This window comes from Pontimicrobium sp. SW4, from assembly GCF_039954625.1.
GTDB lineage: Bacteria > Bacteroidota > Bacteroidia > Flavobacteriales > Flavobacteriaceae > Pontimicrobium.
In genome coordinates this window covers 748744-864086 of the sequence record NZ_CP157199.1, presented here as the reverse complement: position 1 = coordinate 864086, position 115343 = coordinate 748744, and the positions used below count along the sequence as shown (strand labels likewise).

General features: G+C 30.8%; 110 protein-coding genes and 1 pseudogene (2 of these 111 only partly in view). 44 read left to right on the top strand and 67 right to left on the bottom strand.

The genetic code is table 11. The features are described from left to right. From ABGB03_RS04035 to ABGB03_RS04000, 8 genes are all read left to right on the top strand, one after another. On the top strand, positions 1–413 hold the end of the coding sequence (locus ABGB03_RS04035) for a DUF3810 domain-containing protein (RefSeq protein ID WP_347925044.1). Its footprint begins 655 nt before the window's first position; the window shows 413 of its 1068 coding nt (coding positions 656–1068); its start codon lies beyond the left edge, outside the window; the stop codon is at positions 411–413. An 81-nt stretch (positions 414–494) separates the two neighbouring features. Next, entirely contained in the window at positions 495–3461 is a 2967-nt protein-coding gene (locus tag ABGB03_RS04030) for an amidohydrolase family protein (RefSeq protein ID WP_347925042.1), read from the top strand. A 13-nt stretch (positions 3462–3474) separates the two neighbouring features. Then, entirely contained in the window at positions 3475–4764 is a 1290-nt protein-coding gene (locus ABGB03_RS04025; RefSeq protein WP_347925041.1) for an amidohydrolase family protein, read from the top strand. Between the two features lie 90 nt (positions 4765–4854). Then, positions 4855–5655: an RNA methyltransferase gene (locus tag ABGB03_RS04020; protein WP_347925040.1), complete on the top strand. Its 801-nt coding sequence runs from the start codon at positions 4855–4857 to the stop codon at positions 5653–5655. Further along, positions 5652–6884 carry a M48 family metallopeptidase gene (locus ABGB03_RS04015; RefSeq protein WP_347925039.1) on the top strand — a complete coding sequence of 411 codons (1233 nt, stop codon included), beginning with the start codon at positions 5652–5654 and terminating at the stop codon, positions 6882–6884. Before ABGB03_RS04020 ends, ABGB03_RS04015 begins: the two co-directional genes overlap by 4 nt. A 41-nt stretch (positions 6885–6925) precedes the next feature. Continuing rightward, complete coding sequence (locus ABGB03_RS04010) at positions 6926–8329, top strand: YfcC family protein (RefSeq protein ID WP_347925038.1); 1404 nt, start codon at positions 6926–6928, stop codon at positions 8327–8329. A 1-nt stretch (position 8330) separates the two neighbouring features. Continuing rightward, complete coding sequence (argE, locus tag ABGB03_RS04005; RefSeq protein ID WP_347925036.1) at positions 8331–9497, top strand: acetylornithine deacetylase; 1167 nt, start codon at positions 8331–8333, stop codon at positions 9495–9497. 120 nt (positions 9498–9617) lie between these two features. Next, complete coding sequence (locus tag ABGB03_RS04000) at positions 9618–10280, top strand: DUF6090 family protein (RefSeq protein ID WP_347925035.1); 663 nt, start codon at positions 9618–9620, stop codon at positions 10278–10280. 772 nt (positions 10281–11052) lie between these two features. Here ABGB03_RS04000 and guaB read toward each other — a convergent pair. From guaB to ABGB03_RS03970, 6 genes are all read right to left on the bottom strand, one after another. Beyond that, positions 11053–12525, bottom strand: a complete 1473-nt coding sequence (gene guaB, locus ABGB03_RS03995) for an IMP dehydrogenase (protein WP_347925034.1) — start codon at positions 12523–12525, stop codon at positions 11053–11055. A gap of 259 nt (positions 12526–12784) precedes the next feature. Beyond that, the gene (locus tag ABGB03_RS03990; protein ID WP_347925032.1) at positions 12785–13291 is read right to left on the bottom strand and encodes a ferritin; all 507 of its coding nucleotides are present in this window, start codon (positions 13289–13291) and stop codon (positions 12785–12787) included. A gap of 62 nt (positions 13292–13353) precedes the next feature. Beyond that, positions 13354–13854 (bottom strand): hypothetical protein, encoded by a 501-nt coding sequence (locus ABGB03_RS03985; protein ID WP_347925030.1) that lies wholly within the window; start codon positions 13852–13854, stop codon positions 13354–13356. Further along, positions 13854–14381 carry an FMN-binding protein gene (locus ABGB03_RS03980; RefSeq protein ID WP_347925028.1) on the bottom strand — a complete coding sequence of 176 codons (528 nt, stop codon included), beginning with the start codon at positions 14379–14381 and terminating at the stop codon, positions 13854–13856. The genes ABGB03_RS03985 and ABGB03_RS03980 overlap by 1 nt, the downstream gene beginning before the upstream one ends. An 84-nt stretch (positions 14382–14465) precedes the next feature. Continuing rightward, a complete protein-coding gene (locus ABGB03_RS03975) occupies positions 14466–15629 on the bottom strand; it encodes a hypothetical protein (protein ID WP_347925027.1) in 1164 nt (387 codons plus the stop codon). 106 nt (positions 15630–15735) lie between these two features. Further along, positions 15736–16599: a hydroxymethylglutaryl-CoA lyase gene (locus ABGB03_RS03970; protein ID WP_347925025.1), complete on the bottom strand. Its 864-nt coding sequence runs from the start codon at positions 16597–16599 to the stop codon at positions 15736–15738. A 175-nt stretch (positions 16600–16774) separates the two neighbouring features. On the opposite strand from ABGB03_RS03970, the gene ABGB03_RS03965 reads away from it, so the two are divergent. Then, positions 16775–18709, top strand: coding sequence for a T9SS type A sorting domain-containing protein (locus tag ABGB03_RS03965; RefSeq protein WP_347925023.1), 1935 nt, complete (start codon positions 16775–16777; stop codon positions 18707–18709). Between the two features lie 9 nt (positions 18710–18718). Here the strand turns inward: ABGB03_RS03965 and ABGB03_RS03960 are convergent, their stop codons facing one another. Next, positions 18719–19765, bottom strand: a complete 1047-nt coding sequence (locus ABGB03_RS03960) for a quinone-dependent dihydroorotate dehydrogenase (RefSeq protein ID WP_347925021.1) — start codon at positions 19763–19765, stop codon at positions 18719–18721. Between the two features lie 111 nt (positions 19766–19876). Between ABGB03_RS03960 and pepT the strand changes: the two genes are divergently transcribed. Next, the gene (pepT, locus tag ABGB03_RS03955) at positions 19877–21118 is read left to right on the top strand and encodes a peptidase T (protein WP_347925020.1); all 1242 of its coding nucleotides are present in this window, start codon (positions 19877–19879) and stop codon (positions 21116–21118) included. Between the two features lie 96 nt (positions 21119–21214). Next, the gene (locus ABGB03_RS03950) at positions 21215–21811 is read left to right on the top strand and encodes a YdeI/OmpD-associated family protein (protein ID WP_347925018.1); all 597 of its coding nucleotides are present in this window, start codon (positions 21215–21217) and stop codon (positions 21809–21811) included. 36 nt (positions 21812–21847) lie between these two features. Here the strand turns inward: ABGB03_RS03950 and yajC are convergent. From yajC to ABGB03_RS03930, 4 genes and pseudogenes are all read right to left on the bottom strand, one after another. Beyond that, positions 21848–22133: pseudogene (gene yajC / locus ABGB03_RS03945) on the bottom strand (preprotein translocase subunit YajC). A 10-nt stretch (positions 22134–22143) separates the two neighbouring features. Next, positions 22144–22680 (bottom strand): DUF1573 domain-containing protein, encoded by a 537-nt coding sequence (locus tag ABGB03_RS03940; protein ID WP_347925016.1) that lies wholly within the window; start codon positions 22678–22680, stop codon positions 22144–22146. A 92-nt stretch (positions 22681–22772) separates the two neighbouring features. Next, positions 22773–23717 (bottom strand): transcription antitermination factor NusB, encoded by a 945-nt coding sequence (nusB, locus tag ABGB03_RS03935; RefSeq protein ID WP_347925015.1) that lies wholly within the window; start codon positions 23715–23717, stop codon positions 22773–22775. Positions 23718–23825: 108 nt separating this feature from the next. Beyond that, positions 23826–24929, bottom strand: coding sequence for a Glu/Leu/Phe/Val dehydrogenase (locus ABGB03_RS03930; RefSeq protein ID WP_347925013.1), 1104 nt, complete (start codon positions 24927–24929; stop codon positions 23826–23828). 145 nt (positions 24930–25074) lie between these two features. Here ABGB03_RS03930 and ABGB03_RS03925 point away from each other — a divergent pair, with 145 nt between their 5' ends. The 3 genes from ABGB03_RS03925 to ABGB03_RS03915 all read left to right on the top strand — a co-directional run bounded on the left by ABGB03_RS03925 (position 25075) and on the right by ABGB03_RS03915 (position 29928). Continuing rightward, positions 25075–26838, top strand: coding sequence for an ABC transporter ATP-binding protein (locus ABGB03_RS03925; protein ID WP_347925011.1), 1764 nt, complete (start codon positions 25075–25077; stop codon positions 26836–26838). A gap of 123 nt (positions 26839–26961) precedes the next feature. Next, on the top strand, positions 26962–27339 hold the full coding sequence (locus ABGB03_RS03920) for a PUR family DNA/RNA-binding protein (protein WP_347925009.1): 378 nt from the start codon (positions 26962–26964) through the stop codon (positions 27337–27339). An 81-nt stretch (positions 27340–27420) separates the two neighbouring features. Continuing rightward, positions 27421–29928, top strand: a complete 2508-nt coding sequence (locus ABGB03_RS03915; protein ID WP_347925007.1) for a M14 family metallopeptidase — start codon at positions 27421–27423, stop codon at positions 29926–29928. Here ABGB03_RS03915 and ABGB03_RS03910 read toward each other — a convergent pair. From ABGB03_RS03910 to ABGB03_RS03900, 3 genes are read right to left on the bottom strand one after another with little or no spacing between them, the layout of a single operon-like run. After that, on the bottom strand, positions 29923–30954 hold the full coding sequence (locus ABGB03_RS03910; RefSeq protein WP_347925006.1) for a 1-acyl-sn-glycerol-3-phosphate acyltransferase: 1032 nt from the start codon (positions 30952–30954) through the stop codon (positions 29923–29925). The two genes, ABGB03_RS03915 and ABGB03_RS03910, sit on opposite strands and share 6 nt — an antisense overlap. Continuing rightward, a complete protein-coding gene (locus ABGB03_RS03905) occupies positions 30932–31852 on the bottom strand; it encodes a bile acid:sodium symporter family protein (protein WP_347925005.1) in 921 nt (306 codons plus the stop codon). Before ABGB03_RS03905 ends, ABGB03_RS03910 begins: the two co-directional genes overlap by 23 nt. Before the next feature lie 3 nt (positions 31853–31855). Next, positions 31856–32191: a tRNA-binding protein gene (locus ABGB03_RS03900; RefSeq protein WP_347925003.1), complete on the bottom strand. Its 336-nt coding sequence runs from the start codon at positions 32189–32191 to the stop codon at positions 31856–31858. A 95-nt stretch (positions 32192–32286) separates the two neighbouring features. On the opposite strand from ABGB03_RS03900, the gene ABGB03_RS03895 reads away from it, so the two are divergent. Together ABGB03_RS03895 and ABGB03_RS03890 are read left to right on the top strand one after the other, a co-directional pair. Next, positions 32287–32841, top strand: a complete 555-nt coding sequence (locus ABGB03_RS03895; RefSeq protein ID WP_347925002.1) for a thioredoxin family protein — start codon at positions 32287–32289, stop codon at positions 32839–32841. A gap of 18 nt (positions 32842–32859) precedes the next feature. Then, positions 32860–33312, top strand: a complete 453-nt coding sequence (locus ABGB03_RS03890; RefSeq protein ID WP_347925000.1) for a GNAT family N-acetyltransferase — start codon at positions 32860–32862, stop codon at positions 33310–33312. A 40-nt stretch (positions 33313–33352) separates the two neighbouring features. On the opposite strand, the gene ABGB03_RS03885 is transcribed toward ABGB03_RS03890, so the two are convergent. From ABGB03_RS03885 to ABGB03_RS03850, 8 genes are all read right to left on the bottom strand, one after another. Continuing rightward, complete coding sequence (locus ABGB03_RS03885) at positions 33353–35107, bottom strand: hypothetical protein (RefSeq protein WP_347924998.1); 1755 nt, start codon at positions 35105–35107, stop codon at positions 33353–33355. A 12-nt stretch (positions 35108–35119) separates the two neighbouring features. Continuing rightward, positions 35120–36325, bottom strand: coding sequence for a DUF4249 domain-containing protein (locus tag ABGB03_RS03880; protein WP_347924997.1), 1206 nt, complete (start codon positions 36323–36325; stop codon positions 35120–35122). Positions 36326–36328: 3 nt separating this feature from the next. After that, entirely contained in the window at positions 36329–39091 is a 2763-nt protein-coding gene (locus ABGB03_RS03875; RefSeq protein ID WP_347924995.1) for a carboxypeptidase-like regulatory domain-containing protein, read from the bottom strand. Between the two features lie 10 nt (positions 39092–39101). After that, positions 39102–39833 (bottom strand): hypothetical protein, encoded by a 732-nt coding sequence (locus tag ABGB03_RS03870; protein WP_347924993.1) that lies wholly within the window; start codon positions 39831–39833, stop codon positions 39102–39104. A 116-nt stretch (positions 39834–39949) separates the two neighbouring features. Next, on the bottom strand, positions 39950–40510 hold the full coding sequence (locus tag ABGB03_RS03865; protein WP_347924991.1) for a YfiT family bacillithiol transferase: 561 nt from the start codon (positions 40508–40510) through the stop codon (positions 39950–39952). A gap of 23 nt (positions 40511–40533) precedes the next feature. After that, a complete protein-coding gene (locus ABGB03_RS03860; RefSeq protein WP_347924989.1) occupies positions 40534–40905 on the bottom strand; it encodes a T9SS type A sorting domain-containing protein in 372 nt (123 codons plus the stop codon). A 165-nt stretch (positions 40906–41070) separates the two neighbouring features. Further along, on the bottom strand, positions 41071–41430 hold the full coding sequence (locus ABGB03_RS03855; protein ID WP_347924987.1) for a hypothetical protein: 360 nt from the start codon (positions 41428–41430) through the stop codon (positions 41071–41073). Between the two features lie 147 nt (positions 41431–41577). After that, positions 41578–42510, bottom strand: a complete 933-nt coding sequence (locus ABGB03_RS03850; RefSeq protein ID WP_347924985.1) for a peptidylprolyl isomerase — start codon at positions 42508–42510, stop codon at positions 41578–41580. A gap of 122 nt (positions 42511–42632) precedes the next feature. Between ABGB03_RS03850 and ABGB03_RS03845 the strand changes: the two genes are divergently transcribed. Beyond that, complete coding sequence (locus tag ABGB03_RS03845; protein ID WP_347924983.1) at positions 42633–43082, top strand: hypothetical protein; 450 nt, start codon at positions 42633–42635, stop codon at positions 43080–43082. Here the strand turns inward: ABGB03_RS03845 and recQ are convergent. Beyond that, positions 43079–45280, bottom strand: a complete 2202-nt coding sequence (gene recQ / locus ABGB03_RS03840; RefSeq protein WP_347924981.1) for a DNA helicase RecQ — start codon at positions 45278–45280, stop codon at positions 43079–43081. The two genes, ABGB03_RS03845 and recQ, sit on opposite strands and share 4 nt — an antisense overlap. A 242-nt stretch (positions 45281–45522) precedes the next feature. On the opposite strand from recQ, the gene ABGB03_RS03835 reads away from it, so the two are divergent. The 4 genes from ABGB03_RS03835 to lptB all read left to right on the top strand — a co-directional run bounded on the left by ABGB03_RS03835 (position 45523) and on the right by lptB (position 48418). Beyond that, positions 45523–46440 (top strand): KpsF/GutQ family sugar-phosphate isomerase, encoded by a 918-nt coding sequence (locus ABGB03_RS03835; RefSeq protein ID WP_347926369.1) that lies wholly within the window; start codon positions 45523–45525, stop codon positions 46438–46440. Further along, positions 46440–47264, top strand: a complete 825-nt coding sequence (gene tatC / locus ABGB03_RS03830) for a twin-arginine translocase subunit TatC (RefSeq protein WP_347924979.1) — start codon at positions 46440–46442, stop codon at positions 47262–47264. The genes ABGB03_RS03835 and tatC overlap by 1 nt, the downstream gene beginning before the upstream one ends. Beyond that, a complete protein-coding gene (locus ABGB03_RS03825) occupies positions 47257–47604 on the top strand; it encodes a carboxymuconolactone decarboxylase family protein (RefSeq protein ID WP_347924977.1) in 348 nt (115 codons plus the stop codon). The genes tatC and ABGB03_RS03825 overlap by 8 nt, the downstream gene beginning before the upstream one ends. A gap of 73 nt (positions 47605–47677) precedes the next feature. Next, positions 47678–48418 carry an LPS export ABC transporter ATP-binding protein gene (gene lptB / locus ABGB03_RS03820; RefSeq protein ID WP_347924975.1) on the top strand — a complete coding sequence of 247 codons (741 nt, stop codon included), beginning with the start codon at positions 47678–47680 and terminating at the stop codon, positions 48416–48418. 83 nt (positions 48419–48501) lie between these two features. Here the strand turns inward: lptB and ABGB03_RS03815 are convergent, their stop codons facing one another. Beyond that, the gene (locus ABGB03_RS03815) at positions 48502–49377 is read right to left on the bottom strand and encodes a DUF808 domain-containing protein (protein WP_347924973.1); all 876 of its coding nucleotides are present in this window, start codon (positions 49375–49377) and stop codon (positions 48502–48504) included. Next, positions 49377–50123: a CDP-alcohol phosphatidyltransferase family protein gene (locus ABGB03_RS03810; RefSeq protein WP_347924971.1), complete on the bottom strand. Its 747-nt coding sequence runs from the start codon at positions 50121–50123 to the stop codon at positions 49377–49379. The genes ABGB03_RS03815 and ABGB03_RS03810 overlap by 1 nt, the downstream gene beginning before the upstream one ends. Before the next feature lie 216 nt (positions 50124–50339). On the opposite strand from ABGB03_RS03810, the gene ABGB03_RS03805 reads away from it, so the two are divergent. Then, positions 50340–51323 (top strand): PorV/PorQ family protein, encoded by a 984-nt coding sequence (locus ABGB03_RS03805; protein WP_347926368.1) that lies wholly within the window; start codon positions 50340–50342, stop codon positions 51321–51323. Further along, on the top strand, positions 51323–52495 hold the full coding sequence (locus ABGB03_RS03800; RefSeq protein WP_347924969.1) for a DUF4105 domain-containing protein: 1173 nt from the start codon (positions 51323–51325) through the stop codon (positions 52493–52495). The genes ABGB03_RS03805 and ABGB03_RS03800 overlap by 1 nt, the downstream gene beginning before the upstream one ends. 1 nt (position 52496) lies before the next feature. Here the strand turns inward: ABGB03_RS03800 and ABGB03_RS03795 are convergent, their stop codons facing one another. The 31 genes from ABGB03_RS03795 to ABGB03_RS03645 all read right to left on the bottom strand — a co-directional run bounded on the left by ABGB03_RS03795 (position 52497) and on the right by ABGB03_RS03645 (position 84776). After that, on the bottom strand, positions 52497–53891 hold the full coding sequence (locus ABGB03_RS03795) for a sugar transferase (RefSeq protein ID WP_347924967.1): 1395 nt from the start codon (positions 53889–53891) through the stop codon (positions 52497–52499). Between the two features lie 52 nt (positions 53892–53943). Beyond that, positions 53944–54951 (bottom strand): glycosyltransferase family 4 protein, encoded by a 1008-nt coding sequence (locus ABGB03_RS03790; protein ID WP_347924965.1) that lies wholly within the window; start codon positions 54949–54951, stop codon positions 53944–53946. Positions 54952–54956: 5 nt separating this feature from the next. Further along, the gene (locus ABGB03_RS03785) at positions 54957–56306 is read right to left on the bottom strand and encodes an O-antigen ligase family protein (RefSeq protein ID WP_347924963.1); all 1350 of its coding nucleotides are present in this window, start codon (positions 56304–56306) and stop codon (positions 54957–54959) included. Further along, positions 56293–57378 carry a glycosyltransferase gene (locus ABGB03_RS03780; RefSeq protein ID WP_347924962.1) on the bottom strand — a complete coding sequence of 362 codons (1086 nt, stop codon included), beginning with the start codon at positions 57376–57378 and terminating at the stop codon, positions 56293–56295. Before ABGB03_RS03780 ends, ABGB03_RS03785 begins: the two co-directional genes overlap by 14 nt. Continuing rightward, positions 57375–58493: a glycosyltransferase gene (locus ABGB03_RS03775; RefSeq protein WP_347924960.1), complete on the bottom strand. Its 1119-nt coding sequence runs from the start codon at positions 58491–58493 to the stop codon at positions 57375–57377. Before ABGB03_RS03775 ends, ABGB03_RS03780 begins: the two co-directional genes overlap by 4 nt. Next, the gene (locus ABGB03_RS03770) at positions 58493–59638 is read right to left on the bottom strand and encodes a glycosyltransferase family 4 protein (protein WP_347924958.1); all 1146 of its coding nucleotides are present in this window, start codon (positions 59636–59638) and stop codon (positions 58493–58495) included. Before ABGB03_RS03770 ends, ABGB03_RS03775 begins: the two co-directional genes overlap by 1 nt. A 6-nt stretch (positions 59639–59644) precedes the next feature. Next, a complete protein-coding gene (locus tag ABGB03_RS03765; RefSeq protein ID WP_347924956.1) occupies positions 59645–61018 on the bottom strand; it encodes a hypothetical protein in 1374 nt (457 codons plus the stop codon). Between the two features lie 12 nt (positions 61019–61030). Further along, positions 61031–62164, bottom strand: coding sequence for a UDP-N-acetylglucosamine 2-epimerase (gene neuC / locus ABGB03_RS03760; protein ID WP_347924954.1), 1134 nt, complete (start codon positions 62162–62164; stop codon positions 61031–61033). Continuing rightward, positions 62157–63200 carry an N-acetylneuraminate synthase gene (gene neuB / locus ABGB03_RS03755; RefSeq protein ID WP_347924952.1) on the bottom strand — a complete coding sequence of 348 codons (1044 nt, stop codon included), beginning with the start codon at positions 63198–63200 and terminating at the stop codon, positions 62157–62159. The genes neuC and neuB overlap by 8 nt, the downstream gene beginning before the upstream one ends. Further along, complete coding sequence (locus ABGB03_RS03750; RefSeq protein WP_347924950.1) at positions 63193–63900, bottom strand: acylneuraminate cytidylyltransferase family protein; 708 nt, start codon at positions 63898–63900, stop codon at positions 63193–63195. The genes neuB and ABGB03_RS03750 overlap by 8 nt, the downstream gene beginning before the upstream one ends. Then, positions 63857–64942 carry a glycosyltransferase family 4 protein gene (locus tag ABGB03_RS03745; protein WP_347924948.1) on the bottom strand — a complete coding sequence of 362 codons (1086 nt, stop codon included), beginning with the start codon at positions 64940–64942 and terminating at the stop codon, positions 63857–63859. Before ABGB03_RS03745 ends, ABGB03_RS03750 begins: the two co-directional genes overlap by 44 nt. Then, positions 64942–65955, bottom strand: a complete 1014-nt coding sequence (locus tag ABGB03_RS03740) for a glycosyltransferase family A protein (protein ID WP_347924946.1) — start codon at positions 65953–65955, stop codon at positions 64942–64944. The genes ABGB03_RS03745 and ABGB03_RS03740 overlap by 1 nt, the downstream gene beginning before the upstream one ends. Continuing rightward, positions 65939–66874, bottom strand: coding sequence for an NAD-dependent epimerase/dehydratase family protein (locus tag ABGB03_RS03735; protein WP_347924944.1), 936 nt, complete (start codon positions 66872–66874; stop codon positions 65939–65941). Before ABGB03_RS03735 ends, ABGB03_RS03740 begins: the two co-directional genes overlap by 17 nt. Further along, complete coding sequence (locus ABGB03_RS03730) at positions 66871–67758, bottom strand: glycosyltransferase (RefSeq protein WP_347924942.1); 888 nt, start codon at positions 67756–67758, stop codon at positions 66871–66873. Before ABGB03_RS03730 ends, ABGB03_RS03735 begins: the two co-directional genes overlap by 4 nt. Next, complete coding sequence (locus ABGB03_RS03725; RefSeq protein WP_347924940.1) at positions 67758–68663, bottom strand: glycosyltransferase family A protein; 906 nt, start codon at positions 68661–68663, stop codon at positions 67758–67760. Before ABGB03_RS03725 ends, ABGB03_RS03730 begins: the two co-directional genes overlap by 1 nt. Beyond that, positions 68664–69743, bottom strand: a complete 1080-nt coding sequence (locus ABGB03_RS03720; RefSeq protein WP_347924938.1) for a glycosyltransferase — start codon at positions 69741–69743, stop codon at positions 68664–68666. Positions 69744–69752: 9 nt separating this feature from the next. Further along, positions 69753–70742, bottom strand: coding sequence for a glycosyltransferase family 2 protein (locus ABGB03_RS03715; RefSeq protein ID WP_347924936.1), 990 nt, complete (start codon positions 70740–70742; stop codon positions 69753–69755). A 16-nt stretch (positions 70743–70758) separates the two neighbouring features. Next, complete coding sequence (locus ABGB03_RS03710; RefSeq protein ID WP_347924934.1) at positions 70759–71589, bottom strand: glycosyltransferase family 2 protein; 831 nt, start codon at positions 71587–71589, stop codon at positions 70759–70761. 33 nt (positions 71590–71622) lie between these two features. Further along, the gene (locus ABGB03_RS03705) at positions 71623–72345 is read right to left on the bottom strand and encodes a hypothetical protein (RefSeq protein ID WP_347924932.1); all 723 of its coding nucleotides are present in this window, start codon (positions 72343–72345) and stop codon (positions 71623–71625) included. A gap of 18 nt (positions 72346–72363) precedes the next feature. Then, positions 72364–73161 (bottom strand): glycosyltransferase, encoded by a 798-nt coding sequence (locus ABGB03_RS03700; protein ID WP_347924930.1) that lies wholly within the window; start codon positions 73159–73161, stop codon positions 72364–72366. Positions 73162–73165: 4 nt separating this feature from the next. Further along, on the bottom strand, positions 73166–74074 hold the full coding sequence (locus ABGB03_RS03695; RefSeq protein WP_347924928.1) for a glycosyltransferase family 2 protein: 909 nt from the start codon (positions 74072–74074) through the stop codon (positions 73166–73168). Between the two features lie 27 nt (positions 74075–74101). Next, positions 74102–74938: a glycosyltransferase gene (locus ABGB03_RS03690; RefSeq protein ID WP_347924927.1), complete on the bottom strand. Its 837-nt coding sequence runs from the start codon at positions 74936–74938 to the stop codon at positions 74102–74104. Between the two features lie 2 nt (positions 74939–74940). Continuing rightward, positions 74941–75657, bottom strand: a complete 717-nt coding sequence (locus tag ABGB03_RS03685) for a class I SAM-dependent methyltransferase (RefSeq protein ID WP_347924926.1) — start codon at positions 75655–75657, stop codon at positions 74941–74943. Continuing rightward, positions 75658–76398 (bottom strand): methyltransferase domain-containing protein, encoded by a 741-nt coding sequence (locus ABGB03_RS03680; RefSeq protein ID WP_347924925.1) that lies wholly within the window; start codon positions 76396–76398, stop codon positions 75658–75660. A gap of 70 nt (positions 76399–76468) precedes the next feature. Next, positions 76469–77722 carry an ABC transporter ATP-binding protein gene (locus ABGB03_RS03675; RefSeq protein ID WP_347924924.1) on the bottom strand — a complete coding sequence of 418 codons (1254 nt, stop codon included), beginning with the start codon at positions 77720–77722 and terminating at the stop codon, positions 76469–76471. Between the two features lie 2 nt (positions 77723–77724). Continuing rightward, positions 77725–78594 carry an ABC transporter permease gene (locus tag ABGB03_RS03670; RefSeq protein WP_347924922.1) on the bottom strand — a complete coding sequence of 290 codons (870 nt, stop codon included), beginning with the start codon at positions 78592–78594 and terminating at the stop codon, positions 77725–77727. A gap of 46 nt (positions 78595–78640) precedes the next feature. Next, positions 78641–79636, bottom strand: a complete 996-nt coding sequence (locus tag ABGB03_RS03665) for an SDR family oxidoreductase (RefSeq protein WP_347924921.1) — start codon at positions 79634–79636, stop codon at positions 78641–78643. Next, positions 79636–80928 carry a nucleotide sugar dehydrogenase gene (locus ABGB03_RS03660; RefSeq protein WP_347924919.1) on the bottom strand — a complete coding sequence of 431 codons (1293 nt, stop codon included), beginning with the start codon at positions 80926–80928 and terminating at the stop codon, positions 79636–79638. The genes ABGB03_RS03665 and ABGB03_RS03660 overlap by 1 nt, the downstream gene beginning before the upstream one ends. Positions 80929–80935: 7 nt before the next feature. Continuing rightward, the gene (locus ABGB03_RS03655; RefSeq protein ID WP_347924918.1) at positions 80936–81520 is read right to left on the bottom strand and encodes a sugar transferase; all 585 of its coding nucleotides are present in this window, start codon (positions 81518–81520) and stop codon (positions 80936–80938) included. A 6-nt stretch (positions 81521–81526) separates the two neighbouring features. Then, positions 81527–83974 (bottom strand): polysaccharide biosynthesis tyrosine autokinase, encoded by a 2448-nt coding sequence (locus tag ABGB03_RS03650; protein ID WP_347924917.1) that lies wholly within the window; start codon positions 83972–83974, stop codon positions 81527–81529. Between the two features lie 7 nt (positions 83975–83981). Next, entirely contained in the window at positions 83982–84776 is a 795-nt protein-coding gene (locus ABGB03_RS03645; protein WP_347924915.1) for a polysaccharide biosynthesis/export family protein, read from the bottom strand. 104 nt (positions 84777–84880) lie between these two features. Here ABGB03_RS03645 and ABGB03_RS03640 point away from each other — a divergent pair, with 104 nt between their 5' ends. The 5 genes from ABGB03_RS03640 to secA all read left to right on the top strand — a co-directional run bounded on the left by ABGB03_RS03640 (position 84881) and on the right by secA (position 92196). Further along, entirely contained in the window at positions 84881–86737 is a 1857-nt protein-coding gene (locus tag ABGB03_RS03640; protein WP_347924913.1) for an ABC-F family ATP-binding cassette domain-containing protein, read from the top strand. A 1-nt stretch (position 86738) separates the two neighbouring features. Beyond that, the gene (locus ABGB03_RS03635) at positions 86739–87512 is read left to right on the top strand and encodes a class I SAM-dependent methyltransferase (protein WP_347924912.1); all 774 of its coding nucleotides are present in this window, start codon (positions 86739–86741) and stop codon (positions 87510–87512) included. 243 nt (positions 87513–87755) lie between these two features. Further along, complete coding sequence (locus ABGB03_RS03630; protein WP_347924910.1) at positions 87756–88331, top strand: cob(I)yrinic acid a,c-diamide adenosyltransferase; 576 nt, start codon at positions 87756–87758, stop codon at positions 88329–88331. Between the two features lie 160 nt (positions 88332–88491). Then, positions 88492–88713: a DUF2795 domain-containing protein gene (locus ABGB03_RS03625; RefSeq protein WP_136844726.1), complete on the top strand. Its 222-nt coding sequence runs from the start codon at positions 88492–88494 to the stop codon at positions 88711–88713. Between the two features lie 129 nt (positions 88714–88842). Next, a complete protein-coding gene (secA, locus tag ABGB03_RS03620; protein WP_347924908.1) occupies positions 88843–92196 on the top strand; it encodes a preprotein translocase subunit SecA in 3354 nt (1117 codons plus the stop codon). 87 nt (positions 92197–92283) lie between these two features. Here the strand turns inward: secA and ABGB03_RS03615 are convergent, their stop codons facing one another. From ABGB03_RS03615 to ABGB03_RS03605, 3 genes are read right to left on the bottom strand one after another with little or no spacing between them, the layout of a single operon-like run. Continuing rightward, on the bottom strand, positions 92284–93783 hold the full coding sequence (locus tag ABGB03_RS03615) for a hypothetical protein (RefSeq protein WP_347924906.1): 1500 nt from the start codon (positions 93781–93783) through the stop codon (positions 92284–92286). A gap of 27 nt (positions 93784–93810) precedes the next feature. After that, entirely contained in the window at positions 93811–94386 is a 576-nt protein-coding gene (locus tag ABGB03_RS03610; RefSeq protein WP_347924904.1) for a hypothetical protein, read from the bottom strand. Next, positions 94370–94927, bottom strand: a complete 558-nt coding sequence (locus tag ABGB03_RS03605) for an RNA polymerase sigma factor (protein ID WP_347924903.1) — start codon at positions 94925–94927, stop codon at positions 94370–94372. Before ABGB03_RS03605 ends, ABGB03_RS03610 begins: the two co-directional genes overlap by 17 nt. A 202-nt stretch (positions 94928–95129) precedes the next feature. On the opposite strand from ABGB03_RS03605, the gene ABGB03_RS03600 reads away from it, so the two are divergent. The 4 genes from ABGB03_RS03600 to ABGB03_RS03585 are packed head-to-tail and all read left to right on the top strand — an operon-like array spanning position 95130 to position 98991. Further along, complete coding sequence (locus ABGB03_RS03600) at positions 95130–95687, top strand: DUF2911 domain-containing protein (protein WP_347924901.1); 558 nt, start codon at positions 95130–95132, stop codon at positions 95685–95687. Position 95688: 1 nt separating this feature from the next. Further along, positions 95689–96768: a methylmalonyl Co-A mutase-associated GTPase MeaB gene (gene meaB / locus ABGB03_RS03595; protein ID WP_347924899.1), complete on the top strand. Its 1080-nt coding sequence runs from the start codon at positions 95689–95691 to the stop codon at positions 96766–96768. A 43-nt stretch (positions 96769–96811) separates the two neighbouring features. Next, entirely contained in the window at positions 96812–97573 is a 762-nt protein-coding gene (locus tag ABGB03_RS03590; protein WP_347924897.1) for a glycosyltransferase, read from the top strand. Between the two features lie 2 nt (positions 97574–97575). After that, positions 97576–98991: a glycosyltransferase family 39 protein gene (locus ABGB03_RS03585; RefSeq protein ID WP_347924896.1), complete on the top strand. Its 1416-nt coding sequence runs from the start codon at positions 97576–97578 to the stop codon at positions 98989–98991. A gap of 6 nt (positions 98992–98997) precedes the next feature. On the opposite strand, the gene ABGB03_RS03580 is transcribed toward ABGB03_RS03585, so the two are convergent. After that, positions 98998–99936, bottom strand: a complete 939-nt coding sequence (locus ABGB03_RS03580) for an NAD-dependent epimerase/dehydratase family protein (protein WP_347924894.1) — start codon at positions 99934–99936, stop codon at positions 98998–99000. Positions 99937–100041: 105 nt separating this feature from the next. Here ABGB03_RS03580 and ABGB03_RS03575 point away from each other — a divergent pair, with 105 nt between their 5' ends. The 3 genes from ABGB03_RS03575 to ABGB03_RS03565 are packed head-to-tail and all read left to right on the top strand — an operon-like array spanning position 100042 to position 103002. Continuing rightward, the gene (locus tag ABGB03_RS03575) at positions 100042–100755 is read left to right on the top strand and encodes a glycosyltransferase family 2 protein (protein ID WP_347924892.1); all 714 of its coding nucleotides are present in this window, start codon (positions 100042–100044) and stop codon (positions 100753–100755) included. Next, positions 100755–101381 (top strand): lipid-A-disaccharide synthase N-terminal domain-containing protein, encoded by a 627-nt coding sequence (locus ABGB03_RS03570; RefSeq protein ID WP_347924890.1) that lies wholly within the window; start codon positions 100755–100757, stop codon positions 101379–101381. The genes ABGB03_RS03575 and ABGB03_RS03570 overlap by 1 nt, the downstream gene beginning before the upstream one ends. Continuing rightward, entirely contained in the window at positions 101371–103002 is a 1632-nt protein-coding gene (locus ABGB03_RS03565; RefSeq protein ID WP_347924888.1) for a glycosyltransferase family 39 protein, read from the top strand. Before ABGB03_RS03570 ends, ABGB03_RS03565 begins: the two co-directional genes overlap by 11 nt. Here the strand turns inward: ABGB03_RS03565 and ABGB03_RS03560 are convergent. The 6 genes from ABGB03_RS03560 to ruvX all read right to left on the bottom strand — a co-directional run bounded on the left by ABGB03_RS03560 (position 102992) and on the right by ruvX (position 107006). Continuing rightward, entirely contained in the window at positions 102992–103558 is a 567-nt protein-coding gene (locus ABGB03_RS03560) for a phosphatase PAP2 family protein (RefSeq protein WP_347924886.1), read from the bottom strand. The genes ABGB03_RS03565 and ABGB03_RS03560 overlap by 11 nt on opposite strands. Positions 103559–103561: 3 nt before the next feature. Next, on the bottom strand, positions 103562–103789 hold the full coding sequence (locus ABGB03_RS03555) for a hypothetical protein (protein ID WP_347924885.1): 228 nt from the start codon (positions 103787–103789) through the stop codon (positions 103562–103564). 3 nt (positions 103790–103792) lie between these two features. Next, a complete protein-coding gene (locus tag ABGB03_RS03550) occupies positions 103793–105118 on the bottom strand; it encodes an MATE family efflux transporter (protein ID WP_347926367.1) in 1326 nt (441 codons plus the stop codon). 324 nt (positions 105119–105442) lie between these two features. Beyond that, a complete protein-coding gene (locus ABGB03_RS03545; RefSeq protein WP_347924883.1) occupies positions 105443–105859 on the bottom strand; it encodes a DUF5606 domain-containing protein in 417 nt (138 codons plus the stop codon). Positions 105860–105918: 59 nt separating this feature from the next. Further along, the gene (def, locus tag ABGB03_RS03540; protein WP_347924881.1) at positions 105919–106509 is read right to left on the bottom strand and encodes a peptide deformylase; all 591 of its coding nucleotides are present in this window, start codon (positions 106507–106509) and stop codon (positions 105919–105921) included. A gap of 86 nt (positions 106510–106595) precedes the next feature. Beyond that, positions 106596–107006, bottom strand: a complete 411-nt coding sequence (gene ruvX, locus ABGB03_RS03535; RefSeq protein WP_347924879.1) for a Holliday junction resolvase RuvX — start codon at positions 107004–107006, stop codon at positions 106596–106598. Between the two features lie 267 nt (positions 107007–107273). On the opposite strand from ruvX, the gene ABGB03_RS03530 reads away from it, so the two are divergent. The 7 genes from ABGB03_RS03530 (at position 107274) to ABGB03_RS03500 (ending at position 113284) form a co-directional block, all read left to right on the top strand. Then, the gene (locus tag ABGB03_RS03530) at positions 107274–108089 is read left to right on the top strand and encodes a 2,3,4,5-tetrahydropyridine-2,6-dicarboxylate N-succinyltransferase (protein ID WP_347924877.1); all 816 of its coding nucleotides are present in this window, start codon (positions 107274–107276) and stop codon (positions 108087–108089) included. A gap of 4 nt (positions 108090–108093) precedes the next feature. Further along, a complete protein-coding gene (locus tag ABGB03_RS03525; protein ID WP_347924875.1) occupies positions 108094–108762 on the top strand; it encodes a hypothetical protein in 669 nt (222 codons plus the stop codon). 81 nt (positions 108763–108843) lie between these two features. Beyond that, positions 108844–109758 carry an ATP-grasp fold amidoligase family protein gene (locus ABGB03_RS03520; RefSeq protein ID WP_347924873.1) on the top strand — a complete coding sequence of 305 codons (915 nt, stop codon included), beginning with the start codon at positions 108844–108846 and terminating at the stop codon, positions 109756–109758. A 35-nt stretch (positions 109759–109793) separates the two neighbouring features. After that, positions 109794–110738, top strand: coding sequence for a Stealth CR1 domain-containing protein (locus tag ABGB03_RS03515; RefSeq protein ID WP_347924872.1), 945 nt, complete (start codon positions 109794–109796; stop codon positions 110736–110738). Between the two features lie 42 nt (positions 110739–110780). Then, positions 110781–111461, top strand: coding sequence for a phosphocholine cytidylyltransferase family protein (locus ABGB03_RS03510; RefSeq protein WP_347924870.1), 681 nt, complete (start codon positions 110781–110783; stop codon positions 111459–111461). A gap of 8 nt (positions 111462–111469) precedes the next feature. Beyond that, complete coding sequence (locus ABGB03_RS03505; protein WP_347924868.1) at positions 111470–112519, top strand: CDP-glycerol glycerophosphotransferase family protein; 1050 nt, start codon at positions 111470–111472, stop codon at positions 112517–112519. 9 nt (positions 112520–112528) lie between these two features. Next, the gene (locus ABGB03_RS03500; RefSeq protein ID WP_347924866.1) at positions 112529–113284 is read left to right on the top strand and encodes a glycosyltransferase family 2 protein; all 756 of its coding nucleotides are present in this window, start codon (positions 112529–112531) and stop codon (positions 113282–113284) included. Between the two features lie 6 nt (positions 113285–113290). Here ABGB03_RS03500 and ABGB03_RS03495 read toward each other — a convergent pair whose 3' ends face one another. After that, complete coding sequence (locus ABGB03_RS03495) at positions 113291–114037, bottom strand: lipopolysaccharide kinase InaA family protein (protein WP_347924865.1); 747 nt, start codon at positions 114035–114037, stop codon at positions 113291–113293. Positions 114038–114115: 78 nt separating this feature from the next. On the opposite strand from ABGB03_RS03495, the gene ABGB03_RS03490 reads away from it, so the two are divergent. Then, a complete protein-coding gene (locus ABGB03_RS03490; RefSeq protein WP_347924863.1) occupies positions 114116–114679 on the top strand; it encodes an L-threonylcarbamoyladenylate synthase in 564 nt (187 codons plus the stop codon). 47 nt (positions 114680–114726) lie between these two features. Continuing rightward, on the top strand, positions 114727–115343 hold the 5' end (the start) of the coding sequence (locus ABGB03_RS03485) for an HD domain-containing protein (RefSeq protein WP_347924862.1). It continues 820 nt past the right edge of the window; only the first 617 of its 1437 coding nucleotides appear in the window; it begins with the start codon at positions 114727–114729; its stop codon lies beyond the right edge, outside the window.

Genomic DNA, 115343 nt, shown 5'->3' with positions numbered 1-115343 from the left:
GCTTAATTCCTTTATACCAATATCCAGCAACAGCTTGTCATGAGCAAGCTCATCAATTGGGGTATGCAGCCGAAAATGAAACCAGTTTTATTGGCTATTTAGCTACAATGAATAACCCAGATATCTATTTTAAATATTCAGGATATGTTTCTGCTTTAAATCAATGTTTAAATGAAGTCTACAGAAGAGATAAAGAAGTTTATGAGGTTTTAAAGTCTAAAATAAATAAGGGCATTTTACTAAATTACCAAGAATCTTATAATTTTTGGAGTGCTTATGAAAATCCACTAGAACCCGTTTTTGAAGTAATTTACGGTAACTTTTTAAAAGTCAACAACCAAGATAAAGGAATGGAAAGTTATAGTTATGTTGTAGCATTATTGGTAAATTATTTTAAAAATAAACCACTTTAAAAACGTTAAAAAAATCTTAACATTACATTACTTCTTCTACAATCGTTATATTTATAGTTCTAATTTATTACCAACCAAAATATGAATAAAAAGTATCTTATTTTAATGATGCTTTTGTGCACAATTTCGCTTGTTGCTCAAGAGCATGTTCCAAAAAACGATGGCGTAAAATCAGTAAACACAAATTATACAGCATTTACAAATGCTAAAATTTATGTCACGCCAACACAAGTAATTGACAAAGGCACATTACTTATCCATGATGGTAAAGTAGTGGCGACTGGAACCACAGTAAACATTCCTGCAAATGCTGTAGTAATTGATGTTTCAGGAAAAAGTATTTATCCTTCATTTATTGACATCTATTCTGATTTTGGAGTAGAAAAACCAAAACGCCAAGGAGGCGCTGGTAGTCGATATGATGCAAATAGAGAAGGATTTTATTGGAATGATCACATTCGACCAGAACAAAATGCAGTTGACCATTTTAAGTACGACTCTAAAACAGCATCGGCTTTACGAAAAGCAGGTTTTGGTGTTGTAAATACACATTTACAGGATGGTATTATGAGAGGAACTGGAGCTTTAGTAGCACTTACAAGTGAAGGTGGAGATGGTGAGCGCATATTAGATGATAGGTCAGCAGATTATATTTCACTGAATAAAAGTGTGAAATCTGCGCAATCCTATCCAAGTTCCATAATGGGAACTTTTGCACTAATTAGACAAGTACATCATGATGCAGATTGGTATGCTAAAGGAGGTATTTCAATTAAGGATCGCTCTTTAGAAGCATTTAATAACAACAAAAATTTAGTTAAAATAATTGCAGCTGGTAGTAAAATTAATGCGCTACGTGTTGATAAAATTGGTGATGAGTTTGGCACTCAATATGTTATTTTAGGAGGAGGTGATGAATATGAAAATATCAAAGATATTAAAGCTACAAATGCGGCTTATATTCTACCCTTAAATTTTCCTAATGCCTATGATGTAGAAGACTCTTTTGCTGCTAGCGTTTTAGAAATATCTGCAATGCGAGAATGGAATCAAAGACCATCCAATCCAAAAGCATTGGCTAGTAATGGTATAAAATTCACCTTTACAACCGATGGGTTAAAATCTCCAGATATGCTTAATGCTAACTTAATGAAAGCTATTGAATATGGGTTAGATAAAACCAAAGCTTTGGAAGCATTAACAACAGTTCCTGCGCAAATTTTAGGGCAATCAAACAAAATTGGTTCTTTAAAAAATGGTGTTTATGCTAATTTTCTAATTACATCTGGTGAAATGTTTGATAAGGGCACAAAAATTTACGAAAATTGGGTTAAAGGTGATAAGAATGTGATTAACGATATGACTATTAAGGATATTGATGGTGACTACTCATTTACCGTTGCTGGAAAAACTTATGACATCTCGATTTCTGGTTCATCTAGCAAGCCTAAAACTGATGTGAAAAGCGATGGCAAACAATTAGGCTCAAAAATATCCTATAAAGATAATTGGATAAATCTAACATTCACTAGCGCTGATACAACTCAGCAAGAGTTTATGAGGTTCACTTCAAGAGTAAATCAAGGAGATAACCTAAATGGAAAACTTATTGACCCAAATGGGAATACTGTATATGTAATTGCCAATAAAGCATCAAGTGAAGATGCTGATAAAAAAAGTGATATGGGTAATCGAGGTGATAAATCTAAAGATGTTAAAATAATGCCTATTACCTATCCAAATGGTGCTTATGGTGTTTCTGAATTACCAAAACAAGAAACCACCTTATTTAAAAATGTAACCGTTTGGACAAACGAATCTGATGGTATTCTTAAAAACACAGATGTTTTAATTAAAGATGGGAAAATTGCTAAAGTCGGGAATAACTTAAGCGATCGTAATGCTAAAGTTGTTGACGGAACAGGAAAACATTTAACCGCTGGAATTATTGATGAACACACACATATTGCTGCTACAAGTATTAATGAAGGTGGTCATAACTCATCAGCTGAAGTATCTATAGAAGATGTTATAGATCCTGAAGATATTAGTATATACCGAAATCTTGCAGGTGGTGTTACTTCTGCTCAAATTTTGCATGGTTCAGCAAATCCAATTGGAGGACGATCAGCCATCATAAAATTAAAATGGGGTGAATCTGCCGACAACCTTATTAATAAAAACGCACCTAAGTTTATAAAATTCGCTCTTGGAGAAAACGTAAAACAATCGCGTTCACAAAGCGGAACACGTTTTCCAAGAACCAGAATGGGAGTTGAACAACTCTTTGTTGACAATTTCACTAGAGCTAAAGAATACGAAGCCAAAAAGAAAAGTGGACAACCTTATAGAAAGGATATTGAAATGGAAACTTTAGTTGAAATACTAAATGGTGATCGCTTTATTAGTTGTCACTCATATGTTCAAACGGAAATTAACATGATGATGAAAGTAGCTGAAAGATTTGGTTTCAAAATGAACACATTTACACACATACTAGAAGGTTATAAAGTAGCTGACATAATGAAAGAACATGGTGTTGGCGCTTCAACATTTAGCGATTGGTGGGCTTACAAATATGAGGTAAATGATGCCATTCCATATAATGCATCTATTATGCATAATGTAGGCATTACTACGGCTATTAATAGTGATGATGGAGAAATGTCTAGACGCTTAAACCAAGAAGCTGCAAAAACAGTAAAATATGGTGGTGTTAGTGAAGAGGAAGCTTGGAAAATGGTAACACTAAATCCAGCTAAATTATTGCATATAGATAATCGTGTAGGTAGTATTAAAGTTGGCAAAGATGCAGATGTTGTATTATGGAGTGACAATCCATTATCTGTATACGCGAAAGCTGAAAAAACCATGATTGAAGGTGTTACCTATTTTGACATTGAAAAAGACAAACAAATGCGTTTAAAAATTAAACAAGAACGTAGTGAATTAATGTCTATGATGATGCAAGAGAAAAATAAAGGCATGAAAACGCAGCCAATAAAAGTAAAAGAAAAGCAACTGCTTCATTGTGATTCAATGGACTAAAAACTAAGAAATTATGAAAAAAATTATATATATATACTCGGTTTTAATGTTATGTTGTTCGCTAACTTTTGCACAACAAACTCCTGCTAATAAGCAGATACAAGCCATTACAATTACAGGAGCAACAGTTCATGTTGGTAACGGAACAGTTATTGAAAATGCTATTGTTGTTTTTGAAAACGGTAAAATTCAAGCAGTTGGAAACGCACAAAGCACTAGTTCTAAAGGTAAAGTTATTGATGCCTCAGGAAAACATTTATATCCAGGTTTTATAGGTGCGAATACGAGTTTAGGACTCGTTGAAGTCGATGCTGTAAACGCAAGTAACGACCAAGTTGAAATGGGAAGTATGATTCCTCATGTACGTAGCTTAATTGCATACAATGCTGAATCTAAAGTAGTAGAATCTATGCGTCCAAATGGGATACTAACAGCACAAGTATCACCTAATGGAGGACGAATTTCAGGAACTTCTTCTATCATGCAATTAGATGGATGGAATTGGGAAGACGCTGCTATTAAAGCTGATGATGGTGTTCATCTTAATTGGCCAAGTAGTTTTTCTAGAGGTCGTTGGTGGTTAGGTGAGCCTCCAGGATTAAGACCAAATAGTAACTATAGCGCACAAGTAAATGATATTGCAAATTTTGTTAAAGAAAGTAAAGCTTATTTAAAAGGAAAACGTACTACTAAGAATTTGCCTTTTGAGGCAATGAAAGGATTATTTGATGGTTCTCAAAAGCTTTATGTTCATGTTGATGATGAAAAAGGAATTATTGATGCTGTTAATTTTGCTGTTGAAAACGGAATGAAAATGGTTGTTGTAGGTGGATATCAAGCTCATGCAGTTACTGGATTATTAAAAAGTAATAATATTCCTGTGTTAATAGACCATACGCATAGTTTACCAGCTACGGAAGATCATGATTATGATTTGCCTTATAAAAATCCTAAATTATTAGCTGATGCTGGTGTTTTAGTTGGTATTCATACAGGAAATAACTCTAACTTCCAAACACGTAACTTACCTTTTTACGCAGGACAAGTTGTAGGACAAGGAATGAATAAAGAAGATGCCTTAAAACTAATTACATCAAATATTGCTAAAATTCTAGGAATTGACAACCTATTAGGAACGATAGAAGTTGGTAAAAATGCTACACTTTTTATTAGTGAGGGAGATGCCTTAGATATGAGAGGTAACCAATTAACTCATGCTTTTATTGATGGTCGTGCTATTAGTTTAGAAACGCATCAAACCGAACTATGGAAACGTTACAGTAATAAATATAAAGGTCAATAAATTATTTAACCTTATTAAAGGCGAGCTAAATAGCTCGCCTTTTTTATTAAAAACACTTCTTCCAAAAGTATAATTCTTATTTTTGTGTCAATGATAAAGCAAATTTCGAGCATACAAAATCAATTGGTTAAACAGCTTATTCAGTTGAAAGAAAAGTCAAGAACTCGAAGGTATTCTGGACAATTCTTAATTGAAGGTCAACGTGAAATTGCTTTGGCATTGAAAGGAAACTATGAATTAGAAACAATCTTATTTTATCCTGAAATTTATTCCGAAGTACATCTCAATCACTTAACAACTAAACAGGTTGACATTATTGAAATTTCAAAAGAAGTTTACCAAAAACTAGCGCATCGAGACACAACCGAAGGTATATTAGCAGTTGCCAAAGCTAAATCGTTAGACTTAAGTAAACTAAATATTAAATCAAAAAACCCATTAATTTTAGTTGCTGAAGCACCTGAAAAACCAGGCAATATTGGTGCTTTACTACGTACCGCTGATGCTGCTAATCTAGATGCAGTAATAATAGCAAACCCTAAAACAGATTTGTATAATCCCAATATTATTCGCTCGAGCGTTGGTTGTGTCTTTACTAACCAAATAGCCACAGGTTCAACTAAAGAAATAATTGCTTTTTTAAAAGAACATAAGATTAATATCTTTTGTGCTGAACTAAAAGCTTCAGCAGATTATCACTTACAAGATTACACACAGCCATCTGCTATAGTTGTTGGTACAGAAGCTACTGGATTAAGTGATGAATGGTTACAACATTCAACTCAAAATGTTATCATACCAATGCAAGGTGAGATTGACTCTATGAATGTATCTGTGGCTGCTGGAATTTTAATTTTTGAAGCTAAACGACAAAGACAATTTAACCAATGACAAGCACTACTCTTTTTTATATTATTATAGGAATTATCGTCATCAATTTTATTATAGATAAGGTTTTAAGTACACTAAATGCAAAACATTTTAATGATGAATTACCATCAGAATTACAAGATGTGTATGATGAGGATGAATATAAGAAATCACAAGCTTATAAGGCAACTAATCATAAGTTTTCAAATATAATCTCTACATTTTCTTTAGTACTTACTCTAATTTTTTTCTATTTAGATGGTTTTGAATATGTAGATACTATTGCTAGAAACTACACTTCAAATAGTATTATGGTTGCACTTATATTTTTTGGTATTATTATGCTGGCAAGTGATATTATTACAACACCTTTTGCTTATTATAAAACATTTGTAATTGAAGAACAATTTGGATTTAACAAAACCACTAAAAAGACATTTATTTTAGATAAAATAAAAGGTTGGCTAATGCTTGCTATTATTGGAGGTGGAATTCTAGCATTAATTATTTGGTTTTACGAAGCAACAGGAAACAATTTTTGGTTGTATGCTTGGGCTTTGATAACTGTTTTTACAGTGTTTATGAATATGTTTTATTCAAAATTAATAGTTCCCCTTTTTAACAAACAAACAGTTCTGGAAGATGGTGAATTGAGAACTAAAATTGCAGCTTATGCTAAAACAGTTGGTTTTAAACTTGATAAAATATTTGTTATAGATGGATCAAAGCGCAGCACAAAAGCAAACGCATACTTTTCTGGATTTGGTAGTGAAAAACGTGTAACGCTTTATGATACTTTAATTAAAGATTTAGACGATGAAGAAATAGTAGCAGTTTTAGCTCATGAGGTTGGTCATTACAAACGCAAGCACATTATTTTTAATCTTTCTGCATCAATTTTACTCACTGGTTTAACACTATATATCTTGTCTTTATTAATATCAAATCCATTATTATCAAATGCATTAGGTGTTGAAATACCAAGTTTTCATATTGGTTTAATTGCATTTGGCTTATTGTATAGTCCAATTAGTGAGATTACTGGTTTAATTATGAACGTTATGTCTCGTAAGTTTGAATACAAAGCAGATAATTATGCAAAAAACACCTATGCTGGCGAACCATTAATTACGTCATTAAAAAAATTATCTAAAAACAGTTTAAGTAATTTAACACCACATTCTGCATATGTCTTTATGCATTATTCACACCCAACACTATTGGAACGTATCAAGAATTTGAGGTCGTAAAAGAAAATACTATCTTAGGCTCTTATATTTCTTAATGTTATATGAGCGAAAGCATCTCAAATTCTAAACCATGGTACAAAAGTGTTCCACATGCAGTTACCATGTTATTTGGAATAATTATTTTAGTTACAATCCTCACTTATATTTTACCCGCAGGAACTTACGAACGCATTATCATTGATGGTCGAAATTCAGTTGTCCCAGACTCTTATAAAGTGATTGCCTCAACACCAATTGGGCTTTTAGATATGTTTAGAGCAATTCCTTTAGGATTTAAAGCAGCAGTAGAAATTATATTTATTGTATTGGCTGGAGCTATTATGTTTGGCTTTATGGAAAAATCTAAAGCTGTTGAAAACTCTGTTGGCACGCTTGTTAAAAAATTAGGTCTCAAAAACAAGAATCTTATCATTGTTATCATGACCTTTATTTATGGCTTTCTAGGTGTAGCTGTTGGTTACGAAAATAATATTGCCATGGTTCCAATTGCAGCCGTACTTAGTTTAGCACTTGGTGGGGATTTAATTCTCGCTGCAGGAATTTCAGTTGGCGCTATGACCATTGGTTTTGGGCTCTCTCCTATCAATCCATACACTGTTGGAACTGGTCATAAAATAGCAGAACTTCCAATGTTTTCAGGAGCACTTTTACGTAGTGTACTTTGTTTTGCAGCCTTAAGTATTATGGCTTATTATAATGTAAGGTATTTTAAAAAAATCACTAAAAACCCTAAAAAAAGCTTAGGCAAAGGCTTAGACATTAGTGGCATGTCTTTATCTAAACCAATTCAAGATTATAGAGTATCTAGGAATAACTGGCTAGTTATCTCTATTTTTCTAATTGGTCTTATGGTAATTTTATATGGAGTTTTCAACCTTAAGTGGTACTTAAATGAATTATCGGCGGTTTTTTTAATGATTGCGTTACTCTGTGGTATAGTCTCTAGAATGAATGCTACCACAATAAGTGAAACAGTTTTAAAAGCTGTCTCTTTGGCTGCTCCAGGAGCTTTTATGGTTGGTTATGCAACGTCTATAAAAGTACTTATGGAAATGGGCAATATTGGTGACACCATTTCCTATAATTTATCTTTAATGCTTCAAGGATTACCATTATACGCATCAGCAATTAGTATGTCAATCTCGCAAACAGTTATTAACTTTTTTATTCCTTCAGGAAGTGGTCAAGCATTGGCAACCTTACCAGTTATGCTACCACTTGGTGAATCGCTTGGTTTAACACGACAAATAACCATATTAGCATTCCAAATTGGTGATGGTTTATCCAACTTAATTAACCCAACATTAGGAGGTTTAATTGCTATGCTTAGTATGTGTCGTGTGCCAATTGATAGATGGATTCGATTTATTTTTCCAGTATTAATTACTTTATTAATCATCGCCTTTTTGGCACTTATTATCGCAGTTGCAACAAACTATAGTTAGTATGACAGTAGAAAAAATTTTAGCTAAACTCATTTCATTTCCAGTGCTTGGTGGCAAAAGTAATTTAAGCATCATCCTTTGGATTAAAGAGTATATTGAAGCTTATAATGTTACAACAACTTTACTTCCAAATGAAGAAGGTAAAAAAGCATCTCTACATTGTCGTATTGGTCCTGCTATAGATGGTGGTGTGATTCTATCTGGGCATACAGATGTTGTTCCAGTTAAAGGTCAAGAATGGACAACAAATCCGTTTGAATTGACTGATAAAGGTGACGGAAAACTTTATGGTAGAGGCTCATGTGATATGAAAGGTTTTGTAGCCTGTTGCCTAGCTGCACTTCCAGATATGGTAAAAGCCGATTTAAAAAAACCTATCTATTTTGCTTTTTCTTATGATGAAGAAATTGGTTGTTTAGCTGGCCCTGAACTAGCTCAAGCAATAAAAACACATTATACCGAAACGCCTAAGTATGCTATTATTGGTGAACCATCGCTTATGGAGCCCATTGTTGGACAAAAAGGGATTTATATTCTTGAAACTTATGTAAATGGATCTGCTGGACATAGTAGTAGGATTAAACAAGAAGTAAGTGCTATTCATGAAGCGATGCGACTTATTTTATGGTTAGAAAATAAGATGAATAAATTAATTGAAGATAAACGAATAGATGAACGTTTCCATCCTTCACATTCATCCATTCATGTTGGGTTAGTAAATGGAGGTATTGCACCTAACGTTATTGCAGATAAAGCGCATTTTTATTGGGATTTACGTACCATTCCAATGGATAATACTGAAACCATTGTTGCTGAGTTTGAAGCCTATTGCAGAGAAAGGGAGCAAGAATTGCGGCAAATATTTCCTGATTTTAAAATTATTACCAAAGAAAACCACCCTCCAGTAATACATTTAGATACTAATGAAACTGATGATATTGTAAATTTGGTAAAACGTATTTCTGGAAACTCAAAACTTAATACTGTAGCGTATGGCGCTGAAGCTGGACAATTTGCAGCTGAAGGTTTTCAATCCGTTATTTGTGGTCCTGGTTCTATAGTACAAGCACATAGAGCGGATGAATTTATTGCTAAAGACGAACTAGTAAAAGCAATGCATATGATGGATAAGCTTATTAATGAACTATCAAGTCAAGATTTTAATTAATTGTAATTGTTCCTTACTTGACTTTGTAAGAAAAAATGTCGAACTTCGTTTAACGTCGTGTATAAAACATTAAAACAATTCCATACACACCATTAGCAGCAATATATGACCAAATAAAATATGAGATTTTTTAAATTAAATAGAAACCTAAACTTTAAATATATAATTGGTGAAATTTTGTTACTGTTCATTGGTATTAACCTTGCTATTTGGTTCAATAATTGGAATGCATCAAAAAAAACAAATGAAGATAAAAGGATTGCGTTGAGTAAAATTATTGAAGAAATGGATAATAATAAATTAGAAATTGATTCTATACTTATTAATAATCAGAATATCTTAAAAGCCTATCGAGATTACAAAGGATTCTATGACGGAAATACCTCCGTGATAAAAATGAGCCCTAAACAATTTAGTTTACTCAAGAAGATGCATCCTGACTTTTTTAGAGTTAAAGATTCAACAGCTACTGATGATGGATTGGTTCGATATAACGGAACAACATATGTCAATCTCGAAATTACTACTTTGACAGAAATAGCTTGGAATACAACCACAACATTAAATGTCAGTAATGAATTCAATTATGAATGTTTATATGAGCTTGAAAGCTTATATAATTTACAGCGAAGAGTACAAAATGAAATAGATAAATCTGCTAACGCATTACAAAAAAGAGAATTAGAAGAGTTAATGCATATTCTAGAGTTTTTAGAGCAACTTGGTAGTCAATTGCAAGAAAGTTACAACACTATGCAAAAAAACATTAATAACTGTAGCTAACACGGTATATAGCAAATAGGGCCTTCGGTGATTTACGAAAGTTCAGCGCTATTAACCAACACCGCCAAATCGTTGATTTAGTCCGCTCATTGTTTATTTTCAATGGTGCTCATGAACTTGCGTTTGGCTTTTAAGAATTAATAAATTAAAAACAAATTACAACGTTTTGGCTCAGTGTAAACTTGAAAGTTTATCGCTTTCTTCTACCCTACTTGCCATATACTAAACCGATGGTATGTAATTGCCTGCGGCACGTAGAATCGCGTTTTGCAAACGCTTCCTTTCTACTAATTACATACCATCGTCCACTGTTAATTGCACCTCGCCAAATTAATTGTATATTTATTCGAGTCTACGAGAACTCCTCACGAAACTACACACATCAGCGTGTATAGCGAATGAGGCGCATTTATGGCTCTCCGTGAGGCGCGCCTCACTACGCCATACACAGTGGACGTTAAACGAATCTAAATTTATTCATAAAAATAGTACCTATAAAGATGCTTTACTTAATGTATTAATGAGATTTTAACTTTCACAAGAATTTGTTATCTAAGCAATCAATACATTATAAAGGTGGTTTTCGCTAAATCCTAAAAAGTATGTTTTGTATTCTATTTGCAGTAATATGGAGGAAATGCAAAAAATCTAGACCTTTAGAATGGGTTATGAGAAAATTGACTGATTAAAAAATTTCATGATATTCATAAAAAACAGCACCAAAAGATGCTGTCATATATATGAATAAGATTTCCTCTGACTCAGTAATTATTTATCTCGAATAATTAGGTGCTTCCTTAGTAATTGTTACGTTATGAGGATGACTTTCACCAATACCGGAAGCTGTAATTTTCACAAACTTTCCAGTAGCTTTTAATGTTTCTATATCTTTTGCGCCACAGTATCCCATTCCTGCACGTAAACCACCTACAAATTGGTGAATACTTTCGTATAATTCTCCTTTATAAGGCACACGACCAACTATTCCTTCAGGTACTAATTTTTTAATATCATCTTCTACATCTTGGAAATAACGGTCTTTACTACCTTGTTTCATGGCTTCCACAGAACCCATTCCTCTATAAGACTTAAACTTTCTACCCTCGTAAATAATAGTTTCTCCTGGAGATTCTTGAGTTCCTGCTAATAACGACCCTAACATTACACAATCTGCTCCTGCAGCAATAGCTTTTGGAATATCTCCTGTATAACGAATACCTCCATCAGCAATTACTGGAACACCACTTCCTTTTAAAGCTGCAGCTACTTCTAACACAGCTGAAAACTGAGGGAACCCAACTCCTGCAACTACTCTAGTTGTACAAATAGATCCTGGACCAATACCAACTTTTACCGCATCTGCTCCAGCATCAGCTAAATATTTTGCAGCTTCGGCTGTGGCAATATTTCCAACAATTACTTCTAACTTAGGAAAGTTAGACTTTACATCTTTAAGCACACTTACCACACCTTTTGTGTGCCCATGTGCAGTATCAATAATAACTGCATCTACTCCTGCTTTTACTAAAGCAGCAGCTCTATCCACTGCATCACCAGTTACACCAATAGCTGCAGCTACACGTAATCTACCATACTTATCTTTATTAGCAATTGGCTTTTGAGTCACTTTTGTGATATCTCTAAAGGTGATTAAACCAGCAAGTTTGTAGTTATCATCAACAATTAAAAGCTTTTCAATTTTGTGTTGTTGAAGAATAGTTTCTGCATCCTTTAACGATGTTCCGACAGCTGCTGTTACCAAATTTTCGCTTGTCATGACTTCAACTATTGGTCTGTCATTATCATGCTCAAAACGTAAGTCTCTATTAGTTACAATACCTTTTAAAGTTCCTTTATCATCCACAATTGGAATTCCTCCAATACTATATTCTTTCATGTATTGATTAGCATCAATCACTTTAGCAGTTAATGGTAAGGTTACTGGATCGATAATCATTCCACTTTCTGCACGTTTTACTTTACGTACTTTTTGAGCTTGCTCATCAATAGTCATGTTTTTATGTAATACACCTATACCTCCTTCTTGAGCCATGGCAATTGCCATTCTACTTTCTGTAACTGTATCCATTGCAGCAGAAATAATAGGAATATTTATAGAAATATTTCTAGTAAATTTTGTTTGAATACTAACTTCTCGTGGTAAAATTTCGGAATATGCTGGAACTAATAATACGTCGTCGTAAGTAAGACCTTCTCCAACAATTTTGTTTTGATGTGCAATCATTGCCTTTAGCTTTTAATTGCATGCAAATTTACACTTTTTATTTTACTAGAACTACTTTTAATGTGATATAAATTATACTAAATAAAAACACTTTATAGACTAAAAAAACACTAACATTTAGGGCAACGCTTGCAGTTTGTTTTTCCTTTTTTCTTAAACTTTTTGCAGCATTTCTTTTTTAAATCACCACAACCATTCAAAATACAGGGTGTTATTATCATTACTGGCGAGGCAAAACTATTTGTATTAGGCATATCCGCTATGCAGGATTTTGATTTGTCTGTGCAATGGTATTAATATCTCTATCAAACAAATAGTGACCAGATTTATCTTCACCAATAATGTTTAACTTATCTAGTAATGTTCTAGCTACTGCTTCTTCTTCTAATTGTTCGGTGACATACCATTGCATAAAATTATGTACATTATAATCTTTATGATGTAAACACTCAAAAATAATATGATTAATTTGCTGGGTAACAAACATTTCACTTTCTAAAAAAGATTCAAATAATTCGTTTAATGATTTATAATCACTTTTAGGCTTTTCTAAGTTAGGAACTATAACATTACCACTGCGCTCATTAATAAACTTTACCAATTTAATCATATGTACACGCTCTTCTTCAGATTGCGCATAAAAGAAATCTGCCACACCATTATAGCCTTTTGTATCTGCCCAAGAAGCCATTGCTAAATATTGCATAGAGGCTTTTGCTTCAAATTTTACTTGGTCGTTTAATAATTGTTCTATTACTTGATTCATACCTTAAATTTTACTTTGATAAAGATACTCAAAGTTCTTTTGAATAATAAAATGAAATTTAACTATTTAGCGCCTTTACTTTTACTTATAAGTTGATATAATATTATAACAATTGCGCTTGTAAAACTAAGCGTCATTAACACACCTGAAAACATTACTATATATTTCATCCATAAGATTCCATTCCATAGAAAATAAAGCCCTCCAAACGTAAGTATTACAGAAATAAATGGTTCAACAATTAAAAACATTTTTAATTTTTCACCAAGTTTAGTAGTACTCAAAATACCTCCAACTAAAAAGAAGATAATTGACATTGATAAAATATGATTATGAACCAACGTAAGCATTTCTTTTTTGCTTTTTTTAAATTTCATAATCTCAGCATCCTCATCAGCTTCATTTCCTAGGTATTGCTCTTCTATACCATTTGGCTTTATCGACGATGTTTCACCTACAAATAACAATCCTGTATAAAAGCCAACACTTAATACAATTATAAAGCCTCCGATAAGTAATTTTAATTCCCTAGGAATGGTATATATCAATCCGTTTAATTGCATTACAGTTTATTTTTTTGATTAAGTATTTTTATGGACTTCAATAAATTATTAACAGCATTTGTCATTGATTTTACCGAAATTGTAGCACCAGAAATAGCTGCAATATTATCACCATATATAAGTGCATCATCTTGAGTTTTACCAATCAATTGTTTTAACCAACGCTTACTACCAATTTCACTACCATAATCTTCTCTATAAATCAATACTTTAGATTTTACGATAATGAAATCTCTATCAAATAAAACTAAGTAATCAAATTCATCTGTTTTACTTGGTGCTTTTGAGACATATGCGTAACCTATAATTTTATTATTATTAGAGATTTTAAATAGGTTGTTTTTTTCAAACTCACTAGGTAATTCTTTAGTAACATTTGAATTAAATACCACTGGAATTAAGTTATAAGTTTCAATATTATAAGCTGTCTTAATTTCTTTATCAACCTTTTTCTTAATGTTTTTTGAAAGGTTAGACGTTATTAAAACCAGACTAAAAATTGTAATTACTAAATACTTAAAACTCATTTCGCAAAGATAATATTTAAACACCAAATAGCTAAGGCAAATATGTTGCCCTAACTATTTGATAAAAACTAACCAATTAAATTACTAAAACCAGACACCAAACCCAAAGTTTAATTGGCCTTTGGCGTCATTACCTTCTACTGCGTTATCAAAAATTTGATAATCAGCTTTTACTACTGCTCCTGGTGCTACATGGTAACTTAATCCTGTAGTCCATTCATTTCTATTATAACTTAAATTACGTGCTATATTAGCATCTGCAATTGCAGCATGTGTATCGTATTTTTCATATCTTACAAAAGCATCTAACTTTTGCTCCTTATCAAGTGGTAATAAATTATAAGCAGCTTCAGCATACCAACCTTTTAGCTCAGATCCTAAATTTGTTGTATATAAATTGTTATATGCGTCTGCATCTTTAATTAATGCATGTATATATTGACCTCTCGCTGAAAAACGTTTATTAATATATCTCGCATCCAAACCAAACATAGACACACCAACATCAGCTCCTTCTATCTCTTGAACATCATCCGTAGCTTGTGTTCTTCCAAAGTATCCAGATAATCCTAAACGTAATCCTTGAATACCATAATAATCTACCTTAGCAGATAAATTAGGCTTGTTAATTGTAGACTCTGCTCCTTTTTGTCGACCATTTCTTAAACCATTACTTCCACCTAAAACCTTTGTTCCGTTTACAGATGCAAACCCATTAAAGATATAGGCTTGGTAACGTAAATTTGCTTCATCAAATTTACCTGTCACTCCAACACCCATTTCTCTCCAAGTGGTTGGGACAATACTTTTATCAGCACTTGGTCTTTCAACACCATTAAAAGTTGTTGGTTCATGATATTCATTAACAATTCCCATCGGAACTAACATTAACCCTCCGCGAATATTAAAATTATTGTTTATACTATAGTTTAAAAAAGCTTGTTCAACATATACTTCTTTAACGTGTTCGTACTCAATTTCTGTAACAAACTGCACTTTGTCATTAAACTTATAACCCAATAACATAACCAACCTATGCACATCCATTTTTCCATTTAGCCCTTCAGGTTGATTATAATCTACTTGAGCATAACCTCCAATTGTAATTCCTTTAGAACCATTGCCATTTAAAATATTTTGAGCGGCATTTTGTTGTTGATTATTCGTTGCGGTTGTATCCTGGCTTACAGTTTGCGCAAACCCAAAACTTGATACTAAAATTGCCATTGATAAGATAGCTTTCTTCATTTGTTTTTATTTAGACTTATTATAAATAGTTATTAAATTCGAGCACAAAAATAAGACTGAAAATTAAAAAAACAAATGTTATTTAGAATAAATTTAAATAATTTTTCTAGTGATAATACGTGAAGATTTTAGTAGCTTCATTATAAGCACTTTCGAAACTTAGTGCATTTAAATTATTATTTTTTTGAGACGTAAAATAAGATAGTAGTTTTTCTGTTGGCATATTACCAGTAAGTTCATCTTTTGCCATTGGACAACCTCCAAAACCTTGAATAGCACCATCAAAACGATTACAACCAGCTAAATAGGCAGCATTTACTTTATCAAACCAAGTAGAAGGCGTAGTATGCAAATGAGCACCAAATTCAATATCTGGATAATTAGGAATTAAATTAGAAAACAGATAAGAAATATTTTCTGGATTTGAGCTTCCAATTGTATCACTAAGGGATAAAATTTTAACTCCTATGTTACTTAATCTTTCTGTCCACTCTCCTACTATATCTACATTCCATGGATCACCATAAGGATTACCAAAACCCATAGACAAATAGGCTACTACTTCTTTATTTGATTTAATAGCTATGTTTAAAATCTCTTGTAACGTAACCACAGATTGGGCAATAGTTTTGTGAGTATTTCGCATTTGAAAATTCTCTGAAATTGAAAAAGGGTATCCTAAACAATCAATTTCTTTATGCTTACTAGCCTCAATTGCACCTCTAGTGTTTGCTACAATGGCTAATAATTTACTTTTTGTATTTGAAAGATCTAATTGTGATAAAACATCTGCAGTATCTACCATTTGAGGAATTGCCTTTGGAGACACAAAACTTCCAAAATCAATAGTATCAAATCCTACTCTTAATAATGACTGAATATATTGCACCTTTTTATGCGTAGGAATAAACGCCTTAATACCTTGCATAGCATCTCTTGGGCATTCAATAATTTTAATTTGCTTAGCCATTTACCGTTTAAATACGAGCTAAAAATACTACTATTTTTTGGAAAGTATACGAATACCTTTTAACTAGAAATAATAACTAAATACAACTAAAATCGATAAAACAGACGCTTAATCGTTATTGTACCTCATAAGATATATTAATTTCTATTTTTAATAAATAATTTAGCATCCGCAAATGAAAAGAAACACTACACAATTTCTATTAAATTCTTTCTTTCTTTTAATTACCATTAGTTTATCTGCTCAAAATGCAGTAGAAAGTGAATGCGGTACAATTTCTACTCCAGAATCTCAACAATATTGGAAAAACACTAAGCCGACAATTAAAAAATTAGAAAAAGAGTTTTTCAAAATGATTAATAGTGGTTCTAGGGTTTCTATTGTAAATTCAGTTCCAATAAAGGCTCATATTATTAGAAAAACTGATGGTACAGGCGGCTTATCAGAATCTGAACTTAATGCAGCAATGGCAAATATGAATGCTTTTTATGCCAATGCTTTCATGGAGTTTTTCTTATGTGATGGTATTAATTATATTGACGATGATAATTATTATGACTTTCAAAAATCTGAAGAAGTTGCTTTAACTTCTGCTAATAATGTCAATGGATTAATAAATATTTATTTTACTGATTATGTAGAAAGCAATACAGGAAATAGTCTTTGTGGTTATGCATATTATCCTGGAGGAGATGATGTTATACTTATGGCAAATAATTGTGCAATAAACGGTAGCACTTTACCTCATGAGGTAGGCCATTTCTTTTCATTGAGACATACTCATGGACCATCAAATACAGTACTTACCACCGAGTTAGTTAATGGTTCAAATTGTGATACAGACGGTGATGAAATATGTGATACTCCAGCAGATCCTCAATTAAGTTATAGCAATGTAGATGCTAGTTGTGTTTATATTGGAGCGATAACTGATAGCAATGGAGATACTTTTGTTCCAGACCCAAATAACATAATGTCATACTCCAGAAAAGAATGTAGAACTCTTTTTTCGTCTGAACAATATGCTCGTATTTACGCCACATATAGAAGTGTAAGGAATTATTTTTCTTGCACTACACTTAATGTAGATTTTTCTGCAGATGTAACAGAAGACTGCGACAGCAATTTAACTATTAATTTTACCGATAATAGTGTTGGAGCCACATCTTGGCAATGGGATATTGACAGTGATAATACAATAGATTATACAACACAAAACCCTTCTCACAACTTCTCTACAGGAATATATGATGTTACATTAACAGTTTCCGATGGTACTAATATCATCACAAAAACATATTTTGAATATATAAAAGTTGGAACTCAAAAAGTTACACCAATTGAGGAAGATTTTGAAGGTTTTGATTTGGCAAATAAAGATGGTTGGGTAGCTAAAGATATAAATGGTAATGGCTACAATTGGATGGTAACAAATGGAAAAACGCCTTCTAGTGGTACTGGCCCAGAAGTTGACAATACTACTGGAACTGGATCTGGGTCGTATATTTATACAGAAGCTTCTGGTTCTAACCCTGGAGATGTTGCAGAATATACTTCTCCTTGTATAAATATTAGTTCTTCAAATGCTGAGCTTGAATTTGCTTACCATATGTTTGGTGCAAATACTGGTGAATTACACATGGATATTATAACAGATTCTGGAGTTATAATGGATGTTATTCCAGCTATAGTTGGTCAACAACAAACCTCACAAGCAGATAGCTACTTAAAACAAAAAGTAGATCTTTCGACCTATGTAGGACAAACAGTAAAAATACGTTTTAGAGCCATTAGAGGTGCTAGTTGGGATGGTGATATTGCAATAGACGATATGAGAATTTATGCCAACCTTTTGAGCACAGATAAAAATGTATTAAACGCTATTGAAATTTATCCAAATCCTGTTGTTTCTAATAAGGTTTTAAATATAAAGAGTCATCCTTCCTCAAATAATATATCTTATGAAATTACAAACATCGTTGGTCAAAAAGTTTTAAAAGGTGCACTTACAGAAAAGCAAATTAATGTTAATAAGCTAACTTCTGGTGCTTACTTTTTGATTTTAAAACATGAAGGAATAAAAACAATCAAGAAATTTATTATTCAATAAAAAAAGGACTCATAAAGAGTCCTTTTTGTTTTTTAGAATCGCTTTATTAATCGATTTTATCAATCGTGGACCTTCATAAATAAACCCTGTGTAAACTTGAACCAAATTTGCTCCAGCTTCTATTTTTTCTAAAGCATCTTTTGCTGAATGAATCCCTCCAACACCTATTATTGGAAACGCCTTATTGCTGTTTTTAGATAAGTATTTAATTACTTGAGTACTTTTATCTTTTATAGGTAGTCCACTCAAGCCTCCATTACCAATCGCTTCTAAGGTGTTCTTTGAAGTTTTTAAACCTTCTCTATATACAGATGTATTTGAAGCTATCACACCATCTATTTTTGTTTCTGCGACCAAGTCTATAATTTCATCTAACTGAATATCATTTAAATCTGGAGCAATCTTTAATAAAATGGGCTTTTGTTTAGTGAAATTTTTATTTGCAGTTTGCACTTCTCCTATCAACTCCTCGAGGTAGTCTTTATCGGTTAGTTTAGCATGACTCCCAACATTAGGGCAACTTACATTAAGCACAAAATAGTCTACATAAGGATGGAGTGCATTAAAACATTCTAGGTAATCCTTAGTATAATCCTCAGGAAGTGTGTTGGTGTTTTTACCAATGTTTCCGCCTATAATAACTTTTCCTTTATTTTTCTTTAATTGAGTAATAGCAGCTTCAAGACCTTCATTATTAAATCCCATTCTATTAATAATGCCTTTATCTGCTTTTAGCCTAAACAACCTTTTTTTAGGGTTGCCTTCCTGCCCTTTAGGTGTAACAGTTCCAATTTCTATAAACCCAAAACCAAAATTAGCTAATTCATTATAGAGTATTGCATTTTTATCAAATCCCGCTGCTAAGCCTACAGGGTTTTTAAAGGTTAATCCAAATAGTTTTTGTTCAAGAGATACATCTTCAACTGTATAAAAAGCTTTGATAATTTTTGAGATAAAAGGAATTTTAGAACAGTTTTTAATGAATGAAAATGTAAAATGATGCACTTTTTCTGGATCGAAACAAAAAAGTAAAGGGCGAATCAGTAATTTATACATTATCTAGATTTTGACTGCAAAAATACATTAAATCTTAGCATAAAAAAAGAAACATTTTAAAGCTTGCCTCTTACAATATCGTTAGTTATTTTTGGATAAATCCAATACTAAATGCTAAATAAACAACACATTATAAACCGCTTTATAGGCTATGTGAAAATTGACACCGAAAGTGACCCAAAAAGTAGCACAACTCCTAGTACAAAAAAACAGTGGGATTTGGCCAATAAGTTATACGAGGAACTTATAGCAATTGGTATGACAGATGTGACCATAGATGAAAATGCATACATCATGGCTACTTTACCAAGTAATGTAAATCATGACGTACCAACTATTGGGTTTATTTCACATTTCGATACGTCACCAGATTTTACAGGAGCGAATGTAAACCCACAAATTATTGAAAACTATGATGGAGAAGACATTATTTTAAATGCAAATGAAAACATTATTTTATCTCCAGATTATTTTGAAGACTTATTACTCTACAAAGGACAAACACTTATCTCCACAGATGGAACTACCTTGCTAGGAGCCGATGATAAAGCTGGTATTTGTGAAATAGTAAGTGCTATGGAATACCTGATTCAACACCCAGAGATAAAACATGGCGACATTAAAGTTGGTTTTACACCAGATGAAGAAATTGGACGTGGTGCTCATAAATTTGATGTAAAAAAGTTTGGTGCAGATTGGGCTTATACTATGGATGGAAGTCAAGTAGGAGAACTAGAATACGAAAACTTTAATGCAGCTGAAGTAAAAGTAACTTTTAAAGGCAAAATTGTACATCCAGGATATGCTAAAGGCAAAATGATTAATTCTATACATTATGCAACGGAGTATATCAATGCCTTACCAAAGTTAGAGGTTCCTGAACATACTGAAGGTTATCAAGGTTTTTTTCATTTGCATGACATGCATGGAAACGTTGAAAAAACTGTTTTAGAATATATTATAAGAGACCACGACAAAGATAAATTTGAGGCACGTAAAGCATTAATGCAAAAAATTGCTAATGATTTTAACAACAAATACGAAAGCAAAATAGTAGTCATTGATATTAAAGATCAATACTATAATATGAAAGAAAAGGTAGAACCTGTTAAATATATTGTAGATATAGCCGAAGAAGCAATGCTACAATTAGGTATCACACCAATTATAAAAGCCATTAGAGGTGGTACAGATGGCTCACAATTAAGCTATATGGGCTTACCTTGTCCTAATATATTTGCTGGAGGACATAATTTTCATGGGCGTTATGAGTATGTTCCAGTAGAAAGTATATTAAAAGCAACTCAAGTAATTTGTAAAATTGCCGAACTTACACAAGAACGTTATAAGTAACTGCATAGCTTGACTTTCTCAAAAAAATAGTCGAAATTCGTTTAACATCTCATATAAACAATTGAAAAAGTTCATATCAAAGCATTAAACGAAATCATGAAAAAAGTACATTCCGTTGAAGAATACATTGAGACACACGAAAAATTTGGTGATGCCTTAACTTTACTTCGCAACCTAATAAATTCAACAGAGCTTAATGAAACTATAAAATGGAGCGCTCCTGTGTATGACCTAAATGGTAAAAATGTGGTTGGGTTAGGAGCTTTTAAAAACCATTTTGGTATTTGGTTTTTTAATGGTGTGTTTTTAAAAGACGAACAAAATTTATTAGTCAATGCACAAGAAAAAACCAAAGCCTTACGACAAATACGTTTTGAGTCTATAAATGGCATTAATAAAGATATTGTATTGGCTTATGTTAAAGAAGCTATAGAAAATCAAAAAGCTGGAAAACAAATAAAACCAGATAGAAGTAAAAAAGAAACAATTATTCCTCTAGAGTTACAAGCAGTGTTAGATAATAATAAGGAATTACACGTTTGTTTTAATGCATTATCGCCTTCTAAACAGCGTGAATATTGTGAACATATAGCAACTGCAAAACGAGAAGCAACAAAACTGAGTCGCATAGAAAAAATAACACCTATGATATTACAAGGTGTTGGTTTACATGATAAATATAAAAACTGCTAAATAAAAAAAGCAGCTCGTTGAGCTGCTTTTTATTTATTATTTTGCTGGTACATTGAGCTTCCTACTCATTTCCATGGAAATGGCCGAACGTTCAAATTTTATTTTCCCTGCCGAGGTTTCTATAATGCAAGAACCATCCTTATCGTTTAGTTCTATAACTTTACCGTGCATACCGCTTTTGGTAATGACTCTATCTCCTCGTTTAAGGTCTGCAGCAAACTTTTTTTTCTTGTTTAGCACGTTTCATCTGTGGTGCAATCATAAAGAAATACACAACAGCAAACATGAGTATAAAAGGTGCAAATTGCCCTAATCCATCCATTTAATATAAATTAATCGTGGTTATGTCCTTCGTGACCTGGTTGTGTACTAGATTTTACCTGAGTAGTAGCTACACTAGGTAATCCATTTGCAGCAGGTCCTCCTTTAATAAAAGCCTTAATTTTTACAGCTTCTGTACCACTTTCAGTATTAGCAGTTACAGTAACTGTTTTTGAAGTACTACTTCCTGGTGAACCTTTTCCATTAAACTGAACAGTGAACTTTGCAGAAGCCCCTGGTGCTAATGGCTCTTTACTCCAATCTTGAGGAACTGTACAACCACAAGTACTCTTAATATCAGTAATTACTAATGGTGCTTTACCTGTATTAGTATAATTAAATACCGTTTCTACTGGAGTTCCATTTTCAATTTCACCAAAATCGTGTTCTTTCTTATCGAAAGTTAATATTGGAAAATCTCCAACTACAGCATCTCTTTCAGCTGCTTGTGTTACGTTTTCTGCTTTAATTTTACTTGTTGCATCTTCCTTACAAGATGTAAATGCAACCATACACAAGGCACTTAAACTTAAAATTATTTTTTTCATAATTTTCATTTTTAATTGTCTATTCAAGATAAACATTTGGGTTATTTATTTGTTTTATAGGTTATTTCGGGCATAAATGTAATAAATTTTAATTAAATGAGTCCTCTACCTACTTTATTTAACGTTCCTTTATCACTATATTCCTTTACTAATTTATCCAAAATTCCATTTATAAACACACTACTTTTTGGTGTAGAATATTCCTTTGCAATCTCTAAATATTCATTAATTGTAACTTTAATTGGTATGGATGGAAATTTTTGAAACTCGCAAATAGCCATTTGTAGTAATACAAAATCAATATTTGCTATTCTGTCTTTATCCCAATTGGCTGTTCTCCCTTCAATCTCTTTGCTTAACGATGACAAGTTTAAAATAGTTTTATTTAATAAATCGTTTGCAAACTCTTTATCTTCATGGTCTTTAACCAGTTTTGGAAGGAAATGACTTTGAGAAATTTGCGGATTTGTCTTTCTAAGTAACTTAACTATTGTTGTATTAATTACTGGTAAATCATCTAACCAAGTAATATTTTTATCTTCCAAATAATTATATAGCTTCTCGTTTGGTGCAATAATTTCTTTAAAAACATCAATTATAAACGACTTATCTTCTTTAAAAGTTGATGTTTTTGTTGCCATATAGTCTTTATACAAATCACTTTTAGAAAGTGATTTGAAAATTACATCAACGTATTCGCTATCCAACTTCCAATTATCAACTTTTCTAGTTTCAAGCGTTTCTTTTAATAAAGTATTCTCTTTTAATAAAAGTAGTAATTCATTATTAATAAACTTTCTACTAGGGTTTTTCTCCTCTGCTGTAGCTAAATGTTTTTTTTGAGATTTAGTAAGGTGGTCTTCTGCTTTTGCTTGTATCTCAATTAATAAAGAAAGGATTAAAAGATATAAGTTGTACATATTTTCCATACTTTGGTTTAAAAACCTTTGGTTTATTTTTAAATCATCACTTTCATTACCTCGAAATGCATATATCACTTGCATTACTTTTATACGAACATGTCTTCTATTAAGCATATTAAAGAACTTTTTTAATTCTAAAGAATTATTTTGTTTTAAAATTAAGGAGGCAAAAGATAATTATCTTTTGCCTCGCAAAAATAGTATTATTTTAAAAAGAAGGTTCTATTTTGAAGTTTCTTTTTTTCTTGTAGCAATCCTTTCTCTTGCAATATCCAAAGCAGCCTGATTAGTAGTAATACTACTGTCTTTTGCTTTCTCTAATATTTGAAGTGTTGTATTATAAATATTTTCAGTTTTTCTAAGAATCTCTTTTTTGCCATAATTCTCTAATTCAGCATATACATTAATAATCCCTCCTGCATTTATTAAAAAATCTGGTGCATAAACAATACCTCTTTTCTGAAGAATAGCACCATGTTTATCCTCAACAGCTAATTGGTTATTTGCTGCTCCAGCAATTACTTGAGCTTTTAGCTTGTAAATAGTATCGTCATTTACAGTAGCTCCTAATGCGCAAGGCGCATAAATGTCCATAGCTTCACTATAAACATCATTACCAGTATAAATAGTAGCTCCATATTTTGAGCTTACTTCTTGTAAACGGTCTTCATTAATATCGGCAATAACGACTTTAGCTCCTTCATTTGTTAAATGTTCTACTAAAGATTCACCAACATGACCAATTCCTTGTACAAATACAGTTCTATCTTCTAATATGTCTGTTCCAAATTTAAATTTAGCTGCGGCTTTCATTCCCATAAAAACACCAAAAGCCGTTATAGGTGAAGGGTTTCCTGCACCACCTTTACTTTCAGATATCCCTGTTACGTAAGGTGTTACTTCTCTAACTAAATCCATATCAGAAGTTTCCATTCCAACATCTTCAGCTGTGATATATTTTCCGCTTAAAGAATGTACAAACTCTCCAAACTTTTTCATTAGTTCGGGTGTTTTTTGTGTTTTAGCATCACCAATAATAACTGCTTTTCCCCCTCCAAGATTTAACCCTGTAATTGCAGCTTTAAAGGTCATTCCCCTAGAAAGTCTTAATACATCGTTTAAGGCTTCCCACTCATTGTTGTACTGCCACATTCTTGTGCCACCGAGTGCAGGTCCTAAAACCGTATTATGTATTCCTATTATTGCTTTTAAACCTGTATCTTTGTCATTACAAAATACGACTTGTTCGTGGTTGTCAAAAGAAAGTTGTCCAAATACAGGGTCAACTTTTTTGATGTCTTTGGGGTTTATGACGTCTGAAATCATTAATATTATTTTTAAATTTTATTGTTATTATTATAAAATCAATAATAACAGCAGGCAAAAATAATCTAATATTACATTTTAAGCAAAAATACCTGTTTAAAAACAAGAAATCACTAATTATTACTTTTATAGAGAAAATTTATAAATGAAAGAATTACAACATCTTAATAAATATTTTTTAAAGTATAAATACAAACTTTTATTTGGTGTAATAATTACTATTAGCGCCATAATATTTAAGCTTTTTACACCTCGTTTAATTGGGAGTGCCATTGATGTTATATCAAATAGGTTAAATGGAGCTATTGCGGACGATGTTTTTAAAAAAGAATTAATGTTAACGATTCTTTATTTAATCGTTGCTGCATTAGTTGCTGGTGCTCTAACCTTTTTAATGAGACAAACCATAATTAATGTGTCAAGATATATTGAGTATGATTTAAAAAATGAAATCTATCAACAATATCAACGTCTATCATTAAATTTTTACAAAAGTAATCGCACTGGAGATTTAATGAATCGTATTACTGAAGATGTGAGCAGAGTACGAATGTATGCAGGACCAGCTATTATGTATTCCTTAAATATGATTACACTTTTCGTGGTTGCATTTTTTTATATGTACAATCAGTCTCCAAAGCTAACTATGTATACCATAATTCCGCTTCCAATACTATCGTTAATCATTTATTTTTTAAGTAAAGAAATACATAAGCGTAGTACAATTGTACAAGAGTACCTTTCAAAATTATCAACATTTACGCAAGAATCTTTTAGCGGAATATCTGTTATTAAAGCTTATGGAATCGAGCCAATTACCAATGACAATTTTGAAGTTTTATCTACAGAAAATAGGCAGAAACAAATTGATCTTACCAAAGTTCAGGCTTTGTTTTTCCCTCTAATGATTTTACTTATTGGTGTAAGCAATATTTTAGTTATTTATATTGGAGGCCTTCAATACATTAATGGAGAAATTGAAAGTATAGGAGTTATTGCAGAATTTATTATTTACGTAAATATGCTTACATGGCCAGTAGCTACTTTAGGTTGGGTAACCTCAATTGTTCAACAAGCCGAAGCGTCTCAAAAACGAATAAATGAGTTTTTAAATGAAAAACCTGAAATTAAAAATACCGTAAGCACACTAACCAATATATATGGCACAATAGAATTTAAAGATGTGCATTTTACATATACCGACACGAACATTGAAGCATTAAAAGGACTCAGTTTTAAGATAAATAGCGGTGAAACACTTGCAGTAATTGGCAAAACAGGGTCAGGAAAATCAACCATTCTAGATTTAATTGGTAGACTTTATGATGTAAACAGTGGCATTATAGAAATTGATGGAACACCAATTGAAAATGTTAACTTAACCAGTTTAAGAAACAGTATAGGATTTGTACCTCAAGATGCATTTCTTTTTTCCGATTCAATAAAAAATAATATAAAATTTGGTTCAGTAGACGCAACAGATGAAGATGTTATAAAAGCAGCAAGAAATGCTGTTGTACATAAAAACATTAAGGCTTTTAATAAAGGGTATGAAACCGTTTTAGGTGAACGAGGCATTACGCTTTCTGGAGGTCAAAAGCAACGTGTTTCTATTGCTAGAGCAATTATAAAAAATCCAAAAATATTATTACTTGACGACTGTCTTTCTGCTGTAGATACTGAGACAGAAGAACAAATCTTAAACAATTTAAATAGCATTTCTAAAGGAAAAACAACCATTATTGTTAGTCATAGAATTTCTTCTGCCAAAAACGCAAATCAGATTATAGTTCTTGATGAAGGTAAAATAATCCAACAAGGCTCTCACGATGATCTGATTAACATTGATGGTTATTACAAAGAGCTTTATTTAAAACAATTATCGGAAACTATCGAAGACAATAATTAACTTCTTTCTTTTTAGCAGCTTTTATTCATAAAATGAAATAAGCAAAAAGAAATGTGTTAATTAGTTGGTTGCTATATATTTTTTTTAGATTTTTGAGTCACTAATTAAAATAACAACGCTACCATGAGTAATAATGATATGATGGAGAAAGAGGAAATATTTTCAAAAGTTTTAAGAGCAGGACGTCGTACTTACTTTTTTGATGTAAGAGCTACAAAAGCTGGTGATTATTATCTTACAATTACGGAGAGTAAAAAATTCACTAATGATGATGGCTCTTTTCATTACAAAAAGCATAAAATTTATTTGTACAAGGAGGATTTTGCTGAGTTTAATGATATTTTAAGAGAAATGACTGATTATGTTATCGATGAAAAAGGTGAAGAAGTAATTAGCGAGCGTCATCAAAAAGATTATAAAAAAGAAGAGTATAACAACAGTGATGATGAAATACCAACCTCTCCTGAGAGCTTCACTGATGTTAACTTTGAAGATATTTAATTATATATAAACATTAAAATATTTTAAACCGTTACTTAAGTAACGGTTTTTTTTATATTTATAGCCTAACAAACATTTCAAATGAAAAAACTACTATTATTATGCGCTATTCTTAGCACATTTGCACAAGCACAAACACAAAGCACGGTTGACTTGTCTTACTATCTTCCTCAAAATGTAACTTATAATCAAAACATTCCGACACCAGAAAGCATTGTTGGTCATCAAGTTGGAGAATGGCATATTACGCACGATAAGTTAGCACAATACATGTATGCTTTAGCAAATGCTTCTGATAGAATTACCATTGAAAGCAGAGGAAGCACTTTTGAAGATAGACCAGTTTTACTTCTTACTATAACGTCTCCTAAAAACCATCAAAATATAGATAACATTCAAAAAACTCATATGAATGCGACAGAAAATGATGATGTTAACACCAACAGACCTATCGTTGTCTACCAAGGGTTTTCAATTCATGGAAATGAACCGAGTGGTGCAAATGCTGGACTTTTGGTTGCTTATTATTTAGCCGCAGCAGAAGGTAATGAAATTAATGATTTATTAGAAAACACAGTAATTCTTTTTGATCCTTCGTTTAATCCAGATGGATTACAACGTTTTGCTTATTGGACAAACACTAATAAAAGTATCAACTTAAATCCAGATCCAAATGATAGAGAGTATAGCGAAGTTTGGCCTGGGGGCAGAACCAATCATTATTGGTTTGATATGAATCGTGATTGGCTACCAGTACAGCTACCAGAATCTCGTGCTAGAATTGAAAGTTTTCATAAATGGTATCCTAATATTTTAACCGATCATCATGAAATGGGCACAAACTCAACTTTCTTTTTTCAACCTGGAATTCCGTCACGAACCCATCCACTCATACCAAAAATAAACCAAGAGCTAACAGCAAAAATAGGTAATTACCATGCCAAAGCATTAGATAAAATAGGCTCTTTTTATTACACTGAAGAGAGTTTTGATGATTTCTATTATGGAAAAGGATCAACTTTCCCTGACATTAATGGAGGAATTGGAATTTTATTTGAGCAAGCAAGTTCTCGTGGACATATTCAAGAAAGTGATAATGGTATCTTGACATTTCCATTCACCATCCGTAACCAGTTTACTTCTGCCTTATCAACTTTAGCTGCAGCAAAAAGTATGCGTGAAGAAATATTAACATATCAACATAATTTCTTTAAAAATGCTCGCAAAGAGGCATCTAAAGAAGGAAATAAAGCTATTGTATTTGGAGATGAAAAAGATGCTGCAAAAACATATCATCTAGCAGAAATACTTAAGCGACATAAAATTAAATTCCACGAAATAAAACAAGATTTTTCTGCTAATGGAAAACATTTTAAAAAAGGGTATAGTTTTATAGTTCCCAAAAATCAAAAAAATACTCGCTTAATAAATGCAATGTTTGAAAAGCGAACAACATTTCAAGATAGTCTATTTTATGACATTTCGGCTTGGACCTTTCCTCTTGCATTTAATGTAGACTATGCAGAAGGTGTTTCAACTAATAATGCAGGAAACGAGGTCAAAGATTTACAATTTAAAGCAGGTAACGTTTCTGGTATGAGCAATTATGCTTATCTAATGGAATGGCATGAATATTATACACCAAAATTATTAAACAAAGTGCTTAACGACGGATTGCGAGCCAAAGTTGGAATGCAACCATTTAGTTTGAGTGGTGTAAATTATGATTATGGGACGATTATGATTCCAGTTCAAAATCAAAAATTAAGTGCTACAGATTTGCATGTTTACTTAACAAAACTTGCTAAAGAAAGTCATGTATCTATAAATGCTGTTGGAACTGGTTTAACGCAAGGAATTGATTTAGGAAGTAATCAATTTAGAGCCTTAACAGCACCAAAAATAGCGATACTAGTTGGAGATGGAATCTCGTCGTACGATGCTGGGGAAATCTGGCATTTATTTGATACACGTTATGACATTACAGTTACAAAATTAGATACCAAAAGCATAGGTCGTGCTAATTTAAGTAGGTATAATACGATAATTGTACCAAGCGGAAGACTTGATGATAATGATTCTAAAAAAATAAAAGAATGGGTGCAAAATGGAGGGACATTAATTGCCTATAAAAGTGCATTAAATTGGTTAAAATCAAAAGAATTAGCTAAACTAGATTTTAAGAAAATGGAGTTAGTTGGTAAGAATATTTCTTTTGAACAGCGTGGAGATTTTAGAGGTGCTCAAGTAATTGGAGGTGCAATTTTTGAGGCAACTACTGATCGTTCACACCCAATAAACTTTGGTTATAAAAATGATAGAATTTCATTATTCAGAAACACAACTATTTTCATGAAACCTGATAAGAATAGTTATAATAATCCAATTCAATATACAGAACGTCCTATTGTGAGTGGTTATATTTCTAAGCAAAATTTAGACAGCATTGGCAGTACAGTACCATTGCAAATTAAAGGTTTAGGACGAGGTAAGATAGTTGCTTTTACAGACAACACAAACTTTAGAGCTTTCTGGTATGGTACAAATAAATTACTAATGAATGCTATTTTCTTTAGAGAAGAATTATAATTTAACTGTTATTAGTGAAATAATTAACACTATAAACAAATAACTTAAACCAATTGATAGAGAAATAGTTATTGATAATGTAACTGCTATTATTAATAGATATAATGGAACCAGAGTTAAAGCAATTGCAAATCTAAATGTAGATTTAAACTCTGGTTCTTTTATTCTAGGTTTAAATACATAACTCCACAAAAAATACGGGATTAGAATATTTAAGATTAATAAATATTTAAAAATTCTTTTCAACAAATTATTTGATGGTTTTAGTTTCTCATCGTATTTTTCAAAATCAGATTGAATACAAGTGTTGACTTTATCTGGTTTCAAATAATTCACTTGTAACCCATCCAATTTGTTTAAAATGTAATCATAATTTTTTTCAGGAATATTGGTAGTCAACTTAGAAAGTTCTTCTTTAATTTTTGACTTTAGCTTTACAATATCTTGATTTCTATTTTCTGTAATAAACGAGGAGCCAGAAATAGGAGAGCCAAAATATATTGCTGCACTATCAGGAAAGCTTGTAGCTTTTACAAAATTTAAACCTACAGGAACAAGTTGCAAATCCAAATCTGGATATTTATCTAAAGTATCGAATACTATTCTAGTGAAACCTTTACTTAATGGCCTAACACGACGCGCTAAATTGTGACTCCCTTCAGGAAATATAACAATAGCTTCATTATTGTTTAAAATCTCAGAACAACTCTCAAAAATGGCAATATTATTTGAAATGTTACTCCAACCATCTCTTACTCTATATACTGGAAGCATTTGCAAACTCTTCAATAGCTTGCTAACTAATGCTTTTTTAAAGACCGCTGCCCTTGTTAAAAAAAAAGAAAATCTACCACACTTTGTTGCTATTAACAAAGCATCTAAGAGTGCATTTTGATGGTTTGCTAATAATAAAACAGGCTTATCTTTTGGAACATTTTCAAGACCATGTACATATATTCTTTTAAAATAAAAGAACATCCCCAATCTTAAATAACTTCTTACACTATGCAGCCAAAGCTTTTTCAATACTATTACTTTTTTTAGACCAGTATGTTGCTAATATCAATCCAGATATAATATGCCATATTCCCCAAAATGCAGCTAAAAGAGCCATCCCTCCTAGTCCATTAAAAAATGTAAAGATGAGTAACAACCCTAATCCAGAGTTTTGGATTCCAGTTTCGATAGCTAGTGTTTTTGTATCTCTAAACGATAATTTAAATAACCTTGCCACTCCAAAACCTAAGAGTATAGCTAATAAGTTATGTCCAATACCTATAGCAAAAACATGATGCGCATAATCATAAAAAATGTCTAAATTATTTGAAAATGCTATAACAACAATAGCAACAAAAACAATTATGGACAACGGTTTTAAAAGCTTAGATAATTTAATAGCTAGCTTCTCATTTCTATACCTCAAACTCATACCTAAAACCAAAGGTATTCCAAGAATTAAAACAACTAGTTTTACCAATTCAAAAGGCTCTAAAGAAACCGTTTTTAATATGTCCGCAGTTGGCTTATAAAGATTGCCATACAACTGAAAATTTAAAGGAGTCATAAAGATTGCTAAAAAAGTAGCAAATGCAGTTAAACTTACTGATAATGCTGTGTTTCCTTTAGCCAAATGTGTCATGAAATTTGAAATATTACCTCCTGGACAAGCAGCAACCATCATCATTCCTAAAGCGATACTTGGTTGTGGTTTTAACAATAAAATAACTAAGAATGTTAAAAAAGGCAGTAATATAAACTGAGATATAATACCTAAAACAACAAGTTTTGGATGCTTAAATAGGTTTTTAAAATCAGCAAAAGTAATGCCTAAAGCCACACCAAACATAACGACAGCTAGAGCAATATTTAAAACCCAAAGTCCGCCGCTATCAAAATTAATTTTTACTGCATCTAATTCTTGCATACACTAAGAAACTGTTGAGCCATTTTTTACCTTATGCTCAGGATGTAATAGTATTACATCACTGCCATTTACTGCTCCCATCACCAAACATTCACTCATAAAATTAACAATTTGTTTTTTCGGAAAGTTAACGGTTGCTACTATTTGCTTATGCAATAACTCCTCTTTAGAATAGATCGCTGTAATTTGTGCTGAAGATTTTTTAACTCCTAAATCTCCAAAATCAATAGTAAGTTGGTATGCTGGATTTTTAGCTTTTGGAAAGTCATTTACTTCAATAATCGTTCCTACTCGCAAATCAACTTTTGTAAAGTCTTCAAAAGAAATAGTCTCCTTCATAAGTCATTAGTTAGTTAGGAGCTGAATATATAAATTTTAATTTACAATTATGTTTAATCTTATGGTTTCTTTACTTTTGGTAAACAATAAAAATTATGGCTAGAACTCCGTCAAATATGCTTCCTTTAGGAACAAAAGCTCCAAATTTTACACTACCAGATGTCACAGTAGGAATAAGTAAAAGCTTAAACGAACTTAAAGGTGACAAAGGTACAGTTGTGATGTTTATTTGCAATCACTGCCCTTTTGTTATCCATGTAAATGAAGCTTTGGTTGCTATTTCTAAGCATTATATAGAGCTAGGTTTTAATTTTATTGCCATTTCTAGTAACGATGTGGTTAATTACCCTCAAGATTCTCCTGAAAAAATGAAAATTCATGCTAAAGAAAACAACTATCCTTTCCCATACTTATATGATGAAACACAAGAAGTAGCAAAAGCCTATGATGCTGCATGCACACCAGACATTTATCTTTTTAATGACGTTTTAGACTTAGTATATAGAGGACAATTGGACGATTCCAGACCTGGAAATAGTATTCCAGTTACTGGAAGTGATTTAAGGCATGCTTTAGAATGTTTACTAAACAATACTCAAAATACAAATACACAAAAACCAAGTATTGGTTGTAATATTAAGTGGAAATAGTAATTTTTTAAAAACAATATGATTCGTCTTAAAAAAACTGACTCTAAAAACATTGATTTTAGAATGCTTGTAGCACATCTAGACAAAGATTTAGCAATATCTGATGGTGATGAACATGGATTTTATCATCAATTTAATAGTATTGAAACCATTAAATATGCTATTGTCGCTTACAATAATAATATTCCTGTTGCCTGTGGAGCCATTAAACAATATAGTGATTCAACTGTTGAAATAAAACGTATGTATACTTTACCAGGAACAAGAGGTAAAGGTATTGCAACAAAAATTTTGAATGAATTAGAAGAATGGGCTGCTCAATTGGGGTACAAACGTTGTATTCTTGAAACTGGTAAAAAACAGCCAAAAGCTATTTCGCTCTATAAAAAAACTGGTTATAAAATTATTCCTAATTACGATCAATATATTGGTATAGAAAATAGTGTGTGTTTTGAAAAGCTTCTACACTAGTAGCTCTTTATCAAAATAAATTTTTAGCTTATTAATGCTATTATTCAACAGTAATGAAACTACTTATAGAAACTGGGTTTCCATTAGCTGTAAATCCTTCTAGTCGAATTTCAAACTCACCACTATTATCAGAAGTGAAAAAATTAAAAATCAATTCTTTTTCTTCCATTTTTACATTTGGTTCCCAAAGTAATTGACTTCTATAATCTGGAATTCTATTTGTGGTCATAACGTTTTCATAATCTTTTTTGAAATAATTTTTCTTAGGTTGTGGTTTAAACAGTTTAACCATGGTTACATTTTCTTTGGGTAATTCTTTGTAGAAATCTCCATCAAAAGTCTCTACTACAATAAATCCTCCAAATATTTTTGAACCTAGTATAAAATTGGTTTCAGTTCTAGCTATACTTATTTTTTTTATTCTTCTTGAATCATACTCTAAAAACTCATCAAAACTTTGAAGTAAAATTCCATCTACAATAACTCCTGCTGGCTTTTCTAATCTTTCATATGGGTTGAGTGAAGTAACATAAAAATTAGTTTTGTTGTTGTTATCTTTTTGTATGTAACTATCTTTAATAACCTCTATAAAAGTTTCTCTAACCTTTGAAAATCTAGTATAATCATCAAGATAAAAAGTGGCATGATACGTTTCGAAAAAAGGTCTAATAGTATCTATAGGTTTTAATGTATTAGGTTTTAGGCTAAAATAACCGTTTTCAATTTGATTATAAATACTTCGTTGCTCAAGAGGTTTTCTATATTTTGATGAAATTTTCATTTCTCCAAAATCTATAGTATTATAATCAACTGAACTATGCTCATCTAATATTATTCTATAATCTTTATTATCTCTATCCAAGACCTGCAAAACAGCATTTTCGTTATTATAATCATTATTTATATTAAAATAAAAAACACCATTATCATCAGTATTAGCAACTTTAAGAATAAAATCCTTTTCATTAATTGATAGTGAAACTTTCTCTTTTACAGCAGGTTTATCATCAGTTATCTTAATTAATTTACCAGAAATAAGTTCTCCTCGTAATTCTGGCAAATAGTTAATCTTATTTATGTCATGACCACTTTCGCCTTGTTCGCTTACAAAAGTATTGGCAGATTTAGCTTTACTAACCAATCGATCTAGAGCATCTATTTTTCTAATAGAGATTGAATAATTTCCTTTTAAGTTTTTATTGCTTATATTTTTAAGGATTAAAGAGCCTTTTGATCTTTTTTGAAATTTCTTTCTATTTGTAGTGATTTCTAAAAATTGAGAATTCACATTTTCTCTTATTTCATTAACTGTTGCTATATTAAAAGTGGAATCTTGTTTTTCAGAATCTGCTAAAATAGCCTCTTGATTGTTTTGAAAAGGATTTATAACAGCTACATTCCCTTTAAAAAAATAATCGCTCTCAGCATTTTTCATCCATTGCGTATATGCAATTAACATATAGTTTCCTGAATTAACAGATGTAGGAATTACAAAATCTCCATAGCCAACACCAGAATCTAATTTAATTTTATGCTTAAAAACAACCTCATGATTTTCTCCAACAAGTTCAACATAAGCTATTTTACTTAAAGTACTTAATTGATTTACTTTATCATTTAAACAATATACTTTATAATATAAGTTCTCGCCTGCTAAAAAAAGAGAGGAATTTAAATGCACAAAAATACTTTCTTGTGGCAATGTTTCAGTTTGATTAGATACTATGTTAACAGCTTTAGTAATTGATATACTGCTAGCAAAACATATTAATAAAACTATTATTCTTTTTTTCATGATATTAACAATCTATTCTTCCCAAAAATCTGGCACTTCTATATCTGCAAATATTGAGCAATCTCCACACTTAGTTTTAACGACTTGATATGGTGGTTCACCTTCAATAAAATTTTCTGCATGAAATATTACTAGACCTTGCTCAATCATTTCTGCTAAAGTTAATGGTTGTGAAGCATTGGCTTCTATAAACGGCTCCATTATATTACATGTGAAAAAATATGGACGCAAAAACAATTGAGAATCAGGGAAATAATCAGTATAACTAAAAAACACTCTTTTTTCTAAAGTTTTTGCAACTTCAAAAAAACCAATAACTGTTTCTTCTGGGTTATCTAAAGAAGATATATTACCTAAAACAGTTCCTGGTTGGTTTTCAGAAAATACGCTACCAGATTCCGAAAAATCTTTTAAGGTTTCATAATAAGTATAAGCTTCCCTTGAAATTAAGTGTTGCCTAACTAATAAACTATAACGACTTTGTATTTTTGCATTTAGGCGCTTATTAAATTTAACTAGGAATGGGTCTATTTCATTCTCTGAAAACTCACTTGCATTTCTTAAAATAATCTCATTAGATTTAGTTGTACCAAAACAAACTTTTCCATCCTCATTTTCTTTAGCTAATAGTGTTAGTGTTCCATTTTGATTAACTCTTAAATACTCATCAGACCAATAAGGTGGTACAATTTTATAAGTTTCAATGTACTCAAAACGAAAATATCTGGAATCTTCATTTCCTGGCTCAATACTTTCGTAATATATAGCAACACCTTCTGCTCCATCGCTATTTATCGAACTTTGCGTATATAAACTAAAATCTACAACATCGCCTTGCTCTAATTTTTCTTGTTTAGAGCTATATTTTCTACCAGAATTAGTGGTTATCAATAATGTATATTCTCTATCTGGTAAAGCGTTAAACTCAACTTCTGATATATACTTACCAGGCTCCACTTCATTGAATTTATACTCCAAGCCCATGTCTTCAATTATAGAAACATTTGCATTTGTCTCAGCAATAGGAATAACTTCCTCTAATGGGAATGTTCGACTCAATAAAATCTCTTGGAACTTCACCTCATTGGTAAGTAATGCTTCAACTACTAAAAAGTCTTCAAACGTTTCGGTTTTAATTTCATAAGGTTCTACACAGCCAAAAAATAACAAAGGCAACACCCAAAAAACTCGATATTTACTTTTAATTATAGTAGTCATACATTAAAATTTAAAATTATAGGTAATTGTTGGAATTGGGATTGAGAAAATAGAACTCTTGTATGCCTTAACCCTACCATCGTCAGACACAAAAAATACTGAATATGGATTATTTCTTCCTAACACATTGTAGATTGATAAATTCCAAAAGCTATGTGCGAATTTTTTAATTTTATGGTTTCCTTCAACATTAAAACTTACATCTAATCTATAATAATCAGGGATTCTAAATTTGTTTCTTTCACTATAAACCACATACTCCGTATTGTTTAAAACATATTTCCCAGTTGGGTAGGTTACCGGTCTTCCTGTTTGATATACAAAATTGGTTGACACACTATACCTATTAGTGATTTTATAATTTGTTACTAAGCTTAAGTCGTGAGGTTTATCATAATTTGATGAAAAATACTTACCATTATTTATATTTTCACTTAAAAATTCGCTTTCAAATTTGTTCAAGGATTTAGAATAGGTATAACCAATCCATCCATTAAACTTTCCTTTATCTTTTTTAATTAAAAACTCAATGCCATACGCTTTACCTTCTCCTTGCAGTACTTCTCGCTCTATTGTTTCGTTAAGCAACAAATTAGCACCTACTTTATAGTCTAATATATTATCAGACTTTTTAAAATAACCTTCTACACTAAGCTCGTACATATTATCTTTTAAGTTCTTGTAAAAACCTAAAGAGTATTGGTTAACTGATTGTGGTTTGATATTTAAATCGGATAACTTCCAAGTATCAGTAGGTGACACCGTTGTATTGTTAGATAAAGTATGAATGTATTGAATGTTGTTATTAAAGCTTGCCTTAACCGAAAAATCTTCCATTAAAAAATATCTCATAGAAATTCTAGCTTCCAAACCTCCATATTGTTTAATGACTTCATTTTTTTTGTAATACACATTATCTATTAATGTACCTTCAACTTTAGGCTGACCCTCTGCATAAACTCTCTGGGTGGATTCTCCCAAAGACATATAATGTGAGTACCTCAAGCCTGCATCTATTAGTAGCTTTTCATTCACAGTAAAATTATCAGACACAAAAACTGCCGACTCCAAGCCTCTTTCCTTAGGAATGTTTACACCAACAAACCTAGAGTCTGTACCAATAACATCGCGATTACCAGGGTTTACAACATACAACTTACTAGACAATCCATACGTAAATTTATGTGCATCACTATGGTTGTATTTCATTTTTAGTTTTAGCTCTGTTTCATCAATTTTATATCCTAAATCGAAACCTGAATTGGTGCTGTCTTTATAATTTATATTAAACTCATATTGGCTTTTTGCCACTATTATATTAGCATCATTCTTATCATTAACTTTGTGTTCCCAATCAAATGAAAACAGCTTGTTGTTATAACTGTAAAGTGAGTCTGATGTGATACTAAAATCATCTTTACTCATATACGCAGTTGTCTTAACCGTATTGTTTTTGTTTATTTTATGATGGTATTTAGCTACAACATCGTAAAACGAAGCTTTGCTATTATTTAAAGATTCGTCGTCTAAAGATTTTAATATCCAGTTAGAATAGGTGCTTCTACCACCGATTAATAAAGATGATTTTTCTTTTACAACTGGAAGCTCTAATGTTAAGTTACTCATTACTGCACCAATAGAAGCTTCTCCAGAAAATTTCTTGGTATTTCCTTCTTTGGTTTTTATATCGAATACTGATGAGAGCCTTCCACCAAATTCAGCTGGGATATTTCCTTTATAAATACTTGCGTTTTTTGAAGTAAATGGATTTAATGCCGAAAAAATACCGAAAAAATGTGAAGGATTATACACAACTGAATTGTCTAATAAAATTAAATTTTGGTCAGTTTTTCCACCTCGAACATTATATCCAGAAGCACCTTCCCCTGCATTTGTAATTCCTGGTAAAGCAATTGCGACTCTTAATATATCCCTTTCGCCTAATACTAGAGGAATATTCTTAATTTCCTCAACATCAATTAATGACAAACCCGTAACTGCTTTAACTACATTTCTATCTCTATTTGCTTCAATTACTATTTCATCTAATGATTCGAAATCGTCATTAAGTGTAAAATTTAATTCGCCATTGTTGTAGATTATTACCGTTTTTTCAATTTTACCTTTACCAAGTGCACTAACTTCTAAAGTGTTTACTCCTGTTTTTAGTGTTATTTCATAATTCCCTCTATTATTGGTAGTAGTTCCAGTATTATTCTCTTTAACTAAAATAGCAGCATTAGAAATTGGTTCACCAGTAGTTTCATTTTTTATTTTTCCTGTAAGCACAAATGATTTCAAGCTTGTGCTCTTATTTTCTTTACCAATTCTAATAATTTCGTTATTGTTGACTATGACATCATCCTCATAAAACACAGGGTTTAATGTATTTTCCTGCTCTGATTCGTCAATCTGTACTTTTTCTTTCACATCAAAAAAGCCGTCTGGAAGTTTATCATGAATAATATTATTTCGAGTTAAAATAATATTGAAATTAGCATCTATGTAATAATTAATTGGTGTCGTTTTAAAAATATCAGTTAATATTTCATTAATTGTAACATCTTTATAATCTCTAGATATTGTACTATCATCAAACCAATCAGCTATATAAAAAAACTTGTAATTTGTTTTTTCTTCAATACTTTTCAATACATTTTCAATACTAGTATCTTTTAAAGTTATAGATAAGCTCTTAGATTTTTCTTGAGAAAAAACAGATTGAAAGCTAAGAAGAAATATTAATAATACTTTGGTCGTCTTCATTATCAAAATATTATTTTAGTTTAGTCTGTTTTAATTCTTGCAATAGTTGAATTAAAAACTGGCTATAATCTGTTTTTCTGTGTAATCTATTATTTCTATAAAATTTATCAATTTCTTGCTTTAAATTAGGGAATACAGAAACTATATCTTTTTTAGAAGTTAATTCTATGTAAGTCTTATTATACAATAAAACATATTGCTTTTTAGCTTCAACAAATTCTACATACATCTGTTCATTCTGATATAAATCTTTCTTGAACTTTTTATGTTTTATAAAAAGTGTTAAATCTGGACTAATAAAACTCTTTTCGTAAAACCCAAAAATATTATCTGAGTTTGAGCTTGCTTTTGTTATTTTGATAAACTTATGATTGTCAACAGTAAAGCTGTTTATTTTATCTTTAAAAAGGGTAATTATAACTTCCGCCGAATTTCTATTCTTCATTTTTGCTACAACCTCCTGTTCATAAAGATTATATTTAATATTTACACCAAAATAACTCTCTCCATCATAGTCTATAGAGCCTTTTAAAAAATCTGGGGAGTTAAAATAAGAATGAGTATTATTTCCTGCTCTAAATTTTACTTCATACTCTACTCCATTATAAATTCCAATATTATCGATACCAACTGTATTATCAAATAAAGTGTAGACATCCTCGCTTATATTCTGGGTTTGACTATAGGAAAAAATAGGAAAAACAATTAATATAACTTTAAAAAAACTAAGGTAGTTCTTCATATTTTAATTGAATTATAAGATGTTGATTATTACGCTAATATATAATTTCACTTATTAATAAACTAGCAAAAATTGGTAAAAATTGGTAAAAATAAGCTAAACAATCTTTTTTTTAATTATAAACTTCCTAAGCTTAACCACCCTTCTCTTTTAAGTAAATTTTCAATATGTGCATAATGATGATTGCAGTGCCATGCATAAATACCAACATTCTTTTTTAGAACCACTTCTTCGTTATGCTCTGGATGAATAAAACTTTTGTTTAAATCGTCTTCATTTAAACTTTTTAATAAATATACTAACTTAAAGTGTACTGCAGTTAAATGATCTAACGACATTTGTATTGGAGCAAATTTTGCATCAGGTAATTCAGCCCAAAATTGTTCGAAATAGTATTTAATAACTGGTTTCTCTTCGGTTAAAGCCCACTTAAAACGAATGTAACTATGATGATGACTATCGGAAACATGATGTACAACTTGCCTCACTGTCCAACCTTCAGGGCGATATGGCGTATCTAATTGCTCATCATTAAGATGTTTTACTAATTGCTCTAATTTTGATGGAAATTGCTCTAAAACTTCAATCCAATTCTTTAGATGTAGTGATGTTATTTCCTCTGGGCAAATAAACTGCCCGATGGGATACTTTAATTGCTCAAGTGCTTGCTTAGTCATTCAACAAAAATACGGTGGTAATTTTATTTTTTATGAAATTTTAAAAAATCTTTTAAAGTACCATTATATACACGTACAAAGTAAGTTCCATTTTTTAAACTAGAAATATCTAAAGATGATTGCTGAGTACTTTTAGCTTTTTTAAGTAACAATACCTCTCCTTTCTTATTAATAACTTCATATCTAAGGTGAGCCATTCTATTTAGAAAGTATAATGACAAAGTATTATCTGTAACATTTATACCAATACCGCTTGGATTAAATGTAACTGTTGAGCTAGCATAAAATTCACTAGTAGTTTCTAAAAATGCAGTTTCATTACTGTCTTGTGCATTTATTGCCATTGCCGAAAATAGTACTAGCACTAAGGCCAATGTGAGGATTTTTGGTTTCATAGTTCTTTGGATTAACAGCTATGAACTTAATTTACAATGAATTGAAACACAAAAATTGAGGATAAGTGGTGCTTTTTAATCCATAAAAAAACAATGAATACAAAAAAAACCGCCAAAAGGCAGCTTTTTAACTCTTCTACTTTACTAAAAGTATTTATTGTACTGTTACGTTTTGTCAAACTTTAAAAAATCTTTTATTTCTTCAGAAAAAATCCTAACATAATAAGTCCCTTTTTTAAGTTTCGATATATTTAATAGTGTTTTTTTTGCTGTATCTTCTTTCTTACTTAATAATATATCTCCTTTTTTATTAATAATCTCAAATCTTAAATTAGAAACTATATCTCTAAACTCTAAAGCTAAAGTATTATCAAAAGCTAGAATTTTCACACCATTTCTATTAAAGTCAATATTATCAATTGAGAAATCATCTATGGACGAAATAAGCCCTTCTTCTTGAGCAAATACTCCAACGGAAGAAAGGAGCATTATACTTACTGTTAGTAAATATTTTTTGAGGTTCATTGTTCTAAGGATTAATTGCAATAAAATTACTAAACGGCGTCTTAAAAACAAAAATATCCTTACAATTAGTTGTTTTTTCGCGCAAACTAAAATCTAGGAACAAAAAAAGCCGCCAAAAGGCAGCTTTTATTTATAAAAAACTTGCTGTTATTTTACATTCATTAATTCAACATCGAAAATTAAAGTAGCATCTGGAGGAATTACACCACCAGCTCCAGCACTTCCGTAAGCCAAATCGCTTGGTATTACAAAACGTGCCTTATCACCTACTTTTAGTAATTGAATACCTTCATCCCAACCTGGAATTACTTGACCAACACCCAAAGCAAAATCTATTGGCTGATTACGTTTATAAGACGAATCAAAAACAGTTCCATCAGTTAATTGACCCTTGTAATGTACAGATACCGTTTTACCTTTTTCAGCTTTATTACCAGTTCCTTCTTGAAGTACTTGGTAACGCAATCCACTATCAGTTTTGCTAAATCCTGCTGCTAATTTTTCCATTTCGGCTTCGGCTTTAGCTTTCGCTTCTGCTAATCTTTTCTCCCTAGAACCTTCAAAAGTTCTAAACGCTTCTATAGCATTGTATGCTTTTGCATCTGCTCCAACTCTTACAATCTCCAAACTATCAATAACATCTCCTTGAGAAATAGCATCAACAACACTTTGTCCTTCTGCTACTTTACCAAAAACAGTATGCTTACCATCTAACCAAGAAGTCTCTATATGAGTAATGAAAAACTGACTTCCATTGGTTCCAGGTCCAGCATTTGCCATTGATAAAATACCTGGAGCATCATGCTTAAGATCTGGATGAATTTCGTCATCAAATTGGTATCCAGGATTTCCAGTTCCACTCCCTAAAGGACAACCTCCTTGAATCATAAAATCAGGAATAACTCTATGGAATTTTAATCCATCGTAATAAGGGATTCCTTGTGGCTTCACCGAATTTTCTAAATCACCTTCAGCTAAAGCAACAAAATTCCCAACAGTACCAGGAGTTTTTTTGTATTCTAAAGCGACTAATATTTCGCCTTTGCTTGTGTTAAATTTTGCGTATAAACCGTCTTGCATTGTTCTAATTTTTAAGAAAGTGCAAAGATACAAGGATTTATGATTTATGAATTACTAATTAGGAGTTTTTAAACTAAATCATTTCACTATTTGTTTATTATGTTTGTGGAAAATTAGAACTAATGAAGTTTTCTTTAAATAATATACGAACTGTTTTTAATAAAAATAATGCAAGTAGCGAATCTCAAGATACTGCATATATAGAAAAAATAATGGCTTCAATTAAAGAGAAGCCATTTGCTGTTTCTAATAACAACATTATGTTTGCAGGAATGAATGAGCTTGCAGGATATTATTATTTTAGAGCTGTTATTATTGGAAAGTTTAAGATTAAAACATTTAAAGGCGCAGAAATTATTATTAAATGTAAGAGTTTCGAAATGACACTAAAGTCTAACATGAATGAGTTGAAATCTGATTTTGGCGAAGTTCCAAACAGTTTTATCACGGCTATAGATTTTGATATTGAAAAAAAACAAATTGAAAAACTTAATAAATCTAAAATTCAAAGTCTATCTGTAATATCTAAAAAACAAGATGTTACTTTTAAAACTACTGAAGGTGAAAGTTAATTAGCTACTTCACTAATAAATTTGATTCGATATAAGCGTAACTCCTCATCATCATAGTCGCCATCAAACTCTTCTATAGCATCATCTATTTTATCGGTTTCCGATTCCATAAAATAATCATGAATTTCTTCTTGTTGATCTTCATCAAGAATATCATCTAACCAATAATTAATATTTAACTTAGTTCCAGAATAGACAATAGCTTCCATCTCTTTAACAAAATCTTGCATTTGCATGCCTTTTGCTGATGCTATATCATCTAAAGGTAATTTTCTATCAATATTTTGAATAATATATAGTTTTAATGCCGAATTTGTACCAGTAGATTTAACAATCATATCATCTGGTCTAATAATATCATTTTCTTCTACATAGGTAGAAATTAAATCAATAAAATCTTGTCCATATTTTTTAGCTTTTCCTTCTCCAACACCATGAACATTAGACAGTTCATCCATTGAAATTGGATATTTAAGAGCCATATCTTCTAGTGAAGGGTCTTGAAAAATAACAAATGGAGGTACACCAAGTTTTTTAGCGTTTCGCTTACGTAAATCCTTAAGCATTGACATAAGTTTTTCATCTACTGAAACTCCTCCTCCTTTTGTAGCAGTTATTATGCCTGTATCATCTCCTTCATCAAAAAGATGGTCTTCAGCCATCATAAAAGAAGTTGGATTGCTCACAAATTCTCTTCCTAAATCAGTTACTTTTAAAACACCATAAGTTTCTATGTCTTTCCTTAAATAACCAGCTACAAGCACTTGTCTAATAAGTGCCATCCAAAATTTACCGTCTTTATTTTTTCCAATTCCAAAAAATGGCTGAGAGTCCGTTTTATGTGATTTTATTAGTGCGTTTTCTTTTCCAACAATCACATTTACCAAATCTTTGCTCTTATATGTTTCATTTGTTTTAGCGACAACATTTATTAATGTAACAACTTCATCTTTAGCTTCACTTTTCTTTTTAGGATTTCTAACATTATCATCCATATCACCGCCTTCTCCTGTTTCATTATCAAATTCTTCACCAAAATAATGCAAGATGAATTTACGTCTAGAAACAGATGTTTCAGCAAAAGCGACCACTTCTTGTAATAATGCATGACCAATTTCTTGTTCAGCAACTGGTTTTCCAGACATAAACTTTTCAAGTTTTTCAATATCCTTGTAAGCATAGTATGCTAAACAATGGCCTTCTCCCCCATCTCTACCTGCACGACCAGTTTCTTGATAATAACTCTCGATACTCTTTGGAATATCGTGATGGATTACAAAGCGAACATCAGGTTTATCAATTCCCATTCCGAATGCTATAGTAGCAACAACAACATCTGCATCTTCCATTAAGAACATATCTTGATGCTTCACTCTAGTTTTAGCATCTAATCCAGCATGATATGGCACAGCATTTATGCCATTTACCTGTAACACTTGAGCTAGTTCTTCAACGCGCTTTCTGCTTAAACAGTAAACAATTCCAGATTTACCATCATTTTGTTTGATAAAACGAATAATATCAGCATCAACAGATTTTGTTTTTGGGCGAACTTCATAAAATAAGTTTGGTCTATTAAATGATGCTTTAAACGTTGTTGCATCTGTTATACCCAAATTCTTTAAAATGTCTTCTTGAACCTTTGGAGTTGCAGTAGCAGTTAAACCAACCATTGGTATATTATCTCCAATACGTTTAATAATATGCCTTAAGTTTCTGTACTCTGGTCTAAAATCGTGTCCCCATTCACTAATACAATGCGCTTCATCTATAGCCATAAAAGAAATTGTTTGAGATTTTAAAAACTCAACATTCTCTTCTTTGGTTAGTGATTCGGGAGCTACATATAGTAGTTTTGTAATTCCATTTTTAATATCAGACTTTACACGTTTAACTTCCGTTTTATTTAAGGAAGAATTTAACACGTGTGCAACGCCTTCTTCATCAGACACGCCTCTAATAGCATCAACTTGGTTCTTCATTAAGGCTATTAAAGGAGATACCACAATGGCAGTTCCTTCTTTCATTAATGCAGGAAGTTGGTAGCAAAGTGATTTTCCACCACCAGTTGGCATAATTACAAATGTATTATTGCCAGCTACTACGCTTTTAATTACTTCTTCTTGGAGTCCTTTAAATTTATCAAACCCAAAATATTTTTTTAAGGCTTGGTGCAGATCGTTTTCATCAAAACTCATTAATCCCTCAGTTTCTTTATTATGCTAAATCAAAATTTATTAAAAGAGTTATAAATATTCAAATTTAGAGAACTCCCATTAATTTTTTTCGTTTTTTTGTATTAGAAATTTATTTACTTAAAAGTAATACATTTTAATTGACTTTTAAAGATAGTAAAATCTTTAAAATACATCAAACTCAAAAAATATAAATTTTGAATACTTCAAAATCTATTTTAAAGATTGCCAAAGACACAATAAAAATGGAGAGCAATGCTATTGCAAATCTCTCTGATTTATTGGATGACAACTTTTCAAAATCAGTAGAGCTTATTTACAAATCTAAAGGACGCGTTATAATTACTGGTATTGGCAAAAGCGCTATTATCGCCAATAAAATTGTTGCAACCCTTAATTCTACTGGCACACCAGCCGTTTTTATGCATGCAGCAGATGCAATTCATGGTGACCTAGGACTTATACTAGAAGATGATGTTGTGGTTTGTATTTCTAAAAGTGGTAACACACCAGAAATTAAAGTATTAGTCCCTCTTATTAAAAATGGACCAAATAAAATGATTGCTATTACTGGAAATACAGAATCGTTTTTAGGTCAAAATGCCGATTTTGTTTTAAACACTTTTGTAGAAAAAGAAGCTTGCCCTAACAATTTAGCTCCAACAACAAGTACAACAGCACAATTAGTGATGGGAGATGCATTGGCAGTTTGCTTATTGGAATTACGTGGGTTTTCTAGTAAGGACTTTGCAAAATATCATCCAGGAGGTGCTTTAGGAAAAAAACTATACTTACGTGTTAGTGATATTTCTTCGGTAAATCTAAAGCCTAAAGTTAAAAAAGACACAAAAATTAAAGATGTTATTATTGAGATATCCGAAAAAATGTTAGGTGTGACTGCCGTTGTAGAAAACAATAAAGTTATTGGTATTATTACAGATGGAGATTTAAGACGTATGCTTAGTAAAACAGAGAATTTCTCTAAGCTTACAGCAAAAGATATTATGGGTTCTAATCCTAAGTGTATTGATAACGATGCAATGGCTGTGGACGCAATGGAACTTATGGAGGTCAACGATATATCGCAATTATTAGTTGAAGAAAACGGCAAGTATGCTGGTGTTGTTCACTTACACGACCTTATTAAAGAAGGAATACTATAATGACAAAGAAAAATGTAAATGAGATGTCTTTTTTAGACCATCTGGAAGATTTAAGATGGCATTTAATTAGAGCTACTTCCGCCATTGTAATTGTGGGAACATTAGCTTTTATTTTTAGTCGCTCAATATTTAAACTTATCATTTTTGCTCCTACGGAGATGAGTTTTCCAACATATCGCCTATTATGCAAAGCGGCTCAATTTATTAATGTCGAAACTACATTTTGTGCTGGAGAACTACCAATGATGATTCAAAATAGAACGATGGCTGGACAGTTTTCAGCAGATATTTGGACCTCTATTTTGGCTGGTTTTATTATTGCATTTCCTTATGTGATTTATCAATTATGGAAATTTATTAGTCCTGGTATGCACCCAAATGAACAAAAACACTCCAAAGGATTTATTATCATTTGTTCGTTTTTATTTTTCTTAGGTGTTTTGTTTGGGTATTATATAGTAACACCACTATCCATTAATTTCTTAGCAAATTATAGCATCTCCGATATGGTAGAGAACCAAATTGATATAGGTTCGTATATCGCCTTAGTAAGATCAGCTGCTTTAGCATCAGGTTTGGTTTTCGAATTACCAATAATTATCTATTTCTTAACAAAAATAGGTTTGGTAACACCTGAATTCTTAAAAAAGTATCGCAAATATGCGTTGGTAATAGTGTTGATATTATCAGCAATTATTACACCTCCAGATATTGCGAGTCAAATTATTGTTGCTATCCCTATTATAATATTATATCAAGTCAGTATATATATATCTAAAGTTGTAATAAGAAATCAAAAGAGAAAGGAAGCAAAACATGCCTAACATAGTTGAAGAATTTAACGAGTATCGCGAGCGAATGAATGATAAAATTCTAGGCGATAATAATAAAATAATAAAGCGCATTTTTAACCTTGACACAAATGCTTATCAAGCTGGTGCTTTGGATGTTAAAACTAAAGAGTTACTAGGCTTAGTAGCTTCTGCTGTGTTGCGTTGTGATGATTGTGTACGTTATCATTTAGAAACGTGTCACAAAGAAGGATTAAAAAAAGAAGAAGTTGTAGAAGCTTTAAGTATAGCTACTTTAGTAGGAGGTACTATTGTGATTCCGCATTTAAGACGTGCTTATGAATTTTGGGATGCTCTAGAACAACAAGGTTAAATAATTTATAAAGTAGGTACGCAATTCTAGTAGCTTATATGTTTTTACTATTTTTAGCGTTCATTAGAAGTATATGATTTTAAAAGCCAATAATTTAATGAAGTCCTATAGTGGACGAAAAGTTGTAAAAGATGTCTCTCTTGAAGTTAATCAAGGTGAGATTGTTGGACTACTTGGACCCAATGGTGCTGGTAAAACCACCTCTTTTTACATGATTGTTGGTTTAATAAAACCTAATGGCGGAAAGATATTTTTAGACAATACAGAAATCACCAACTATCCAATGTACAAACGTGCACAAAACGGGATTGGTTATTTGGCGCAAGAAGCTTCGGTTTTTAGAAAATTAAGTATTGAAGATAATATTTTGAGTGTCTTGCAGCTTACCAAACTTTCAAAGAAAGAACAGCATGACAAAATGGAGTCGCTCATTGACGAATTTGGGCTTGGACATATACGTAAAAGTCGTGGTGATTTATTGTCTGGTGGTGAACGTCGTCGTACCGAAATTGCACGTGCTTTAGCTACAGATCCAAGCTTTATTTTATTAGATGAACCTTTTGCAGGAGTTGACCCTGTTGCCGTTGAGGATATACAACGCATTGTAGCTAAACTCACCAAAAAGAATATTGGTATTTTAATTACCGACCATAACGTACAAGAAACTCTAGCAATTACCGATAGAACTTATTTAATGTTTGAAGGTAGTATTCTTAAAGCTGGAAAACCTGAAGAATTGGCTGCCGATGAAATGGTGCGTAAGGTGTATTTAGGACAGAATTTTGAGCTTCGTAAAAAGAAGTTAGAATTCTAAAAGCATTTATTTGTTAATTCTTGGATTTGTCTAATTGACTATCAATCTTGTAAAAGCATTGAATCTACTGATTACAAAAAAGACTAATTTTTAATTAACCTTATCAATCCTTTAATCAACTTAAACCCTAAAAGAGCCAAAATTCCAACTCCCAAACCAATAACAAAATCTCTTAAAATGGCTGGCCAAGACTCTAAAAAGTGATGTAAGTATTCAATATTATGCACAAAAATTCCACCAGCCACCAACAATAGCGCAATGGTACCAATAACAGACAATGATTTAATAATTAATGGTAAAGCATTAACTAATAGCTTACCAATAAATCTTAAAAAGTTTTTTTTACCATTACTCATTTGTACTAATCGTAAACCTAAATCGTCCATCCTCACAATTAGAGCCACAATACCATACACACCAACTGTGGCAATGATAGCTACTACCGTAACTACTAGTATTTGAGTTAGTAATGGTTCATTAATTACAGTTCCTAAAGCAATAATGACAATTTCAACAGACAAGATAAAATCGGTTATAATTGCCGATTTAATTTTCTTTTTTTCTGTCTCTAGAATAGCATCTTTTGATACATTATCCGTTCTTACAATATGCTTTTCATGAGAATGTGGTACAAAATATTCATAAATTTTTTCTACTCCCTCAAACGCTAAATACACTGCTCCTAAAAGCAGAATAACCGTTACTGCCCAAGGTAAAAAAGCACTCAATAAAAATGCTATTGGGAGTATAATTAGCTTATTTAAAAAAGAACCTTTGGTAATTGCCCATAGCACAGGTAATTCTCTAGACGACACAAATCCAGAAGCTTTTTCGGCATTTACTGCTAAATCATCCCCTAAAATTCCTGCTGTTTTTTTAGTGCTGATTTTACTCATGGCTACTACATCATCCATAAGCACTGAAATATCGTCAAGTAATGCAAAAAATCCTGATGCCATTAAGGTTGTTTTTTATTTAAAACAGAAATAATAATGTAAGCTAAAATAATTAGTGGAATAGCAGCAAACTGAAAAACAATTAGCAAAACAGCTGCTAACACAATTAGCAAATATCTTGCAGCATTATCCTGAAAATTCCAAGTTTTAAATTTCAGAGCTAACAGCTTAATATTGGCATTTAGGAGATAGCAACTCACTAGTGTAATCAAAATTAAGAACCATTTATTTAAGATGATAGAATTCATCATATCATTATCTTGAAACTCCATAATTAATGGAAACGACAAAATAAGTAACGTATTTGCTGGTGTTGGTAGGCCTATAAAGCTATCTGTTTGATTCTCGTCTATATTAAAATTTGCTAAACGGTAAGCTGATGCTAAAGTTATTAGTAATCCAATTAGTGGTAAAAATGTAGATAACTCTGGTAAATCAACAGCATACCCAACTGTTTTATTTAATCCAAGTGAACTCCAAGAACTTGAACTCATATCTAACAGCTGAAACATTACAATTCCTGGTAACAATCCACTAGTTACCATGTCTGCCAAAGAATCTAACTGCAAACCTAATTCGCTTTGCGCATTGAGTTTTCTAGCTAAAAAGCCGTCAAAAAAGTCAAAGAAAATACCCATAAAAGCAAAAAATGATGCTGTGACTAAAGAGCCATTTACGGCAAAAATTACAGCAATACTTCCGCAGAAAAGATTTAAAAGTGTTACAAAATTTGGAATATGTTTAATCAAGCTGAAAATATTTAGTGAAGTAAAAATAATAAACTATTTGAGTTGAACTCTAAAAAAGAACAATATCTATTACAATTTTGAGTTTAAAAGGTTGAAAAATATTATGCATCTTTGCATAAAAGAAATTGCCTTTTGAAAACGTACTTAGCTTCGTTATTTATTTTATGTATCACCATTGCTTCAGCGCAAACTACTAGGAAATATTCTAACGAGTTTATGAATATTGGCGTGGATGCTGCAGCACTTGGTATGAGTAATGCTGTGGTAGCAACAACTAACGACGTTAATTCTGGTTATTGGAATCCTGCTGGTTTGGTGCATATAGAAGATAACCAAATAGCATTAATGCACTCTAGTTACTTTGCTAACATTGCGAACTACAATTATATTGCATTTGCAAAACCTTTAGACGACAGAAGTGCTATTGGTATTTCTATTATTAGATTTGGTGTTGATGACATACTAGATACAACACAATTGATTGATGAACAAGGCAATGTAAATTACGATAACATTAATTTGTTTTCGGCTGCCGATTATGGTTTTACATTTTCTTATGCTAGAAAGCTACCAATTGAAGGTTTAAACTATGGTGTGAATGCCAAAGTAATACGACGTGTTATTGGTGACTTTGCCTCATCTTGGGGTTTTGGTTTAGATTTTGGAGTACAATTTGAACGTAATGATTGGCAATTTGGTGTGATGATAAGAGATATTACCACCACTTTTAATGCTTGGGCTATAGACGAAGAAAAACTAGCAGATATACAAGATGCCATTCCAGGAGAAAACCAAGAAGCGCCTGAAGGCACCGAAATTACCTTGCCAAAAATGCAAATTGGTATGTCTAAACTATTTGAATTTAATTACGATTATACGCTTAGAACTGAACTTGACTTAAATGTTAGGTTTGCAGAAAATAATGATATTATATCTACCTCTTTTGCAAGTATAAATCCTGCTTTAGGATTTGAGTTTGGTTATACCGATATGGTGTTTTTACGTGCTGGCTTAGGAAATTTTCAAAATGAATTACAAATAGATAATACCGAACAGTTAAGTTTTCAGCCAAATTTTGGTATTGGTTTTAAATACAAAGGCATTCAAATTGATTATGCGTTTACAGATATTGGTGACCAAAGTGCTGCATTATATTCTAACGTCTTTTCAGTAAAATTAGATTTTAGTATTTTTAGATAATGAAGATAAAACTACTTTTGCTATTACTTTTTCTTTGTTGTACTACATCGAATGCTCAATTAAAGCTTTCAGACCAAGCGGAAATAAGTGTGCTTACTATTGGCCCAGGTACTCTGTTAATGGATGCTTTTGGGCATAATGGTTTTAGAGTACGTGATAGAGAACGAATGTTAGATGTAGTATTTAATTATGGTACGTTTGATTTTGACACCCCAAATTTCTACTTAAAATTTGCTCAAGGGAAGCTTAACTATAGACTAGAGCATAATCCTTATGATGACTTTTTTCAATACTATATTGCGCAAAATAGATCTATAGACGAGCAAATTTTAGATTTAACACGAACACAAAAACAGCAGGTTTTTGATTTTCTATTGAATAATGCAAAGCCAGAAAACAAATACTATCTCTACGACTTCTTTTATGATAATTGTGCTACTAAAATGAAAGATGTGCTAAAAGCTTCATTAAATGAACAAATCACTTTTACCAAACCAAATAACTTTAATGCAAAAACCTTTAGAGGATTAATTCATGAACAGGTAAATAAAAACTCTTGGGGAAGCTTAGGAATTGATGTTGCTTTAGGTTCGGTAATTGATAAAAAAGCAACACCAGAAGAGCATATGTTTCTTCCAAAGTTTATTCATTCTTTTTTTGACAAAACAACCTTCACCAGTTCAAACAAACCGCTTGTAAAAGAATTGCGCTCGCTTTATAAAAAAGTGGACAAGCCTATATCAAGTTCATTTTTTACGAGTCCATTAATGGTTTTTAGTTTATTAGGAGCCTTAATTTTATGGATTACTTACCAAGATTATAAAAAAGATGTTCGTAGTAAATGGCTAGACATTGGTTTATTCTCTATTACTGGTTTAATAGGTGTATTTTTATTAATATTATGGTTTGCTACAGATCATACTACTACAGCAAACAATTACAATTTATTATGGGCTGTTCCTATTAACTTATTTGTTATAAAACAACTACTTAAACCTGCACCTAAAAAATGGTTTATAAAGTATTTGAAATTTTTAATAATCATGTTATGCCTTTTAACATTACATTGGATAATAGGAGTTCAAGTATTTGCTATTGGGTTAATTCCGCTATTTATAGCTCTTTTAGTAAGATATGTTTTTTTGATAAAATTTCACAATCAAAGTAACTAGACTACTGTCCTCTATAATATACCATTGTACTCAAAGTTTTTACAATAATATTTATATCTAAAAAGAAGCTTCGATGCTTAATATAATATAAGTCGTACTGCAACTTCACTAAACTGTCTTCGATAGAGGAACCATAACGACTATTTACTTGAGCCCAACCAGACAAACCTGGTTTTATAGTATGCCTCGTTTCATAAAAAGGAATCACTCTTGAAAGCTCTTTTACAAAAAATGGACGTTCTGGTCTTGGACCAATAATACTCATATCTCCTTTAAGTACATTTATAAATTGGGGGATTTCGTCAAGGCGTGATCGCCTTAAAAATCGTCCAAACGATGTAACTCTATGGTCATTTTTATCTGCCCATTTCACACCATCTTTTTCAGCGTTTTTAACCATTGTTCTAAACTTATATATTTTAAATGGCTTTCCGTTTTTACCTACACGTGTTTGAACATATAATAGCTTGCCTTTATTTCCTATTAAATTTCCAACTAAAACCAATGGTAACAACAATACTCCAATTACAATTCCCAATATTGAGCATACTAAATCCATTAGACGGTGGTAAAGCATATAAAGCTTATTTTGGCTACTTCTACTAAATGGAAAATATTTATAAAAGTCTTTACCAACAAATTGTACAGGAATACGCTTTGTGATTTCTTCAAAAACTTGGGTATATTCTCTAATAATAAATCCTCTTTCTAAAAGATGTGTTAACTCGTTATAAGTGTATGGTGTAATAGTTTCAGAATCATTAATAGCAATCACAATTTCTGATATACCTTCTTCTCTAATTGTTTTTTGAAGGTTTCCTGCACTAAATTCCTTTAAACCTTTAAACTTTACGGTTTCATTGCTAGAAACATTACTATTTATATAACCTACAATCTTATAATTAGGGTCGGAAGTACTGAAAGCATTTACAAGGTTTTCTATATTAGAAACTTCCCCTAACACAATTACTTTTTTATAAAATCTTGGGGATGCAATAAATGTTACATAGGCGTAACGCCATATAAAAATTGCAGTTACAATAGATAAATAGAAGTAAACTATCTCCAATCTATGGTCTGGTAAAACTGGAGTTATAATTGGAGTAAATAAATAAAACAGTACAGTAACAGACACTGTAATAACTATATTTTTAAAGGTAGTATCAAGTTTACTTGATTGCTTTAAGTTGTATAATTCGAATATAGTACCAAAGACTGTCAAATAAAACCCAAGTACAAGTGACCAAAGCCATTGTTCTTTTGTAACTAAAAAATAATCGAATTGAAAATAATAACCAATAAGTTCGAGAGCTAATAAAACAGCAAGAATATCAAAAACACGCAAAAGGACTTTGCGCTCAGAAATTTCAAAATGGATTCCTTTATTTTTTGACATCGTATAAATTGACAGGATAAAGATACTAAGTAAAATAATTTTGAGCTACTTGTCATTGTAATATATTATGCCATAAGCCTTTAATATTACTCCAATCGAATTTTTCAACTTGTTTTCTAGCATTATTCACTAGGTGTTTAGCAGTTTCTTCATTTTTACAAATCGTATTAATTGCCTTAACCATATCGCAAATATCATTCTCATTGACAAGAATTCCCGTTTTATTATCTTCTATTAAAAAAGGCATACCTCCAACATTAGTAGACACAATTGGTAACCCCAAAGCCATGGCCTCCATTACACTAATAGGCGCATTATCTACATTTGTAGTATTTATAAAAATATTATAATTTTCAGCCTTTTTATGCCATTCTTTTTTTGATAACATTCCTGTAAACTCAACACTATTTTCTAGCTCTAATTCCTTGACCAAAGTTTTACAAGATTCTAACGAATTATCCTTTTCTGGACCAACCATACATAAAATTGCTTCTGGATATTCCCTTTTTATCTTGCTCAACGCTTTAATAGCCATTTCAGGGTTATAAATACTTGCAAATGCTCGTACAAATAACAACTTAGGAAAAGAGATTTCCCTTTGAAGAAATGTATATTTTTCAATTTCTAAAATATTAGGAATAAAAATTGACTCAAATCCTCTTTTATTAAATTCATGTTTTAAATAATTTGAAACAGCAATATTTTTGTAAGAATTGGTAAAAATTCCGTGACTAAGTTTTGGAGATTTATCTAATCTAGATGGTAAATCACCACCATGAAGAATAGGAATATACCTGAGTTTTAAAAACCTACACAACTGACTCGTACTAATAGCATAATAAAAATTTTTAGTACTGTAAGTATCTATTAACACAAAATCTATTTTTTTACGATACTTCATAATTGCCCAAAGCATTGATAGCAATCGTAAAAATTGATTATTTAATGACGAAGAAATTTTGACTGAATAACCTTCATTTATTAAAAGATTACTCAATAATGTTAACGTTGTTTGATTTGTTAACTTCGATTTTAAATTATTTCCAATGTATAATATCATAAAAGTTAACCAGATTGGGGCTTTACACATACTTTTTTTGGAAACGTTACATCTAGCAAACAAAGTCCGTAAATAAACGATGGAAAGGCAATTCTCATTGCTGAGTGATTAATAGTTAGCAGCCACATAATGTAGAACGAGTAAAAGTAGATGTTCTTTTTATTTTCTAGTCTTAAAAACAACGGTGTTATCAATAAAATTAAAAAAGCTAACGCTCCAAAAGAACCATGCTCTGCTAAAATACGACTCATTTCGTTATGAGATGCAGCTACTTTTCCTGTTCTTTCAAACCTATACTCTTTGTTTTTACCAACTCCAATACCTAGTATTGGATTTTCTAAAAAAGCTTGAAATTCTATTAAAAACAAATCTGTTCTTCCAGTGGCAATATCCTCTTTTTCGACTCCAGCTGCATTTTGATTAGTATATCTATTTTCTATTAGTCCAGAGGTTCTATTTACCGCTAAATACCATACTCCAATACTAATTATTAAAAACAAAAATAAGATACCAGTAGTTTTTGCCAAAAAAGCTTTTTTCCCTTTAAGATAAACAACAATAATAAACAAAACTATAGCTATTGCAGCAGTAAGCATACCTCCCCTAGAAAATGTTACTAAACCTCTAAAAACAATGAAGACCAAGAGTGATAATTCAATAATTGACTGTAAGCCTTTAAACTTATTTAAAATGAAACGTGTAAATAATATAAAAAATCCAGCACCTAAAATTGTTGCTACTTGATTTGGTCCGAAACCACCAGAGGTTGCAAAATTAGATTCTGTTCCAGTAACAACCTCCTTAACACTAGGCGTATACAAAAATAAATATGTTACTAAAGAAATTATTGGTAATACTCCATAAAAAAGTGCTTTAGCCAACTGTTGATAAACTACCTTTTTCCTGTAAAAATAAAAAGCAACAACACCCAATGAAACAGGACCAGCAAGATTAAAAGCTATCATTTTTCTAACCTCATCTGTAATATTATAAGGTGTAAAAGTAATGGTAAGTAATAGAAGCCCTATATAGACAAGATAAATATATCCTTTAACTCGCTTTTGATCTAATAAAAACCCTAAAATCACAAAAAGAATTAATAAATATTTATGAAGCTCGTAAAAGAAAAGACCATCTGTCATTCTAAAAAAAACGTCACTTGTTGCAATGTATGCTGATGCAGCAATTACTGCAAACACCTTATTTCTAGAAAAAATTATTAGTAAAATTGAAAGTCCAACAACAAGTAGGTTAAATAGTTTAGAAACAAAAGGCAGTAAAAAGACACCAAACCCTATTGCAATATGCAATAGAATTAAAAAAACTTCGATATTTTTTATTTTATCCTTTTTCACTTTTTTGTCTATATATATCTAACAAACTTTTAATATATGCTTTTTCTGAAAACTCATTAGTAATTCTTAATTTTAAATTATTCCCTAATAATCTTGCTTTAGTTTTATCACTAATAACTGTTTTAATTGCTGAAGCTAATGCCTTTGGGTTTTCTTTTTCAACTAAAATGCCACTCTCACTCTCAATAGTAATAACTTTTTTACAATCTCCAACATTGGTTGCAATCACAGGCAAGCCAAATAAACCATACTCTAATAAAGAAATTGGCAACCCTTCTGATTTTGATGATAATACACCTATATCGCTTTGAGAGATGATATTGGAAACATCCTCTTTACTGTCATAAAAAAACACACTATCTACTAATTGTAATTTGCTAATTACTAATCTTATTTTCTTAGAATATTCGTCACTAAAATCTTTACCTACACAATGCAATGACCAATCTGGAAACTTTTCTAATACTTTTTTAAAAGCTAAAAACAACGTTTTATGGTCTTTTTGTGGTCTTAAATTTGCTAAATGAAGTATTCTTTTCCCTGAGACACCTTTCAATTTAGTTTTAGCATCTACTTTATCTTGAACTGCAAAGTTAGGCAAGTAAATAACATTATTACATTGTAGCTTTTTTTTATTCCACAGTTTCAAAGCATCATTTACACATATAATATGTGATATATACTTTGAACAAAACTTTAAAATATTTGATTTCCTAGAATTTAAATATTCACTGTTACCATAATGATCGTGCCATACGATTCTTAAAGTTGGATGTAGCCACTTAACAATTGTAGCCAAAAAAAAAGACGTTGAATGTGCGTGAATAACATCGATTTTGTGTTTTCTAACAAATTTGCTTAGTCTTTTTATAGCAAAAATATCTAAAGCATTGACTTTTTTAAGAAACATGTATCCAACATCATCATTTAAACTATTTTTCAAAATTCCTTCTTTCCTTGTTGTACACAAAAAAGACCCCTCAGTTTTTAAAGCTAGAGCATTAGCAATGTTTACTGCCACCCTCTCTGCTCCTCCTGCATCTAATGAATCTATTAATTGTATAACTTTCATGAATGAAGTAACTGTTTTATTTCAGTTTCAAATGTATCTAAAGTATAACTTCTAGACCAATTTTGTGCCTTCTCTATTTTATCTATATAGTTTTTCTCATTTTCTATATAGTTTTGTATTTCTGTTACTATAGTGATTGTGTCTGGAATAACAAGACTACCTCTTATACCATAACCTAACATTTCTGGAATACATGACACACTGGTACTAATAGGTAAACATTTCCAAAACATGGCTTCTGCAACTACTTTAGGCCAACCTTCCGATTTAGATATAAATACTAAAAAATGTGCTTTCTGATAGGCTTGTTTTATTACCTCTTTATCTTCATTTCCGTGCAGAATGACATTAGACTCTAATTTATTTTCTTTTATATAACTCTCTAAGCTTTCTTGTTCACTACCCTCACCATAAATATCTAAGCTAACTAGATATCTTTTTTTTATTAACTCATGCGTTACTTTAACAGAAACTAAAGGTTGCTTGCCTTTACTTAAAGTACCAACAAATAATAGATTAACTTGAGTCTTTAAACTCTTAACACCTACTTCTAGTTCTTCAGATTTCCAATAGGATGCTGTAAAAAATGGCACTATATTTTTAGACTTATCCTTCCAGTTGCCATATACTAATACTTTAATATTACGAGTGAGAAATTCATTTTTTAGAATCCACTTTTGGAATCTGTAAGACAATGGTTGCTTTGCTTTAGGATCCCAATTTCCCGCATACTTAGCTGTCTTTAGTTTTTTAGAAAAAAATAGTTGAACTAAACAACCTAATAACCCAATATTACCTGGACATCGCAAATGAATATGGTCTGCTTGCTTACAAGCTTTAAAAATTTTAAATACGATTAATGGAATTCTAAATAACGATACAATAGCTTTAGACAATGAAATGAAAGCTATTGTTGGAATTTCATGAAATGATAAATTAGTATGTTGATAAGCTATATCAAGTTGTTTTATAGAATCTTTTTTTAATGGAGCAACTACATTAACTTGGTCGACATATTTAAACCATAAGTTCATTTCTTGAACATAAGGCGCATACGCATAATATTCTTGTCCTATTTTTATATGTTCTACATGAGTAATAATTAAGAACTTCATTAAACAGACTTATAAAATTCAATATTCTCTTTTACTAAAGTTTCAATATTGTAATTGCTTAAAACAAACTTTCTAGCATTTTTAGCTATTACTTGGCTCTTTTCTACATTATTTAATCCCCAAATAATATTTTGTGAAATATCTTCTACATCATAAGGATTACATAGTAACCCAGTTTCTTTATGACTAATAGTTTCAGGTCCTGGACCACAGTTAGAAAAGATCACCAACTTTTCCATAGCCATAGCTTCTGGTGCAACCAAACCCTGGGTTTCCATAAGCGAAGGAAATATACATAATTTAGATGTAGCATACTTTTCGGCCAGTTCATTTATCGATACGGAGCCTTTAAAAATTATGCTTTTTGAGCCTTCTCCTAAAGTTGGAATTACTTCTGTCTTTAAAAACTCTATGTATGATCTACCATCTCTAAAAAACCAATCCCTTCCATAAATTTCAAGTTTTACTTCTGGAAAGAATTCTAGCACTTTTTTCATTGCTAAAATTAATTGTCTTATTCCTTTCTTTTCACAAATTGTGCCTGCAAATAAAATTGTATTTTCAGATATGCTTATATCTGGTTTTGGATGAAAAACTTCTAAGTCTATTGGATATCTAATAATCTGTATTTTTTTATCATTATAGCTTAAATACTTGGCTGTATGATCCTTTACATAATTAGAAACTGCAATAAATGCATCTGACTTTTTAAACGATGTTTTTTCTTGAAAGCCTTTCCACCAATTTATTTTGCGCTTTTCAGCTTCTGAAAAAAAATGATGTCCGCCATGAAGCCTTATAATATATTTAATTCCAGATAATTTCTTTAAAAAAGCAAGCCCAAGTTCGGGAGTTTCTAATACATCTATTGGCGTTTCTTTATGTATTTTTTTTAGGCAATTGTTAATAGATTTGCTATTAAACATCCAAGTTAATCCTTTAATTTTTCTAGGTTTTAGCCTATAAACAGTTACGCCCTCAATTATAGAAATTTCTTCTTGATTGGTGTAATTATTTATTCCTACAACACTTACTTTATAACCTTTGTTGACATATGCTTTACTAATAGTTTTAATAAAAGTACCTATTCCACCGTGAGGAAAACCTTCTTTAGGATATTCATGTGTAAAAAAACAAATATGCATTGTAATTTAGTTTAAAAGTAGTTGGGTTATCGCTTGCGCACTATTAGTATCAAAACAATTAATAGTTTCTAGCCATTGCTTTCCTAAGGATTGTTTGTTTTTTAATGTTTTTTCAATAACCTTAATATAATCTTCCTTAGAATTTATCCAATATACTACATCTTTTTCAGGCATTGATTTGAAATGTTGATAGTTATAAATAGTCTTTGTAGACCAATTTTCATCAAGAATTACGTCATAATTTATGTAAGCTGCTGCATTATCAAAAACCGCAAAATCATGTGCCATTGTAGACCCAACATTAATTACTAAATCGCAATGCTTACATATATTTGCTAACAGTTCTACATCTTCAAAATATGGAAATAATTGCGTCCACTGTTTTTGTGTATTACTCCATTTTGGTTCAATAGAAAAAATTAAGTCTTTGTTTTCCTTTATAATATTATTATACCTTCCTGATAAATCAACTGGACTACGTCTAAAAACAATTTGAACTTTTCCGTTTAAACTACTCTCCTTTATAGATGAAACAAAATCTTCTAAATACTTCGGATCGTGAGGTGATGTTAGCTCGTCATCACCAGAAAAACATATGGTAGTTTTATTTAAATCTAGCCCATAGGTACTAAAAAAATCTTCCTTTCTAACTATTTCTACATCTTTATATAGCTCAAATTGAGGTGTTCCAGTTATAAAAATATTTGTAGTCCCTATTTCATTATAATATCTAAGTAATTCATCACGCATATAGTTGGACCAAACTATATATTCTCTAGTTCTTATTGCTAATCTTGCTTTTACTAAATTGTCCCAAGAATAAATTGCTCCAACTGTTTTTATACCTAAAACTTCGGCAGCTTTAAATATTGGAATAGCATTTATTGCTCTTTGATGTGTACAAAAAATAACACTAGGGTTATACTCTTTTAAAAAAGATACTTCGCTTTCTATACTTTTTAAAAGTGATTTTTGATACTTTTCTTCAAAGATCAAAATCCTCTGGTAGTTTTTCCCTATATACTTCCCAAATACCTCAACAACTTTATAAAAACTTTTTTTTAGCCCTTTGTAGTTGCGTTTCCAATTAGTTAAAACTGTTAAATTATTTTCTAGTCTAGAATTATAGTTAAGCCTTCCAAAACATATAGCTTCTCTTAAAAACTTTTGCTTAATAATTTCTTTATATTTAGGAATTGGTCTTTTAGTTAGTGTAATATTATGCAACTTTTCTACTTCATTTAAAGCTTCATTAGATAATGCATGATATATAAGCAAGTCGCAATTTTGCTTTATCAAATTTGGAATGATTTGCGAAAACAAATAATTTCTTATTCCTGTTCCATCTGGAACTACTAATATTACTTTTTTGTTTTTCAACTATAGTTTACTTTAATGAATATCGACAAAATTCTTTTGAGTATTCAATGTCCATAAATCCCCTTCTAACAAAGACTCTAAAAATAATTTCGAACTATTGCCAATTCCAAAAGTTTCATGATCTTTTTCGATTAATTCATGATTGGATTTTAAAGCTTTAAATATAGCATCACTTTTATAGGGGACATTAATAATATGCGAATGAAGTGCCCTGTTTTCTTGCCTACTTCCAATATTAATAGTAGGTATACCATAATAAGGTGCTTCTCTAATTCCTGCACTAGAATTACCTACAATAAAGCTACTGTTTTTTAATAGTGTTAGAAAATACTCAAACCTTATGGATGGGAAAATTCTAAATCTAGAGTTATTTTGTAACATATTATATGCTGCAATTATTTTTTCGGAACCTAAATCGTTATTAGGATATATTACCACATAATTTTTGTTATCCTTTAATAAGGCTTCTACAAAACTTTGCGCATAATCTTCTATTTCATTAAACTCTGTAGTTACTGGATGAAACATTGCCAAAGCATAATTACTAAAAGGAATTTCATAATATTTTTTAACTTCGTCAATTACGGGAAGTTTTTCAGAAAACATAATATCTACATCTGGCGAGCCAATTATTTTAATACTCTTTTCTAATTCACCCATTTGAATTAATCGCTTCTTTGCTTTTTTATTTGATACGTAATGAATATGGCTCATTTTACTAACTGAATGTCTTATAAGTTCATCTACTGTTCCAGATAGTTCTCCTCCTTCTACATGCGCTACTAAAATATTATTTAGTGCGCCTACTATTGCACCAGCCATTGCTTCTACTCTATCTCCATGTACTAATATTAGGTCTGGTCGAATTTCTTTTACATAGTTTGAAAACCCTTCAATAGTCTTAGCCAAAGTTAAATCCATTGTGGCTTCGCTTGTATGATTTTTAAACGCATGCAGATTAGTAAAATTACAGCGTTCAATTTCTATTAGCGTATAACCATAAGTTTCCATAAGATGCATTCCTGTTACAAATACAAAGGGCTCAAAATGTATATCATCTTCAAGAATTTGAATTAAGGATTTAATTTTTCCAAAATCGGCTCTTGTACCAGATAGAAATGCTATTTTTTTATTTTTTTTACTCAAAATCTGTCCATTTTAATTGAACATCTTTCTCTAAATCTTTTTTTGCAGTTTTATTCAAAATTTCAATGAAATTTTCAGCAAGTATTTCTCCTGTACCTGGTCGTTTTACCCAAACATTTTCTTTGGTCAATTTCTCTCCTTTTTTTACTTTTTTTATTGTACAAACAGTTGCGAATGCAAAATCTATAGTAACTTGTTCCTCTTTAGCGGGGGCTTTAATACCTCCTCGCATTTGTGCAAGTTCTTTACTTCCAATTATTAAATCTTTGCATTCTTGCTCGTCCATACTACAAATTATATCTGGTCCAGTTCGTTTTTTATGGTCGGTAAAATGACGCTCTAGTATAGATGCTCCTAAGGCAACTGCACCCAAACATGCATTATTGTTAAGTGTGTGATCACTCAAACCAATTACTTTATTTGGAAATGCTTCTTGTAATTGTTGCATCGCTCCAAACCTTACTAAATGAGGTGGTGTTGGGTATAAATTAGTTGTATGTAATAATGCTATAGGAGTTTCATTTTTTTTAAAAATAGCAACTGCTTTTTTTACATTTTCTATGGTATTCATACCAGTACTTAATATCACAGGTTTTTTGAACTTTGCTATATGCTCCAAAAGTGGATAATTATTGCATTCTCCTGAGCCAATTTTATAAGCTGCAACTTCCATTTTTTGAAGCCTGTTAGCTGCTGCTCTTGAAAAAGGAGTTGATAAAAATATCATTCCTTTACTTTCAACATATGCTTTCAATTCTATTTCATCTTCTTCATTAAGTGCACAACGTTCCATAATCTCATAAATAGAGACATTAGCATTACCAGGAATAACCTTTTTTGCAACAGCACTCATTTCATCTTCCACAATATGGGTTTGATGTTTTACTACCTCAGCTCCTGCTCTGGCAGCCGCATCTACCATTTCTTTAGCTATTTGCAAAGAACCTTCATGATTTATACCAATTTCTGCAATGACTAGAGGTGGATAATCTAATCCAATTTTTCTATCTTGTATTTTAATATATGGATTACTCATTTGGATAATTTTCTAAAACAAATTGTGCATACTTTAAATCTTCTTTAGTATCAATATCTACTAATTCATAAGGGTGATTAACTATAAATGGACAATTTTTACTTCCTAAAATAATATCGTTAAGTATTAAGTCTACTTTAGAAATATATAATAACCCATTTTCAAAATATAAAGGCTCCATATCTTGACTTCTTTGTCCCATTTTGTAATTAAATGGTATAAAATTATCATTATCGATTTTTCCTAGTTTGCGTTTACTAGATGACACCGTCATAAGGCTATCGAAATCACCATCAACATATTTAACATATGCTTCCTTTAATAGTTGCTTTTGGCGTAACGGATTTGTTGGCTGTAAAAGTATAATATTATCTACTGTTTCATTTATAGTCTCTAATACATGTTTTAGAGCTGAAACTGTCGTAGAGAAATCTCCAGATAATTCTTCTGGTCTATCTATAACTTTAACTCCTAAATCTAACGATAAAGATTTTATGTTTTCATCATTTGTAGATACATAGATATCACTTATTATGTCTCGATTAGCTTTAGCAAAATTTATACTATGAGCTATTAAAGGCATATCGCTAAGCATAAGCATGTTTTTGTTAGGCAATCTTTTCGATCCCCCTCTAGCTGGTATTATGGCAATATTTTTAACTTTCACTAATGGCTTTAATAAATTTCTTCTCCCAATCATTATAATCCCAAATTTTGCTTGTCATGGTTTTATTTGGTCGTATTTTTCCAAAGTTAGTATCTTTTCTGGCTAAGTTAAATGCTTCTATCCAATTTTCTATATCATTTACTCTTTCAACTAAATAAACACGATCTAAACCATTAAGGACTTCTGGTATTGCGCCTTTATTAGATGCAATAACGGCATTACCACATTTTAAAGCTTCTACCATAGAAAGCCCAAAACCTTCATTATAAAAAGTAGTAAACATATAGTAATTGCTGATTTTTAAATATGTTGCAACCTCTTCATTACTTATACGTCCAATATTATTAACTCTTGGATGATTATAAATACTATTACTACCTACTATAATAACTTTTAAATCTCGGTGATTTTTTAATAATTCTTCGATTATTTTATGAAAAATATGAATGCCTTTTTTGGGCCTATCGTTAGCTACCCATATTAATATTTCATCGTTACTTACATATCCTTTTTCTTCTCTTTGTTTAATAATTTTTTTTTCATCTAACGGAAAAAAAGTATTTGAATCTACTCCATTTCCAACAACTTTTACTTTTGGAAATTTTTGCGGGTACTTTTCTTTACTAAACTCATAGCCTAATTGCGATAAAAATAATATTTTATCTACTTTGTGTAGTATCTCCTTTTTTAAATTAAGTTCAAATCCATGAAACGAAAAAACTATCTCTATTGGACATTTGTAGCTGTTCTTAGTTAACGTTATTGCTTCCAATAAATGGGCATCGTCCATAACAACAACAGTAATTTTGTTTGCTCTTTTTGATAAAAGTTTAATTTTATGAATATAATCTTTTGCAACCCAAAACTTTAAATTTAATCCTCTAACTTCTTTTCGCCAGATAATAAATTTCCTTTTTTTGCAATTTAGATATTTCTCATTATAACTTGAAGGTGATAAAATATAATCAAAAAAAGTAGTATTTGCATTCAGTTTAGATATTCTAGTGGTCCAACTACCTATTCCATTTGTTGGAATTTTTGCACTACTAACCAATATTTTTAACGATTTACTCATTAATATGGCTGTTTTACACCCATATAGGCAAAATAATATTTCTTGAGTTTTTTGAAAAATAATTTATGAAGTAGTTTCCCTATTTTAAAGCTCATTGAGCCTAATGGTTTAACTTTAGGAAGCATACCAATAGTTTGATAAACGCTAGAACTATTTTCAATACTATCCATTTCTTTATTCATCCATGGTTGTATGGTATTTCCTAAATGATACGCATAATTCTCAAGTGTTGCCAGCTTTAAAAATCCTGATACATCATTTGGTTTATCCAAGTACTCGCCTTCGCTTCCTCCAACAATTTTAAATTTACAATTTTCGTTTGGAGCTGCCGTAAATACTTCTGCTCTAAAAGTGGCTACAAAATGACCACAACCAATTACGGCTTTTCCTTGTTTATTTGAAAGTACTAGGTGTTTTTTCAAATGCGTTTCATTATACATTTTTCTACCAATGCTCTTTTCGAACTTTAAAAGTCCATCTGGATTATTTATTTCCTCAAAAATCAATTTTCCTTTAAAAAAAGCATAATAAATAGTGCTATTTAAATATTCACCTCGGTAGGCAATGCTACTTGGTACAGGTGACACCATACCACATTCAGGAAACGCTACCATCGTCTTTTCTACAGCTTGTTGCCAATTAGGTAAAAACATAACGTCTGCATCAGAAATAGTTATTATAGGTTCTAAATTACTCTTAATTGCTGCATAAAGTGCGTTTACTTTTCCTAAATTAATTTTAGAATTAAGTAACTGGTCAATGCTTTCATGTTTTTGATACAGTTCTTCTAGATATATAGATACTTCATTGCATGAAGCGTTATTAATTATTGAAATTCTGGTTTTTTGGTGTATTGTTTTTAATAAAGAACTAATACATAATTTTAAAATTTTTAAACCATCTTTAAAATAGGGTTCGGTTAGATTTGGAATATAGACAGGTATGACAACTCTATGATAAGCATCAACTTCTAAAATATTTTGTTCCTTCTCTGGATTATTTCCTATTCTCATAAAAATCAATAAGTAGCTTCAATCCTTCCTCTAAAGATATTTGTTCTTTACCTAATAAAGCTTTCATTTTTGAAGTATCTGGGCATCTCCTAGCCATATCTCCTTCTTTTAAAGCTGGAGCATGTATAATTTCTGAATTTGAATTAGACACTCTAATAATAGTATTAGCTAATTCTAAAACAGTTATTTCTTTATCACTTCCTATATTAATTACTTCATTATGACATTTAGGGTCTTTCAATGCTTTAATGCAGGTTTCAATATTATCGTCTACAAAACAAAATGATCGCGTTTGCTGACCGTCTCCATAAATATAAATTGGCTCATTTTTTAAAGCGGCTTTTAAAAATTTAGGAATAACAAAATCTTCACTTTGATTTGGTCCATACGTATTGAAAAACCTAAAAATTGTATATTCCAGACCGTATTCTTGGTAGTAAGATTTAAAAAATGCTTCTCCAACATTTTTCACAATGGCATATGGTAATCTTGAATTTAAAGGTGTTGTTTGCTCGTTTTGTGGAATTTCAAATGGTTCTCCATATACTTCAGAAGAACTTGAATAAAACACCCTTTTAACACAACTGTTTTTAGCTAGTGATAGAATGTTCTTTATGCCTTCAATATCCTCTAATACCATCATTGGATTTTCTAACGTACGCTTTACGCCAACAACTGCCGCAAAATGAAATACATAATCAAAATTGAATCTTCCAAAAATGGGTACAATATCATTGTAGTTATTTACATTAGCTTTAATAAAAGTGATATTATCCTTTTTGGGGATTTTAGTTATAGAGCCTGTTAAAAAATTATCTACTATTACTATTTGGTTATTAGCATCTTTAGATAATTCTAGTGTTAAGGCACTTCCTATATTTCCTGCTCCACCAGTAATTAAATATTTGGTTACGCTCATGTAATTAACTTTTTAATAATTGTTTTTTGAACCCTAAAATTAACAAACCAAAATGGATTAATCTTGAACATGTTACCTATAGTTTTCCAAAAATTAGTTTTAATCATTTTACATTGCATTAAACAAAGATTTAGCACCAGTTTTTTGTAAATATCCTTTTTAATAGTCTCTTTATTATAATAACGCTTTACTACATCAAACAAATATAACGGTAAAAAAATGTATTTCTCTTGATGGTTTGATACATTATTTTCGTGTTGTCTGTACCTAACAAGAGGCGCATCTATATAATAAAACTTGGTATGAAATGCACATCTAGACCAATACTCGACATCTTCTCCTGCATGTGGCATAATTTCATTGAAGTAACCTACATCTTTAACAATTTCTTTTCTAATAAGAGGTGTGGAACTCATTATAGTCCAATTACCAATCATTTTAGTTAAAACGTCTCCATGCTTTACATTAGTGTGTCCTGGCTTTCCTACTATCTCTTTTAATTGCTTTCCTTCTCCATCAATTGTGCTACAATATGAGTGCACCAATCCAAAGTCTTTATTTTTATCTAAAGTTTTAACCTGAGTTTCTATTTTATTAGGTAACCATAAATCATCATCATCAACAAATGCAATATAAGCGCCTTTAGCATTATTAATTCCAATGTTCCTTGGCTTACACGGGCTTCCACTATTATCTATTTTTATATAACTAAGATTTTTATATTCACTGCATAATTTCTCATTTTCAACACCAGGTGTTCCATCATCTACTACAATAATTTCAATATTGCTATAGGTTTGACTAACAATACTATTTAAAGTTTCCTTTAAATAGTGAGTACGCTTATAGGTTGGTATAACAACAGAGACCAGTGGTTGCGACATTATTTAAGCATATTATAACTAAATCTTAGCGTAAATTTAAAACATTCTTTTAGACTTCTTAGCTTATAAAAACGCTTCAGGAAAAACATAAAATGGTGCTTTTTTAATTCTTTTGTGATTACTAAAAATACTTCATACTTTTTTAAGTTCTTAATAGCAATTGTTCTAGAAAATGTATTTTGTTTTTCTAAAACTAAATCTCTAAAAAATAGTCGTTTAGCATCTTTTTTATTGTTATTTAATGTTCCTGAAATACTCTTTGAAGAGAGTCTGAACCTTAAATAAGCCTCATTGCAACTTACTATGTTTCGTCCATTAGAAAACTCTAACCATGCCATATCATCACTACACCAAGCTAAAGGATAATCTCTAAAACCATACTTATTATAACTTGCTATGCTAAAAACATATTCCGAAAGACTACTATGCTTACTCCCATAATATTTTTCTGTAAACGCTTCTGCAGCCATTTGTGTTTTTGGATTATGTTGAATACTACCTAATGCGGCACCCTTTTCATTAATTTTAAGTGTTGCAAAACGAAGTAGCTTACTCTTTTGTAATTTAAGATTTGATAATTCTCTATAAAAGCATTCAACAAAGTTTTCTGATAAACAATCATCATCACCTAAAATACAAGCCCAAGTTTCGTTGTTTATAAGCTTAAGGCATCTATCCCATTGTTTAGTTAAGCTTTTACTACCTAAATTATCGGCAAATCGATGGTATTTAATTGGTATATCGTTCTTGAATTTATCTACAAGATTATCTATAGACTGTTCACTAGCGTCGTCTCCTATATAAACCATAAATCTTTTATCGGTTTGCTGCTGTAACGACAGTAATGTTTCTTCAAAAAAATCGTTTTTAAAATATGGTATAACAATAGCTAAAGTATTATCCATTTATCTATCCTTCATTTTTAATAACTCTTGCCATACTTTCACAATGCTTTCATCTTCTTGCTTCATACTGTATTCGCTCTCAATAAATTTTGATGCTTCTAAACCTACTTTTCCCATTTTCTTTGGGTTACTATCAAAATCCAACATTACTTGCTCTAGTATTTTTGCAAACTTTGTAACGTTTCTTTGTGGAACTTTATAAGTGATATTAGGTAAAAAATATTCTTCTCCGCCCTGTCCTGCATAACCAACAACTATACAACCACAACTCATAGCTTCGGCTGGTGGCATTCCAAATCCTTCTCTATGATTAAAGCTTAAGAAAATAGCACTTTCTTTTAAAACTCCTGCTACTTCTTCTTCTTTCAATCCTTGAATTGAAACAATGTTCCAACCAACTAAAACACCTCTTATATCTAAAATATTCAGAATCTGCTCAGAGTCTTCTCTAAGTTTTCTAGGCATAAAAGCTATTTGCTTTTTTTTATTTGCCTGAAAAGAAAAAATATTTTTATCAATACCATATCTTACTCGATAAACTGGTTTATCCACAAGAAAGCTTTCCACATAAGACACAGCATCGACTGAGGCTACAATAACACCTTGTAATCTATCTTGTTTATAGATTGATGTATTAGAATTGGCTTGATTTGGAATGCCATAACCTCTAAACGAATAATAGCAGTTTTGATTGTAAACTACCGTTTTTTGATCTTGAAAAACTGTATTAATTGCTTTTCCATAAAACTCTGGAAACACAATAATATCATCTGGATTTAGTACTAACTTTTTATTATTAATAGATTTATCGTACTCTATCTCAGGTTTAAAAGTCTTTTTAACTAGTGTCTTAATTTTCTTTTTAAAATTGCTATTAGAGCTTTTATCTAGTTTAGCAATTATAGGATGCCAAACTACTGGAGTCTCATTTTTAAACCAATTAACTTTAAAATGTCTATGTCCATGAACCACATAAACCTTAAATCCATTTTTATTTAAAACATCAACCTGTCTGTACAATTGCTTAATACCTCCTGCTGGCGTGTTTAAATCTGGGCAAATAAAATAGATATGGCTCATTATATATCTTTAACTATAATTAAAAGTATTGCTTTTTTTAATAAATACGTATCCTTTATTAAATACATTATACACAATTGAGACTATTAAAACCGAAGGTAAGTGTTTAAAAAAGTACTTGTTAAATATGTCTTTTCTACTAAAATGTGCTTTTAAATAATAATATGCTGCGTATAATGATGCTTTTCTGTTTTTTTCCATAGACTGTTGCATAAAAATTCTATGGATATCATGGAGCAAAAAAACACATGTTGCATGGTTAAGTTTTAGATTCTTATTTTTAAGAAAGTGATATCTCACACGTAAGCTAGAATATGCTTTTGCGAAAGCATTTGTTTTTGAATATGAAATACTATCCTCATTGGCTATTACTCTAACCAAGACCTTAGGTAAAATAACATAGTTAGGATCTACTTGCATTACTTTTACATGAAAATCATATTCTTGGGATTGTTGTAAACTCTCATCAAAAACTAATTCATTCTCTTTTAAAAATACTGACTTATACATGACTGCATGTATTGGCCAAAAGGTTTTAAAACTTATATAATCGTTTATTCGATTATTCGATTCTAAAATACCTCCATGAAATCCATCTAATATTTTTCCGCTTCTTGTAACCCATTCACTTTTACAAATACTATAATTCGCCTTTGTCGCTTGAATATTTTTTAGTTGCAATTCTAAATACTCAGGACACATATAATCATCACTATCAAAAAAACCTATAAAGTCCCCTTTTGCTTGTTCCAATCCAAAATTTCTACAAGCATTGGCACCTTTAGGTTTATTTTTTGGTCTCTCAAGAAGTTTGAAACGCTTGTCGTCTATAGCATAATTCTCAATTATTTTAATAGAATCATCTTTGGAGCCATCATCAACTACCAAACATTCCCAATTTGTATAAGTTTGTAATACAAGACTATTTAAAGTATCTTTTATAACACTAGCCCTATTGTAAGTAGGTATGATGATTGATATTAATACGTTAGTGTCCAATTTTAAGTTTATTTATTTAATAGCAAACATCGTTAGCCAAATCTCCTTTACTATTAATATTCCAAGAACTAGAACTACTAGCTGTACTCATATAGAACTTCTGTTCTTCGGTTAAATTATCTATATCCATATACCAACCTCCATGTATGGCCATGTATGGATTATTTGTTCGAATGGCATGGTAAAAATTCTCCCTAAATGACCATATATTTTTTGGAGGATACAACGCAAAAGTTGTATCTATACTAGACTGATAATCGCCACTTTTAGTTTTATTTTTCCAGAATCTATTTTCCCATTCTAAAATTTTTGTTTTATTGGGATTTGTGTCTGGTATATCGTCTGTTATTAGGCTAAATCCAACTTTAGATAATTTCCAATTCTTATCTAATAATTGTTTGAATTTTAAAACAAAATCATTTGGACAAGAGTTTAAAGGGACGATATCTGGATCGGTAAGGACATAATAGCCTTTATTGTATTTATTAAATATTTCTTTTTGCTCCCAAAATACTCTATGTCCAAAATTCTCGGTCAATCTATGTATTTCAACTTTATCCTTTAGCTCATCAAAATAGGTTAATAGAGGCTTGTAATTTGAGTTATTATCTACAATGACAATATTTGAGTATTCATTTTTTAAAAGAAAATTAATTAATTTCTTTAAATAAAAAAGTTGATTATAACTCACTATAATAATAGGTATAGACTTATAATTCTTGTTTTGTTTTAAAGTTACTTTATTGAAATAGTTATTTATAAAGCGGAAGTAGTAATATCTTGTTCTTTTTGATATTCTATGATTTTTAATACGCTTATAAATATTAAATAAAACTGTTTTCAACATTAAAAACTTTAAACTATTACTAGATAATTTATTTTAGAACGATTCTATAAACTTATATTTTTGGGTACCTAAAACTAAAACACGTTTTGAGCCAACATATATACCTTTGTATATAGTAATATTCAATTTTTTAAACAAAAGGAGTAGTTCTTTTACAGTGTCTTGTTCTCCCTGTCTATTGTAATCATCAAAAATAATTATAAACTCATCAGTTGCTTCAAAATGTTCAGCTAGCTTTACTATATCATATCTTGAATAACGTGCGCTTCCAAATGGCCCATCTACTACATATAAATCAAACTTACTTTTTGTGTATTTATCTAAGCTATCATAAATATTAACAGAAAACCCTTTAACCTCTTCTTTTTTTAGAGGGCAAATAACTATTTTAGAATGTGAAGATAAATCATGATTAGTTATAAAATGGTTTTTCCATTCATTACTCTCTTCAATAATTTTATGTGTGCTTTCTGTTAATTCATTTTTTAAAGTTGCATTAATAAATTTACTAGATTCCCCTAAGCCAAACTCAAGTATTTTTTTAGGTTTATAATCTGCTAGCACTCTATTCAATACATAAAAAAAAGCGTAATTACCTGCCCATCTCCCAATATTTAAAGGTAGTTCTTCTAACCATGCTTTACCTCTTATGCTATCGTGATACACATTTGCCCACTCGTTCTCTAATGTTGCATTTAAGATTTTACGGTCTCTTTGCCTAAACTCCTCTACTGTCTTTTTTATTTTTTGAAACATTTATGTTTTATTGAAGTTTCATCTATTTAAGATACTCTTTATTTTCTTCTTTATCTGCTTTTTTGCTAGTTTAATATCGTTGCTAGTGCTAAACTTTGGTTTGTTAAAGGTGAATCCTTTAAGAGCTCCAAAAGCAAATATTTCCTTTCCTTTTACTTGATTCGATACATTGTTCCCGTGTATTACTTGAATCCAATGTGGTTTTTTTGTTACGTTGATTTTTTTTAGATGTGTCCATTCGCCATGTTGATGCGCATAAACTGTTTCTATTGATTGATTATTCTGTACATTCTCTAAAAGGCTTATAAAAGGATTTAATAGATAATTCATTTTACGCAACTTATTAACCTTTCCTATTTCTAGATTATAGCCTATTGGCATCTCTAAGATACATTTATAATCGACTAAGTTATTTTGTAATGCTGCAACTGCATTGTTAGAAAAAACATCATCGTTATCTAATCTTGTGGTAATAATAACATCTAAGTTTTTACCATGAATTTCTTCTAACAAATCTTTTGCTAAAGTATCTTGAAAATCTTGATAAGACTCTTTAAACTTAGGCATAAAATTAGGTAACAACGCACTAAGTTTTTCTATTTCTTCTTTGTACAAATTTGGTGTTGCAGTATCAAAAAAAACCCACCATTCAAAGTTTTTATTGGTTTGACTTTTTAAGGAAGGAAAACAATAATCTTCGAATAATTGAAATCTTTTCTTTAACCAATCATCGTCTAACACTTCGTTACCTAAACTGTCTTTATCCCACTTTTGGGATAAATTAAACCTAGTAATTATAAAGTGTTTGAATGTCATTGTACTAGCTATTTTTTGAGATTAACGCTTTTAAAAACATTTTCCTTTTAACCATAAACTTAAAAAATTGCTTAAAACCTAGGTTTATATAATGCAGTTTCAACAAAAAATAAATATGATGAGGAGTCAATAAATTATTGTTGATAATTAATTTCTCCATAAAACTCAATATTTCAGTCCTTTTTTCAACTGGCAAAAATTCTATATGATCTTTACAAAAGTCTTTGTAAAACTGTATTGTAGCATCATTTTTTTCTTTTAAATTATTTTTATTCCCAGAAATACTTATAGACGAAACTCTTATTATAACTTTTGCATCATTTATTGTTTTTATTTGCTCTTTAAAAGAAAAATCTAACCAAGCTTTATCATCACTATGCCAACCTAATGGATAGTTTTTAAAACCTACTTTCTCATATATCGTTTTTTTAAAAATATACTCAGAAAGAGAGCTTCTTGTTTTTCCTTTAAATTTTCTATAAAAAGCATCAACACTATGCTCATATTGTGGATGTGTATATACTTCAGAAAATCTTTTCTCATCTGCATAAAGCATTTGAGATGAAAACTTATATAGGTTCGTTTTATCTTCTTTTTCTTTATACCATAGTTCTACTGCATTGTTTTCTAATAAATCATCATCGCCCAGTACTAAAATCCACTTTTCGTTTTTAGTTAAACTTATACACCTGTCCCAATGTTGTGGTAATGATTTTTGTCCTAAGTTTTTATCAAACTTTTTATAATAAATTGGAAGATTTTTATTGAATTCTGCTATTATTTTTTCTGGATTATTTGGACTATTATCATTGCCAACATATACATTAAAGCCTTTATTTGTTTGACTTGCAAGCGAATGAAGTGTTTCTTTAAAAAACTCTATTTTATAATATGGAATAACAATTGCAAGCATTTAGATTATTTTCTTTGGGTTAATAACTTAAAAATCATCCACTTCTTTACTAAAACAAGTAAAGCCAAAAAATGTTTTACTAAACAAATCAATAACTACTTTTTTACTTTTTAATTTATGTATAAAGTTTTCCTTTATTTTATCGGAAGAAGAAACAACCTTAACATATTGGTTATAGAATAACCTACAGTGCTTTTTAACAATATAATCCTTATTTTTCATTCTCATTTCTTGGGTGTATGATAAAATCATTGAACTACTTGAAACGTAATATCTAAAGGTGATTTTATTCAAATGAAAAAAAGAAACATTTAATTTTCCTAAAGAAATCCAAAAATCCCAATCTTCAAGACCTTGATAAGGCATCTTCTCATCATATCCTCCAACTTGTTCCCAAAGAGTTCTCTTATAAATAGCACAAGCATCTATATAATTAGTTACTAGGATTTTTTCCAAATTAAATTTATTTACTTTCCAAACACCTGTTTTCTCTCCAAAATATTCTGCATCTCCATGTACAACTCCTATTGAAGAATCTTTTCTGAAAATTGATAACGCATCAAGAGTAAAATCTTTTTCTATTTGATTATCAGAGTCTAAAGGAAGAATATATTTGCCTTTGGCTAATCGAATTCCATAGTTTCTAGCAGAACCAAGTCCTCCATTTTCTTTTTTATGGTAAATAAACCTAGAATCTCTTTCCTGATATTTTAAAGCTATTAATTCTAAATTATCTGGAGATCCATCATTAACCATAATAGCCTCCCAATATTTAAATTCTTGATTTAAAACAGATTGCAAAGTTGATTCTAATGTTGATTCAGAATTATAACAAGGTATGATAATAGATATAATTGGTCTCATAGTTAATTTTTCTTTGCTACAATTACATAATTCATTGTATTTATAGTATTAAAATCTTTTACATCTAAATAAGCAAAAACCTTATTAACTAACCTATATAATTTTAATTTTCGAAATACATATTTTATTCCTCTAACTACTTTGTTTGCTTTAGGATTAGAAAAACTAACCGTATGATTTATTACTTGTCCTAAAGTTGCCCATGCGCCTCCATTTTCAATAATTTCTACAATTTCAAATCCAGCTTTTTCTAAAACATATTTAAAGCCATGTTTTGTAAACCTAAAAAAATCATATGGTTCTTCATGTAAATGCCAATATAAAGGTCCAGATAAAATAAAATAACCGTCACTCTTTAGCAATCGAAAAGCTTCATTAACCATGCCTTGATGATCTTCAACATGTTCTATAACTTGAGTAGATAAAATACTATGGAAGCTATTGCTCTCAAGGGGTATATTATTGGCTTGACAAATCACATCTACTTTATTAGAACTAGACTGCACTATATCACATCCAATGTATTCTGAGATTAATCCTTTAAACCAGGCGTTATAAGGCTTATTTCCACAGCCAATATCAAGTAATCTTCCCTTCGCATATCTTTGAATAACTTTATTTAATTCACGATGAAAAGATAAATACACTAAATAATTTTTGTTAGAAACTGTAATTTCTTTTACATTTTCTAACCTTAATATATTTTCCTTTCTATCCATCTAATATATTTTTTTACTTCTAAGGTAATATTTCAAAATCTCAAAAGGATTATTTAATATTTTTTCTAATTTCTTATTTTTCATGCATTTATAATCAAACAATTTTGGGTGCACATAAGAGTTTTTAAATGTATATTTATCCTTAGCAATTAATTTATAATGAGGATTATTTGTTTCTCCTTCTCTAACAAAAATTAGTATATTTTGTCTGTACCACCAACTAACCACATTATTATTCCAAACTTCATGTCTTAAAAAGTCAAAACACTTATAACCATTTTGAGAAAAAAGGTCAACCCAAAACTCGTTATATTGTTCATTGAAATGCATTGTTCCTTCTTGACCAGGAATAGCAGCTGAAAACAATATAACATCTCCATGAAAACATAATGAGTCAATAAAATTTTTAGCATTTTCTTTTAAAATATGTTCAGCTACTTCCAATGAGATAACCAAATCAAATTTCCTCTCTAAATTAAATTTTAAATTTAAATTCAATGGTTTAAATTTTGAACTATCTATAATCAAATCTTTAGTTTCAACATAGTCACCATCTATACCAAACACTTCACATTTGTTCTTTTCAAAAATAGTTAGCCATGTACCAATACCACAACCAACATCTAATACAGTTTTTGGTTTATAGTATGATAACAACTTTGGGACAATCTCTTTTGCTGAATTTAACGAATTTTGAAAATGAGCAGCATGAAAATTATCCTTATAATTTTTAGGAGTCATATTTTTTTAAACTTTTCCTTTTTATTTAATGAATAGCAATTGTTGCTAAACTGTAATTTTTGTTGGCTCTCTAAGCTATCCAATTTCCTTCATCAACATACACACACACATCATTTTGCCAACCCCATTCTGGCTCTTTTTGATTTATCATTTCTACTTCAAAATTACAACAATCAAATTCTTGAAATTTTTCTCTAGTTTTAGAGTTAGCTAAATGAATTTTTAAATAATAGTTTCCTTTATAAAGTCTAAGTTTATTAAACTGAAAACTAATATAATTTATACCTTTTTCTCTGCAAATAGGATTATCAATATCAAAAATATATTTATATAGAATGGCTTTATTGAGATTATTAAAAATTTGAAAAGTAACCGATAAATTCTCATAATTTTCGATTGGCATATTTATTTCAAAATTGATTTTAAATGGTTTATTATTTGCTTGAAGTTTACCGCCTTCTGAAGCTAAAATTTCAACCTTCGTTATTGATGGGGAATTTAATAAAGGTGCTTGCAAAAATACTGCCTCGGTATTTTTCATTGAAGAATAAATTGAAATTGCTTTATTAGTTTCTTCAATAGCTAAAATTTCACCATTTGAAAGTACAATTGTTTTTTTAGCAAGTGTACTTATTGCGCTTAAATCATGACTTACAAATAAAACCGTACGCCCTTCACCTCTACTAATATCTTGCATCTTCCCGATAGCCTTTTTTTGAAACTCAGCATCTCCTACTGCTAACACCTCATCTATAACCAAAATATCTGGTTCTAAATGTGCTGCAACGGCAAAAGCTAAACGCACTGTCATCCCTGAAGAATAACGCTTTACAGGTGTATCTATATAACGCTCGCAACCAGAAAACTCAATAATCTCGTTAATTTTTGATTTAATTTCTGCTTTTGTCATTCCTAAAATCGCACCATTAAGATATATGTTTTCTCGTCCAGTCATTTCTGGATGAAAGCCTGTACCTACTTCTAAAAGTGATGCAATTCTCCCTTTTGTTTTTATTTCTCCTGTGGTAGGACTTGTTACTCTAGATAATATTTTTAATAAGGTTGATTTTCCTGCGCCATTCTTTCCTATAATACCTAAAACTTCGCCTTTTTTAACTTCAAAATTAATACCTTTTAGTGCCCAAACATAGTCTGAAGTACCTTTTGTACTTCTGTCGTTAACTTCTCCTATTTTTAAAAACGGATCTTCTTTCCCTCTTACTTTACTCCACCATCTATTTAGATCCTGACCTATAGTGTTAGCACCTACAAGACCTAACTTATATTGTTTAGAAATGTTATTAACTTTTAAAATTACACTCATTATTAAACAGTATCTATAAAACTTTTTTCTGTTTTGTTAAACACAACTAATCCTATCATAAAGGTGATAATGCTAAATACTATAGCGTATGTAAATTTATTTACATCAAATATTTCAACTCCAAGAGTCATATGTCTAAATGATTCTATAATAATTGCAATAGGATTATACTCTACTAGCCAAACATATTCTGGCAATTCTTTTCTAAAATAGGATATTGGATACATTACTGCAGATCCATACATTAATAATTGCACGCCAAACTGTACTAAGAACGTTAAATCTCTATACTTAGTTGTCATTGAAGATATGAGCATTCCAAAACCCAAACCTAACAAAGCCATTACCAACACAACTATGGGTAGTAGCACCAAATTCCAATTGGGTGAAATAGACACATCTTCTGACAAGACATAGTATATATAAAAACCTATAAATACCATACATTGAATAGCAAATCTTAATAAATTAGAAATGACTACAGATAAAGGCATTATAGCTCTTGGAAAATATACTTTCCCAAAAATTCCTTGGTTCTTTGTAAATGTATTAGATGTTCCTGTTAAACAAAGTTTAAAATAATTCCAAGTGGTGATGCCTGCTAGGTTGAATAAAAATGCTGGTATTCCATCTCCTGTTGGAATATTTGCTAGATTATTAAATATTAACGTAAAAATTACTGAAGTAAATAAAGGCTGAATTACATACCATAGAGGACCTAATATGGTTTGCTTATATAAAGTAACAACGTCTCTTTTAACAAACAAGAATAATAAATCTTTATATCTCCAAATTTCTTTGAAATTAAAATCTATTAGCTTGTGTTTAGAAGATATTGTATATAACCAGTTATCTTCAGTGCTATGATTCAAATTATAGTTTTTTTATTTAGTTCTCGATACAATTTTCTAATGAAAATCACTCAAACTGACACTTATTTGAAAAGTTCTCCCAAGTAATTTTTAATCCCTCTCTAACAGTAAATTTAGGCTTATAACCCATTAATCTTTCTGCTTTAGAAATATCGGCCAAAGAATCTCTTACATCTCCTTGTCTAGATGGCCCATATATAACCTTAACCTCTTTAGATGCTGCATTATTGATATGTTCCCATAAATAATTTACACTTATACATTCACCACAGGCAATATTAAACACTTGGTTTGCTGCTTCTTTTGGAGCGAAAAACCCTTTTATATTAGCTTGAACTGCATTTTCTACAAAAGTAAAATCACGAGTTTGTTCGCCATCTCCATTAATAGTCGCTGGATTATTATTCTTTATAGCTTCCATAAATAATGGAATTACTGCCGCATAAGCTCCTTTAGGGCTTTGTTTTGGGCCAAAAATATTAAAGTAACGTAGGCCAATAACATCTGTATTATACGTTTTCCCAAACACATCAGCATACAACTCATTCACATATTTTGTTACTGCGTATGGTGATAATGGTTTCCCTATATTCTCTTCTACTTTAGGTAACGTTAAACTATCTCCATATGTGGAACTTGATGCAGCATATACCATACGCTTAACAGTATCGCTATCCTTTAAAGCTACCATCATATTTAAAAACCCTGTGATATTTACATCATTGGTCGTGTTTGGATCGTTAATTGATCGTGGTACAGAACCCAACGCTGCTTGGTGAGATACATAATCTATATCTCTCATTGCATCTTTACAGGTTTGAAGGTCTCGAATATCTCCTTCTAATAATTCAAATGCAGAGTTGCTTAGAAACTCTTCAATATTTTCTCTAAATCCGTTAGAAAAATTGTCTAAAACCCTTACACGTTTTGCATTATTTTTTAAAAGATATTCAACAATGTTCGAGCCTATAAAACCACCTCCACCTGTGATTAAAAATGAGTAATTACTTAAATTTTCTTTATGATATTTATTTATGTACATTATAATCTGGCGTCTACAATATGTTTTGGTAATAATGATTTTACATCAAAAATAACTCCTATTTTTGATTTTAATGAAGCAATGTCTAACTCTAAAAATTCGTTATGAGAAACAGCCAATATAATTGAATCGTACTCCTCTTTTAAATCTGAAATTGATGTTATTAGATCTAAATTATATTCGTGCTTTACTTCTTCTTTAGAGGCCCAAGGATCATATACATCAACATTAACATGATAGGCTTCAAACTCACGAATAATATCTATAACTCTTGAGTTACGGATATCTGGACAATTTTCTTTAAATGTAATTCCTAAAACCAAGGCATTAGAACCTTTAATGGTCGCTCCCTTTTTAATCATCATTTTAACAGTCTCTTGTGCTACATAACCACCCATACTGTCATTCATTTTTCTTCCAGCTAAAATAATTTCAGGATTATACCCAGATTCAATTGCTTTTTGAGCTAAATAGTAAGGGTCAACACCTATACAGTGTCCGCCAACTAATCCTGGGGTAAACTTTATAAAATTCCACTTAGTACCAGCAGCTTCTAAAACCGCTTTGGTATCAATATCTAACAGTCTAAAAATCTTAGATAATTCGTTTACAAATGCAATATTTATATCTCTTTGAGAATTTTCTATAACCTTAGCTGCTTCTGCCACTTTAATTGAAGCCGCCATATGTGTTCCAGCTGTAATAACCGATTTATATAAATCGTCAACTCGCTGAGCAATTTCTGGTGTAGAACCTGATGTTACTTTTAATATTTTAGTAACTGTATGTTTTTTATCTCCTGGATTAATTCGTTCTGGTGAATATCCTGCAAAGAAATCTTGATTAAATTTTAATCCAGACTTTTCTTCTAGAATTGGCACACATACATCTTCTGTCACCCCTGGATAAACAGTAGATTCGTAGATAACAATATCTCCTTTTGCTAATCCTTTTGCAACAGTTTCACTAGCTTTTATTAATGGCGTTAAAATTGGTTTATGCAAATCATCTGTTGGTGTCGGAACCGTTACAATATATATATTTGAAACCTCTAAATCTGATGGGTTTGATGAAATATAAAGTCCTTTGTCCGTATTAATATCGTCAATTAATACTGCTTTTAAATCATTATCCTCAACTTCAAGCGTTCTGTCTTTTCCTTTTCTTAATTCAGAGATACGTTCTTTATTAATATCAAAACCTATAACATGGTATTTTTTGGCAAATTCTACTGCCAAAGGAAGTCCAACATATCCCAACCCAATAATAGTAATTTTATCTTTTGAATTCATTAGTTAACTAAAAAATTGATTGTAGTATATACTTCAAATCTAAGTAAAAACTCCAATTTTTCACGTACTTTTTATTGATTTCAACCTTATCTACCCAAATAATCGTTCTATTGTAATTTTCTGGGTCATCTTGTAATGATAATAGGGCTTCCTCGTCCTTGTATTTAATTGTAGCTGGACCTGTTACCCCAGGTTTTACTTTTAAAATTATTCGATCTTCACCTACTAATTCATCTGCAAAACCAACAACATCTGGTCTTGGACCAACAAAACTCATATCTCCAAAAAGAACATTGAATAATTGAGGTAATTCATCTAACTTATAGGTTCTTAAAAACTTTCCAAAAGGTGCAGCATAAGTGTCTAAATATCCTAATTCGTGCTTTCCTTTTTTTAGTGTTCTAATTTTATAAATGTTAAAAAGAGTTCCATATTGACCTACACGTTTTTGCTTAAATAAACCCGATTGCTTTGTTTCTATTGCTGCTATACTCAAAAACAGTAGTAAAGGAATTAGAATAATGGGAATTAGAATAAGTACCAACAGAACATCAAAACCTCTTTTTAGTTTTATGTTGTTTTTAGAAATCAAAAAAGCTTAAGATTTGCGTTTAAATATAGACCTTATTTTACCAATAATTGATCTACTATCCTTTTCGTTATCATGATAACCATAGCCATATCCGTAACCATATCCATAACCATATCCATAGCCTAACCTCTTTTTATGAGTATAATAATTTAAAACAAAACTAATATTTTTCACCTCTCCTTTTTTATACTTATCATTTATAACCGATAGCATATCTTTTTTAGAGTAATTCTGCCTAACAAGATATATAGTAGCATCAGCATAGTCTACAAGCTCAATAGCATCTGTTACCAAGCCTAATGGTGGCGTATCTAAAACAATTATATCGTATGTTTTTTTTAATTCTTCAATAAAAACATCCATTTCATCACTCATCAACAATTCTGAAGGGTTTGGGGGGACAGACCCAGATAAGATAATATCTAAATTTTCTATATGAGTTTTTTGCAAAACATCTTCTAAGCTTTTAGAATCAATTAAATAATCAACAACACCTACATCATTTTTAAGATTAAAATCTTTAGATATTTTAGGTTTACGTAAATCTAAACCTACTAAGACGGTTTTTTTATTTGTTAAAGCAAAAACAGTTGCAATATTAATAGAACAAAAGGTTTTTCCTTCTCCACTAACAGAAGATGTTACTAAAATGGTTTTTGACCCTTCGTCTTTTTGAGTTTTATAAATAAACCTTAAGCTAGATCTAATTGCTCTAAATGCCTCAGCTATAGCTGATTTAGAGTTATTATATACTGCTAAACTCCCTTCATTTTTATACTTTCCAATAATACCTAAAACTGGAATTTTAGATAATCGTTCCATATCTTCTACGGTATGTATACTTGTATCTAAAAACGTTATAATAACAACTATTACTAGAGGAATTAATATACCTGTAAAGAGTGCAATAAGATAATTTAGTTTCTTATTTGGTCCAATTGGCCCCATTCCAATATCTTTGGCCTCGTCTATTACATTAATATCAGAAACATTAGCTGCCCTAACTACAGCTGCCTCACTTCTCTTTGTTTGAAAGACATTAAATACCTCTTCATTTAAATTAAATTTACGCTGAATTTTTAAATACTCTTGCTGGTCTTTTGGAAGCTTACTTAAAGTTGCTTCTAAAGCTATCATAGTTCTCTTTAGTGTATTTAATTGAATGCCAAAGGTCTTTTTAGTTTCTTTAAGCGTTTCTAATAGCACATTTTTTTCTGCATCAATTTGTCTATCAATATCTCTAAATTGTCCAGAAGATTCACGTGTTGTATATTCTAATTTTTGGCGAGAAATAGATAAGTCTATAATACGCTGAACACTTACTACAATATTAGCCTCTTCAATACCTACACTAGTTGGGGCTGCAATTTTTGTATAATCCGTTTTAGTTTCTAAATAATTCTGTAACAGATTTAAATACTCTATTTTAGAGTTTATTTCGTTTTCTGTTACTTCATATCCTCTTAATTGATCTGATACACGACCGCTCTCTTCGTCAATATTGAAAGCTTTTTGACTTCTAAAAGTATTTAATTCATTTTCAACATCCTTTAAATCTTTACCAACAACATTTAAACTACTGTCTATAAATTTTATGGTATTAGTTGCATATAGATTTTTTCTCTCTAATTGCGATTTTTTTAAAATTGAAACCGTTGTATTTAAATAATCAACAATTTTCGACTTATTAGCGCCTCGCAAACTAAGACTTAAAACAGAAGATCCTTTAGGCTTAGAGGCTACACCAAGCCAGTTTTTATAATTATTAACAACACTATCAAAATTTAAGAAATTTAAAAAATACTCTTCTCCAACTTGTATCTCAACATCAACTCTTCTTGAAATTTTTCCATTTAAAAAAGGCGTTTCTATTGTTTCACCAATCTTATAAGTTCTTAAAAACTGTCCTTGTGGTAAAGCCAATCTTAATCTTTCTTTAGTTGCATAAATTTGCCCTGTACCGCTATCAGGCTCAAAATCTACTAAAATTTCAAAAGTATCATTACTTGTAAATTTTATAGAAATTGGATATCCAAGAACTTGTGGTTTTAATTTATCCAATTCAAACTTAAATGGTGCATTTTTATAAACTTCGTCTTTCCAATATTTTCCATTGGTTAAATACTGAACATAATATTGTAAAGAATCGACTACCTTTTCATTATGATTTCTAGTTTTAAGCGTAGTAATTACCGTTTGTACTTTATCTGTAACACCACCATAATTAAAAGAGATACTTGTATTTGATGTGAAAAATGGATTTTGATCATTCTCTACAGAAATTAGAGAATCTAATGAATAAATATTTTGTTTTCTAACATTTTGATAATAAGCTATACTAAACCCAATTGCTAATACAATTACAAATAAGTACCAATAACTTAAAACTTTAAATACAAAGCTTTTAATATCGAAATTCGAAGGTAATTCGTTAATATTAAAATCTTCATTCATAGATATCTTAATTTCTTGATATTAATAATATAGTTGTTGTAACTAAAGATAACACCGAAACTATTGTCGTCAACGATTGTACACCTGTAGTTCCAGTTCCCCAAGATTTTTGCTTAATAGGTTTCACATAAATCATATCATTTGGTTGTATGTAATAATATGGCGAATTCATCACCTTTACGTCTGTTAAGTCTAAATGATGAATTTGTTGACCTTGTGGATACTGCCTAATTATCATCACGTCCTTTTTGTCTCCTGTAATTGGTATTTCGCCAACATTAGCAATGGCCTCAAAAATGTTAACGCGCTCCTGAAATAAAGTAATAGTTCCTGGACTACCAACTTCGCCGTTAACCGTAAAGCGTAATCCAGATAATTTAACAGTTACAAAAATATTTGCTGTTTCTTTAAATTGTTCCTCTAATAGTTTTTTCTCAATAATTTTTTCAATCTCCTCTGTAGTATAACCCAAAACACTTATTTTACCTAAAGTTGGTATTCTAATATCTCCATGAATATCTACCGTAAAACCATCAAAATACGCACGTTCTGCGCTTCCAGCATTTAAGTTTTCGCTTCCTACTGGATTAAACATTTGCACTAATTTTTGATCTAGAGCTTTTACACGAATGTTTAACTGATCATATATTTGCACTCTATAGGGTTTTTGAACTTCAGAAATAGTCCTAGACGTATTAGTACCAGCTTCTTTATTTTGGAAATAAAGTGTATCTTTTTGAGAAATACAAGAAGACGCTAAAACACTTAAAACAAGCATAGTAATAGCAAATATTCTCTTCATATTGAGGCGTATTGTTTAATCACAAATATAGCTTTTAGAAAGCAAAATAAAAACAGCTAACGTGTTTTTTGGTTTTTTATGCTTTATTTGCAGAAAAAAGCAACTTGAATTATCTAACAGTAGAGAACATATCAAAATCTTATGGCGAACTTACACTTTTTGAAAATGTATCGTTTAGCATACATAAAGATCAAAAAATAGCTTTTGTTGCTAAAAATGGTTCTGGAAAGACTACCATTCTAAATATTTTATCTGGAAAAGATGAAACAGACTCTGGAAAAGTAACTTACAGAAAGGGACTGAAAGTTTCTTTTTTAGCTCAAGAACCAGAACTTAATGATGATTTAACAATAGAAGAATCTATTTTCGATTCAGACAATGCCATTTTGGAAGTCATTAATTCATACCATAAAGCCTTAAAAAACCCAGAAGATGAAGAGGTATACCAAAAAGCGTTTGAAGCCATGGAACGTTTTAATGCATGGGATTTTGAAACACAGTACACACAAATATTATTTAAGTTAAACCTTGAAAATTTAGACCAAAAAGTTGCACAATTATCTGGTGGGCAAAAAAAACGTTTAGCTTTAGCGAATGCCTTAATAAACAAACCAGATTTACTCATTTTAGATGAGCCAACCAACCATCTGGATTTAGAAATGATTGAGTGGTTGGAAGCTTTTTTTGCAAAAGAAAATATTACATTATTTATGATTACGCACGATCGCTATTTTTTGGAACGTGTCTGTAATGAAATTATTGAATTAGACCAAGGTGAAATATTCAATTACAAAGGAAGCTACTCTTACTATCTAGAGAAAAAGGAAGCTCGTATTGAGCGTGAAGCGGTTGAAACTAACAAATCTAAACAACTCTTTAAAAAGGAACTAGATTGGATGCGTAGACAACCTAAAGCTCGAACCACTAAATCCAAATCGAGAATAGATGATTTCTTTGAAATAAAAGAGCGTGCCCACAAACGCAGAAAGGACCATGTAGTTCAACTAGAAATTAACATGGAACGCTTAGGAAGCAAAATTGTAGAGTTTCATAATGTATCTAAAGCCTTTGGCTATAATATCATGCTCAATAAGTTTGATTATATGTTTCAAAAAGGCGAACGTATTGGTATTATTGGCAAAAATGGAACTGGAAAATCCACATTTCTAAACCTTATTACCAATACTTTAAAACCAGATTCAGGTAAAATTATACTAGGTGAAACTGTAAAATTTGGTTATTACACTCAAAAAGGAATTGATGTTAAACCAGATCAAAAGGTTATAGATGTCGTAAGAGATTATGGCGATTATATTCCTCTAAAAAAAGGACGACAAATTAGTGCACAACAATTATTAGAACGCTTCTTATTCAACCGTAAAAAACAATATGACTTTGTTGAAAAACTAAGTGGTGGCGAACGTAAACGCTTGTATTTATGTACAGTTCTTATCCAGAATCCTAATTTTTTAATTCTGGATGAACCAACAAACGATTTGGACATTGTAACATTAAACGTTTTGGAAAACTTCTTACTGGATTTTCCAGGTTGCTTAATTGTTGTGACTCACGATCGTTATTTTATGGATAAAATAGTAGATCACTTATTTGTATTTAGAGGTCAAGGCATTATTGATGATTTTCCTGGAAACTATACCGATTTTAGAACTTACGAAGATAGTGCACCTAAAGAGGTAACTGAAAAGAAAATAGAAAAGAAGCAATGGAAAAAAGATAGCAATAGTCAATTGTCGTACAATGAACAAAAGGAGTTGAAAAATATTGAAAGTAAGCTCAAAACCTTAGAATTTGATAAAAAAGAACTGGAAGCAAAGTTTAATGACAAAACACTTTCTACCGAAAAAATAAACGAGTTATCAGCAGAATTACAACAAATTATCAACACCATTGAAGAAAAAGAATTTCGTTGGTTAGAATTACTCGAAAAACTAGAAAATTAATATGTGGTATCAAGTAAAAGCATATTTAAAATTTCTTTTACGTTCCACCAACCAACATGGTGTCCACTCGCCTTTTGTGTACGATTTAGCTACGAAATGCTTTTACGATAAAACTAGTTATGAGGACTACTCCAAACTAATTAACTATAAAAAGAAACTCCTCAATAATCAAGAACAAATTGAAATTACCGATTTAGGAGCAGGCTCAAGAGTAAAAAAAAGCACTAAAAGAACCGTTTCCAGTATTGCTAAAAACTCTGGAACTACATTAAAAAGAGCCAAACTACTCTATAGACTTGTAAAGTATTTTAATTCAAAATCTATTTTAGAATTAGGAGCATCTTTAGGTATTGGTACACAGGCAATGAGTTTAGGAAATCCAAAAGCTACAATTAGAACTATTGAAGGCTGTTTCAACATTTCAAAATTCTCAAAAAAACAATTTGAAGGTAAAAACTTAACAAACATTAAATTCGTTAACAATGATTTTGCTACTGCCATTGATTATTTAGACGAAACAACATTCGACTTTGTGTTCTTTGATGGCAATCACCAAAAAAAAGCCACTTTAGATTATTTTCAAATGTTACTTCCAAAAGTACATAACGATACTGTATTTATTTTTGATGATATTTATTGGTCTAAAGGCATGACTGAAGCTTGGGAAATTATAAAACAACATCCAAAAGTAACAGTAACTATTGATACCTTTTTCTGGGGATTTGTATTTTTTAGAAAAGAACAAAAAAAGGAACATTTTACAATTAGAGTTTGATTGTTTAGCTGTCATTCCTGCGAAGGCAGGAATCTACTTTAAAATAAAAAATATTATTCATTTCACAAAAAGTGTAATAAATTATAACCAATCAATGATTTGGTAGTCAAATCAAGTCTTTGGTTGTGGATTCCTGCCTTCGCAGGAATAACAATCAATTTATTTATAAGCCAAATAAATAATTGAAAATATTCGTGGAGAAAATCTTTGTAACTTTGAAATTTCAACTTTGAAACTCATAGAATGAAAATATACACAAAAACAGGCGACAAAGGTAAAACTGTATTATTTGGAGGCACAAAAGTACCCAAACACCATATACGTATAGAAAGTTATGGTACCGTTGATGAGTTAAATTCGCACCTAGGTTTAGTGAGAGACCAAGATATTGATAAGCATTCAAAAAAGATTCTAGCTACCATACAAAATAAACTATTTACAGTTGGTGCTATTTTAGCAACAGACCCTGAAAAAGCAGTACTCAAAAGCGGTAAAGAGCGTTTAAGCATTCCAAAAATATCGAATGAAGATATTGAACTTTTAGAGCAAGAAATAGATAATATGAACGAAGCTTTACCACCAATGACGCATTTTATTCTTCCTGGTGGCCACCAAACCGTGTCATTCTGTCACATAGCACGTTGTGTGTGCCGTAGAGCAGAACGTTTAGCTGCTGCTTTAAACGATTTAGAACCTTTTCAACCTGAAACTTTAATGTACTTAAACCGTCTATCTGACTATCTTTTTGTGTTGGCACGGAAATTGTCCAAAGACTTACAAGCTGATGAAGTACAATGGATTCCTGAAAAGCGTTCCTAAGTCAAAATTTCAGCAATAGTATTAATCTGTAAAACTAGTTTAAACTGATGCTTTACAGTTAAAATTGAACGTTCATATAAATTAATGATTAAATAATTCGATTTTTTCTTGTCTTATTCAGTTAAAAATTTATTTTTGCAAAAAATTAAATTAGTAAGAAATGTATTGGACATTAGAACTAGCATCTTATTTAAGTGATGCACCTTGGCCAGCAACAAAAGATGAATTAATCGATTACTCTATTAGAACAGGAGCTCCACTAGAAGTAGTTGAGAACTTACAATCTATTGAGGACGAAGGTGACTCCTATGATTCTATTCAGGAAATATGGCCAGATTATCCAACAGACGAAGATTATCTTTGGAATGAGGATGAATATTAAATGAAACCATAAAAAATAGTTAAAAAGTCTCGCTTGAGGCTTTTTTTATGCGCTATTTTTTCATTAAACATAACAACAAATAGTATCTTTGACTACCTATAGATCAAAGACTAAAAACAAATCAATATAATGAGTATTTTAAATTCTGTACTTAAAGTATTTGTCGGAGACAAATCCAAACAAGACGTTAAGGCAATTATGCCTATTGTCAATCAAATAAAATCCTTTGAGTCACAACTAGAAAGCTTATCACACGATGAGCTTAGAGCAAAAACCTTAGAGTTTAAATCTAAAATAGCAGATGCTCGTAAAAACATTGAAGATGAAATAAATAAACTTCAAGAAGAAGCAGATGTTACTGAAGATATAGATAGAAAAGAAGATATCTATCAAGAAATAGATAAGTTAAAAGACGACTCCTATAATATTACTGAAGAAACCTTAAACGAAATTCTTCCTGAGGCCTTTGCAGTGGTAAAAGAAACGGCAAAGCGTTTTGTAAATAATACCGAAATTAAGGTAACTGCAAATGCTTTTGATAGAGAAGTATCTGGTGAAAATGACTATGTAAACCTTGATGGCGAACATGCTATTTGGTCTAACTCTTGGGACGCTGCTGGAAAACCAATTACTTGGGATATGGTGCATTACGATGTACAATTAATTGGTGGTATTGCCATGCATCAAGGTAAAATTGCCGAAATGCAAACTGGTGAGGGTAAAACTTTGGTTGCTACGCTTCCTGTATACTTAAATGCATTAGCCGAAAAGGGAGTTCACCTTGTAACAGTAAATGATTATTTAGCAAAACGTGATAGTGCGTGGATGGCTCCTATTTTTCAATTTCATGGAATGAGTATTGATTGTATTGATTATCATCAACCAAACTCTGCATCTCGTAAAAAAGCTTACAACGCTGATATCACTTATGGTACCAATAACGAATTTGGCTTCGATTATTTACGTGATAATATGGCACATTCGCCTGACGATTTAGTTCAACGACCTCATCATTATGCCATTGTCGATGAGGTAGATTCGGTACTTGTAGATGACGCTAGAACACCTTTGATTATTTCTGGTCCAATTCCGCAAGGAGATAGACATGAATTTAATGAGCTAAAACCAAAAGTTGACGATATTGTTAATGTACAGCGTAAATATTTAACAGGAGTATTAGCTGAAGCTAAAAAATTGATTGCAGCTGGAGATACTAAAGAAGGTGGTTTTCAATTACTTCGTGTATATAGAGGTATTCCAAAAAATAAAGCACTTATCAAGTTTTTAAGTGAAGAAGGTGTAAAGCAATTACTTCAAAAAACTGAGAACTTTTACATGCAAGACAACAACAGGGAAATGCCCAAAGTTGATGCCGAATTGTACTATGTAATTGACGAAAAAAACAATCAAATTGAATTAAGTGATAAAGGTGTAGAATATCTTTCTGGTAAGGATGACCCAGATTTCTTTGTAATGCCAGAAATGGGAACTGAAATTGCTAAAATTGAAGCCCAAGGTCTTACATCTGAAGAAGAAGCTAATTTAAAAGAAGAACTATTTCGTGATTTTGGCATAAAATCTGAACGAATTCATACCCTAAATCAGCTTTTAAAAGCTTATGCTTTATTTGAAAAAGACACTCAATATGTGGTGATGGAAAATAAAGTAATGATTGTTGATGAGCAAACTGGGCGTATAATGGATGGTCGTCGTTATAGTGATGGTTTACACCAAGCGATTGAAGCTAAGGAAAATGTGAAAATTGAAGCTGCCACACAAACATTTGCGACAGTTACGTTACAGAATTATTTCCGTATGTATCGAAAACTATCTGGTATGACAGGTACTGCAGTGACTGAGGCTGGAGAATTTTGGGAAATATATAAATTGGATGTTGTTGAAATTCCTACTAACCGACCGATTGCTCGTGATGATAAAGAGGATTTAGTTTATAAAACGAAGAGAGAAAAATATAATGCAGTTATAGATGATGTTACAAAGCTATCAGAAGCTGGACGTCCTGTTTTAATTGGAACAACATCTGTTGAAATTAGTGAGTTACTTGGCAAAATGCTAAGTATTCGAAAAATACCGCACAATGTATTAAACGCAAAGCAACACAAAAAAGAAGCCGAAATTGTTGACCAAGCTGGTAAATCTGGACAGGTAACTATTGCTACCAATATGGCTGGTCGTGGTACAGATATTAAGCTTAGTGATGAAGTTAAAGCTGCTGGAGGTCTTGCCATTGTTGGTACAGAGCGTCACGATTCGCGTCGTGTAGACAGACAGTTACGTGGTCGTGCTGGACGACAAGGAGACCCAGGAAGCTCACAATTTTATGTGTCGCTAGAAGATAACTTAATGCGTCTTTTTGGTAGTGAGCGAATTGCTAAAATGATGGATAGAATGGGATTACAAGAAGGTGAAGTGATTCAGCATTCTATGATTTCAAAGTCTATTGAACGTGCTCAGAAAAAAGTAGAGGAAAATCAGTTTGGTGTTCGTAAACGATTATTAGAGTATGATGATGTGATGAACGCACAACGTGAAGTAGTTTACAAACGTCGTTTTCATGCACTATTTGGAGAACGTTTGCGAGTGGATTTAGCAAATATGATTTTTGATACATCTGAAATTATTGCAGAAACTAATAAAGAAGCTAACGATTATAAGAATTTTGAGTTTGAATTAATTCGTTACTTCTCTTTGAGTTCACCAATTTCTGAAGAAGAGTTTGAAAACCTTTCTGCTAAAGAAATCTCCTCTACTATTTATAAAGCTGCATTTGCGCATTATAAAGAAAAAATGGAACGCAATGCAGATTTAGCGTTTCCTGTGATTAAAAATGTGTACCAAACACAACGTGATAGATTTAAACGAATTGTAGTTCCTTTTACAGATGGCATTAAAAATTTACAAGTAATTACTGATCTTGAAAAAGCCTATGAAACAAATGGAAAACAATTAATTACCGATTTTGAAAAAAATATATCGTTAGCTATTATTGATGATGCTTGGAAAACACATCTTCGTAAAATGGACGAATTAAAGCAATCTGTACAATTAGCTGTTCATGAACAAAAAGATCCATTGTTAATTTACAAATTTGAGTCATTTGAGTTGTTCAAAGACATGATTGACCAAGTAAATAAAGATGTAATTTCATTCTTGTTTAAAGGTGAAATTCCGCAAGAAACTGCTAATGTTATTCAAGAAGCTAAAACACGTAAACGAGAAAATGTAAAAACTACTAAGGAAGATATACAAAATCTAGATGAACGTTCTGCCGAATCTAGAGCTGCTGGAAACACACAACGTCAACAGCAAGTTGTTGAAACCATTGTAAGAGAGCGACCAAAAATAGGACGTAATGATCGTGTAACGATTAAGAACGTGATGAGCGGTGAAAGTAAAATCCTTAAGTATAAACAAGCAGAGCCTTTAATTATAAAAGGTGATTGGGTGTTGACTGAAGATTAATAAAAATGTCTTTCTGAGGAATGGAAAAATCTCAAGAAAGGAAACTGAAAACAAGAAAATCTGGACTTTCAATAAGTTCAGATTTTTTTATTGCATAACAATGTTACTGTACTTAGCATTTACAAGAATGGTTTTGTTTGTAGAAGTATTTTTTGGGTAATTTTTAATTACTTTTTTGTCGGTTCGTTCACCATTAAACTTAGAGCGATCTCCTTTAAAGAGTAAATCGTAATTTGATTTTGGTAATTTAATTTTTGCATCACTATTTTCTAAAACTACATTTAGGTTGGTAAAAGAATCTAGAATATTATGTATGGTTAACTCTCCAAAACTTCCATCTATAATTGAGCTTCCAGCTAAATAATCAATATTAATGTTAGAAGAATTAGAATATAGTACTAGCGACTTTACATTTTTCAATAAAGCTTCATCTACATATTTAAGTGTTAACTCACCTTCATCCCAATAATTCACTAACACAGGTGAATAAGATGCATTGATGGAAGTGGCACTTCCATCAATACGATCTGCTAATAAACTTGAATGCGATATATTTGCTTTAAGGTTGTGAATTACCGCGGCAAACTTAAGTTCTCCATGACGCACATTCACCTTTAACTTAGTATCCTTAGGCATTTTTATCTTGATTGTTTTTTTAACCTTACTATTTTTCTTCTCTAGGTCTTCAAAACGTTTTTCAAATTCTTCTTCTTTTCCTTCCCATTCTTCTTCGAATTCTTTCATACGCTCCTCAATAACCTTACCTTTTTCTTCCCATTCTTTGCCAAACCTTTCACCAAATCTTTCTCCCCATTCTTCCATGTCTTTTGCCCATTTTCCATCAAATTTTTTACTAAATTCTTCTCCCCATTTTTCCATGTCCTTCCCAAATTTCTCTCCAAATTTTTCACCAAATTTATCTCCCCATTTTTCCATACGAGCTGAATAACCATCCCAATCTGTTTTAGAAAACTCTCTAGCCCATTTTTTCATATCTTCCTTATAACCTTTACCATATTTGTCTTCAAACTCTTGACTCCATCTATCCAAGTAAGGCTCTCCTTCTTTTTTATATTTTTCAACATCGAATTGAACATTGTGCACGCCTTTTGGTAATTCAGGCAACTCAGGAATTTTAGGCATTTCTGGAAACTCAAAATTCATTTCTGGCATCCTTGGCATTTCAGGCATCTCTGGCATTTCAGGAATTTCGGGAATATGTATATTAATATCCTTTAATACATCTAAGCCTGAGAAGTCAAAATCAAAGTTATAAGGACCTCCAAATCCTCCTATACTTTCAATAGACACATTGGCTCCAGAGCCATCAACGTCTACTTCCCAAGATTTTAATACCTCTTTTAAATCTTCTTTTGATAATTCATTACTTTCAACATAGGCTTCGACTAGGATTTCGTTTTTATCCCAAGTATCAATTATTATATTGGTATGGTTAGTATCTAACCTTAAAGTAACATCTTTGTTAGCTTTTACTGTTTTAGATAGTTTCTCAAGTTTTTGTTGAGCATTTAAGCTAAATGCTCCTAAAAAGATAAGTGCCAACGCTATATATTTATACTGTTTCATTTGTTCGTTTTTTAATTGTTTTAATAATCATGCTTGTATTTGCTCAAGCTGATTAGTGTCGTTTTTTAATTCGTTTAATTTTTGTTTTAGACGATGCATTAAGTTTAAACGCAACTTTAAATTCTCAATAGAAGCATTAATTGTTTGCTCCGTTGGCCCAGATTTAGTTAATTCTTGAGAAAGGAGTTCATACTCTTTGTTTAACTCTTCTAATCGCTCAAGATATCCATCAAAAAGCTCTTTAGTTTCTGGTGTTATTTCAATTTTAGACAATTCTAAATTGATGTTTGCCAAATAGTAATCTTCTACTTTTTTTAACTCAGGAGATACTTTTCCCAAAGGAGATTCTGTTTTAGTTTCAACTATATCTGTTCCCTCAATAACATCAGGGCTTGAATTAATAATTTTAAACGCTCCAAAACTTAATCCTATTAAAATCACAACACTTGCAGCTATATTTAAAAATGTAAATATGCTTTTTCTTGGTTGTTCAGGAAGTTCTTTATCAAGTCTTTCTAAAAACCTAGCTTCGTGACCTTGTGGCATTTTATCGTTGCTTACTTTTTGTTCATTCTCGAACAGTTTTCTAATGTCTTGTGCCATTTTGCGATAATTTTAATAGTTCTCTTAATTTTGACTTTCCTCTAGATAATTGAGTACGTGATGCTACTTCGGTTATATTTAATATTTCGGCTATTTCTTGGTGGTCGTAACCTTCAATTAAAAATAACATCACAACATATTTATACTTATCAGGCAATTGATTTATTGCTTCTTTTACGTCGTCTAAAGTAATGGTATCTTCTACTAACCATTCGTCTTCATAACCTGTATCGACCACTTTTAGGTGCACCTCATCTAATTCCAACATTTGTTGTTTTTTAGATTTTATTAGGTCAATACTTTTATTAATAACGATTCGTTTTAACCATGCACCAAATGTTACTTCCGCTTTGTATTGATGTAATTTGGCAAACGCTTTAATAAAGGCTTCTTGTACTACATCTTCAGCTTCAAAAGAGTCTTTTACAAATCTTTTAGCTACTATATACATTCCATCACAATACTGATTGTACAGTTTTAATTGTGCTTTACGGTCGTTGCGCCTACACTGTTCAATAATATCTATTGTTAATGTATTCACTAATTGATGTTTTGGTTAGTTCGTGTCATAATACTAATATTAGGTATTATTTTGTTTAAATCAATTCGAATTCAACTAAAAGACGACATAAAAATATAGTTGTTGCAAAAAGCTGGTTATTTTTTTTAGAAATTAAAACAAAGTGTAATAACTTAGCGTTCAAGTTAAAGCTACTTCTAATTAATTTCAAATTTTATTTCGAATGAATAAGTTTTTAAAGGGTCTCATTTTTGTTTTGCTTTTGGTTGCTGTAGGCATATTTTTGTATGCTTACATTAATGGTGATATTTTAAAGAAACCTTTAAGCCCAAAAGATACTGTTGAGTTTAAACTTAACGATTTAGAACTTGAAGTATTTTATAATAGACCCTCTAAAAGGGATCGTAATATTTTTGGTGGATTAGTATCATACAATAAAGTTTGGCGTACAGGTGCCAATGAAGCCACAACCTTTGAAACCAATGAACCTTTAAAAATTGGAAATGATTATTTAACTGCTGGAAAATATACCCTTTGGACGATTCCTAGTGAAGAAACCTGGCAAGTTATTTTTAATTCTAAACAATACCCTTGGGGAGTTAATGATGCAATGCAAGCAATGAGAGACCCTGAATTTGATGCTATAAAAATTGAGGTTCCTGTACAGAAAATTCCAAATACTGTAGAACAATTCACAATTGCTTTTGATAATTCTACAGATAACCTATCTTTAACTATGGCTTGGGACAATGTAAAAATTGCTGTTCCGTTAAATCAATAGTTTGCAAAAAAAACGAAAATACAACTCAGCATTAGAGGAAAAAAAAGGCATTCCTGAACCAGAAATTACTGATGATACTGCAATCTCTAAGGTAGTTTCTAAACGCAAAACACAGCCAAGCGCCAAAGAATTAATACAGGATATTTTAAAAGGAAATATTACGGCATTAAGCAGAGCCATTACTTTGGTTGAGAGTAAAAACCCTGAACATTTAAAGAAAGCAAATTCCATTATTAAAGGATGTTTACCTTACGCTAATAACTCTGTGAGATTAGGAATTACTGGTGTTCCAGGAGTTGGCAAAAGCACGTTTATAGAAGCTTTAGGAAAACACCTAATTACATTAAATAAAAAAATAGCAGTATTAGCTGTTGACCCAAGTAGCTCCATAACCAAAGGAAGTATCTTAGGTGATAAAACACGTATGATAGATCTTGTAAAAGAGACTAACGTATATATAAGACCTTCTGCTTCTGGTGAATCACTTGGTGGTGTTGCAAGAAAAACTAGAGAAACTATTATTCTTTGTGAAGCTGCTGGTTTTGACACTATCATTATAGAAACTGTTGGTGTTGGTCAAAGCGAAACAACTGTACATAGTATGGTAGATTTCTTTTTACTTCTAAAGCTCTCTGGAGCTGGTGATGAATTGCAAGGAATTAAACGTGGTATTATTGAAATGGCTGATGCCATAGTTATAAATAAAGCTGATGGAGATAACCTAAAGCGTGCAAAACTTGCTAAGGTTGAATTTACAAGAGCTTTGCATTTATATCCTGAAAAAGAATCGTCTTGGTCGCCTCCAGTATCAATGTGCAGCGCTTTAAATAATGAAGGGGTTGAAAATGTGTGGACTATGATAATGAAATACATCAATATCACAATTAAAAATAATTACTTCCCAAAAAAAAGACAAGAACAAAATAAATTCTGGCTACTTCAAACCATTGAAGAACAATTAAAATTTGATTTTTATAATAATAAAACCATAAAAATTGAATTACAGAAACAGCTTAAACTAATTGAGGAAAGTAAAACAACACCTTTTACTGCTGCCGAAGAATTACTAAAATTAATCTAACCTTTTTTGATTACCTTGCGCCTTTAAATTTTTGCTATTATTTATGAGCAATTTAGCTGATACTTCCTTTGAAATTTGTATTGTAATTCCGTGTTATAATGAAGAAAAAGGGCTTGACAGAAAAGCCTATTTCAATTTTATAAATAATCACTCTAATGTTTTACTATGTTTTGTAAATGATGGCTCAACAGATAACACAGCTAATATTCTAGCTGGTTTTCAAGAAACTTATCCAGAAAACATAGCAGTAATAAATTGTACCCAAAATGTTGGGAAAGCTGAAGCCATTAGGACTGCAATAGCAGAATGTAATAACAATTATAGTTTCACTTATATTGCATACTTAGATGCAGATTTAGCGACCTCACTGGAAGAATGTTTGTCCCTTACTTCTTATTTTAACGAATCTATACATTTTGTATTTGGTTCAAGAATTATGAAAGTTGGTTCAACTATTAAACGTAGTCAATCACGCTTTTTAATTGGTAGAATTATTGCTACTGCCATCTCCAATATTTTAGACTTAAAAGTGTACGACACGCAATGTGGTTGTAAACTGTTTACCAAAGAGCTTTCTAAAGTCGCTTTTAAGAACCCTTTTATTTCAAAATGGTTATTTGATGTTGAAATCTTTAATAGATTAATGGTGCATTATGGAGTTGACCAAGCTACCAACCACATATTGGAAATACCGCTAAAAAGGTGGATAGATCAAGGAGATTCTAAAGTTAAACTGACCTATTTTTTTAAACTTTGGGTAGATTTATATAAGATTAACAAAGTATGTAAAGCTTCAAGAAAATAATCATGCTCAAAAACGCTAAACAACAATCTGCTTATATTTTTTATTCAATAATTGTCATTATTGCTTTACGATTTATTTTAACTGGACTTATTCCATTGTTAGATAAAACCGAATCAAGATACTCTGAAATAGCTCGCCTAATGTACGAGACTCAAGATTGGGTAGTATTACAAATAGATTATGGTGTGCCATTCTGGGCGAAACCTCCTTTGTCAACTTGGTTATCGGCTGCTAGCTATCAAGTATTTGGAGTGAATGAAATTGCTGCTAGATTACCCTATTTTTTAGTTTGTTTATTATTGGTTTTTATACTAGGTAAATTTGTAAAGCAAGCTGGTAAGAGTTTTTATTTACCAGCGTTTATTTTGCTAACCACTCCAGAGTTTTTATTACACGCAGGTGTTGTGTCTACTGATGCTGTTTTATGTCTTTCTATTACCTTAATTATGATTTCGTTTTGGAAATCTATTGAAAATGAAAAGCGAAGCTTTTGGAATTACTTATTCTTTATTTCTATAGCTCTAGGATTACTATCAAAAGGACCTATAGTTTTAGTATTAACGGCACCACCTTTATTTATTTGGTTATTCATTCAAAAAGTATCTATAAAAAAAGTTTGGAATAAAATACCTTGGTTAACTGGTATATTAATCACAATCGCTATTGCTTTGCCTTGGTACTTATTTGCTGAAAATAGGTCACCTGGGTTTTTAGATTACTTCATTGTTGGTGAACATTTTAAGCGCTTTGTAGTATCAGGCTGGGAAGGAGATTTATATGGCAGTGGTCACAGGCAACCTTTAGGAATGATTTGGGTGTTTTTACTGGTTTTTTCTTTTCCTTGGATACAATTTGTGCTTATTAAACTATGGAAAGAGCGTAAAACTATTCTTAAAAATAAATGGGTATCATTCTTGGTTTTATGGTTATTATGGACTCCTTTTTTCTTTACAGCCTCAAAAAACATACTACATACTTACACCTTACCTGTTACCATACCAATTGCCTTATTAATGGTATATTATTGGCATGAGTTTAAAAACAAAAAGTTGCTATTTATTCTAGGTTCAATTTTTCCATTTTTAGTGATAGTAGCGACTTGTGTTGTGGCGTTTGGTGATGACAAATTGTTAGAAGATTTAAACACCGACAAATATATTGTTGAGAAATTAATAGAAAATGACCCGAACACACCTATTTATTATTGGGAAAAAAAATCTTATTCAAGTAGATTTTATTCAAGTGGTGATATAAAAGTAATAAAAGAGACATCCATTGATTCTATATACAATTCGCATGATAAATTCATCATGCTAATAAGACATAAAAAAATTAAAACCGTTCCTAATAAATTTCAAGAAAAAATGGTGAGAATAGATTCTATTAAAAGGACTTCGGTATTTATGTTTGAAAAATAAAGCGTTCTAAAAATTAGCTTTATACCAATTAACTTGATGCCTCACACTTTCCAATAATGTCGTTTGCGGATTATAGTTTAGCAGCTTTCTAGCCTTATCAATATTAGCTTTTGTGCGAGATTGGTCTCCTGCCCTTTTCTCAACAATTTCAATTTGAATGGATTTTCCAAGAACTTTTTCTACAGCTTCAATACCTTCTTGTGTGGTGTGTTCTACCTCGGTTCCTAAATTAATAATCCCACCATTTACTATGGCTTCGTTTCCTATTACACTAACAATACCATCCACAATATCACCTACATACGTAAAACTTCGTAAATGTTTGTCGCTACCTTCATATAAAGTAAATGCTCGATTATTAATTCCACAAGCAATCAACTTGGTATACATTTTTTCAGGTCGTTCTCTTGGTCCAATAACAGAGTACAACCTTAATGAACATGCTTTAAATATGTTTTCTCTACTTTTTTGAAGTACCAATTGCTCAGCAGCTAATTTTGTAACACCATAATGAGATGCTGGTTTTGGCGCAACATCTTCGGTAAAAGTGGCTTCCAAACCATAAATTGAAGAAGTGCCAATATTTACAAACATTTTAAAGTTTTTACACTTTTGCACATAATCTATAATATTCTTGGTGGCAATTATATTATTGGTAAAGTAATCTTCAAAAGTAGATGTTATTGAAATTCCTGGTTGCGCAGCAAAATGAAAAATATAGTCTATATCTAAAGGTAAAGCATCAGAAATATTTTCGTCTCTCAAATCTATATTGATTATTTCAACGCCTTTTTCCTTGATCGAATTTGCATTCATTTGTTTCAATTCAAGATCATAATAATCGCTAAAATTATCCACACCAACTACGTCGTGCCCTAATTCGCTTAACCTTTCTGCAGTATGAGAACCAATAAAACCAACAGCACCAGTAACAAGAATTTTCATTAAATACATTTTTGATGACGCAATTTACTATCTTTTTATATTTAAATCATCAAGCAAGATATTTATTCTAAAAAAGAATACTTTTGTAGCACAAAACTAATTTGAATGGATTACCAATTTACTATCGTTGTTCCTGTTTATAATGAAGAAGATAATCTGGAACGCGTAGAAAGTGAACTACTGGAATACTCTAAGAAAGCCTCTGTTCCTACCTGTATTTTGTTTGTTAATGATGGTTCTAAGGATAGGAGCCAAGAACTTATAGAAAATATTTGCAATAGAAATCCTAATTTCAACTATATAAGTTTTAAAGAAAATAGAGGCTTAAGTGCAGCTATTAAAGCAGGTTTTGATTATACTGAGACCGAATTAGTTGGTTATATAGATTCCGATTTACAAACAGCTCCAGAGGATTTTAATTTATTACTTGAACAGATTGGTGAATACGATTTAGTAACAGGCGTTAGAGCAAATCGAAAAGACTCTTTCGTGAAAAACATGTCGTCTAAAATTGCCAATGGTATCAGACGCGCTTTTACACATGACGGGATGGATGACACTGGATGTCCTTTAAAAGTGATTAAAACAGCGTATGCAAAACGTATCCCTATGTTTAAAGGTTTACATCGTTTTTTGCCCGCAATGATTTTGTTGCAAAATGGAAAAATCATTCAAATTCCTGTGCAGCATTTTCCGCGTATTGCTGGAGAAGCAAAATTTGGTTTATGGAACAGATTGTTAGGACCTTTAAGCGATTGTTTTGCTTATTTATGGATGAAACGAAAGTACATTAACTATGATGTTAGCAAAAAAGGTTAATGAGTGATTGGCTAATATATACTATTGGATTTATTGCCCAAATCTTATTTTCTTCTAGATTAGTAGTGCAGTGGATTACTTCGGAAAAACAACGTAAAGTAATTACGCCAACACTGTTTTGGACATTGAGTTTAATTGCTTCATTCCTATTATTTATTTATGGTTATTTAAGAGATGATTTTGCAATCATGTTAGGTCAAACTCTAACCTATTTTATTTATATACGAAACCTTCAATTACAAAATGAATGGCAAAAATTTCATTGGGCTATAAGATGGTTTTTGTATAGTTTTCCTATTCTTATAGCAATTTATTATTTTAATAATAATGTGATTGATAGAGATGTGCTATTTAGAAATGAAGCTATTCCATTATGGTTACTATGGCTTGGAATTATTTCGCAAGTGATTTTCACATTACGTTTTGTATATCAATGGTTATATTCCGAATATAAAAAATCGTCTTCGCTACCTTTAGGGTTTTGGCTGTTAAGCTTAGTAGGCTCTGTTTTAATTTTAACCTATGCTATTATTAGGGAAGACCCTGTGTTATTTATTGGTCATTTATTAGGCTCTATCATATATATTAGAAACTTAGTTATTTTACACAAACAAGATGCTGAATAAAATTGAGCAACATCCAATTATGTCAATTATTGTAATTGTGTTATTAATGCTTTGCATTAATATCGATGTAATTGATGTAACTATAATGGAGGCTCGCAATTTTATTACAGCTAGAGAAATGATTGATGATGGGAACTGGTTGTTAACCACTATGAATGGTAAACCGCGCTACCAAAAACCACCATTACCAAGTTGGCTAGCTGCTTTATCTGGTTTACTTTTTGGAATAAAAAATATATTTGCTTTAAGACTCCCTGGAATACTGATGGTAGCAGTTACAGGAATTGCATCTTATCTACTAAGCTTAAAACTATTAAACAACAAAACACATGCATTAATAAATGCTTTTATAACTATTACCTCATTTTACGTTATAGGAATAATTATTGAAGCTCCATGGGATATTTTTACCCACGGATTTATGCTTGTTTCAATTTTACATTTGTTTCAACTATTCGAAAAAAAGACAAATTATTGGAAACACACTTTAATAGCTGGTCTATTTTTTGGATTGTCCATTTTATGTAAAGGTCCAATTTCATTGTATGCCTTATTACTACCTTTTTTATTAGCCTATGGATTCAGCTATAAATTCAAAAATTTAAGAGCAAAGACATTTTCTATTTTCTCCTTTATTATCATAGCACTAATTATTGGTGGTTGGTGGTATTTATATGTGCGATTGGAAGACCCAATAACTTTTAATGAAATTACCTCTAAAGAAACAGGAAATTGGGGAAGTTATAACGTACGTCCATTTTATTACTATTGGAGCTTCTTTACACAAAGTGGCTTGTGGACAATTCCTGCGTTTATTGCTTTACTATACCCTTATATGAAATCTAGAGTGAGCAATTTAAAAGCTTATAGGTTTAGCTTTTACTGGACCATTTTTGCAGTTATCTTACTATCTATAATTCCTGAAAAGAAGTCGAGATATTTAATGCCAGTTTTAATTCCAATGGCTATTAATACAGGTTTTTATATTGAATATTTAATTAGGAAATTTAAAGATATCAAGGATAAAAAAGAAACAATTCCTGTCTATTTTAACTTTGGACTCATTGCTTGTATAGGTATATTGTTCCCATTAGTTGGATTTGCTATTGGTACATTTTTAACTGGAACTATTTTGTTATGGTTTTTGTTAGCTTCAGTGGTTTTACTAACTATTGGCATACTAATAATTTTAAACTTAAAAAGAAAACAAATGAAACAGGTTTTTTATTTAAGTATTGCCTTTATGGTCGCTGTATTGGTTTCAGTTTTACCGTTGTCAAAAATTCAAGGAACAGCAAGTTACAATTCAATATCAAGCTTAAAATCGCAATTAGAGAAGGAAAACTTATCTATCTACTCGCTTAACGGAGTTGCACCAGAAATGATTTGGCAATTTGGAACAAAAATCCCACAAATACATACCGATTCAACGTATAACTTTCCATCAGAATCCAAGTTTGCGATTTTATCTAAAAAATTAGAAAAACACCAATTACAATTCTTGGAAGAAACCTTTATTATTCAACCAAAAGAAGTATTCAATCTTAATAGAAAAGCGAATGGAGAAAGAGGTTACAAAAAAAGATTGGTAAGCAAGCTCTATATCTTTACTAAGAAATAAAACGCTTTCTAAGGTAGATTTGTAGTTTATAAAATATAAAACCTGCAAAAGCTCCAAAAGCGAGTCCGCAAATAATATCTAACGGATAATGAACACCTACGTAAATTCTACTATATGCAACAACTGCACTCCAAAAAAGGAGTATAAAAATCAACTTCTTATAATATGGTCTCAACAATAACCCTGCAAAAACTGCTGCTGCCATTGAGTTAGATGAATGACCAGAAAAGAAACCATATTTACCACACCTTGGAGCTACATAGCGTATTAACCCTTCTAAGTCATTTACTCTACATGGTCTTGGGCGCTGAAAACTATCTTTAAATAAATTAGTAATCTGATCAGTAAACGTAATCATTCCAGCTATAACCAAAACCAATAATAATGAGGTTTTCCATCCTAAATGCTTATAAATTAAATATAACAGCACAGCATATAGAGGAATAAATGTAAGCTTATTAGTTACTACTAGCCAAAATCCATCCCAAGTTGTGTTTCCTAGATTATTTAGAAATAAAAAAAGTTCGGTATCGTATTGTAATATTAAGTCTAACATCTTTTACTCATCATATCTGCTTACTTCTCTATCGTAAAATTGAGACGCTTCTTCAATCAAGTTTTCTGTTTCGCTCAACAATTCTTTTTCATCATGTTGATCGAAATCTTCAAACCACTCTACTTCGTCATTTTCAAGATTGATAATAAATCTTGGGAATTCAGTATGAATTACAAAAATAGCGTTTGGCAAATCGGTGTTATCTCCAAGAATAAATTTAGGAAGTTCCATATATTACATATTGTTTTCTTCTTGCGAAATTAAACGTTTTGTTAGATAATTAAACCTAAGATACAATAAAATTGCAGCTGAAGTTAAGCCTACCAATAACCCTAACCAAATACCAAAACTACCGTAGGCATCTTCCTTACCTAAAAAATAACTAATTGGAAATCCTATCATCCAATAAGAAATAAAAGTAATGATGGTAGGTATTTTAACATCTTGCAATCCTCTAAGTGCACCCAAAACAGTTACTTGCACACTATCGCTCAATTGAAAAACTGCTGCTGCAATTAATAGCTTTGCAGCAATAGATACTACCTCTGTATTATCAATAAAGTTAGTAGCATCATTTAAATCTACATATATTGTTGGTAACATTTTATGAAATAACAAGAATAAAATTGCAAAAATAAAAGCTAATCCTAGTCCTAATAAAAATATAGAAAATGCAATTCTTCTAAGTTCTTTAAAATCCTTTAATCCTTTTTGATTTCCTACTCTCACCATTGCTGCCACACTTAACCCCATAGCCACCATAAAAGTCATAGATGATAAATTAAGTGCAATTTGGTTAGCTGCTTGCGGATTTTTTCCTAGTAACCCACTTAACCAGATAGCTCCTGTAAAAATGGCAACTTCAAAAAACATTTGCATTGCACTTGGGAATCCTAGGTTTAGAATTTTTTTAATCATGCTATTGTTCAACACAAAAAACTTTATGTTGGTAACATATGCTTTAGATTTTTCTTTGTTTTTAAGTAAATACCATAAGAAAAAAAGCATAATAACTCTTGAAGCTAATGTGCCTATTGCCGCACCAACTATTCCCATTTGCGAAAATCCAAGCTTTCCAAAAATCAATACATAATTTAGAGCTACATTTATAACATTCGCTAAAATGGTTGCATACATTGGGTATTTTGTTAACGACAAACCATCACTGAACTGCTTAAATCCTTGAAAAATAATTAAAGGAATGAGCGAAAAAGCTACTAAATCCAGATAAGGCATAGCCAGAACAACCACTTCTTCAGGTTGTTTCATTAAATACATTAAAGGTTTTGCTAGTAGAATTAACACAAAAAGCGCTAAACTTAAAACTGTACATAAAAACAAACCATGCTTAAAAGATGACTTTCCTTTTTTGAAGTTTTTTTCTGAATCTGCTTCAGCTATTAAAGGTGTAATGGCTGTTGAAAACCCTATACCCAAAGACATGGCTATAAATATAAAACTATTACCAAGTGATACTGCTGCAAGTTCAGCAGATCCTAATTGACCTACCATTATATTATCAACCAAACTTACAAAGGTATGCCCTAGCATACCTAGCATTACTGGAGTTGCTAGTTTTAAATTGTATTTAAACTCTTTAGTATAAATTGAAAGCACTTAGTAGTTTTTTAAGAAGTGTAAAGGTAGCCTTTGAATTTGGATTATCTAATTGAGAGTAAAAGTATTAAATAGAGAAATTGTTAATAAAAAAAATGAAATATTTTTTCGGTTAATAGTTAAATTCCATTAAATTTACGCTGCTATTTGCTATTACTTATTATAAAATATGAATAGTAGAAACTTTTAGCTATATATTTTAGAGGGATTTTTAATACTTACGTTAAAAGGTTTCAACAAAAAAGGGAAATGTACATTTCCCTTTTTTTATTCTTCTTCGTCTGAGGTTTCTTCCTCTAGATTATTTAATAAATCATTTTTTTGCAATAAATTATACCACTTGATGATTTTTTTAATATCACTTACATATACTCTATCTTCATCATAATCTGGCAATACTTCAAAGAAATATTCTTCTAAAGCATCTTTACTGTCTTTATGAGTTACACTTGTTTCTGCACCATTTTCCTTTTCTTTAATCTTTTTAAACACCTTTCTTAAAGGCACTTCTTCAGTTAAGGTATATACAGCAATCTCGCTTAATAAACTTACATTACTTCTAAGGTTAGCAGATACTCTTTTGCCATCTATTAAAGACTCCGCAATAAAACCTCCTCTAGTTTGTGTTACTAACTTAAAGAGTCCTGGTTTTTGTGCAATTGATAAAATCTTTTCTAAGCTCATAGTGTATTATTTTTTAAACGCGACAAATATATCATTCGTTTTAAATATTTATTAAAATATTATCGCTTTTTTTTCAAGTCTGGGAAACGCATTTTATAATCAACGTTTGTTTTGCCTTTTGATATATTTGAAAGCTTCCCTTTTATGAGTCGTTTTTTTAAAGTTGAAATTTTATCGGTAAATAGAATGCCTTCTATATGATCGTATTCATGCTGAATGACTCTTGCTAAAATTCCATTAAATTCTTTTATATGAGTTTCGAAATTTTCATCCTGAAATTGAATTTTAACTTTAGGCTTTCTAAAAACATCTTCTCTAACATTTGGTATACTTAAACACCCTTCATTAAACGCCCACTCATCACCCTCTTCTTCTAAGATTTTTGCATTAATAAATGTTTGCTTAAAATTTTTTAGTTGTGTACGCTCTTCTTCATTAAGTTCTTCATCTTCAGCAAAAGGAGACGCATCTACCAAAAAAATACGAATAGATAATCCTACTTGAGGAGCAGCTAGTCCAACACCAAAAGCATTATACATTGTTTCGTACATATTCGCAATAAGCGCTTCAAGATTTGGATAATCTAGAGAAACAACTTTTGCCTTTTTTCTTAATACAGGGTCGCCATAAGCAATAATCGGTAAAATCATTTTTACATTTTATAAAGTTTTGCAAAAATACAATACTTATCGGTTTTTAAATAAAAACTCCTTTAAAAAGGAATGAGTAGATATAACTATTTATTATATAAATAACTTTGCAAAATTATAGTAGCACTAATTTCATCAACCAAAGCTTTATTTCTCCGTTTGCCTTTTTTTAATCCGCTATCTATCATAGTTTGAAACGCCATTTTAGATGTAAAGCGTTCATCTACTCTTATTATTGGAATATTAGGAAACTCTTTTTCTAACTTTTTAATAAATGGCTTGATAATAACTTCACTTTCAGATTCAGAATAATCCATTTGTTTAGGTTCTCCAACCAAAAACAATTCTATCATTTCATTTAAAACATACTCTTTTAAAAAAGACATTAACTCTACTGTTTCAATAGTTTTTAAGCCAGAAGCAATAATTTGTAATTCATCTGTGATGGCTATTCCGGTACGTTTTTTTCCAAAATCTAATGCTAAAATTCTTCCCATAATAATTTGTCATGCAAAGGTAAATAAAAAACTCCCTAATTAGGGAGTTTTAAAATATTCAGGGCTTTCTAAATCTTCAATTGACAAAAAATTTAGAATATTAACCAAAATAAAGTAAGCAATTAATTAGTTTAAGGTTAATGCTTTTTAGCTATACTGTTAATAAGACACAGTTTATTTAACAAAGTCACATTTTTATGTTCAATATCAATTCAAATTACTCTTAATAGATATATACTTTTATATTTGTATCGAAATTTATACTAAATGGAGAAAATTAGAACGATTATTGAAGCAGCTTGGGAGAATCGAGAGCTTTTAAACCAAGAAAAGACTATTACTACAATTAGAGAAGTGATTCATTTATTAGATTCAGGAGAATTACGTGTAGCTGAACCAATTAGTAATGGATGGCAAGTAAACGAGTGGGTTAAAAAAGCAGTAGTTTTATATTTTCCAATCCAAAAAATGAAAACTATTGAAGTTGGTCCATTAGAATTTCATGACAAAATCCCTTTAAAAACTGGCTATGCCAAAAAAGGAATACGTGTGGTTCCACATGCTGTCGTTAGACATGGAGCTTATATTTCGGCTGGAACTATACTTATGCCTAGTTATGTAAATATAGGTGCATACGTTGATGAAGGCACTATGGTTGATACTTGGGCAACTGTTGGTAGTTGTGCACAAATTGGAAAAAACGTGCATTTATCTGGCGGTGTTGGTATTGGTGGTGTATTAGAACCATTGCAAGCAGCTCCAGTAATTATTGAAGATAATGCGTTTATTGGATCACGCTGTGTTGTAGTAGAAGGTGTCCATGTAGAAAAGGAAGCTGTTTTAGGTGCAAATGTTGTGCTTACAGGTTCAACAAAAATTATTGATGTTACTGGAGATAAACCTCTAGAACTAAAAGGTCGTGTACCAGCTCGTTCTGTGGTGATTCCTGGTAGTTACACTAAAAAATTTCCAGCTGGTGATTATAATGTACCTTGTGCATTAATTATTGGTAAGCGTAAAGAAAGTACCAATAAAAAAACCTCTCTTAATGATGCTTTGCGAACTCATAATGTAGCCGTTTAATTAAATGGCAAAAACAAATAACGTCCTATGGACTGGAGGTTGGGATTCTACATTTAGGGTTATTCAATTGTATCGTCTAGGAGCAACAATTCAACCAATTTATGTAATTGATCATAATAGGATATCTTCGAGCAAGGAACTGGAAGCAATAGAGAATATTTCCAGCAGAATAGATTTAAAATTTAAACATTCAAAAGGTCAAATACTTCCGCTAAAGATTATTAAAAGGCAAGATATTCCTTCTAACTTATCATTAAAAGTAATACATAAGTTTCTTAGATATAAAGTGAATTTAGGTAAACAATACTACTGGTTAGCTTGTATAGCAAAAAAATATGAATATAAAGATTTAGAGCTATCGTTGCACAATGAAGACTTAGATAAGTTTTTTCTTTTTGACCAACTTATTGAATTTAAGGATGAAAAAATAGGATCAAATTGGAGGTTGAACACTAAGAAGATAGGTTTTTCAAGAAAGTATCTCTTTTCAAACATGACATTTCCTTTGGTTACTATTTCGAAACCTGAAATGAAAACTATAGCTGAAGAAAACAACTTTGCTGATTTAATGGAACTAACTTGGTTTTGTCATAAATCTAACGAAAAACCTTGTGGCAAATGTGCACCTTGTAAACAATATGTAAGAGATGGATTTGGTTATCTATTAAAGTGACTATTCACCTTTATTACGAATCAAATAGCTCTTAAAAATAGCTATAAATTTTATTTTATATTTGCTCAAACTATTTAAATAATGCTAAAAAGTATACGTAAATTCAGTTTAAGAATGTTGCGAAAAATGCGATTTTTACCTCCAAAAATTTATGCACATTATCTTTTTGAATATTATACTGGTAAAAAATTAAACCTAGAGAACCCACGAGAGTTTAATGAAAAAATTCAATGGTATAAAGTTTTTTATCATCCAAAGGTTCTTAATCAACTAGTAGATAAATATGCAGTTAGAGAGTATGTTAAAGAAAAAATTGGCAGTAAATATCTTAACGAAATTTATGGTGTTTATAAAAAAGCTAAAGACGTTCCATTTAATGAATTACCAAATCAGTTCGTAATAAAAGCAACTCATACAAGTGGCCATAATCTAATAGTAAAAGATAAAAATAAACTTAATAAAGGTAAAGCCACTCGCTTATTCAAAAAATGGTTAGGCAAAAATCAATACTATCGTGCTGGACAAGAGTGGGCTTATAAAAGTGTACAACCAAGGTTAATTGCTGAAAAAATTTTAATAGAGAGTGGCAAAAGTGCACTTACTGATTATAAATTTTATTGTTTTGATGGCGTTGCAAAATTTATAGATGTACATATAGATAGAGAAGACGATCACAAACAAGGGTGTTTTGATTTGAATTTTAATTTACTGCCATTTGGTAAAAGCAAATCTTATAAAAGTATCTCTGCTGGTATCGAAAAGCCCATTAATCTTGAAGAGATGATAAAACTTTCCGAAATCTTAGCTACCAATTTCCCTTTTGTACGTGTTGATTTTTACTCTATTAACGGAAAAGCTATCTTTGGAGAAATGACTTTTTATCCTTCGGATGGAAGAAAGGATTTTTATCCTGATAAATATAATACCATTATTGGTGATTATTTTACACTTCCAAAACTCAAAGAAGGGCAAAAGGTTATTACCAAAATAATCTAATTCTTTAATATTCCGTTTTCCATTTGATGTAAATTATGATAAAAGACAAAATTAAAAACCACCCAATAGACGCAGTAATTCTATGGGTTGATGGAAATGATGAAAAGCATAAAGAAAAAATACTACCTTATATTAAAGACAAAGAAAAAATTAATTCAAAGAAGTTTAGAACTAGATTTGATCAAGTAAATGAAATAAAGTTTACTATTGATTCTATTTTAAAATTCGCGCCTTTTATTAGAAATATATTTATTATTACTGATAATCAATCACCAATTTTTTTGACTTCAGAAAGCATTGAGAATCATTATAAAAAAGTATCCATAATTGATCACAGTATCATCTTTAAAGGTTATAATGAATATTTACCAACTTTTAATTGCAGGCCAATAGAAACGTGCATGCACAGAATACCCAATTTAGCGGAACATTTTATTTATTTTAACGATGATTTCTTCTTAATTAATAACACAAAACCTAGCGACTTCTTTAAGGATGGGTACCCAATATTAAGAGGAAAATGGTTAAAATTTCATAAAGACATATTCTACAAAAAATTCAAAAAAATAAAAGTTGGTCATAAATCTGCACAACAAAAAGCAGCACAACTTATTGGTTTTAAAAAGTATTACAACTTTAGACATACACCACATCCACTTAGAAAATCAACTTTTGAAAGTTATTTTAAAGCTAATCCAAAAGTTTTTATAGAAAATATAAAACATAAGTTTAGAAGTGAAAGCCAATTTACACCCCAAGGTTTAGCAAATCATATAGAAATAAAGAATAAAACATGCGTTTTAAAAAACGATTTGCAATTAATTTATTTAAGATCTTATAAAAAGCCTTTATTTTGGTATAAATTTAAATTAAACAAAAAATATAACCGAAAGTTGTTTCTAGGTTTACAAAGTTTAGATCTTTGTCCGCCAACCATTTTAAACTATATATTACAATGGTTAGAAAAGCGTATAACATAAAAGCTCTTTTTTATTTAATTAATATTAAAAAAAACTTCATTTATGAAAATAATAATTCTTGCAGCTGGAATTGGATCAAGGCTTGGAAACCCATTTCCAAAACCGCTAACACCTTTAAAAAATGGCAAGAGCATTATGAAAATGCAAACAGAAAATATTTCTTTAAAGTACAATATTGACGATATCAATGTAGTAGTTGGCTTTAAAAAAGACTTAATTATGGAACGTTTTCCCGAATTAACTTATGTATATAATCCTTTTTTTGACAGAACAAATACTTCAAAAAGCTTATTACAAGCTTTAAAAAAACATCGAAATGAATCTGTCCTATGGTTTAATGGTGATGTAGTTTTTGACGAACAAGTTTTTAATGTTCTAGATCCATACATTAAAAAAAATATCTCGTTTGTTGCTGTAAATACAAGTAAAGTAGCTGAAGAAGAAGTGAAATACACACTTAAAGATGGTTACATTAAAGAGCTTTCAAAAATTGTCAAAAATGGTCTTGGTGAGGCAGTAGGGATTAATTACATCTCCTCTAACGACATTATTAAGTTTATCGAAAGATTAGAAGAATGTGATGCTAATGATTATTTTGAAAGAGGCTTAGAACTTGCAATAGAGAAAGACAATCTAAAAATAAAAGCTGTAAACATTTCAATGTATAATTGTATGGAAATAGATTTTGCTGAAGATTTAGAAAATGCAAATAACATGCTTTAGTATATAAAATGAAGTTTATATTATTTTGTCAAAACAATTATTCCTTTGGAATTTTAGAACCAATAAAAAAAGTTCTTGTAGATAAAGGTTATGATTACATTTGGTATGTAGCAGATAAAATACTTAGTGATTTTCCTTATAAAAAAGACAAACATACTAATAAAATATACGATTTAGAAGTTTATAAAAGTGATGTCATTTTTATTCCTGGAAATCAAGTACCGCATTACTTAAGAGGTTTAAAAACACAAATATTTCATGGTTTAGCTGGAGAAAAAAAAGGTCATTTTAGAATAAGACACTATTTTGATTTATACCTTACACAAGGACCATATTTTACAAATACTTTTAATAGTCTAAAAACAAAATACAAGAACTTCGATGTTATAGAAACAGGTTGGCCAAAACTAGATATTTATGGTAGAGATAAAACTATTTATAATAATGAGAAAAATAATTTAATTAAAAAGCATACTTCTAAATATGTTTTACTTTATGCACCAACTTTTTCTCCTAAATTAACATCAGCTCCTTTTTTAATTGAACAGATAAAAAAACTTGCAGATAACAATTCCAACTATTTAATTTTCTTAAAGTTTCATCCTTTAATGGATAAGCAATGGTTAAAAAATTATCAAGAATTAGCTAATACTACTCCTAATGTTATATTTCAAACCGAAAAGAACATTGTCAAATTTTTATTAATGGCAGATATATTAATAAGTGATACTTCATCTGTAATCTATGAGTTTTTACTTTTAGATAAGCCAGCCATTACTTTTAATAATATATCTAAAGAAATTCATTGGGAAAATTCCAGTGAATACGATGAACTAGAAAAATTAGTACAAATTAATCTTATTAAAGATCCTTATGCTAAATCTAGAAGTTATATTTGTCAGCAGTTTCATCCATATAATGATGGTAATTCAGCACTTAGAATGGTAGAAGCGACAGAAAATTACATAAAAACTAATGGTGTTCCAAGTAAGAGAAAATTATCATTTTTAAGACGATTTAAAATTTATTCTATTTTCGGAAAACAAAACAAATACTAAATATTATTAATGAGTAAGCTTACAGCAATTATCCCAACAGGAAACGAAATTCATAATATTGAAGATGTAATTGCTTCTGTAAAATTTGCTGACGAAATACTAGTTGTTGATAGTTTTAGTATCGATGGAACTTACGAAAAAGCTCTAGATTTAGCTACTAGAGTCATAAGAAGAGAGTATAAATATTCAGCTTCTCAAAAAAACTGGGCTATTCCTCAAGCTGAACATGAGTGGGTTTTACTAGTTGATGCTGATGAGCGGGTAACTCCTGAGCTTGAACAAGAAATAAAAGAAATACTCAACAAACCTGAAAATGATGCTGCTGCCTATTGGATAGGTAGAAATAATCATTTTATGGGCGAGCGTGTTAAATATAGTGGATGGAGAAATGATGGCGTAATTAGACTTTTTAAAAGAGATTTATGCACATATGAAGACAAACAAGTCCATGCAAAACTTATTGTTAATGGTAAAGTAGTTAAATTAAAAAACAAGTTCTATCATAATACCTATACTACTTTTGATAAGTACATCGAAAAACTAAACCGTTATGCAACACTTCAAGCAAAAGATTATGATAAAAAAACAGGCAAACTGACACCTTATCATTTTATTATAAAACCTTTTTGGGGATTCTTTAAGCATTATATAATCCAGAGTGGTTTTAGAGATGGTTTTGTAGGCTTAACCATTGGCTATTTACAAGGCTACGTTGTATTTATGCGCTATGTAAAACTTTGGCTATTAAGAAGAGGAAGACAATAATTATTTTTAAAATTTAACTAACTTTTTTAACCGTTTTTTTCTTTGGATACTTTGTCTAAACTCTTGCGTATACTTCCACATTTTGTTAAAAACCTCATTAAATTCAGCATTCATACATTTTGCGTATTCATCACTCATAATTTCAATCATAGCCTTATGCTCTGTTAATCTTGCAAAATTCTTAATACGTTCATTAAATGACATTGGCTCAAACTTCATTCGGTTTAAATCAACCAAATAAAACTTATAAGTACCATTCTCTTTTTTAATAAGTGTATTTCCTGGTGAATGATCTAAAAAGTGAATGTTATTCTCATGTAGTTTAAAAGTAAACTTGGTAAAGTCCCTCAAAATGTTTTCATAGTCTGGGTAATCAAAATCATTTATTAATTCCCGATAGGTTAAATCGTATTCAATTTGTTCACTCACATAATAACTTTTATAAAAAAGTCCATTATTCGCAAACTCATAATACGCAATAGGCTGTGGTGTTCCTATCTCCAATTTTAAAAGTTTATTAGCATAATTAAATGATCGTTGAGCTTTACTCTTTCTAAAAAATTTGTAAACTATTCGATTAATAATATTAGGCACTTTAAACCCCTTAATATTAATAACGACACTATTTAACTTGAATAGTTTTAATTTATTCCTTTTATCTTTTATTGATGTACCCGAAGTTTCAAAAGACTCAATGAAATGATCAATATCTGATTCTAAATCTTTATATATTTTATGAAATACCTTATTCATATAGCAATAATACAAAGTTTTAAAACAAAGTAGAAAACTAATGCTAACTTTGCCATCTAAGTTTTTAAATATTTGTTCATGATTGATCAAGAAGTAAATGAAGCACTGCAAATTTTAAAGCAAGGTGGCATTATATTATATCCGACTGACACCATTTGGGGTATTGGTTGTGACGCTACAAATTATAACGCTATAAAACGTATTTATGGACTTAAACAACGTGAAGAATCTAAATCCATGATTTGTTTAGTTAGTGATTTCAATATGCTAAATCAATATGTTGAAGAAGTACCTGAGGTGGCTTACGATATTTTAAAATATGCTAATAAGCCTACAACCATAATTTACGACAAACCCTTGCATATTGCTGAAAATATAGTAGCAAACGACAATACATTAGCCATAAGAATTGTTAATCATAGTTTTTGTAATCAGCTTATAAAAAAGTTCAAAAAGCCTATTGTTTCTACCTCAGCTAATATTAGCAACGAACCTTCACCAAAATCTTACTCAGAAATAAGTCAAGAGATTTTAAAAGGTGTTGACTATGTTGTAAATTTGGATCGCAAAAAAAAATCTACCAAAGCCTCATCAATAATTAAATTGAGTAGTGATGGACTAGTTAAAGTTATTAGAAAATAAAAATCAATTATTATTTCTTTAATAGCATTTTGATACAGATTTATTGAATGAATTACAAACAAGCATTAGCGCATCCCATTTTTAAGGTTATTTCAAAATCGGCTAACGAGTTGAATTTAGAAAGCTATGTTATTGGTGGTTTTGTTAGAGATTATATTTTAAATAGAGGAGTTCATAAAGATATTGACGTTGTTGCTATTGGTAGCGGTATTAAACTAGCCAAACAAGTATCAAAAAACCTTCCTAATACTCCAAAAATTCAAGTATTTAAAACTTATGGCACAGCAATGCTTAAGTTTGAAGATATAGAAATTGAATTCGTTGGAGCTCGAAAAGAATCTTATTCCGAAGATAGTAGAAATCCTGTTGTTGAAAATGGTACACTAGAAGACGATCAAAATCGTCGCGACTTTACTATTAATGCGCTTGCTTTTAGTTTAAATGTAGATGGCTTTGGAGAATTATTAGATCCGTTTAATGGTGTTTTAGATTTAAATAAAAAAATAATTCGCACACCTTTAGACCCAAATATAACTTATAGTGATGATCCTTTGCGTATGCTCCGAGCCATAAGATTTGCAACTCAATTAGGTTTCGAGATTGAAGACACCTCATTAAACGCAATTACAAAAAATAACAAGCGTATTGCTATTATTACTAAAGA

Excerpts from the sequence above, each read along its gene's own strand:
- ABGB03_RS04030 (WP_347925042.1), top strand. The coding sequence starts at position 495 with ATGAATAAAAAGTATCTTATTTTAATGATGCTTTTGTGCACAATTTCG.
- ABGB03_RS04025 (WP_347925041.1), top strand. The coding sequence starts at position 3,475 with ATGAAAAAAATTATATATATATACTCGGTTTTAATGTTATGTTGTTCG.
- ABGB03_RS04020 (WP_347925040.1), top strand. The coding sequence starts at position 4,855 with ATGATAAAGCAAATTTCGAGCATACAAAATCAATTGGTTAAACAGCTT.
- ABGB03_RS04015 (WP_347925039.1), top strand. The coding sequence starts at position 5,652 with ATGACAAGCACTACTCTTTTTTATATTATTATAGGAATTATCGTCATC.
- ABGB03_RS04010 (WP_347925038.1), top strand. The coding sequence starts at position 6,926 with ATGAGCGAAAGCATCTCAAATTCTAAACCATGGTACAAAAGTGTTCCA.
- argE (WP_347925036.1), top strand. The coding sequence starts at position 8,331 with ATGACAGTAGAAAAAATTTTAGCTAAACTCATTTCATTTCCAGTGCTT.
- ABGB03_RS04000 (WP_347925035.1), top strand. The coding sequence starts at position 9,618 with ATGAGATTTTTTAAATTAAATAGAAACCTAAACTTTAAATATATAATT.
- guaB (WP_347925034.1), bottom strand. The coding sequence starts at position 12,525 with ATGATTGCACATCAAAACAAAATTGTTGGAGAAGGTCTTACTTACGAC.
- ABGB03_RS03990 (WP_347925032.1), bottom strand. The coding sequence starts at position 13,291 with ATGAATCAAGTAATAGAACAATTATTAAACGACCAAGTAAAATTTGAA.
- ABGB03_RS03985 (WP_347925030.1), bottom strand. The coding sequence starts at position 13,854 with ATGCAATTAAACGGATTGATATATACCATTCCTAGGGAATTAAAATTA.
- ABGB03_RS03980 (WP_347925028.1), bottom strand. The coding sequence starts at position 14,381 with ATGAGTTTTAAGTATTTAGTAATTACAATTTTTAGTCTGGTTTTAATA.
- ABGB03_RS03975 (WP_347925027.1), bottom strand. The coding sequence starts at position 15,629 with ATGAAGAAAGCTATCTTATCAATGGCAATTTTAGTATCAAGTTTTGGG.
- ABGB03_RS03970 (WP_347925025.1), bottom strand. The coding sequence starts at position 16,599 with ATGGCTAAGCAAATTAAAATTATTGAATGCCCAAGAGATGCTATGCAA.
- ABGB03_RS03965 (WP_347925023.1), top strand. The coding sequence starts at position 16,775 with ATGAAAAGAAACACTACACAATTTCTATTAAATTCTTTCTTTCTTTTA.
- ABGB03_RS03960 (WP_347925021.1), bottom strand. The coding sequence starts at position 19,765 with ATGTATAAATTACTGATTCGCCCTTTACTTTTTTGTTTCGATCCAGAA.
- pepT (WP_347925020.1), top strand. The coding sequence starts at position 19,877 with ATGCTAAATAAACAACACATTATAAACCGCTTTATAGGCTATGTGAAA.
- ABGB03_RS03950 (WP_347925018.1), top strand. The coding sequence starts at position 21,215 with ATGAAAAAAGTACATTCCGTTGAAGAATACATTGAGACACACGAAAAA.
- ABGB03_RS03940 (WP_347925016.1), bottom strand. The coding sequence starts at position 22,680 with ATGAAAAAAATAATTTTAAGTTTAAGTGCCTTGTGTATGGTTGCATTT.
- nusB (WP_347925015.1), bottom strand. The coding sequence starts at position 23,717 with ATGCTTAATAGAAGACATGTTCGTATAAAAGTAATGCAAGTGATATAT.
- ABGB03_RS03930 (WP_347925013.1), bottom strand. The coding sequence starts at position 24,929 with ATGATTTCAGACGTCATAAACCCCAAAGACATCAAAAAAGTTGACCCT.
- ABGB03_RS03925 (WP_347925011.1), top strand. The coding sequence starts at position 25,075 with ATGAAAGAATTACAACATCTTAATAAATATTTTTTAAAGTATAAATAC.
- ABGB03_RS03920 (WP_347925009.1), top strand. The coding sequence starts at position 26,962 with ATGAGTAATAATGATATGATGGAGAAAGAGGAAATATTTTCAAAAGTT.
- ABGB03_RS03915 (WP_347925007.1), top strand. The coding sequence starts at position 27,421 with ATGAAAAAACTACTATTATTATGCGCTATTCTTAGCACATTTGCACAA.
- ABGB03_RS03905 (WP_347925005.1), bottom strand. The coding sequence starts at position 31,852 with ATGCAAGAATTAGATGCAGTAAAAATTAATTTTGATAGCGGCGGACTT.
- ABGB03_RS03900 (WP_347925003.1), bottom strand. The coding sequence starts at position 32,191 with ATGAAGGAGACTATTTCTTTTGAAGACTTTACAAAAGTTGATTTGCGA.
- ABGB03_RS03895 (WP_347925002.1), top strand. The coding sequence starts at position 32,287 with ATGGCTAGAACTCCGTCAAATATGCTTCCTTTAGGAACAAAAGCTCCA.
- ABGB03_RS03890 (WP_347925000.1), top strand. The coding sequence starts at position 32,860 with ATGATTCGTCTTAAAAAAACTGACTCTAAAAACATTGATTTTAGAATG.
- ABGB03_RS03885 (WP_347924998.1), bottom strand. The coding sequence starts at position 35,107 with ATGAAAAAAAGAATAATAGTTTTATTAATATGTTTTGCTAGCAGTATA.
- ABGB03_RS03880 (WP_347924997.1), bottom strand. The coding sequence starts at position 36,325 with ATGACTACTATAATTAAAAGTAAATATCGAGTTTTTTGGGTGTTGCCT.
- ABGB03_RS03875 (WP_347924995.1), bottom strand. The coding sequence starts at position 39,091 with ATGAAGACGACCAAAGTATTATTAATATTTCTTCTTAGCTTTCAATCT.
- ABGB03_RS03870 (WP_347924993.1), bottom strand. The coding sequence starts at position 39,833 with ATGAAGAACTACCTTAGTTTTTTTAAAGTTATATTAATTGTTTTTCCT.
- ABGB03_RS03865 (WP_347924991.1), bottom strand. The coding sequence starts at position 40,510 with ATGACTAAGCAAGCACTTGAGCAATTAAAGTATCCCATCGGGCAGTTT.
- ABGB03_RS03860 (WP_347924989.1), bottom strand. The coding sequence starts at position 40,905 with ATGAAACCAAAAATCCTCACATTGGCCTTAGTGCTAGTACTATTTTCG.
- ABGB03_RS03855 (WP_347924987.1), bottom strand. The coding sequence starts at position 41,430 with ATGAACCTCAAAAAATATTTACTAACAGTAAGTATAATGCTCCTTTCT.
- ABGB03_RS03850 (WP_347924985.1), bottom strand. The coding sequence starts at position 42,510 with ATGCAAGACGGTTTATACGCAAAATTTAACACAAGCAAAGGCGAAATA.
- ABGB03_RS03845 (WP_347924983.1), top strand. The coding sequence starts at position 42,633 with ATGAAGTTTTCTTTAAATAATATACGAACTGTTTTTAATAAAAATAAT.
- recQ (WP_347924981.1), bottom strand. The coding sequence starts at position 45,280 with ATGAGTTTTGATGAAAACGATCTGCACCAAGCCTTAAAAAAATATTTT.
- ABGB03_RS03835 (WP_347926369.1), top strand. The coding sequence starts at position 45,523 with ATGGAGAGCAATGCTATTGCAAATCTCTCTGATTTATTGGATGACAAC.
- tatC (WP_347924979.1), top strand. The coding sequence starts at position 46,440 with ATGACAAAGAAAAATGTAAATGAGATGTCTTTTTTAGACCATCTGGAA.
- ABGB03_RS03825 (WP_347924977.1), top strand. The coding sequence starts at position 47,257 with ATGCCTAACATAGTTGAAGAATTTAACGAGTATCGCGAGCGAATGAAT.
- lptB (WP_347924975.1), top strand. The coding sequence starts at position 47,678 with ATGATTTTAAAAGCCAATAATTTAATGAAGTCCTATAGTGGACGAAAA.
- ABGB03_RS03815 (WP_347924973.1), bottom strand. The coding sequence starts at position 49,377 with ATGGCATCAGGATTTTTTGCATTACTTGACGATATTTCAGTGCTTATG.
- ABGB03_RS03805 (WP_347926368.1), top strand. The coding sequence starts at position 50,340 with ATGAATATTGGCGTGGATGCTGCAGCACTTGGTATGAGTAATGCTGTG.
- ABGB03_RS03800 (WP_347924969.1), top strand. The coding sequence starts at position 51,323 with ATGAAGATAAAACTACTTTTGCTATTACTTTTTCTTTGTTGTACTACA.
- ABGB03_RS03795 (WP_347924967.1), bottom strand. The coding sequence starts at position 53,891 with ATGTCAAAAAATAAAGGAATCCATTTTGAAATTTCTGAGCGCAAAGTC.
- ABGB03_RS03790 (WP_347924965.1), bottom strand. The coding sequence starts at position 54,951 with ATGATATTATACATTGGAAATAATTTAAAATCGAAGTTAACAAATCAA.
- ABGB03_RS03780 (WP_347924962.1), bottom strand. The coding sequence starts at position 57,378 with ATGAAAGTTATACAATTAATAGATTCATTAGATGCAGGAGGAGCAGAG.
- ABGB03_RS03775 (WP_347924960.1), bottom strand. The coding sequence starts at position 58,493 with ATGAAGTTCTTAATTATTACTCATGTAGAACATATAAAAATAGGACAA.
- ABGB03_RS03770 (WP_347924958.1), bottom strand. The coding sequence starts at position 59,638 with ATGCATATTTGTTTTTTTACACATGAATATCCTAAAGAAGGTTTTCCT.
- neuB (WP_347924952.1), bottom strand. The coding sequence starts at position 63,200 with ATGAGTAATCCATATATTAAAATACAAGATAGAAAAATTGGATTAGAT.
- ABGB03_RS03750 (WP_347924950.1), bottom strand. The coding sequence starts at position 63,900 with ATGATTGGGAGAAGAAATTTATTAAAGCCATTAGTGAAAGTTAAAAAT.
- ABGB03_RS03745 (WP_347924948.1), bottom strand. The coding sequence starts at position 64,942 with ATGAGTAAATCGTTAAAAATATTGGTTAGTAGTGCAAAAATTCCAACA.
- ABGB03_RS03740 (WP_347924946.1), bottom strand. The coding sequence starts at position 65,955 with ATGAGAATAGGAAATAATCCAGAGAAGGAACAAAATATTTTAGAAGTT.
- ABGB03_RS03735 (WP_347924944.1), bottom strand. The coding sequence starts at position 66,874 with ATGAGCGTAACCAAATATTTAATTACTGGTGGAGCAGGAAATATAGGA.
- ABGB03_RS03730 (WP_347924942.1), bottom strand. The coding sequence starts at position 67,758 with ATGTCGCAACCACTGGTCTCTGTTGTTATACCAACCTATAAGCGTACT.
- ABGB03_RS03725 (WP_347924940.1), bottom strand. The coding sequence starts at position 68,663 with ATGGATAATACTTTAGCTATTGTTATACCATATTTTAAAAACGATTTT.
- ABGB03_RS03720 (WP_347924938.1), bottom strand. The coding sequence starts at position 69,743 with ATGAGCCATATCTATTTTATTTGCCCAGATTTAAACACGCCAGCAGGA.
- ABGB03_RS03710 (WP_347924934.1), bottom strand. The coding sequence starts at position 71,589 with ATGTTGAAAACAGTTTTATTTAATATTTATAAGCGTATTAAAAATCAT.
- ABGB03_RS03705 (WP_347924932.1), bottom strand. The coding sequence starts at position 72,345 with ATGTTTCAAAAAATAAAAAAGACAGTAGAGGAGTTTAGGCAAAGAGAC.
- ABGB03_RS03700 (WP_347924930.1), bottom strand. The coding sequence starts at position 73,161 with ATGACATTCAAACACTTTATAATTACTAGGTTTAATTTATCCCAAAAG.
- ABGB03_RS03695 (WP_347924928.1), bottom strand. The coding sequence starts at position 74,074 with ATGCTTGCAATTGTTATTCCATATTATAAAATAGAGTTTTTTAAAGAA.
- ABGB03_RS03690 (WP_347924927.1), bottom strand. The coding sequence starts at position 74,938 with ATGAGACCAATTATATCTATTATCATACCTTGTTATAATTCTGAATCA.
- ABGB03_RS03685 (WP_347924926.1), bottom strand. The coding sequence starts at position 75,657 with ATGGATAGAAAGGAAAATATATTAAGGTTAGAAAATGTAAAAGAAATT.
- ABGB03_RS03680 (WP_347924925.1), bottom strand. The coding sequence starts at position 76,398 with ATGACTCCTAAAAATTATAAGGATAATTTTCATGCTGCTCATTTTCAA.
- ABGB03_RS03675 (WP_347924924.1), bottom strand. The coding sequence starts at position 77,722 with ATGAGTGTAATTTTAAAAGTTAATAACATTTCTAAACAATATAAGTTA.
- ABGB03_RS03665 (WP_347924921.1), bottom strand. The coding sequence starts at position 79,636 with ATGTACATAAATAAATATCATAAAGAAAATTTAAGTAATTACTCATTT.
- ABGB03_RS03660 (WP_347924919.1), bottom strand. The coding sequence starts at position 80,928 with ATGAATTCAAAAGATAAAATTACTATTATTGGGTTGGGATATGTTGGA.
- ABGB03_RS03650 (WP_347924917.1), bottom strand. The coding sequence starts at position 83,974 with ATGAATGAAGATTTTAATATTAACGAATTACCTTCGAATTTCGATATT.
- ABGB03_RS03645 (WP_347924915.1), bottom strand. The coding sequence starts at position 84,776 with ATGAAGAGAATATTTGCTATTACTATGCTTGTTTTAAGTGTTTTAGCG.
- ABGB03_RS03635 (WP_347924912.1), top strand. The coding sequence starts at position 86,739 with ATGTGGTATCAAGTAAAAGCATATTTAAAATTTCTTTTACGTTCCACC.
- ABGB03_RS03630 (WP_347924910.1), top strand. The coding sequence starts at position 87,756 with ATGAAAATATACACAAAAACAGGCGACAAAGGTAAAACTGTATTATTT.
- ABGB03_RS03625 (WP_136844726.1), top strand. The coding sequence starts at position 88,492 with ATGTATTGGACATTAGAACTAGCATCTTATTTAAGTGATGCACCTTGG.
- secA (WP_347924908.1), top strand. The coding sequence starts at position 88,843 with ATGAGTATTTTAAATTCTGTACTTAAAGTATTTGTCGGAGACAAATCC.
- ABGB03_RS03615 (WP_347924906.1), bottom strand. The coding sequence starts at position 93,783 with ATGAAACAGTATAAATATATAGCGTTGGCACTTATCTTTTTAGGAGCA.
- ABGB03_RS03610 (WP_347924904.1), bottom strand. The coding sequence starts at position 94,386 with ATGGCACAAGACATTAGAAAACTGTTCGAGAATGAACAAAAAGTAAGC.
- ABGB03_RS03600 (WP_347924901.1), top strand. The coding sequence starts at position 95,130 with ATGAATAAGTTTTTAAAGGGTCTCATTTTTGTTTTGCTTTTGGTTGCT.
- ABGB03_RS03590 (WP_347924897.1), top strand. The coding sequence starts at position 96,812 with ATGAGCAATTTAGCTGATACTTCCTTTGAAATTTGTATTGTAATTCCG.
- ABGB03_RS03585 (WP_347924896.1), top strand. The coding sequence starts at position 97,576 with ATGCTCAAAAACGCTAAACAACAATCTGCTTATATTTTTTATTCAATA.
- ABGB03_RS03580 (WP_347924894.1), bottom strand. The coding sequence starts at position 99,936 with ATGAAAATTCTTGTTACTGGTGCTGTTGGTTTTATTGGTTCTCATACT.
- ABGB03_RS03575 (WP_347924892.1), top strand. The coding sequence starts at position 100,042 with ATGGATTACCAATTTACTATCGTTGTTCCTGTTTATAATGAAGAAGAT.
- ABGB03_RS03570 (WP_347924890.1), top strand. The coding sequence starts at position 100,755 with ATGAGTGATTGGCTAATATATACTATTGGATTTATTGCCCAAATCTTA.
- ABGB03_RS03565 (WP_347924888.1), top strand. The coding sequence starts at position 101,371 with ATGCTGAATAAAATTGAGCAACATCCAATTATGTCAATTATTGTAATT.
- ABGB03_RS03560 (WP_347924886.1), bottom strand. The coding sequence starts at position 103,558 with ATGTTAGACTTAATATTACAATACGATACCGAACTTTTTTTATTTCTA.
- ABGB03_RS03555 (WP_347924885.1), bottom strand. The coding sequence starts at position 103,789 with ATGGAACTTCCTAAATTTATTCTTGGAGATAACACCGATTTGCCAAAC.
- ABGB03_RS03550 (WP_347926367.1), bottom strand. The coding sequence starts at position 105,118 with ATGCTAGGTATGCTAGGGCATACCTTTGTAAGTTTGGTTGATAATATA.
- ABGB03_RS03545 (WP_347924883.1), bottom strand. The coding sequence starts at position 105,859 with ATGAGCTTAGAAAAGATTTTATCAATTGCACAAAAACCAGGACTCTTT.
- def (WP_347924881.1), bottom strand. The coding sequence starts at position 106,509 with ATGATTTTACCGATTATTGCTTATGGCGACCCTGTATTAAGAAAAAAG.
- ruvX (WP_347924879.1), bottom strand. The coding sequence starts at position 107,006 with ATGGGAAGAATTTTAGCATTAGATTTTGGAAAAAAACGTACCGGAATA.
- ABGB03_RS03530 (WP_347924877.1), top strand. The coding sequence starts at position 107,274 with ATGGAGAAAATTAGAACGATTATTGAAGCAGCTTGGGAGAATCGAGAG.
- ABGB03_RS03525 (WP_347924875.1), top strand. The coding sequence starts at position 108,094 with ATGGCAAAAACAAATAACGTCCTATGGACTGGAGGTTGGGATTCTACA.
- ABGB03_RS03520 (WP_347924873.1), top strand. The coding sequence starts at position 108,844 with ATGCTAAAAAGTATACGTAAATTCAGTTTAAGAATGTTGCGAAAAATG.
- ABGB03_RS03515 (WP_347924872.1), top strand. The coding sequence starts at position 109,794 with ATGATAAAAGACAAAATTAAAAACCACCCAATAGACGCAGTAATTCTA.
- ABGB03_RS03510 (WP_347924870.1), top strand. The coding sequence starts at position 110,781 with ATGAAAATAATAATTCTTGCAGCTGGAATTGGATCAAGGCTTGGAAAC.
- ABGB03_RS03505 (WP_347924868.1), top strand. The coding sequence starts at position 111,470 with ATGAAGTTTATATTATTTTGTCAAAACAATTATTCCTTTGGAATTTTA.
- ABGB03_RS03500 (WP_347924866.1), top strand. The coding sequence starts at position 112,529 with ATGAGTAAGCTTACAGCAATTATCCCAACAGGAAACGAAATTCATAAT.
- ABGB03_RS03495 (WP_347924865.1), bottom strand. The coding sequence starts at position 114,037 with ATGAATAAGGTATTTCATAAAATATATAAAGATTTAGAATCAGATATT.
- ABGB03_RS03490 (WP_347924863.1), top strand. The coding sequence starts at position 114,116 with ATGATTGATCAAGAAGTAAATGAAGCACTGCAAATTTTAAAGCAAGGT.